A 115343-nucleotide genomic window follows, 5' to 3' on the forward strand; every position below is an offset into this window, starting at 1 on the left:
GATCTGGCCCATGGGCAGGGGTATGCGGGCTAGTGGAGCTGCTCGCTGATGCGCTTGGCGGCTTGCTTGACTGAGCTTCCAACTTGCTCGGGCGGAAGCTGGGCGCTTGGGTAAACCACCGCTATGGCGGCGGGTTGGAATCCCTGCGGCAGCTTCAGCGGGACGGCTACGGCCGTAACCCCCGGCAGGACTTCGTGGTGGCTGACGGCAAATCCCAACTCGCGCACCGAAGCCACTTCCGGACGTCGGGGCTGATCGGGAGAAATCGCCTCCCACTGTGAATCGTCCAAGATCGCCTGGATGGCGAGTCCGGGCGCCCCGATGTTTAGGGGGTGCCGGGTGCCGGGGCGCTGGACGACCGCGGCACGGCTGTGTCGCGGTTCAACGCTGGTAAGTGTGGTGCAGTCCCCACGGTCCAGAACCACCAGGAAGGCGGTTATGCCGAGTTTGTTGGCCAAGGATGTCAGCTCCGGCAGCGCTGCCGTCTGCAGGTCGCGGGCAACGCCGCGTGCCAGCGCAGCCAAGCCGGTGCCCAGGACGACGCCCCCGGCGCCGTCCCTGGCGACGAGTCCATGGTCCTCAAGGGTGCGCAGGATCCTGTAGGCGACTGAACGGTGGACCCCCATCCGCTCCGAAACTTCTGCGATGCTGATTGCCGTCGTTTCGTCGCTGAGGATTTCAAGCATTCTGATACCGCGAGAAAGCGTCTGCGAATGGGCCGGGGTCGTCTTCTCGCCGGAAAGTGCTGCGCTTGCCATGGTGGTCTTCTGCTCCATCGTTCTCTTTGCCCAGTGAGCCTGCCCTTCTGCAGGCTGGCCTCTATGGCCATCGAAGTAGTCCAACTTTAGAACCTAAAGTGCGATTATCGAACACCATACTGCCCGAGGGATGAAGTGTCAGCGCGCGTAGGGGTCGGCGATGCCGATGTATTGCGTGGTGGTGTATTCCGCGATGCCTTCGGTGCCGCCTTCGCGGCCGAGGCCGGACTGCTTGACGCCGCCGAAGGGTGCGGCGGCGTTGGAGATGACGCCGGCGTTGAACCCGACCATGCCAAACTCGATCTGCTCCGCCACGCGCAGGAGCCGGTTGAAGTCGCGGCTGTACAGGTAGGACGCCAGCCCGTATTCGCTGGCGTTGGCCAGGCGAATGGCATCTTCCTCAGTGGCGAATGTCGTCACGGGTGCCACGGGGCCGAAGATTTCCTGGCGCAGGATCGCAGCGTCGTTATGCACGCCGCCGAGGACGGTGGGCTGGTAGAAGTAGCCGGCTCCTTCCACAGGTGATCCGCCGGTGATGGCGGTGGCTCCGGCGTTGACGGCGGCGCTGACCAGGGCGTGGACGTCATCCCGGGCGGCGGCGTCGATCAGCGGGCCGACCTGGGTGGAAGTCTCAGTACCGCGGCCAGTGGTCAGGGATCCCATGGCGGCGGCGAATCTCCGGGTGAATTCCTGCGCGACGGATTCGTGGACCAGGAAGCGGTTTGCTGCGGTGCAGGCTTCGCCCATGTTCCGCATTTTGGCGGCCATGGCACCTTCGACGGCTTTATCCAGGTCTGCGTCCTCGAAGACGATGAAGGGTGCGTTGCCGCCGAGTTCCATGGAGGTCCGCAGGACGTTCTGGGCGGCGTCCGCCATGAGGCGTTTGCCGACCGGGGTGGAGCCGGTGAAGGAGACCTTCCGCAACCGGGAGTCCTTCAAGAGCGGTCCGGAGATGCCAGACGCAGACGAGGAGGCGACGACGTTGAGGACCCCGGCGGGCAGGCCGGCGTCGAGCATGGTCTGGGCGAACAGTTGGGAGGTCAGCGGGGTGAGCTTGGCGGGTTTGAGGACCATGGTGCAGCCCGCGGCGACTGCGGGGGCGACCTTGCGGGTCGCCATTGCGAGAGGGAAATTCCACGGTGTGATGAGTAGGCACGGGCCTACCGGCTTGTGCTGGACCAGGATCTTGTTTTTGCCTTCGGGGGTGGTGAGGTAGCGGCCGTAATCACGGACTGTCTCTTCGGAGAACCAACGCAGGAACTCCGCACCATAAGTTACCTCGCCGCGGGCCTCGGCCAGCGGCTTGCCCATTTCCAGGGTCATCAGCAGCGCGAAGTCCTCGGCGCGTTCAGTGACCAGGTCGAAGGCGCGACGCAGGATCTCGGCCCGCTCCCGTGGCGCCGTGCGCGCCCAAGAGGCCTGGACGGCGTCCGCTGCGTCGAGCGCGGCGACGGCGTCCTGACTGGTTGCCGAGGCGAGGGTGGCGAGAACCTTCCCGGTGGCGGGGTCGTGGACGTCGAACGTGCCGCCGTCGGACGCGTCCCGCCACTGCCCGCCGATCAGCAGGCCGGTGGGCACGGAGGCGATGAGCCCAGCCTCGCGTTCAGGAGAAATGGCAAGAGTCATTGCCGCAGATGTAGCAGTCATGAAAAGTCCTAACTAAAGCGAGTCAGTAGCTGGCGGGGGAGTCGCCGTCAGAGGGCCGAGTGTATTGGGAGGCGAGGGCTTCGGAGCCGCGGGCCAGGATGGCGACGTCGGCGCCCACCAAGACAAAGGCAGCGCCGGCCTCAAGGTAACTGCGGGCGGTGGCCGGGTTGAACGCGTTGACGCCCGCAGGTTTCCCGGCCGCTTTTGCAGCGGTAAGGCAGTGTTCGACGGCGGCACGGACCTCAGGGTGTTCCTGCTGTCCCAGCACGCCCATGGAGGCGGCGAGATCGGACGGCCCGAGGAAGATGGCGTCCACACCGTCCACGGCCAGGATTTCATCGACGGCTTCCACGGCCGCGGTGGATTCGATCTGGACCGTGAGGCTGATGGTTTCGGACGCCCGGGCGAGGTAGTCCGGGATCCGGTTCCAGCGCGCGGCCCGGGCAAGCGCCGAACCAACACCCCGCACACCCTGCGGCGGGTAGCGCGTGGCAGCCACCGCCGCAGCTGCGTCGGCTGCTGAGTTGACCATGGGGATGAGCAGGTTCTGCACGCCGAGGTCCAGGTACTGCTTGATCAGCACGGTGTCGTTGACCGGGGGCCGGACCAGTGCGTGGACCGGGTAGCCGTTGACGGCCTGGAGCTGGGCCAGGATGGATTCGAGGCCGTTGGGGCTGTGTTCGGCGTCGATGAGGAGCCAGTCCAGGCCGGATCCGGCGCAGAGCTCGGCGATCAGCGGGCTGCCGGAGCACACCCACATCCCGGCCAGCGGGCGGTCGGCCGCGGCGAGGACGTCGCGGAACGTGTTCGCATAGTCAGGATTTCCGGGTTCTACTCGAAGCGGCATGTGATGGCTCCCAAGGGTCCGTAGTCGGCATGGACGGTGTCGCCCTTGGACACCCACAGTGGGCGGGTGAAGGAACCGGCGAGGATGATGTCCCCGGACTTCATCCCGTCGCCGTGGGCGGCGATCTTGTTGGCGAGCCAGTGCACGCCGTTGGCGGGGTGGTCCAGGACGCCGGCAGCAACTCCGGTTTCCTCCACAGTCTGGTTTTTGTACAGGATTGCCGAGACCCAGCGGAGGTCCACGGCGTCCGGCTTTACGGGGTTGCCGCCGATCACCATGGCGCCCATCGCAGCGTTGTCCGCGATGGTGTCCACGATGGTCCGGCCCTCCATTTCGATCCGGGAGTCCAGGATCTCGAGGGCCGGCACCACGTAGTCGGTGGCGTCCAGGACGTCGAAGATGGTGCAGCCGGGGCCGGCCAGGTCCTTCTTCAGCACGAACGCGAGCTCCACCTCCACCCGGGGATGGGTGTACTTGTCCCACTCCACCGAGCAGCCGGTCCCGAGCACCATGTCGTCGAAGATGGCGCCGTAATCCGGTTCGGTGATGCCGGTGGCGGCCTGCATGGCCTTGGAGGTGAGGCCGATCTTTCGGCCCACCAGCGTGCGTCCGGATTCCTCGTTGCGCCGCCGCCACAACTGCTGGACGGCGTAGGAGTCCTCCACCGTCATCTCCGGATAGCGGGCCGTCAGTCGGGGAACAGGGGTCCGGGACCGCCCGGCCTCCAGCAGTTCATCAGCAATGGCCTCAATCGTCTTCGCGTCCAGCATGGCTACAGCTGCGCCCCGAGCTTAAAGCCTTCGGCTGCACTTTCGGCGTCTTTGCGGGTGTAGGAGAATCCGTCGGCGCCGACCGTGACGGCCATTTCACTCTTTTCCTCTCGTTCGATGACGGGCTGGGGGTTGCCGTCGAGGTCCAGGACGAGGGAGGCTTCGGTGTACCAGGAGGGGACGACGGGGTTGCCCCACCAGTCGCGGCGCTGGTTGTCGTGGACGTCCCAGGTGATGGTGGGGTTGTCGGGGTCGCCGGTGTAGTAGTCCTGGGTGTAGATCTCGATCCGGTGGCCGTCCGGGTCCAGGATGTAGAGGTAGAAGGCGTTGGAGACGCCGTGCCGGCCGGGTCCGCGTTCGATCCGGTCGCTGATGCGCAGGGCGCCCATCTTGTCGCAGATCTGGATAATGTTGTGCTTTTCGTGCGTGGCGAACGCGACGTGGTGCATGCGCGGTCCGTTGCCGCCGGTCAGGGCGGTGTCGTGCACGGTCTGCTTGCGGTGCATCCAGGCTGCGTAGGTGACTCCGTCGGAGTCCTGGATGTCCTCGGAGACGCGGAAGCCGAGGTCCTCGAGGTACTTGCGGCCGCGGGGCACGTCGGGGGTGACCTGGTTGAAGTGGTCCAGGCGGACCAGTTCGCCGGCGGAGTAGAGGTCATAGCGCTGGGTGAGGCGTTCCACGTGCTCCACGTCGTAGAAGAATTCGTAGGGAAAGCCCAGCGGGTCCTCCACGCGGACGGAATCGCCCACGCCCTTGGTGAAGCCTTCCTTGCGGCGTTCGGTGCGGCAGCCCAGTTCCTTGTAATAGGCCTCGGCGGCGTCCACTTCGGCGGGGGACTTCACCCGGTAGGCAAAGGCGGCGACGGCGGCGATCGGCCCCTTGCGGAGCACCAGGTTGTGGTGGATGAACTCCTCGAGGGAGCGCAGGTAGATGTTGTTCTCGTCTTCCTCGGTGACGTGCAGGCCGAGGAGGTCTACGTAGAACTCGCGGGACTTGGCGAGGTCGGTGACCACAATCTCCATGTAGGCGCAGCGGACGATGTCCGGGGCCGGGACGGTGGGGGTGGGGACGAAGTTTGTCATGGGGTTCTCTCTTCTTTGAGCAGGTATGTGGAAAGTAGGGTTAGCCCTCGTTGGCGGCGGAGTCTTCGATGCCGCCGAATTTGGGGGTGTGGACGGTGCCGAGGGTGATGTGCACGGCCTGCTGGTCGGTGTAGAAATCGATGGAGCGGTAGCCGCCTTCATGGCCCAGGCCGGAGGCCTTCACGCCGCCGAACGGGGTGCGGAGGTCGCGGACGTTATGGCTGTTCAGCCAGACCATGCCGGCCTCGACGTTCTGGGAGAAGTTGTGGGCGCGGGTCAGGTTCTGGGTCCAGATGTAGGCCGCGAGCCCGTAGCGGGTGTTGTTCGCCAGGGCCAGTGCCTCGTCGTCGTTCTCGAAGGGGGTGATGGCGACGACGGGGCCGAAGATCTCCTCCTGGAAGATCCGGGCGTCGGGGGCGACGTCGGCGAACACGGTGGGTGCGATGTAGTTGCCTTCCGGCAGGTGGCTGGGGCGGCCGCCGCCGGCGAGGAGCCGGCCTTCGGTCTTACCGATCTCCACGTACGAGGCCACCTTCGCGTAGTGCTCGGGGTGGACCAGGGCGCCCACCTCAGTCTTGGGATCGTGCGGGTCCCCAACAACGATGTTCCTGGCCCGGGCGGCGTATTTTTCGCAGAATTCATCGTAGATGGCGCGTTCGACGAGGATGCGGGACCCGGCGGTGCAGCGTTCGCCATTGAGGGAGAAGACCCCGAACAGAGCCGAGTCGATCGCGGCGTCCAGGTCGGCGTCGGCGAACACCACGCACGGTGACTTGCCGCCGAGTTCCATGGACAGGCCCTTGAGGTTGGCGGCGGCGTTGCGGAAGATCGTCTGCCCGGTGGTGGTCTCGCCGGTGAAGGAGATCAGCGGTACGTCCGGGTGCTTGACCAGGGCGTCCCCGGCTTCTTCGCCGAGGCCGTTGACCAGGTTGAATACACCGTCGGGCAGTCCGGCGTCCTTGAAGATCTGCGCCCAGAGCGAGGCGGAGAGCGGCGTGAATTCGGCCGGCTTCAGGACCACGGTGTTGCCGGTGGCCAGGGCGGGGGCGAGTTTCCAGGACTCGAGCATGAACGGGGTGTTCCACGGGGTGATGAGGCCGGCGACGCCGATCGGCTTGCGGTTCACGTAGTTGATCTGGGCGCCGGGGACCTTCATGGCGTCGTCGAACTGGGCCACGATCAGGTCCGCGAAGAACCGGAAGTTCTCGGCGGCCCGGAGTGCCTGGCCTTTGGCCTGGGTGATGGGCAGGCCGGTGTCGAAGGTTTCGAGCTCGGCGAGGCGTGCCTCCTGTGCTTCGACAGCGTCGGCGATCCTGTTAAGGATGCGGGCCCGCTCGCGGGGCTTCATCCTCGGCCACGGGCCGTTGACGAACGCGTCGCGGGCGGCGGCGACGGCGAGGTCGATGTCTTCCTTCTGGCCGGCCGCGGCGGTGGCGTAGTTGGTGTTGGAGACCGGGTCCAGGACGTCGAACGTCTTCCCGCCCACGGAGTCAACGAACTCGCCGTTGATGTAGTGCTGGATGTGGGTGGGGAGGTCCTGCGGCACGTAATGGTTCGTGGTCTGTTCTGCGGTGAACGTCATTGTTGTTTCCTTACTGATAGTTCAACGCGGGGTCACTTCTGGCCCAGTCGGGGCCGTTTATCGGGCGTTTAGTGACCCCGCGTTGTTTGTGGGAGGGGTTGAGCCTGGGCGAGGTAGGCGTCCAGGGTGGCGGAGCGGTGCCGGCGGGCGGCTTTCTCGATGGCGTCAGCGTCGGCGCCGGACTCGATCAGCCGCAGGAGTGCCTCGTGTTCGTCCACCGAGTCGTGGGCACGGCCGGGGACAAAGCGGAACGTCGAGGACCGCAGCGACGCCAGCCGATTCCAACCGCGGTGCACCAGGTCCAGGATGTGCGGGTTGGGGCAGTGCTCGAACAGGACGCTGTGGAAATCCTGGTTGAGCCGTGTGAACCGGACCGGGTCGAAATGCTGCAGGCAGTCGCGCATCTCCTCGTTCACCGCGCGGGCCCGGGCAATGTCCGCCCCGCCGATCAGTGGCGCCGACAACGCGGTGGCCGCACCCTCCACAATGCTGAGGGTCTGCATGGTGTAGAGGTATTCGGTGGGATCAATTCCGGAAACCGTTGCTCCCACGTTGCGTTCGAACTTCACCAGGCCCTCAGCCTCGAGCCGCCGGATTGCCTCACGAACCGGGACCACGCTGAAACCGAGGTCCTTGGCAATCGAAGCCAGGACCAGCCGGTACCCGGGAGTGTAGGCGCCTTCTACGATCCGCGCTTTCACCGCCTGGTACGCCTGCTCCGACTTGCTTCCGGTAACGATTGAACCTGGCAGGTTGGTAACGGCTGTTTCAGTCATTTGCGTTGCCTGCTTCCCATTCCTTGTATCGTGCCTGCCATTCGGCGTTCATGGGGTAGAGGCCGTCAACGCTGTTGCCTTGCTGGACCATCTCGAAGATGAACGTTTCTTCCTTTTCCTGCTGGATGCAGTCCTCCACCAGTTCTTCGGCGATGGCTGGCGGGATCACCAGGATGCCGTCGGAGTCGGCCACGATGATGTCGCCCGGCTGAACCGTGGCACCGCCGCAGGCGATGGTGATGTCCGTATCCCACGGGATGTGGCGGCGGCCGAGCACGGCGGGGTGCGGGTTGGCGTAGTAGGTGGGCATGTCCAGGCCTGCCACGGCGGTGAAGTCACGGACGCCGCCGTCGGTGATGATGGCCGCAGCGCCGCGGACCTGGGCGCGCAGGGCGAGGATGTCTCCCACGGTTCCGGTGCCCTTCTCGCCGCGGGCCTCCATTACCAGGATCTCCCCCTCGTTCACGGAATCGATGGCCTTCTTCTGGGCATTGAAGCCGCCGCCATGGGTCTTGAACAGGTCTTCGCGGTTGGGTACATACCGCAGGGTCCGGGCCAGGCCGACCACGCGCCGGTCCGGCCGCGTGGCTTGCAGGCCATCGATGCTGACGTTGTTCAGCCCGCGCTTGCGCATCTGCGAAGACAGGGTGGCGGTGCAGACGCTTTCCAGCTTCGCCTTCAGCTCAGGGGTCAGGATATGCCCGACGGCGGGGCCCTCCGCGGCGCCGAGCCCGGCGGCCTCGCGGGAACCGTACGCCTCCTCCCGCTGTTGGTCATCAACCTTGGGTGCGGCACCAAAGTCCGCGAACGCCGTCGTGCCTTCCTCCACCCGGGTGACCAGGCGGCCTGAGGTGTGATCCCCGGCGGAGACCTCCACTTCGAGGACGTCACCCGGCTTGGCGACGGAGGCGCCGGCCGGAGTGCCGGTGAGGATGATGTCCCCCTCTTCAAGGGTGAGCAGCTGGGACAGGTCCGCCACAAGCCGCGCGAAGGGGAAGAGCAGGTCCTCAGTGGTGTCATCCTGAACGAGCTCGCCGTTGTGCCAGGCACGGATCCGCAGCTTGGCGGGGTCCACGGCGTCAGCGGCGATCAGTCCCGGGCCGATCGGGGTGAAACCGTCGCCGCCTTTGGACCGGAGGTTGGAACCCTTGTCCGCGTAGCGAAGGTCGTACACGCCCAGGTCGTTGCTGGCCGTGATGGAAGCTACGTGGTTCCAGGCGTCCTCGATAGTCACCCGCCGCGCGGCCTTGCCGATGATCAGTGCGATCTCGCCCTCGTATCCGAGGAGTTCACACCCCGCCGGCCGTTCCACCGGACTGCCGCTCAGTGCGAGTGACGACGACGGTTTGAGGAAGTAGGACGGCTGAACAGGGGTGCGCCCCCGCTGAGCGGCACGGCTGGGGTAGTTGATGTGCACCGCAATCACCTTTCGCGCCGCCGCCAAGGTTTGCCCGTTGACCTGCTCCAAAGCTGTCTCCTCATCAAGTACGAAATCGTATACGAATAACTATGAAGTGCATCACTGAATCCGTCAAGCCTGGCGTTCCGCTACTTTTCGGACCCTTGTCGCCCCCGTCACAGGTGCCGTACAGTATCTTCCTAATCCCTGCGATTCGAATATAGAACCGCAAATTCGCATATAGAACACCACCCGATGAATCGAAGCCCACAGTGAAGTGAGGAAAGCCCGTGCAGTTCCACCACCACGGTTATGTATCCGGTGACCCGCGGGTGCAGCCCGCCGCCGGCGTCGGTATTGACCGGCCCGCCGAGCTCCCCGACGAAGTAGACGTACTCATCGTCGGCACCGGTCCAGCCGGCATGCTCGCCGCAGCACAACTCTCGCAGTTCCCGAACATCACGACCCGTATCGTGGAGCGCCGCCCCGGCAGGCTCGCCATTGGCCAGGCTGACGGCATCCAGGCCCGCAGCGTGGAAACCTTCCAAGCCTTCGGCTTCGCCGAGCGGATCATCGCCGAGGCCTACGCAATCACGGAAATGGCTTTTTGGAAGCCGGATGTCAACGACCCGTCGCGCATTGTCCGCACCGCCCGGACCCCGGACGACCCCGCAGGTATCAGTGAATTCCCGCACCTGATCGTCAACCAGGCCCGGGTGCTGGACTACTTCGCCGAGTACATGGCCAATGCGCCAACCCGCATGGCGCCTGACTACGGTTACGAGTTCCGGGGCCTTGAGGTGGGGGAGGGGGAGTACCCGGTCACGGTGACCCTTGGCCACACCTCCGGGCCAAAGGAAGGGCAGGAACGCAGCGTTAAGGCGAAATACGTGGTGGGCGCCGACGGTGCCCGAAGCAAGGTGCGCGAGTCCATCGGCTGTACTCTCGCCGGCGACCAGGCCAATCACGCCTGGGGTGTCATGGACGCACTCGCGGTCACCGACTTCCCCGATATCCGCACCAAATGCGCCATCCAGTCCGGCTCCGGCGGCAGCATCCTCCTCATTCCACGTGAAGGCGGCCACCTCTTCCGCATGTATGTGGACCTCGGCGAAGTGGATCCCAACGACAAGGGCGCAGTCCGCAACACCACCATCGAGGAGATTATCGACAAGGCCAACGAGATCCTTCACCCTTACACGTTGGACGTCCGCAACATCGCCTGGCACAGCGTCTACGAGGTGGGACACCGGCTCACGGACCGGTTCGACGACGTCCTGCCGGAGGACCGCGGCACCCGCACACCGCGCGTGTTCATCACCGGGGATGCTTGTCATACGCACAGCGCGAAGGCAGGCCAGGGCATGAACGTCTCTATGCAGGACGGCTTCAACATCGCCTGGAAGCTGGGCCATGTACTGGAAGGCCGCAGCCCTGAAAGCCTGCTGTCCACGTTCTCGGCAGAGCGGCAGGTGGTCGCGAAGAACCTCATCGACTTCGACAAGGAGTGGTCAACGCTCATGGCCAAGAAGCCCGAGGAATTTGAAGACCCGACAGAGCTGGAAAATTTCTACGTCAGCACCGCGGAGTTCCCGGCAGGGTTCATGACCCAGTACGCGCCATCCATGCTGGTGGGCAGCGCTGACCACCAGCACCTCGCTACCGGTTTCCCCGTCGGCAAGCGCTTCAAATCCGCACCCGTGGTCCGCGTCGCCGACACCAACCCCGTTCACCTCGGCCACCACGCCACAGCCGACGGCCGCTGGCGGATCTACGTTTTCGCCGATTCCGCCCTTCCCAAGGGGGGACGGTCGGCGACCGGGAACGGCGTCCCGTCCGCGACGGAATTATTCGCCGACTGGATTGCGAGCTCTCCTGAGTCACCTTTGGCCGCAACACCGTCGGATGCTGATGCTGACGCTTGGTTCGATGTGAAGGTGGTCTACCAGCAGGATCATCACAGCATCGACATCGGTGCCGTCCCGGGCATCTTCAAGCCGCAGGTTGGCCCGTTCAAACTCACTGACTACGAAAAGGTCTACGCCACCGACCCCGCTGCAAACATCTTCGAACTCCGCGGCCTGGACCGCGCCGGCGTCGTAGTGGTGGTACGTCCCGACCAGTACGTCGCAAGCGTCCTCCCGCTAACGGCAACGGCCGAGCTGGGCGCCTTCTTTGCCGCCCTGTTGCCTGATCGCAGGCCAGCAGCGGTTCCCGCCGCATCATCGTACGGCGCCCCGGCCGGTCACTCAGCCCTCATGAGCAACAGGGTGTGAGGCGCTTGTCGACCGCAATACCGCGGGAGCTCCCCCGGTCGCCAACGCATAAGCCGGCCGGACAGCAGGGAAGTTGCCGGCACCATTGGCCTGCGGGGAGGGGTACAGTTTTTGCGATCCACGAAGCCGGACTGCGATCTGGACGGTGACGCTCATCGTCTCACCGGTCCTGGCGAGCTGATATGTGCCGCGATGACCTTGCCTTCCGCGGCCATGGTGTGCTGTGACTTGTTCAAGGCGCTTCGCCTGATTGTCAACGGCCCCTTGCGAAGTTCTTGCCGCAGTTTTCCTGGTCAGCCCATGTGCAAGCTGATTCGTTGCGCGGCTTCCACCAGGGACTTCCCACCTGCTCGGCAGGCAGTTCATCGCCGAGGTAAACCACGGCGATCGCTGCAGGCTGCTGCCCGGCCGGCTGGGTCAGCGGAGCGGCAATCCCCGTCACGCCCGGAAGGACTTCGTGATGGCTGACGGCAAATCCCTGCTCGCGGACCGAGGCCACCTCGGGCCGGCGGGAGTGCTGCGGCGAGGTCACACCCCACTGGGGATCGTCCAGGATCGGCTGGAGGGCCAGTCCTGGTGCGCCGGCGTCAACGGGGTGCCGGGTGCCGGGCCGCTGTACGACAGCGGCGCGGCTGTGGCGTGGTTCCACACTGGTCAGGGTAGTGCAGTCGCCGCGGTCCAAGACAACGAGGAATGCGGTCATGCCGAGTTCATTGGCGAGGGAAGTGAGCTCCGGCAGTGCCGCAGACTGCAGGTCGTGGGCAGCGGCGCGGGCCAGTATGGCCAGCCCTGTTCCCAGAACGCCGTGGACAGCGCAAAGGTCCCCCGTATTCAAGCCGCAGGTGGGCCCCTTCAAGCTGACGCACTACGAAAAGGCGTACGGCATCGACCCCGGCGCGGACATCTTCTACCTGCGCGGACTGGACCGGGGCGGCGTGGTCGTTGTGAACCGTTCCGACATGTAAGTTGCGAACTTTCTACCGCTCACCGCGACGGCCGTTCTTGGGGGGGTCCTCTTCCCGCTACTGAAGCAGCATCAGACTGCGGCGGCCGCCGTCCGGTCGTCGGGCGGCATACATGTCGAGGTGATCCTCAGCGGCAGGCCTCCCTTGACAGATTCCACCCGACGTTTCGTCGTTCAGGTATGAGGCTCCCGTCTGGCAGTTCCCTTGGGGAGGCTCAAGAGGCTGAACCGTGCAGACAAAGACGGGAAGTTCTGTGGCTCGTGCTGAGTGGGACGAACTCGCTGGTTCGAGTCACGTCATCGTTTCTCTTAAGACTGCGCATACAAGCGGAGTAACTTATGCGCTTTCTCTCCGTTCTCGACCGGGCGTTGAACAGCAAAAGGGACCGTCCTCTTGCCATTTCGTACTCCTTGCTGTCGTGGGCCGCGGCGATACGGCGGCGGGCGTTGATGGCGGTACATGCCCAACAGGTCGTCCCGTTTCTGGGATTCCCGATTCTGGGCGCCGGCACCCGGCCTTGATCACAACACACGTCTGGTCCCCGGCAAAAGGAGACTTCAAGACATGCTGCTGCTAGATACTCGTCAGGGTGACTCGCGGATCGAGAGCGAGTCCGCCAGGGTCTACAGAGATCATTCCGCCATCGACTGGCACCACGGCGGAATTGATATAGGAGGCTTTGTCGGAGAGAAGCCAAGCTATTACATTGGCAACTTCCGACGATTCGGCGGGTCTGCGGACGGGCACGAAGGATGTCGCGACTTTGTAGGCGTCCTGGTATCCCAGCCCCAGTTCTGCGCCGCACTCCTGCATCTCCATATCGGCCATTTCAGTTCGGGTCCACCCCGGACAGATTGCATTCGCCCGCACACCGAGAGGACCGTAGTCCACGGCAATTGACTGCATCAGCATGACGAGGCCGGCCTTGGTGGCGTTATAGCCGGCGGTGCCTTCGGTTGCTCTGAGTGCAGCGGCTGAAGCGACGCCAACGATGGAACCGCGCGAAGCGAGTATGTGGGGCATCGCTTCCCGGGCGAGGCGTAGGGGACCGGTGAGGTTTGTGCTGACCATTGCCTCCCACGCATCATCTGCGAGATCTCCCACGGATCCAGCGCGCACAATTCCCGCATTCAAGACCAGGCCGTTAAGGGATCCAAAACGTTCGATAGTGGTTCCGACCAGTCGCTTGATGTCAGGCTGCGAAGCCGCATCGGCGACAATTGGGACTGCGCCGGTGGATTCGGCGACCTGTTGCAGAGGCTCCAGACGGCGGCCGGAGACTATGACCTCCCAGCCGTCGGAGCGGAGAGCTCTCGCCGTCGCCGCACCAATTCCTGTGCCGCCTCCGGTGATGATTGCTACCGGTTTATTGCTCATCTCATTCCTTCGTATTAGACGGACCAAAACACTTGCCGGCCCCGGCGCCCAGTAAAGACCACGTATAGATTGAATTAGCCGTTGATGACTTGGGGGATGCCGAGGGCTTTGAGGCCTTCGACGCCGAATTCGAGGCCGTAGCCGGACTGTTTTGCTCCGCCGAAGGGGATGCGGGGGTCTACGACGCCGTGTTTGTTGATCCAGACGGAACCAGCCTGAATCCGGGCTGCCACTTCGCGTGCCGCGGGGAGGTCTGAGGACCAGACGGAGGCGCCGAGTCCGACGTCCAGTCCGTTGGCCATCTCCACGGCCTCGTCCAGGGTGCTGTAACGAATGATCGGCAGGGCGGGTCCGAATTGTTCCTCGGCAACGAGCGGGTTGTTGTTGTCGATGTCCGCGATCAGGGTGGTGGGGTAGAAGTAGCCGGGCTGGGTGGTGTCGGGGTTTCCGCCCAGCAGTACGCGTGCGCCGGATTCCTTGGCCGCGTTCACGAGGTTGGCCACGATGTCGTACTGGGCTTTGTTCTGCAGGGGCCCCAGGACGTTGTTCTCGTCGAGCCCGTTGCCCATGGGCATTGCGGCGGCGACGGCCGTGAGTTCCTCGCAGACGGCGTCGTAGATGTCCTCGTGGACGTAGAGGCGTTTGAGGGCGGCGCAGGTCTGGCCGGTGTTAATGAAGGCGCCCCAGAAGAGGTCCTGGGCGATGGCTTTGGGGTCCGCGTCGGGCAGGACGATCCCTGCGTCGTTTCCGCCCAGTTCCAGGGTGAGCCGCTTGACGGTGTCCGCGGAGGATTTGATGATGGCCTTGCCGGCGGCCGTGGATCCGGTGAACATGATTTTGCCGATGGCGGGGTGGTTGGTCAGGCGGGCACCAACTTCACGGCCGCATGAGACCACGGACAGCAAGCCTTCGGGAAGTTCCCCGTTGATGACCTTGATCAGTGCAAGGACGCTCAGCGGGGTGTTGCCCGAGGGCTTGACCACCGCGGCGTTACCCATGCGCAGGGCGGGGGCGATCTGCCAGACGGTGATCATCATGGGCCAGTTCCAGGGACCGATAGCGCCCACAACACCGATGGGCTTGTAGTGCAGCACGGCGCGCGTCTCACCGTCATCGACAACTGTTTCCGGGTCCAGGGGAATGGTCGCGGCAGCCCGAAGCCACGCCGCGCACGCACCCACCTCGAATCGGGCATTAGGGCCGTTCAACGGCTTGCCCTGTTCCCGGGAGAGCAGCTGGGCCAGTTCCTCCGCGGAGCGTTCAACGGCATCGGCTGCTTTCAGGAGTACAGCTGACCGGCCTTCATGACCCAGTGCAGCCCACCCCGGTTGCGCCGCCACAGCCCCCGCAACAACCTTCTCCAGGTATTCAAGATCGTGCAGAGGTGCCTCTCCCACAGTCTCACCGGTAGCCGGATCCAAAATGGTGCGGGTTGGGCCAGAGTACGCGGTGACCTGATCAAGCAGGGATTGGTATGTCTTCATGGTGATTCTCCTCATCGAGCGGGGGTCGGTCGGTCCTGACATCGTTGTTTAGGACAAGGTGAGTGGTTCGTCAGCTGAATTCAAGGGCAGGTTGGGCTGACCGGGCCAGGTATCCGTGATCGGCAACGATGCTGGTTCCGTTGATCGGTTCGCTCACGGGCGAGGCGAGGAAGACAGCATGCGCCGCCACCTGCTGTGGCTGCATGACTGGCATACCTGTGCCGACGAACCCGTCCTGGCGTCCGAGGTCCGTCCGGGACATCGGGGTATCGACGACGCTTGGGCAAAGGCAGTTGACTCGGACTTCAGGGTGGTCGACGGCCAGGGCCTTGGTGAGCATAAGGACAGCTCCCTTTGATGTGGTGTAGGGGGCCATGCCCTCGAATGCCACCAGAGCAGAGTCGGAGGCAAGGAATACCATTGCCGCCACGTCGCTCTGCTTCAGCAGCGGGATGGCGTGCTTGGCGAGCAGGAAGTTTCCGCGGACGTTCACAGCCATAACCCTGTCCCAGTCCTCTACAGCCACCTCTACTGCGGGGGTTCCCACCGGCCCCGAGATTCCGGCGCAGGCGATGACGGCGTCAAGCTGACCAAAGCGGTCATGCACTGCCTGGATGCACCGGCGGACGTCCGCCTCCTCAGTGACGTCGGCCTGCACAAACTCAACCTGGTAACCGTCGCGCCTGAAGTCTCCTGCAATGGCAGCTCCCTTCGGGTCTCGGTCAACGATGAGGACCTTCGCTCCTTCAGCGGTCAGGGCCCGGACGCATGCGTGACCGATACCTGACCCGCCGCCGGTCACTAATACCACGCGGTCCTGCAGTCCCATATCCACGGGTTCTGTCCAATCTTTAGATCGATGTTTGCTGCTACACATTTGCCTAGCCGAGATAAATGCGATGTCCGGGCGATAGCCCGGACATCGCCTGACGCGTCAGTGCTTGTGGTTGTCCTCGGGGTATTCAGTGGTGTTCAGAACACTGAGCCGTGAGTTGAAGGGAATGACGACAGGTTCGGCTGCTGGATCATCCCAGCCGAACATCCGGCCGATGGAGCGCTGCTCGCGCAGGTCTACCAGCAGCACAGCTTCGACACACATGACCTTCTCAGTCCAGAAGAAGACGAACAGATCCTCTGCTACTTCCCAGGTCATGCAACGGTCAGTGTCAGCAAGTCCTGCCTCCGCGCCGCGGACGCAGTTCCAGGTGAAGGTTCCGGGGTTGAGGTAGATGTGTTCGTAGGTTTCGACGTCGCTGTAGCGGTAGTAGATCCGCTTACCGACCAGGCCGGAGGAACGCTCATGCCGCACCGAGGACCTTTCGGTGTTGAACTGGCTGAACTCGGTGGTGCTCCGGGTCCGGCCGTCCACAACGACGAACCGGGACACTCCGGTGGTGGTGGCCCCCGTGTTGTGATCGAGGATGATGGTGACGTTTTCTTCGCTGAGGCCTTCGCCACGGAGGAAATCGACGATGAAGATGCCGGGACGGGCTTCGATGGCCTTGTAGCGGGCTGCTCCACTCTTCCTGTCCTCGCCGCGGGCATCCGTCCAAGTAAGGGAAGATTCGTCGTCAAAGCGGTACTCGGAGCTGGCCCCGTCGGCCTGGAGACTTAGTGTGGTGCCAGCCAGCGCCGGGGAGGCGGGCAGCGTCTGATCACCGAAGCCTTCCAGCATGGCGGACACGGGCGGCCACTGATCCTCGGGGATGTAGTCCTGGATGTCAGCTGCTGAAGTCATGTTTTTGTTCCTTGTTCTTGTACTACTGGGTTTGGACTGGACAGGTGTATGCGGGGTCAGCCGATGACTGCTGCGAAATTGATGGAAGGCTTTTGTGTGCCGCGGGCGAGGCCGGCGATGAAGAAGAGGGGTATGCCCAGCAGGAGCCACCTGGCGACGCCGCCCGCGCCGCCGAGCAGTGCGTCGTAGTTGTCCAGGGTCAGGTATCCAATGACGATGAAGGCCAGGAATGAAAGCGACGGGGCGATCACGGTGACCCACAAGTTGTCCCGCATCCGGTTCCTGGCGAAGAAGACGACGATGGCCGCTGATGTCACCAGCAGGATAGTGATGAAGCCTGCAGTCCCCAAGGCCACAAACCATGCAAACACGGTGGTAATGGGGTCGGCTCCTGCAAGCAGGAAGATGCTGATGATGGCCAGAACGACCAGTCCGTTGACAAGGCCTGCGACGTGCGGAGCGCCGTTCTTCGAAACGGACGAGAGCTTTGCCGGCAGGGCGCCGGCACGGCCGAGGGAGAACAGGTAGCGGGAGAACATGTTGGACAGGCCCAGGAGCATGGCGAGGAAGCTCGTGACGACGAGAATCTGCATGGTTATGTTCAGCCAGTAGCCGGCGCTGGATTCTGCGAGGTCGAAGATCATTCCCGCTGGATTTTCGGCAGCCACGGTCTGGATGTTGTCCATGCCGATGGCCCCGCTGATAGCCCAGGTCGAAATCATGTAGAAAACGCCAACGAAGGCGATGACGAAGTAGGCGGCCCGCGGGATGGTGCGGCGTGGGTCCTTTGCTTCCTCCGCGAAGACAACGGTTGCTTCAAAGCTCGTGAAGCAGGCAAAGGCAAACAGCAGGGAGATTCCCAGGCCCGGACCAAAAACGCTGGATCCGGTGAAACCTTCAAAGGTGAAGATTCCAAATCCCTTCTGTGCGACGAGGGACACCACGAGGGCCGCGACCGCGAAGGCTTCCCCGAGGATAAGAATCCCCAGCACCTTAAGGCTGGCATCGACACCGCGCATGGTCAGACCGGTAACGACAGCAAGCAACACAGCGATCCACAGGTAGACCGGCAGGCTGATGCCCGTGAGGCCTTCAAGCAGCATCTGTGCAAAGACGCCGAACTGGGACCACAGCCCGATCTGGAGGCTGAGATAGGTCAGGATGGCGATCCCTGCCCCGCCGGTTGCCCATTTGTTGCCCAGGCCTTTGGCCATGTAGGCCACGAAGCCGCCGGCATTCGTGATGTGCTGGCTCATCCGCAGGTAGCCGACCGAGAAGAGGGCAACCAGCAAGGCAGCGATGACGTAAATGACCGGGGTGCCGGCCCCACTGGCCGAAAATAGTACGGGGCTGGCGCCCACCACTGCCGCCATCGGGGCAGCTGCAGCAATGGCAAAGAAGGCAATGGCGATGACGCCGAGCTTGTTCGGCCGCAACCGAACCGGAGCGGCGGAGGCATCCCGCTCGTCCAGCCGAAGATTCACCGATGTACTGACTGGTTCTTGATTCATGCGTTGGCTCTTTCAGGAGTGCAGGGCGCGTAGCCGATGCGGAAAGTGTTTGATACCCCTGCTTCTGCGCCACAATGCACTGGGAGGCTGGGGGAGAGTCGTGCGCGAGATGTTTGATCGGACTGTGATCCGAAGCACAAGGCAAACTCTACGTCTGTATAGTTGTTACTGTCAATGCTCTCCCCCTGAAGTAACGAGGGAGCTAAACTCGGTCCATGAGCGAACCTTCAACCGAGCCCTCAACCCGCCTGCCGTATGGGGACGGGCGCGACGCCCTGCTGGCGGCAGTCATCGATGTCGTGGGGGAAAAGGGTCTAAGAGGAGTCAGCTACCGCGCTGTCGCGGCCCGGGCGGGCGTTAACCACACCCTCGTTACACATCATTTCGGTTCCATAGAGGGACTACTTGCCGCCACCATGGAATGGGCCGTTCAGCGCTCAATTCAGGAGACCGGCCTGGAAAGGATTGTCGATTTCGACGAAGAGTTCGCCGATTCACTCATCGCAACAGTGTCGGCTGAACCCGAACTGCAGCTGTTCCAGTTCGAGATGCTCTTGGAATCCCGACGCAACCCCCAGGTGAGGTTCCTCGTCGAGCGGCTGTACGCCAATTACATGAGCACCGTCAATGACGCACTCCGGCAACGCGGCCTGCACGCCGATGATGGAGTTTCCTTAGCGATCTTTGCTGCCTTGGACGGCCTTATGCTGCAGTTCCTGACCATCAGCGATCCGGTAACAATCAGGGCTGCAGTCATACAGGTCGGACGCCTCGTCTCCATGCTGGAAACCTCCAGGGACCGCGATGAAGAGGTCCTGCGCCAGCTTCGTTCCGTTCCCGAGGGGTAGAATCGCCGCCGCGCGAGTGTGCGGATGCGGTGCCGCCACCAACGGGTGGCCTACTTGTCCAAGGGCTCAATCCGCTGCGCAGACTGCGATATCGTCAGAACCCTCGTGGGGTGCCTCCCTTGCCTGGGGAAACACCACTGTGACCGACGTTTGGCAGTTCCGAGGGGTCAGCTCCTGAGATGGAGTCCGTAGGCTGCGGGCAGCTTCAAGACCGCTCTCGATGGCGCCGTCTATGAAACCACCCCAGCCATTGGCAAAATCGGAGCCTGCAAAGATCAAGCGGCCCTGCGGCTCCTGGAAAGTTGCCAGGCATTCGGTCAGGTACCCGGGCCTGTGCATGGGCCACGTTTCGCCGGAAAAAGGGTCAGTAGTCCAGTCATGGCTGGCGACATCCAGAACTTCGGCATCGGGCAGGAGTAGATCAACTGCAGCCTGAACCTGCTCGAGATCTGTCGTGTCCAACCTGGAGGAATCTGGACCGAAGGCCACCAGGATGGTGTCCCCTCCCTGTTCGTATTCGGTTTGCGCGAAGTTTAGCGGCCAGTCCGCGGACCCCAAAGCCACGAGCGGACGTGGACTTCCTTTGACCTTGATCCAAGCCTTAACTCCTTTAGACACCTGCCCTTCGGTTACAGCTTTCCTGCTTGAATCAGACAACGCCGGCTCGAACGAGATCCCTTGCAGCGCGCCCAGGGGAATTGTGCAGATTACATGCTTAGCCCGGTACCGTACGCCGTCCGCTGCCGTTACGGAGATGCCGGTGTCGTCCTGCTGGAACGCCAGGACGGCTGTATTCAGCCGGACATCGGTACCGACTGCCATGGCATTGATCAGCGCCTCCGTTCCGCCCTCGATCTTGAAGGTGGCACATGCTTCGAAGCTGACCAGCCAATCACCATTTGTCAGTGCCACCCACCGCAGCGCCTGAGTAAATGCCGCATCATCGACGGGCCCGTTGAAGTTAAGCGCCCAGAAGGACTCCAGGATGTCCTTTGAGTAATCGCTGATTTGCAGTTCTGCGATCTTCTCCGAGAGGGAAAATGCGTCCACCTCCACGATCGCCGGATTGGCAAACGGCGTGAAGGGCTGGGGAAAGTACCGCCGTGAGTCCTCAACGAGCTTCTGGTTAGAAACGCCGAGGTCCATGAGGAGTTGGGCAGGATCGCCGTGATGGCGCTTACCGTCACCCCACCAGTAGGCAATTTCCGGGGTTGGGCTCTGCGCGGTACCCAGCCCATAGCGCTTCATTTCCGCCCAGACAAAGGGCTGGGTCCAGTGGACCCATGTTCCTCCTATTTCCAAAGAGCGTCCCAATTGGGTTTCCAGCCAGGCACGACCGCCCAAGCGATCGCGGGCTTCCAGAACGATTACGGAGATACCGCTTTGCCCAAGCTCACGAGCAGCAGTAAGGCCGGCGAAGCCCGCGCCTATGACCAGGACATCAGCATCCAGGGCCGGGGAGGTGGTTTCCGTCATGACAATCCTTCGTAGCGTCTGCGCAGCGTCGTCAGGAGTAAACAAAGAACTCAGTCGTTGTTGCAACGACAGACCACCTGGTCTTGGCGCCCTTGTTGAATGACGCGGCGGAGCCGGGCTTCAGATCGAAGGTCTCACCGCCGATCACCTCAATATGCAGGTGTCCTTCAATGATGTGGATGGTTTCGTCAGCCTCGATCAACAGGTCGAAAGGTTCCGGCGCCTCCTCAGGGGTTACATGCCAGAATCCGGCAGAGAGGGCAGGGCGGTCTCCGTCGCCGGGCCGGCGCACCCACTGAACGTTGCCCACCTCAAAGGGCTCGTACTTTCCCGGATCGTGTGCGTCGTGCGTAGTGAATTCCAAAGAGGGGGAGGACGTGGACATTTGATCTCCTTGCGGAAGGTATGGGACGACCTGCTCAGCAAATGCTGAGTTGTGAGTCTTATCACAGCTAAGCATTTGCTGAGTCTCGGCGTCAAGGGTTCTTCTGAAACAGATAGACTCGGCTTATGGGTCCACAGGGAAACGGCGGCTACGGCACCGGCAGGCGCGCCCTGCTTGCCGCAACTGTTCACGTAGTGGCACGCAAGGGCCTTCGAGGCTTGACCTACCGTGCCGTTGCTGAAGTGGCAGGCGTAAACAACACTCTGGTAGCCCACCACTTCGGATCCCGTGATGCGTTAATCGAAGCGGCGTTGGAGTGGTCGGTAGATCAATCCATAGGCCTGTCCGGGCTGGAGAATCTGCCCTCCGCGGAAGAAGATTTTCTCCGCAGCATCCTGGCGCTCATTCACGAAAACCCCGATCTGCAGACCTTTCAGTACGAGATGATTCTGGAGGCCAGACGGCGGCCGGAGCTTGCAGATGCGATCCGCAAACTCTATGAGAGTTACATCTCAGCGCTCTCTACGGGATTAAGCGGCTGGGGCATCCGGGACGAGGCCGGGATCGCCCAGGCTTCTTTTGCGGCACTCGACGGGCTGGTCCTCCAGCTCATCGCCGGCGTAGACGAGCAGCGCACTGAGCAGGCCATACGCTACCTCTGGACTACTCTCACCCAGCACGCACACGCCTCGATCTAAGCCCTCCAGCGCCAAGTGAAACCGCGACGTCGTCGATGCATGCTCCTCTCGTTAGCGACGGCCCAAACCAAACGCCGATGAAGACCGTCAAGCCGGTGCCGGCGTCATGTCTGGACGTCCCCTAGCGGGCCCGATGGGAAGGTCGCAACACCCGGACGCGCTGACAACTGCCAGAAGATCCATCAGAACGTCATCGCCCAGTACCGCATCGACGCCCATCTGAAGTTCGATTTGTTGCGCCAGCTCATTGACGAGCCAAATGGCGGCAGGGGCTTCGTCGTTGCCGGAACCTAAATATTCGAGAGCGCCAGCGCCCCATTCCTCCCCTTGTGAGCCTGAGCAGGGAAAACGTAAAAAACCGGAACTCACGCTTGACAGGCCAAACGCCGAGACTGTTTACTCACGGTAGTCACTGTTGAATGCGATGAATCGTAAAGGAACCCAGATGTCCACTGAAATCAACTTCCGCTACCTTAGCGAACCCGACATGATCGAAGCGGGCGTGGGTGACGTTGTTCGCTGCACCGATGTCATGGAAGAGGCCCTCATTCTCCTACGCCAGGGCGATTACCGGATGGCAGGGGACAACGGCAACTCCCATGGTGCAATGATTACGTTCCCCGAGAGCCCCGGACACGACGGCATGCCGAAGGACGGGCCGGATCGCCGTTTTATGGCAATGCCCGCTTATCTGGGCGGTCGGTTCGGGACCTCGGGAGTCAAGTGGTACGGCTCCAACACGGAAAATCGTCAGAAAGGGCTGCCTCGATCGGTCCACATCTTTGTGCTGAACGACCGAGATACCGGCGCACCGCTGGCGATCATGAGCGCGAACCTGCTCAGCGCATACCGTACCGGGGCTGTACCTGGCGTCGGGGTCAAGCATCTCGCGAAGGCAGACGCGAAGGTCGCGGCCGTGGTCGGCCCCGGTGTCATCGCTCGATCGGTCCTCGAAACGACTCTGGCACTGCGCCCCTCGATCGACACGGTGTGGGTGAAGGGCCGGAGTGCCGGTAGCACCCAGGCGTTCGTGGACTGGGCCAAGGGCAAGTTCCCGCAGCTCAGCAGCGTTGCCTCCGCCGAGACGATCGAGGAGGCAATCGCCGATGCTGACATCGTCATGGCAACTACCTCCACAGATGCGGCCGGAAGCGATGCGTTCCCATATTTTCCGAAATCGGCTATCAAACCCGGAGCTTTGCTGCTGCTTCCGGCCGCCGCGCGTTTCGATGACGACTTCCTTGAAGGTGACGCGCGCCTCGTGATTGATGCCGAGGGCCTTTATCAGGCGTGGCTCGAGGAGTATGGCCCCACCGCCTACCAGATCCTGGGCATTCCAGGGTCCCACTGGTTCGGGCTGCTTGAGAAGGGAAAAATCCCGTCATCGAAGATCGAGGAAATCGCCGACGTGGCCACCGGAAAGCTCCCTGGTCGCCGAAGCGACGAAGAAATCATCCTCTATTCCGTGGGAGGCATGCCCGTAGAGGATGTTGCGTGGGCGACAGATCTTTACCGCGTCGCCGAGGAAAGGAACATCGGCACCGTTCTGAATCTCTGGGACACGCCGGCCCTCGCCTGATCCCCAGTCGCGGGCGCCACCGCTAACGGTGGCGAAGCATGGGATCGAAGAACCGGGGATGACCCCGAGCTTCCCAATGCTTGAGGAGCGAAGCCAGATCTCCCGGGAGGTTAACTGCCGTTTCGGCGACCGCAGTACACGACATCCACTTTTTACACATCAGGCAAATGCCTGTAACACCGCTTTGACTACTATGAATCAACAACGTTTCATGGCAATCAACAGCAATTGAACAGGACAGTTTCGATGACAAGCCTCGTAACCCCTGAAGTACAGGCGACGGATCCAGTCACAGCGGACGTCGGCCGGATCACCTTGGCGGATATTGCCAAGGCCCACAACGTCCGCTTCCTGCTGGCAACCTTCGTGGACATGACCGGCAAGCCTTGCGCCAAGCTGGTCCCGGTGGAAGCGGCGGACGAGCTGGAAGGCGGTGCTATGGGTTTCGCAGGCTATGCCGCGGGCCTCATTGGGCAGAAGCCGCAGGACTCGGACCTTATCGCTGTTCCCGATCTGGCGTCTTTCACGCCGGTTCCGTTCATCAAGGAGGGTCTGGCCATCATCCACTGTGACCCGCACGTGGACGGCAAGCCCTGGCCCTATGCCCCTCGGGTGATCCTGAAGAACACCCTTGCCCAGCTCGCGGAAAAGGGGATGCAGGCCAAGGTGGGGGCGGAAGTGGAGTACTTCCTGGTGAAAAAGAACGACGACGGGACGTTGAGCACCGCCGATGACCGGGACGATTCACCCCGCCCCTGCTATGACGCCCGCGGCGTCACACGCATGTACGACCACCTCACCTCCATCTCCGACGCAATGAACGGCCTCGGCTGGGGGAACTACGCAAACGACCACGAGGACGCCGCCGGCCAGTTCGAGCAGAACTTCAACTACGCGGATGCCCTCACCACAGCCGACCGCGTGGTGTCGCTTCGCTACATCCTAAACATCCTGGCCGAGCAGCGCGGCATGACTGCCACTTTTATGCCCAAGCCCTTCACCGACCGCACCGGCACGGGCCTGCATTTCCACCTGTCCCTGTGGTCCGGCACCGAGGCGCTGTTCCCCGCCGATGACAGTGAAGGGAACGACGACGGCCGGGGCCTAGCGATCTCTGGCCTCGCCTACTCCTTCATTGCCGGGATCCTGGACCACGCCCCGGCGCTACAGGCATTCCTTGCCCCCACCGTCAACTCCTACAAGCGGACGGGCGCCACTACCAGCTCCTCGGGCGCCACCTGGTCACCCCGCAAAGCGTCCTTCGGCGGCAACGACCGGACGCACATGATCCGGGTCCCGGACAACAAGCGAATCGAGCTGCGCTCGGGAGATGGCTCCGCCAACCCTTACCTGGCCATCGCCACTGTCATTGCCGCCGGGCTGGACGGCGTGGAAAAGGCCGCGGACCCGGGTGCCCCGTCAGGTCCCGGCGAGTCCAAAGCACACGCGCACCTGCTGCCGGCCACCCTGCTCCATGCCGTGGAAGCGCTGCGGAAGGACCCCGTCATCCTGGCCAGCCTCAGCGGCGACGCCGAGATCGGCACGTACTACGCGGATGCCAAGGAAGAGGAATTCCTGAGCTGGCACAACCAAGTCAGCGACTGGGAAATCCGCACGTATTTGACGTCCACCTAACCCAGCCTCCTTTTGAACACTCCAAGCAAGTAAAGGACTTCCACCATGTGCGGAATCGCCGCGCTGCAGCTGCGCAACCCATTGCTGCACCCCCGGATGGGCAGCCTGCTGTCCTCCATGCTGTGCCAGATCGTGGACCGCGGTCCGGACTCCGCAGGCCTGGCCGTCTACAACACCCCCGGCCTGGTCTCGGAGGGAACCTCAACGCTCAGCCTCCTGGGCAAGGACCAAGGAATGACGACGGCGGCCATCACCGCAGGCGTCGCGGCCTTGCTGCCTTCGGATGCCGCCGCCGTGGTCCGGGTGGTGGGCGACACCACCCTGGTGAGCGCCGCCGTCGACACCGACCTGCTGGTGAAGGCCGTCAGCGAAACCCTCCCGGCCGCTACGATCATCGGCCGCGGCGAGCACGTGGCAGTGATGAAGAGCGTGGGCCACCCGATGGAGATCGCCGCCGAACACGGCCTGGAAGCGATGGCCGGCAGCCAGGGCCTCTCCCATACCCGGATGGCCACCGAATCCGCGGTCACCGCTGGCGGCTCACATCCGTTCTCCGTTGCCGACGATCTCTGCCTGGTACACAACGGTTCCTTCTCCAACCACGCCACCGTGCGGCGGGGCCTCTTGCGTGAGGGTGTGGTGTTCGACTCCGACAACGACACCGAAGTGGGCGCCCGCTACGTTGCCTCCCGGCTGAAGCAGGGCGAAACGCTGGAAGAAGCGCTGGTGAACGTGGGCAAGGTCCTTGACGGTTTCTACACTCTGGTGGTCACCACGGCGGACAGCATGGCAGTGGTCCGCGACCCCATCGCCTGCAAACCGGCCATCATCGCCGAAACGGACGACTACGTGGCCATGGCCTCCGAATACCGCGCCCTGGCCGGCCTGCCCGGCATCGACAACGCCCGCATCTTTGAACCGGAACCCGGAAAGGTCTACACATGGTCACTCTGACAGCCCCCGAAAACATCGCAACGGACGTCCCGGCAGCAAATGGGCCCGCCACCACCACGGTGGACCTGGGAGTCACCACTGTCCGGGAACTCAACCGGGCCATCCACAACGCCGTTGACGGGCAGTCCTGGACCGCCACCAACCCGGGCGGAAAGCACAGCCTGGCCGTCGGCATCAACGCTGACATCGAGGTGACCATCGAAGGCCATGCCGGCTACTACGCAGCCGGGATGCACCAAAAGGGTGACGTGACCGTCAACGGCAATGCCGGCGTCGGACTCGCGGAAAACATAATGTCCGGCAGCGTCCACGTGAAGGGGGACGCGTCCCAGTCCGCCGCCGCCACCGGCCGTGGCGGCCTGGTGGTCATCGATGGCAACGCCGGGGCACGCTGCGGGATCTCCATGAAGGGCGTGGACATTGTGGTGGGCGGCAACATCGGCCACATGTCAGCGTTTATGGCCCAGGCCGGCCGGCTCGTAATCTGCGGTGACGCCGGCGACGCACTCGGTGACTCCATCTATGAAGCGCGCATTTACGTCAAGGGCACGGTGGCATCGCTCGGCGCGGACTGCATCGAGAAGCCCCTGAAAGCCGAGCACCTGGCGGAACTCGCGGAGCTGCTCACCGCCGCTGGCCGCGCGGACAACCCGGCGGATTTCAAACGCTACGGATCGGCACGGAGCCTCTACCACTTCAGCGTCCACAACTCGACGTCGTACTAAGGACACGCCAATGACTATCACCTCACCGCCCCAGGACACCGTTCACTCCGCCCAAGAGCGTCCTCGGAACATCGCTGAACTCGGCCTGCGCGAATCCGCCACCTTCGACCGCGCCACCATCGCCGATATCCAGCGCGCCGCCGCCACCGGCGTCTACGACATCCGCGGCTGGGGCGCCAAACGCAAGGTCCCGCACTTTGACGACCTGCTCTTCCTCGGCGCCTCGATGTCACGCTACCCGCTGGAGGGCTACCGCGAAAAGTGCGATACCGACGTCGTCCTCGGCGACCGGCACGCCAGCAGCCCGCTGCACCTGCAGACCCCGGTGACCATCGCCGGAATGAGCTTCGGCGCACTGTCCGCCAACGCCAAGGAAGCGCTGGGCCGCGGCGCTTCCGAGGTGGGAACCTCCACAACAACGGGCGACGGCGGCATGACCCCTGAGGAGCGCGGCCAGTCCAAGCACCTCGTGTACCAGTACCTTCCGTCCCGCTACGGCATGAACCCGGATGACCTCCGCAAGGCCGACGCCATTGAGATCGTGCTCGGCCAGGGCGCCAAGCCCGGCGGCGGCGGCATGCTCCTCGGCCAGAAAATCACCGAACGCGTCGCCGGCATGCGCACGCTTCCCGTGGGGATCGACCAGCGGTCGGCCAGCCGCCACCCGGACTGGACCGGCCCGGACGACCTGGAAATCAAGATCGGCGAACTGCGCGAAATCACCGACTGGAAGACCCCCATCTACGTCAAGATCGGCGCCTCCCGCCCGTACTACGACACCGCCCTGGCCGTAAAGGCCGGAGCCGACGTCGTCGTCGTCGACGGAATGCAGGGCGGCACCGCCGCGACCCAGCAGGTCTTCATCGAAAACGTGGGCATCCCCACGCTCGCCGCCATCCCGCAGGCCGTCCAGGCCCTGCAGGAACTGGGCCTGCACCGCAAGGTCCAGCTCATCGTCTCCGGCGGCATCCGCACCGGCGCCGACGTCGCCAAGGCCATGGCACTGGGCGCGGACGCCGTGGCCATCGGCACCGCGGCGCTGATCGCCCTCGGTGACAACGATCCCCGCTACGCAGCCGAATATTCGGCCTTGGGCTCGGCCGCCGGCTTCTACGACGACTTCCAGGACGGCCGCGACCCCGCCGGCATCACCACTCAGGACCCGGAGCTCGCCTCCCGGCTGGACCCCATCGCCGGCGGACGGCGCCTGGCCAACTATCTACGCGTCCTGACGATGGAGGCCCAGACCATCGCCCGGGCATGCGGAAAGTCGCACCTGCACAACCTGGAACCTGAGGACTTGGTGGCGCTGACCATCGAGGCTTCGGCGATGGCCCGCGTGCCGCTGGCCGGCACCTCCTGGATCCCCGGCGCAGGCCAAGGTGCACTGTGACTGACTCCTCCGACTATGTCGTGGTGGGCGCCGGCCTCGCCGGCGCCGCCACCGCCTGGCAGCTCGCCTCCCGCGGCCACCAGGTCACCCTCCTGGAACGCAACGTCCCGGCAAGCCACGACGCAAGCTCGCACGGCTCCGCCCGGATCTTCCGCTACGCCTACCCGGAGCACTTCTACACCCGAGCGGTCCTGGAGTCCAAGGCGCTCTGGGACGGACTGGCCGCCGCCACCGGAACCTCGCTGATCACTCCCTTCGGCGCGGTGGACTACGGTTCAGAGCGGAACCCGCGGCTCCTGGCCTCGGTGCTGGCAGACCAGGGCATCGAGCACGAACTTCTGTCCGCTTCCGAAGCACGGACGCGCTGGCCACAGATCGCCTTCGACACCGAGGTTCTGTGGCACCCCGGCGCGGGCGTCATTGACGCCGAAACTGCAGTCAACGTGATGGTCGGCCTTGCCGTCGGACACGGCGCCCGGCTGCTGACGGACTGGAGCCTGCGCAGCATAGAGCGCAGCGGCAGCGGCTACCGCCTGACCTCCACCACCGGTGAAACGTGCGATGCCGGCAACGTGGTCATCAGCACGGGCGGCTGGCTGCCGCAGCTGCTCAGGTCGCTCCCCCTTCCCGCCGGGTTCCTGGCCGGGCTTCCGGACATCACCGTCCGGCAGGAACAGGCCTTCCACTTCAAGTACAGAAATCCTCCTGAATCTGCGAGCCAGTGGCCCACCTTCATCCACAAAACCACCGACATTCAGACATATGGGCTTCCGGGCGGACGGGACGCAGGGTTTGCCGGGCAGAAAGTGGCCGAATACAACGGCGGTCCGTTCATCCCCTCCGCAGCCGAACAGACGGGGGTTGTTGATCCGGCCAACCGGGCAAGGGTGGCGGACTACGTCCGACGCTATCTCCCCGGTCTTGACCCGCAGCCCTACGCTGAAACGACCTGCCTGTTCACCAACACCCCCAATGAAGACTTTCTCATCGGCCGCGAGGACAACCTGACAATCCTGTCTCCGTGTTCCGGACACGGAGCGAAATTCGCGCCGCTCATCGGGCAATGGGCTGCCGACCTTGCCACCGGGGCCCGCGGCGTTCCCGCGCGATTCCGTCCCACTGTCGGCGTCGGCAGCTCCTGACGGTTTATCCTGCAGAACCCTGCACGCCGCCGGTCCCTACAACAGAAACGGATCCATCCTGTGACCACCTCCGCCATCAAGCAGACCGCTGACTCCGTAAGCGGTCTGCTCCAGGACATCTCCACTATCGGCAAGGACAAGTCACGGGGTGGCTATTCGCGGCCGGTGTTTTCCACCGCTGAAACGGACCTGCGGAATTGGTTCATTGAGCAGGCGGAACGGCGTGGACTCGAAGTCAGCACTGACCACAACGGCATCATCTGGGCCTGGTGGGACACGTCCAGCGGCACTCGGAGGGACGCCGTGGTGACCGGGAGCCACCTAGACTCTGTTCCCGGAGGCGGTGAGTACGACGGTCCGCTCGGTGTCGCGTCGGCGCTGGTCGCCGTCGACATCCTCAAAGCCCGCGGACTCCGGCCCCAGCGGCCGCTGGCCATCGCCGTGTTTCCCGAAGAGGAGGGCTCCCGCTTCGGCGTCGCGTGCCTGGGCTCCCGTCTGTTGACGGGTGAACTGGACCCGGACAAGGCACGTCGGCTCAAAGACCCTGACGGAAACACGTTCGCCGACGTCGCCGCCGCGAACGGCCAGGATCCCCGGCTGATCGGAGTCGATTACACGACGCTCCAGCAGATGGGGGTCTTCGTGGAACTGCACGTGGAACAGGGCAGGGGACTGGTGGACCTGAACCAGCCGGTGGCCATTGGCTCATCCATATTGGGCCACGGCCGGTGGAAACTCAGCATCACCGGGCAGGGCAACCACGCCGGCACCACACTGATGACCGACCGCAAGGACCCCATGATCGCTGCTGCCAAGATCGTGGTCAGCATCCGCGACACCGCCAGGAAGTACCGGGACGCCCGGGCCACCGTCGGCAGGGTTCAGCCCATTCCAGGCGGGACCAACGTGATCGCCTCCCGGGTGGACCTGTGGATCGATGTCCGGCACCCGGACGACGCCGTAACCGCAGCCCTGGTTGAAGCCATCGGGCTGAATGCGCAGGTATTTGCCGCCGAGGAAGGCTGCACCGCCAGCCTCAATACGGAATCTCTCAGCCCCACTGTGCATTTCGACGGCGGCCTGCGGGACCGGCTCAAGGAACTGCTTCCCGCGGCGCCCGTCCTGGACACCGGCGCCGGACATGACGCCGGGGTGTTGAGTTCGCACCTTCCAACAGCGATGCTGTTCGTCCGCAATCCCACCGGTATCTCCCATTCACCGGACGAGCTGGTGGAGGACTGGGACGCAGAGGCCGGCGCCGTCGCATTGGCTGATTCCCTCACGGGGTTCCTGGGGCAAGCACGACCTATCAGCTAGGGCTGCCGGAGCATCACTCACAGCAACATAAGATGGCATATATGACCCAACATGCCCGGGAAGAGGTTGCCGGAAAACTCGAACAAGTGATTGCTGCCCAGCTGCGGCACTACCGCACCGCGCAGGGCCTGTCCTCCGCTGAACTTGCAGCCCGCACCGGACTTTCCAAGGCGATGATCTCGAAGATCGAAACGGCCAGCACGTCTTGTTCGCTAACCACCTTGCAGCGGCTCGCAGATGGACTCAGGATCCCGGTCACCGCGTTGTTCCGTGGTGCGGACACGGACAGGGATGCGACATTCACCAAGAGCGGCCAGGGCAGCCTGACAGTACGCAGCGGTACCCAGCACGGGCATGAGTATCGTGTGCTCGGTGCCCTCAAAGGGCGCACCGATGCGCTCGAGCCCACCCTCGTGACGCTGACTGATGCCTCCGACGTGTTTCCGCTGTTCCAGCATCCCGGAACCGAATTTATCTACGTGCTCTCCGGCAGGATGGTCTATGGCCACGGGCAATACGAATATTCAATGGAGCCGGGGGATTCGCTACTTTTGGATGGCGAAGGACCCCACGGCCCGCTGGCGCTATTGGAGCTTCCCATTCGGTTTCTGGCCGTGGCGGCGAAATAGGCCGCATGGTCCAGCAGCGGGGTGAGGCCCCCTGATGCTGGGGAAGTTGGCGCCCAGCAGCATGCACAAATCCACGTCCGCGGGCCCGGCCACCAACTTTTCGGCGAGCATCAGGCCCACCTCCTCGGCCAAGGCGTCAAGTATCCCTGCCCTGATGGCCTCCGCGTCCAGGGCCGGCGCTGAACGGACGGGTTTGGCGCGATGATCTCCGGGATGCCCATTTCGGCTGATGCCGCAGTAGGGCGCGCCTAAATCGGCGCAATGCGAGACAGTGGGAAGGGTGACCGCCATCGACGAAGCGGTTCCAGGAACTTCGCAAACGCCACCGCAGCTTTATGTTTCCCGTGGCCGTTGCATTCCTGCTCTGGTATTTCGCCTACGTCCTGCTGGCTGATTATGCCGCCGAATTCATGTCCATCAAGGTCTGGGGAAACATCAACATCGGACTCCTCATGGGCCTTCTTCAGTTTGTTTCCACCTTCGCCATTACGGGCTGGTACGTCAGCTACTCCAACCGGAAACTGGAGCCCATCGCCGCCGAAATCCGCCACGAAATCGAAGGCCATGAGTTCGACAAATCTGGCAACCGAGTGGACGGAGCGGCGAGTTGAGAGGGATCCCGTTCCTGTGAGAAGCCGGCGCCGTACGGCTAGAGAAGCGGAATCTCCGCTTTTCCCGGCTGTCCTTTCTCCTTGGAGCCCCTCCATAAGTGATGGGGGCGGTGGCTGCTTTCGGCATGCGTCACCAAGACGGGGCAGCCCGCGTGGGCAACACACGCAGAGCTCACGGAGCCGAGATGCAGGCCAAGGAAACCCCCATGTCCCCGGCGTCCAACCACCAGCAATGAAGCTTCGGCGGCCGCTTCGACGAGCTTCCCCGCGGCCGGTCCGCGGACCAGTTGCGTAGTCAGTCTGTCCGGAGTCTCCTCACCGAACGCCCTTTGCAAGGCGTCCGCAAGAGATTTCGCCGCAGCCGCTTCAAACCGGGCGAAATCGGGTGGAACATATCCGGCGTAAATCTCTGGAAAATCCCAACAGGCAATAGCGACAATGGTGGCGTTCAGGGCCGGCGCCAACTGCGCCCCGAGACGGAGCGCCTGAATGGACGATTCGGAACCGTCCACACCGACAAGTACCTTTGCTTCCGCATCCATGACCGTTCTCCCTCGAAGGTGAATCCCCTGGTTGTCCCTGGTTTGCAGCCCGCATCAGCGGTAGCTGTGTGCCGATCATATGCGCACCCGCAGGCGAACGGAACTGTCGACGGATGTTTCCCAAGGGACCGGATGCGTCAGGCCTGACATCTTCCCCTTGGGGAGCAGGAAAGTACGGCACCTAGTGATGGCGATTGCTGTTCACCACCGTGCCCGTGGTCTGATCAACTGCGTAGGCGACGGCAGCACCACCGGCGTAGGCGAACAAATCCGCGGTGCCGAACGTGGTTCCGAGTACCAGCCGAAGGGGTGGCCAGGATGCTCCGAGTTCGGCAGGAAGACCAGTGAGCTGGAACAGTTCGATCATTACGCAGACTGTAACGGCTGCGGCTGCAATCAGTGTCTTGGACTTCGACGGAATCAGGATGGCCAAGAGAATATAGATCAGCACCGCGTACAGGCCATCACCGGCAGGGCCTGTCCACGCCGCATCGCTGAGCGTGCGAATGCTCAACCCGAGCACAATGCTTAAGAGACCGGCGATGCACAGCAAGGCCCGTCTGATTCCTGAACGCCCCGGTTCAATTGAACAGCTCACTGCTCCAAGCCTCCACAGTCAATGCTCATTTCCCTCCCGGATGCGGACCAACGAGAATCTTCGCATTCAGCCTAGCTCAGCGCTCTGACGGCGGCGGGGCCCGCCCCCGCATTGCTACAGTGAGCCCATGAGCATGGCTAGCGGTGAGCAAACCCCCCCGGACGCCAAGGTCGGGGCTCTCCCGGACGGCTCAGCCGGCGTCGGTCCGACTGGTGTTGCGCCCGCAGGTAGGACGGTCCGGAATCCTGCTTCCCGGCCCTCTGTCGCGCCGCCTGTCCCGCAGCCTCAGCGGCTGCCCGCCTGGCTTGTCAGGAATCCGCTGCATGCAGGCTGGGCGTGGACGGGTTTCTGGGCGTTGCTGATCATCGCTGACGAATTTGTGGACCTGGCCGGCTGGACGTGGTACCTGCTTGTGGGGATGGCTGCCCTGCCCACACTGGCCTGCACCGTGGCCGTGCTCCATGCGACCCCGCGCCGGTACCTCAAGCCCCAGAAAGAATCGGTGCTCGCGCACTTCTTTGTCCGGTTCCTCGCGCTGACGGCTGCGTTTATGGTGTGGGGCCTCTCCGTGGTGGCCAGCGCCTCGATTTCCACAACGGTGCAGGCACTGGCCGGGAACTCGGAGCGTGCCGTGACGTCGTTGGGGTTCAACCTGCTCCTGGCGGCGGTCCCCCTGGTTGTGTCGGTGTTGTGGATGGCGCTTATCGTGCGCTGTGCGTGGTTCCTGCGCCGTCTTCGCGGCTGGCGCCAGAACCCGCAAGATTCGCGGCTGCCCAAGAAATTCCTGCGGCATTCGCCCCAACTCCGGCGAGTTGTGGTGGGTCTCGCCCACCCCGGCCTGCTCCTGGTGGCTGGGCTTGGCACGTCGGTTCTGGCACTCTTCCTCGGCGCCGTGGAACTCACGCTCAACGTGATTGCCTGAGGACCGGATGGCCGCGTGGCGGTAACTTGGCCGATGCGCGTGACTGCCGAACCGCTCATGAGGTGAGTGAAGGAGGTGTCGCCCCCATGGAGTTATTCTTTGTTGGGTCCCTTGTGCGTCATCCTTGTCGCCTTAGATAACCGGCTTCCGCCGCGTGGTGCCGGGCGTTCTGGGCTAGCCCCGGCCCCAAGCGGCGGAGTGACTACGTGATGTGGATAGTCTCTCCTGGAACGTCGGCGGTTCGCCGGTCAAAGACGAGCGCTCCAACTTCCTGTTCGGCCTGATTTCGGATAGAAAGGTCGATGCCTGAGCGGTCCCGCACTAGGGAGACGGCCAGCAGGGAGATAAGAGTCATCCCGACCAGATATAGGGAAACGGCCTCTGTTCCGCCTGTGGCCTGCACCAGTGCCGTGGCGATTGTCGGGGCAAAGGCGCCGCCGAGGATCGCACCTAGAGCGTAGGAGATGGAGACGCCGGAGAAACGCACCGAGGCTGGGAACATTTCCGAGTACAGGGCAGCCTGCGGGCCGTACGCCAGTCCCAGACCGAAGCTAAATATAGTCAGTGCCAGGTAGAGCATCGCCAGGGAACCCGTGTTGATCAGCCAAAAGAGCGGGAAGCAAGCCAACAGCTGGGCGCCGAATCCTATGAAATATGTGCGCTTGCGGCCAATCCTGTCCGAGAGGTATCCGGCGAGGTAGGTGAAGGCGAGCCAGACTGCCGAACCGTAAGCGATTGCGACGAGCACGTCAGTGCGTCCGTGACCGACAGCGGGGCTGGATGCGTAGCTGGGGATGAAGCCCCCGGTTGCCATATACCCTGCAGCGTTGTTGCCTGCGAAGATCAGGGCAGCGATGATCACGAGCAGTCCGTGGCGCCGGAATAGCTCCACGATCGGTATCCTGGGCTGCTTCTTGGCCGCTGCGATTTCCTGAAAAACGGGGGATTCGTCGACCGCGCGGCGTACGAAGTAGCCAACGACGATGAGCACGATGCTCAGCAGGAAGGGCACGCGCCATCCCCACTCGTGGAAGGCGGCTCCGGGGGAAATCACACCGGTCATGAGCGCCGTGACGCCGGAGGCCAGGAGCAGCCCCAGAGGAACGCCCAGCTGGGGGAATGCCCCGGCCCGTCCGCGGCGGTCGCTGGGGGCGTGCTCAACTGCCATCAGGACGGCGCCTCCCCATTCACCGCCCGCGGAGATGCCCTGCAGGATCCTCAGCAGCAGGAGCATGACCGGGGCGATAACGCCCGCGGTCGCGTAGGTCGGCAGGAAGCCGATCAAGGTCGTTGCCGCGCCCATGAGGATCAGGGTCAGCACGAGCATGGCGCGGCGGCCGATTCTATCGCCGTAGTGGCCGGCCAGGAAGGCGCCCAGAGGCCGGAAGAGGAAGCTGATTCCGACGGAGGCGAACGACAACAGCAGACCGATGGTGGCGCCGGCTGGCTCGAAGAACAACTGTGCGAACACCAGGCCGGCGGCCGTGGCGTAAATGAAGAAGTCGTACCATTCAACGGTGGTGCCGATGACGGTGGCGAAGGCGACGCGACGTTGGTTCGCCTTCGAACTGTGCGTGGACATACTCATGTTTCTCCAGTTGGTGTGAGCGGTGTGGCCCCGGGGGAAACCCGGGGGATCGAACCGTGGTGCAGATTTGCGGGTGGAGACGGAAAAGCCTTGTCAGACGGAGACCGGAACTACCGGAATGCCGACGGTGGTGCCGATCGTGGTTCCGGCAACCACACTGCCGTCCGCGTGGCTCATGCCCTTGCGCCGTAGCTGCAGGAGGGGTGCAAAGAACGCGGCAAGCTCGGCCGTCGCCGTGAGCGGCAGGACGTTTGCCACGTACTGGTCCGGGCGCACGATCACGACGACGCCGCCGCGGTCGAGACCGCGCAGGTCGAAGATGTCCGCAGTCGGGTCTGTAGCGTAGACCTTCTCGTAGTCCGTGAGCTGGAACGGGCCGACCTGGGGTTTGAACACTGCCGGAACGGCGGTGATGTCGACGCTTGTGTGGTCCTGCTGGTAGATCACCTTCACGTCGAACCAGGCGTCGGGGTCGGCCCCCGATGGAGTGGCGGCAAGTGGGGAATCCGGTGAGTTGGTGATCCAATCGGCGAACCGCTGGGTGGGCGACTCGGTGCCGTGCGGTACCGAGTCAGCGAAGATGTAGAAGCGCCACCGGCCGTCGGCCTTGGCGTGGTGGCCGAGGTGTACCGGGTTGGTGTCGGCGACCCGCACGACGGGTGCTGACTTGAAACGCTTGCCAATGGTGATGCCGGTTGCCAGGTCCTGGTGTTCAGGGGCGGCCACCAGCACTGAGGGGGCGTACTGGGTCATGAAGCCGGCGGGGAATTCGGCGGTGCGCACGTAGAAGTCCTCAAGCTCGGAGGGGTCTTCGAACTCCTCCGGCTTCTTGGCCATCAGCGTGGACCACTCTTTGTCGAAGTCGATGAGATTCTTCGCGACCACCTGCCGCTCCGCGGAGTAGGTGGACAGCAGGTTCTCCGGGCTGCGGCCCTCGAGGACGTGGCCGAGCTTCCATGCCAGGTTGAAGCCGTCCTGCATGGAGACGTTCATGCCCTGGCCGGCCTTGGCGCTGTGGGTGTGGCAGGCGTCGCCGGTGATGAACACACGGGGCGCTCGGGTGCCCCGCTGCTCCGGCAGGACGTCGTCGAACCGGTCCGTGAGCCGGTGGCCCACTTCGTACACGCTGTGCCACGCGATGTTGCGGACGTCGAGGGTATACGGGTGGAGGATCTCATTCGCCTTATCGATGATTTCCTCGATGGACGTGCTGCGCACGGCGCCCTTGTTGTCAGGATCCACCTCACCCAAGTCAACGTACATCCTGAAGAGGTGGCCGCCTTCGCGCGGGATCAGCAGAATGCTGCCGCCTGTACCGGACTGGATCGCGCACTTAGTGCGGACATCGGGAAAGTCCGTGACCGCTAGGACATCCATGACGCCCCAGGCGTGGTTGGCCTGATCGCCGGCGAGGGTGCAGCCGATTGACTCCCGCACCTTGCTGCGCGCGCCGTCCGCACCGATAACGTACTTCGCCCGGACCACGCGCTCCTGTCCCTCGTGAGGGCCGGAGGTGTGGAGCAGGGTCACGGTGACGGGGTACTGCCCCTCGTCCGCGATGCTCAGGGAACGGAACTCAAAGCCATAGTCGGGTGACATCCGGGTGGGCGAGTTGGCCATGAACTCGGCGAAGTAGTCCAGTACACGGGCCTGATTAACAACAAGGTGGGGGAACTCGCTGATTTCGGCGGGGTCATCCGGGGTGCGGGCACTGCGGATGATGCGCGAGGGGTCTGCCGGGTCCGGCTTCCAGAACGCCGTCTCGGTGATCCGGTACGCCTCGGCGATGATCCTCTCGGCAAAGCCGAAGGCCTGAAAGGTCTCGACTGTGCGGGTTTGGATTCCGTCGGCCTGGCCAATGGCGAGCCTCCCGGGCCGACGCTCCACGATGCGCGTGGCGACACCGGGAAACTGGGACAACTGCGCGGCCGCGAGCATGCCGGCAGGCCCGGTGCCGACAATCAGCACGTCGACCTCGTCCGGAAGCTCCGTCGGCCTGTTAATGCCGACTCCTGCTGCAGCCTGGACCCGGGGGTCCCCGGATACGTAACCGTGATGGTGAAACTGCACTGATTCCTCACTTCGTTGTAAGCGGTTAGCGTCGAAGCTCTTCAAAACTGGACGCTTGGTATCTGAAATTTTGACTATCGACACTTGCCAAGGCGGTGTGCGGGCTCTCCAGCGATCCGTCCCTGGTTGCTGCCATTTGTTGTGTGCCTTCACCGGGACGGGGCCCTGAACTGAAACATCTGGCGGTGTGCATAGAACGCGGCCGAGTCCTCGTAGCCGAGTTGAAGGTAGAACGCTCCTGCCCAGCATCTGGTTCGCGATGCATAGAAAGCGGTGAAAGTTCCATGGGCCCGGTAACCCCACGTCGCCAAGCATGGGGCCTCGCATCGTTTCCCTAGGTGAAGCGGTGTCCTGCGGGTCAGGTGCTTACATCCAGCCTGCGGAGCAACATTGGCAGCCCCTTTAGTCCGTCTGTTAGGACTGTTGCCCCATCGATGCAATGAGCCGGTGGCTGAATTCTTGGGCCACGTGGAGATGCTCGGGTTTCATGGTGCAGGATCTCAGGACAGTGGTGTAGTCACTATCAACGACGATCCATGGATGGTTCCTCGCAAGCCACTTGCTGTCGACCCGATACAGTGCCAAGTGCCAGCCGTCCCGGGCCATGGCCGCAAACGCTTCCTCTGTTGCCGCAGATATCTGGCTGCTGGTATGACGGCGAGGGAAGGCACAAACGATGTCAAGTTCGGGTTCAACCACGAGCTCGGCGCCGTCGGCAGCTCTGATGACTTCAGCTATCTGCAGTGCTGCCCTTCGGCCGTCGGCGATAATCGATCCCATTCCGTCGCGTGACAACCCGAGAGCTTCGACAGTGGCCCAAAATGCCGCCGCCGACGCGCCCGCTCTCGAGCACTCCAGACTGATCTCGCCAAGATGGAGGTCAGAAGATGTGAAGTAGGTGTAGGGGGAGTTGTGCGAATAGAGCTTGCCGACAGATGGATCAGCGAAGAGAACAGATCCGCATCCGTACGGTTGAAGTCCGTGTTTGTGTGGATCTACGACGATTGAATCCGCCCGGCGAACGGCTAGGAAGGGGGCAGGATCAACCAGCGGTTCCGGACCAGTGGCCAGGAGGGTGTGAAATCCTCCGTAAGCTGCATCGATATGTAACCTGGCTCCGAATTCGGCTGCCAGGTCCGCGGCCTCATGGACTTGGTCCAGTGCCCCAAGACCGGTCGTGCCAAGAGTCACAACAATGGTCCCGACCCCGCCTCGCGCCAGCCTAATCCTCAGATCCGCCATCGAAAGACGGCCCCGGTCGTCTTCCGGAATGGTCTCATGCGGGGTTCCGAGCAACCGGCACATACGCTCGTGGGTGTAGTGGGCGTTCGTTCCGGACAATATGACCTTACCTGGATGCAATTCCCTGGCAACCCAGAGCGCCTCAAGGTTAGCGATGGTGCCGGACGATGTCAGATGGCCCAGATGTTCCTCATAGCCGAACATTGCCGCAAGTTTGGCCACGACTTCCTTTTCGAGGACAGCGGTGGCCGGGCCTCCGTCCAGAGCGTGGTTATTCGGATTGATGAGTGCTGCGATGGCTTGCGCAACCCAAGCCACAGGGTGCGGGGGTTTAAGGAGTTGTCCGATGTACTTCGCATCCCCGTATGGATACATGTTGGCCAGTCGTTCAACCAGGGAAGAGAGGGCAGCTGAGCCTGACGAGTCAATGGTTGGTCCTCCGGCCCACAAGGTGGCGTACGCCTCCAAGTCTTTGGCGCGCTGCCTTAGTTCGGCGATAACGTCGTCGTTCAGCCGGACGTCTTGAGCCCTCATTAGTTTCTCCTATCGTTCTAGCTGGTTCGGGGAGTCGGGTGGTGCAGCAACAGCTTGCGCAGCAGTTCGGCAAGGATCGAGGCTTCGGTTTCGGTGAGTCCCGCCGCCCAGGCCTGCTCGCGCCGGTTGTTGATCTGGCAGAGATCGGCCACCATTTGCTCGCCTTTGTCCGAGAGCTGGACTATGGCCTTGCGCTTGTCTTCTGGATCAGAGGCTCGGGTAACGAGCCCGGACTTCTCTAATGTGTTGAGCAGGCTGGACATGGAGGCCGTGGACACGCTGGACAGCCGGGCAAGCTCGTTTGGGTTCACCTGTCCTACCGACCTGATGGTGAACAGCAGGCGGTAGCCGGCGAAGCTGATGCCCATGGGGCGGTGCACCGAGACTTCCATGTCTGTGGTCATCCGGTTAGCGGCGCGGATGAGATTGAAGCACAACGCCATGGCGGGCGCATCAACGTCCGGGTACAGCTCCATGGCAGCGGCACGAGCCAGTGATTCGTATTCAGAGGACCCGATGCGCTGCATCTTCCGGGCGTTAGCGGTCATTCCGCCTCCCGAGTTTTCCGCGACGGTGGCGCTCACATTTTCTCCAAAAGTAGTCAAAGGATGGTGACTGATTTAGCTAGAAGTCTAGACTGTTTTTGCGATCTGCGCTAGCTCGAACTGACGGGCGGCGCCCGCGTTGAATTTTCCCCGCGCGCCATGATCCTTGCCCAGCTTGGATCAGGCGGGGACGATGCGGTCCCTGTCGGCAGACTCTATCTGTCTCTGGTTGTCGCCATGGTTCGATAGATATCTAGCAATTATTTGAAGGCATATGTTGAGATCGGCGGTCCTATGGGCGTGCGGACGCCAAACAAGCAAATCGAGTGCTTTGGGACGATCTCCGCACATCAGGTTTGTGAGTGACTTACCTAGGTCTGGCTGACGGCTCTGCCTAGTATCGGCTTCGACGTTCTCAACGGGGGAGTGGTCGCGCCAGCCTGCGAGCCACAAGGCACTGATAAAACAACGACGGCGACAGAGCGCCTTCGGCTGAGTGCTCTCCGTCGCTATTGTTCGTGCGCTCTTGCTGAAGCCTGCTGTCAGGCCGGCGACGAGCCGACGGCCGACAATGTAGATAAAGACGAATGGCAGGGCGGAGAGGACGACCGCGGCGAGGATGGCCGGGGTGTTGATAGTGAACTCTCCCTGGAACGCCCATAGTGGCAGCACGCGATTAGTTGCACCCTGGGTCAGGATCAGCGGGACGAGGAAGCTGTTCCAGACGTTGAGCGCGTTGTAAACCGCCATCCGGACCACGCCGCCGGTTATCAGCGGCGGGCGAGTCCGTGAGGCGTTGCGCCAGTGCTGGAAGCGTGAAGAAGCTGTCAGTGCTGTCCAAAGGGCGATCTGGAATGAAACAGGTCCCATTGTCGGGACTATGGTTCCACGACGGCCACAGCCTCAGTCTCGATGAGCAGGTCCGGATCTGCCAGCCGGGATACTTCGACGTGTGCGCGCGTTGGGTGGTGGGTATTGAAGAACGCTGTGTAGACGGTGTTAACCACGTCCTGTTGATTCATGCGTGTGTTGTAGATGGTGACTTTAGCGATGTCGCCCCGGGTGCCTCCTCCTGCTCGGACGAGATTGTCTATGTTCTCCAGACAAGCCCGGGTCTGTTCCTCTAGGCCGGCGTCGGCTGTACAGGATTGTTGGATCCGATGACGGGAAATGTCTGCCCGGAAAGGTAGATAGTGATTCCCGAGGTCCGGACGAGCGCTGCGAACGGCGGTATTGGCATCCCTGTGACGTCGGCCAGCGTCGCGGACCAGTGAGCCTTGAGGCCGGCGTCGATGTATTCATGCATTGGAAGTTCCTTACTGTTCTGACGGTTCGACGGTGGCCGTTTTGCGGGTGAGTCAGAGGATGGCGCCGAAGGTCAACCCGACGAGAAAGGCCAGGTCCGCTCCGTCGAGTATTCCCTGGGAGATGAAAGTCGACTGCACATCATGGGCTCCGACCTTGGGCAGAAGAACAATCCCTTCCCCGTCGACTCCTACGCACGGTCCTCGGCCAGCGGCTGAACGCCGGCGTCAGCCGGGAAGACGTTCGTATGCTCGTTGCCGTCAACACCGGCCGTGCGCTCGACGGGTAGCGGGTTCACGCGGTTTCCACTGAGCGGGCGGCCTCCGTCGGCAGGCCGCGAGTGGCCCATCGCTCCAGGGCTGCGTCCAGGGCAGCCAGGTCGACGGGTTTGCTGAGGTACGCATCCATGCCGGCTGCGAGGCAGCGCTCACGGTCTTCGTCCTGGGCGCCGGCGGTCATGGCGATGATGGGCAGGCGTGGAGGGTTACCTTCTTCTCTGGCCCGGATGGCCCTGGTCGCTTCGAAGCCGTCCATAACCGGCATATGGCAATCCATGAGCACCGCCGCATAGGAGCGGGTAGCGGTGGTGGAGACCGCTTCGGCGCCGTCGGCGACCACGTCGGCCCGGTAGCCCAGTTTGGTGACCATTCCCCGGGCCACGAGCTGGTTCACTACGTTGTCCTCCACTACCAGGATCCGGCCCCGGGAGGGCATATCGGGGCCGGGCTGCCTGGTCGCTGCGGGCACCATGACGTCCGGAGGTGTGCCCGCCATCAGGCGCATGAGTCGGTCATGGAGCTCTGAACCGCGCACTGGTTTGGTGAGCCATTCACGGATTCCTGCCGCGGCCAGCTCGGTCTTGGTGACCTGGGATGTGGATGTCAGCATCACGAGCCGGATGCCCCGCAGGGCAGGGTCGGCGGTGAGCTCGTGCGCCAGTTCCAGTCCGTCCATTTCCGGCATGCACATGTCGAGCACGGCGATGTCGTAGGGTTGCCCGGCGGCGGCCGCGGCCCGGGACTGGTTAAGGGCCGTGCCTGCGTCCGCGACGGCATCCGGCCGCATCCCCCAAGCGGTCAGCTGTGATTCCAGCACCAACCGGTTGGTGGCGTTGTCATCCACCACCAGCACACGCAGCCCGGCCAGCTGACGGCTAACCAACGGCTCCGGATTCCCCGCAGAGGCTTCAGTCACAGGCAGCCGGATGGCGAACCAGAACGTGCTGCCCGTACCCGGTGTGCTGTTCAGCCCGATATCCCCGCCCATCGCTTCGGTCAGGCTTCGGCAAATCGCCAGGCCCAGGCCGGTTCCGCCATACCGGCGTGTGGTGGAGGCGTCGGCCTGGGAAAAGGAATCGAACAGGCGCAGATGATCCGCAGGTTCGATGCCGATTCCGGTATCACTGACTTCGAAACGCAGCACCGCCTTACCTGCGTCCTGTTCCGCGACGTTCACGCGGATGGCGACCTCACCGGACGGGGTGAACTTCACGGCGTTCGAGGCCAGGTTCAACAGGATCTGCCGGATCCGGCCGGCATCACCGGCCAGCCGCTCCGGAACGTCAGGCCGGCAGTAAGCGATGAGTTCCAGGCCCTTGCCCTGTGCGTCTTCGGACAGGAGCGCGGCAACCTCCTCTACAAGGTTTCGCGGATCAAAAGAGGTGACATCCAGATCGATTTTCCCGGCCTCCAGCTTCGAGAAATCCAGAATGTCGTTGATCAGGGTCAGCAGGGCCTCGGCCGCCGTCTGAACTCCTTCGGCGTATTTGCGCTGTGTCTGATCCAACGGCGTATCCAACAGCAGCGCGGTCAGACCGAGGACGCCGTTCATCGGCGTCCTGATCTCATGGCTCATCGTCGCCAGGAACTCGGACTTCAACCGGCTCGACTCCAACGCCGCCTCACGGGCGGCCAATAGCTCGGCCTCAGCGGCCCGTCGCGCTGTGATGTCCTGCCCGATCGTCGCGATCCCGCTGACCCCGTGTTCGCCGCGGATGGGTGACACGGTTAAGGACACGGGAACGATCGACCCGTCTTTCCTCAAGCGGTCCGTCTCAAAGCTGCAAGCCTCCCCGCCGTCCATGACCGCGGCCAGCACCGCGTCCTCAGCCTGGCGGTGATATTCCGGAATGAGGATTCGGACGTCTAGGCCCATCACTTCGGCGGCACCATACCCATACAGCCGTTCGGCCCCGGGGTTCCAGCTGGTGATAAGACCCTCGGGCGTCTTGCCAATGATCGCATCCGCTGAGGATTCAACAATGGCGCCCAGGCCTTCCAGCTGGGCGAGTGCCTCCCTCTCCCGGTCCTGTGCGCGGCGGCGGGAAGTCACGTCACGGAAACTCCAAACACGCCCAACAATTTCTTCCCCGACACGTTGGGGCCGGGAGTACCGTTCAAAAGTGCGTCCGTCACGGAAGTCCAGCACATCCAGACTCTCAGCGCCAGGATCGGCGTACAGTTCGCGCACCTTGTCCACGAAACTGTCCGGATTGGACAGCTGATCCAGGACAAACGCCATCACTCTTCCGTCGTTGTGGGAGGCCATGAGCTCCGCCGGGATGCCCCAGAGAATGGCGAACCGTTCGTTGGAACCGGCAATCCGCCCATCCGCAGTCACGACCAGAATGCCGTCAGCCGTGGATTCCAAGGTGGCACTGAGCAGTGATAGGGCATCACGGAGTTCCGCGTCAATGCGACCGCGTTCGCTCACATCCCGGATGGAGGCGACGATTTCCATGCCGGGTCCGACGCCGAGTGGAGCGAAGCTTGTCTCGATGGGGAACTCGGTGCCGTCACGGTAACGGCCGAACAACTTCATGTCCGTCCCTGCACGGCGCATCCCCGGGTCCGTTGCGAAGCGTTCCCGGATGGCCTCTCCGTGGCCCTTGAACCGCGACGGAAGCAGCACTTCATAATGTCTGCCCAGCAACTGGCTCCGCGGATAGCCGAAGAGCCGTTCTGTATGGGCATTGACGAACGTGATGTCCCCTGCTTCGTCGATCACCAACAAAGCGTCGGGAACGGCCTCCAGCAGGTCCCGGTGGGAACCGACGGTATCCAGCGGCGTCATTTCATTTGCCATTTCGGCCCCCAGCACTGCGTGGATGACAAAGCCGCCCACATCCGCGGACGCCTGGGACTTGCCGGTGTGGCTCCCCCTGCACAGGCTATCCGGGCACGGACCCGAAAGCACCACAGACAGGGCAGGCATTCGGGAAAGTCTCGTGGGCCGCCAGGCAATGCAGGCTCCAACCCTCAACGGATGTATGCCGTTTGGCTGAGAAGCGGTTTGGCCCGTGCCGACTGGCGGATGGTCGAATCGGGGAGTGGGGGCGGCTCCTCCGTGCACCTCGATGGCCCGGCGCGAAGCCGCAGGTTATTCCGAGGTATGCGCGGGTCATCGTGGCCGGAGACCCGGTCCGTCGATGAGATGCACCTTGGTCGGTGGTGACGCCAGCCGCTATTGCTGTGGATGGGCGAGACGGAGCTTCGCGGCCCGTTCTTCAAGGAGAGGCACGTAGTCCCGGATGCGACCTTCATCGAGCGAACCATGTTCCTCGGCTACGACGTCTTCGATAATTGAGCGTTGTTCATTCGGGAAGCGCTCCGCCAGACGCTCGACGACGGCCATGAGGGCTCCGGGTTCTTGGGTCATTGCGGCCCAGGCCTGAGGGCACGGTCCTCTAATGGCGCCTATCGCACCCATGAGGAATAGTGTGTCAACGGATAGACCACAGTCTTTAATCTAGGTCGAATTGCTGAGTTCTTGAGAATTCGCGAAGAAATGACTTTCTTTCCATAGATTTCCCTGGAAAGCCCCTTCGAAGTGCTGAAAAGTAGTGAACAAGGAAAGATTTACCACATCGGGACAGGCGTCCGGGACTGCAGAGAGGCAGTACCGGCAGCGTATGGACTGCATGTGGTTCGAGTGACGTTCCGTTCCATCGCGCCGTTTGCGGAGTCTCGGTGCTGAGAATTACTGCATTCACTTCAGCGCCAGACATCGCAGGGCCGCAGAAAGGACCTCCGGGACCGCGGCCCGTAACTCCAAATGCTCGATGGTCAACGCCTGCAGGCTCCCTGGGAAATAAACACAAGTCGGCACGCCCGGGCGGCGGATTCACTGTCCCGGGCATATTCATGATGAAAGAGAGCAGCAAATGACGCGTATTGGGATCGTGGCCGAGTTAGGCCGTGAGACGAGGGTGGCGGCGACGCCTGTCACCGTCAAACAGTTATTGGAGTTGGGCTACGACGTTGTGGTCGAGAAGGGTGCGGGGGAGTCCGCTTCGTTCCGTGATGAGGCGTATGCCGAGGCTGGTGCCCTGATTGTGGGTGCCGATGAGGCGTGGGGGTCTGAGGTGGTGCTGCGGATCAATCCGCCCACTGAGGATGAGATCGGCCGCCTATCTGCCGGTGCGACGCTGATCGGGTCCCTTAGCCCCGGGCTGCGGCCAGACTTGGTGGAGGCGTTGGCGGCGCGGCCGATCACGGCTTTGGCGTTGGATGCGGTGCCGCGGATTTCGCGGGCGCAGTCGATGGATGTGCTCAGTTCGATGGCGAACATTGCCGGGTACCGGGCTGTGATTGAGGCCGCTCATGAGTTCGGCCGCTTTTTCACCGGACAGGTGACGGCGGCGGGCAAGGTTCCGCCGGCGAAGGTCCTGGTGGCCGGGGCCGGCGTCGCCGGGCTGGCCGCGATCGGTGCGGCGTCCAGTCTGGGTGCGATCGTGCGGGCGACGGACCCGCGTCCTGAGGTCGCTGATCAGGTGAAGTCGATCGGCGGTGTCTACCTCAAAGTTGAGGTTGAGGAGGAGATGAAGTCCTCTGACGGGTACGCCAAGGCTACCTCGGAGGCCTATAACGCCCGCGCGGCCGAGATCTACTCGGAGCAGGCCGCTGATGTGGACATCATTATCACCACGGCCCTGATTCCGGGGCGTCCGGCACCGAAGCTGCTCACGGCCGAAGACGTTGCCGGCATGAAGTCGGGCAGCGTGATCGTGGACATGGCCGCCGGGCAGGGCGGCAACGTGGAAGGCTCCGTCGCCGGGGAACGCATCGTGACGGACAACGGTGTCGTCATCCTGGGCTACACGGACCTTCCGGCCCGGCTCCCGGCCCAGGCCTCCCAGCTGTACGGCACGAACATGCTGAACCTGCTCAAGCTCCTCACCCCGGACAAGGACGGGGTCCTGCGGATCGATTTCGACGACGTCGTGCAGCGCTCAGTCACGGTGGTGCGGGACGGGGAGAAGACGTGGCCGCCGCCCCCGGTCCAGGTCTCCGCCGCACCCCAGGTGAAGACGGACGCCTCGGCGGCCGCGGACGATACCGCACCTAAAAAGAAGCAAGGCCTCAGCCCTGCCGGTAAGGCCGGGCTCTTTGCCGCGGGTATCGCGGTGCTGTTCGGGCTCAACGCGGTCGCTCCGGCGCCGCTGCCGCAGCACTTCACGGTGCTGATGCTTTCGATCGTGGTCGGCTTCTACGTGATCGGGAAAGTCCACCACGCCCTGCACACCCCGCTGATGTCCGTCACGAACGCCATCTCCGGGATCATCGTCGTCGGGGCGCTGCTGCAGGTCACCTCCGACAACATCGTCATGCAGGTCCTTGCCGCCGTCGCGGTGCTGCTGGCCAGCATCAACATCTTCGGCGGTTTCGCCGTCACCCGTCGCATGCTCGCGATGTTCTCGGCCGGGAAGGCACGTTCATGAGCACCGTCACCGAAGCAACAGCCCGAATCATTACGAGGAGCTCAACTGTGTCTGACACCGTCTCCGGTCCGTTGACCGCCGACTCCATCGCCGGGGCGGCGTACATCGTCGCGGCCCTGCTGTTCATCCTCAGCCTCGCCGGGCTCAGCAAACACGAAAAGGCCAAAGCGGGCGTCGTCTACGGCATCACCGGAATGATCATCGCCCTCGCCGCGACCATCTGGCTGACCCTCCAGGGCGCCTGGGGCACCGGCCACGGACTGACCGGCCTGGTCCTTCTCGTGGCAGCGGTGCTGGTCGGCGGGGCCATCGGGCTCTGGCGCGCCCGCGTGGTGGAAATGACCGGCATGCCCGAACTCATCGCGCTGCTGCACAGCTTCGTGGGCCTCGCTGCGGTCCTGGTGGGCTGGAACGGCCACCTCGAAAACCCGGACCTGTCCCCGGATCTGACAGCGATCCACCACGCCGAGGTGTTCATCGGCGTGTTCATCGGCGCGGTGACCTTCACCGGCTCCATCGTGGCGTTCCTGAAACTCTCGGCCCGGATGAAGTCCACACCCCTGATGCTGCCGGGCAAAAACGCGATCAACCTTGGCGCCCTCGCCGCGTTCATCGCCCTCACGGTCTGGTACGTCAACGACTCCCAGCTCTGGCTCCTGATCGTCGTCACCGCACTGGCCCTCGGGCTGGGCTGGCACCTGGTGGCCTCCATCGGCGGTGGCGACATGCCCGTCGTGGTGTCCATGCTCAACAGCTACTCCGGCTGGGCCGCAGCCGCCGCGGGCTTCCTGCTGAACAACGATCTCCTGATCATCACCGGCGCCCTCGTCGGCTCCTCGGGCGCGTACCTGTCCTACATCATGTGCAAGGCCATGAACCGGTCCTTCATCTCCGTGATCGCCGGCGGCTTCGGCATCGCCGCCCCGGCGGCGGCGGACAAAGAGTACGGCGAGCACCGCGAAATCACGGCCCAAGCCACCGCGGACCTGCTGACCAACGCCTCGTCCGTCGTCATCACCCCCGGCTACGGCATGGCCGTCGCGCAGGCCCAGTACCCCGTCGCTGAACTCGCCCACCAGCTCCGCGAACGCGGCGTGAACGTCCGGTTCGGCATCCACCCCGTCGCCGGCCGCCTGCCCGGGCACATGAACGTGCTCCTCGCCGAAGCCAAAGTCCCCTACGACATCGTCCTGGAAATGGACGAAATCAACGACGACCTCGGCGACACCTCCGTTGTCCTCGTCATCGGGGCCAACGACACCGTCAACCCCTCCGCGGCCGAAGACCCGGGAAGCCCCATCGCCGGAATGCCCGTCCTCCGCGTCTGGGAAGCCGAAAACGTCATCGTGTTCAAACGCTCCATGGCCGCCGGCTACGCCGGCGTCCAAAACCCCCTGTTCTACCGCGACAACTCCCAAATGCTCTTCGGCGACGCCAAACAACGCGTCGAAGACATCCTCAAAGCCTTCTAAGAGAACAGCCCTCCTGACGTGTCCCGTCAGCTAGCCCGCAGCTCCGCTCGGCCCTCATTGGCCTCGACACGTACACCCGCCCCCTGACAACATCATGAGAGGAATACAACGATGCGCAGACGGCAAGCTCCCTTCAGCTCCACCGCACGGAAGGGTTTCAGATCCGGCTCCCTGGACCGGAACTCCTGCCCTGAAGAAGTGCCCTCACTCCGGCCCGTTTCCGACATCGACGAACTGGCTGCATCACCGTGGATCGGTCTTCACCATAGATATGAGTTCTTGCTTCACCATAGGCACGAATTGCTTGAAGAGTCAGGGGAGTAGAAAACCGGAGGACGCCGCGAGCAATTGATTGTCAAACCAGGATGATCCGCCCGTTCGGTGCGCTGCAGGCTGAAACTGGTCAAATCCAGCCTGCAGCGCAGGGGATACATCCTCGTGCCCCAGACACCAGTCGAGATCAATGTGCCGCACTGACTGTCTGCTGTTGGAAAGGCCGGCACGATGTGCTCGGGAACGGTGGCCTTCCTCCCGGCCGCCTCTTTCACTAGTCGCTCTTGCGGCGGTCCCCCTGCTCCAAGCATTCGAGCAAGCAGCCGCTGCACGAGAAACGCTGATCGAAGGCCGTCCCTGTGCTTGAGGTAAGGGCTTCGGCAGTCTTGCACTTCCACCATCCCGGGTACTTACTAGTGGGAGGAGGCGAAGCCTCCCGAGTCTGCCGCCAACAGCTCGTGTGGCTTGGAGGCTTAACCAACGGCTATCAGAGGACGAAACACCATGTTCGCTCGCATCAGCACGTACCGGCCCGCTCCTGAGAGCACGGGAGCGCCTTCAGGAGAAACCGTCAGCCAGGTGCTTGCCCTGCCGGGATGCAGGGGGATCTATTACCTGCTGGGAAAAGAAAAAACGTCACTCTCGATAACGCTTTGGGAAGACGAGGATGCGCTTGCAGGCAGCCGTCAGGAATCGGATCGAATCCGATCCGAGACCAGTGCGGAGCAACACATGGAGGTCCTGGGAGTGGACGAATTTGATGTGCTCATCCAGCACCTCAAGGAATAGTTCAGGTCGGAGTCCCATGCAACGGCATTCCCAAACGTCAGTTGTCACAAATTCCAGCCTGAGTTCGCCGCCCAGTCCGCACAGCCCGTTCAGCCCTGTCGCTGCCGGCGGCCGCGCCACGGCGTGAGCCGCGGCCACCACCCGGGGACGTTGCGCCGGTAGTTGAGGTACTGCTCGCCGTAGGTGCTGGTAAGGGTCGGCTCCTCGTAACCCTTCACGAACGCGAGGACGGCGGCGAGGGTGATCGCGGCGTAGAGCACGAGCCACCAGTTGCCGAACAGCAGCGCTTGGCCGAGGACGATGGTGAGCACCGAGAGATACATCGGATTGCGCACGAACCGGTAGGCCCCCGTCACGACGAGAGCCTGGGTCGGCGCGATGGGAGCGGGCGTTCCGCGGTGCAGGGCGAAGAGTGTGAAGGCGTGCAGGAGGAACGCCACCCCAATAGCGATGGCCGTCCAGGCGATTGGCTCGACCACCGAGCCCGCGCCGCCCCAGTCGTACCACTGCCAGCCGGAAATGAGCCACGGAATGAGGCCCGCGACGACGCCGGGCGCGAGGAAAAGGAAGACGATCCTCCCGATCCACGCGCGTGCGGGAGAGGCTGTCTTGGCCATGTGCGTCAGGCTAGCGCTCTTCCACCGACCGCGCGAGGGCGCAGCGATACGAACGGATTTCTGATGGCCCTATTTGACGCCGGCAAGTGATCTGGCGTCGGGCCGTTGCGGGCCAGGGGAGGCCGGTGGACGACGGGCCGTGGGCGGAGCGTGTCGACACGTTATCGTGGTCGCATACATCTAATCAGGAGGGTGCATGCCGTACGTTGTGGACTTCAAGGACGTTTCCATTGTTGGACTGGAATCGTCTCCGGTCGCCGATGCCCTCGCCGGGTTACGCGCCAACGAAGGGCGCTACTACCGCAACAAGTACGACCACGTATTCACTGTCAGTCCTGCCGCCGAGGTTCCGGAGGTGGTCGACCGCGTGAGCCACATTCTCAAGGACGAGCGCGACATCGTGATCGGCGCCCACCCGCTCGAAGCAACCACATTCGACGTCAACGGGTTGCGGATGGATTATGTGTTCTACGAGTCGGGGCTGTCGATTAACGTCATGTACAGCATCGAGGACGGCGGGAAACGAGCGGTCGGATTCAAACTGGCCGAAGGCATGGAGATTCCGGAGGAACTGGCATCACGTTTTAAGTTTGCCCGCCAGAAATCAAAGCTGGCCGGCGTTATCCGCGGTTCCTACTTCGTGATTAAGGGCGAGTACTGATCAACTGACTTCCGCGCCCGGTGGAGAACGGATGCCTGCCGGAGTTGTTTAGGGCAGACTGGTGGCGTGAGCGGAATCCGGTGGGTGCTGCATGTCGATCTCGACCAGTTCATTGCCGCGGTAGAAGTGCTCCGGCGGCCGGAGCTTGCGGGCAAGCCGATCATTGTCGGCGGTCGGGGCGACCCGACGGAACGGGCTGTAGTCTCGACCGCATCCTACGAAGCCAGGGCGTACGGTGTGGGGTCCGGAATGCCTTTACGCGTTGCCGCCCGGAAGGTGCCCGACGCTGTGATACTGCCTGTCGATCAGGAGGCTTATCTCGCGGCGTCTGAGACGGTGATGGCTACCCTGCACGCGCAGCCCGGCGCCACCGTGCAGGTGCTGGGCTGGGACGAAGCCTTTGTAGGCATTGAGACGGATGCTCCGGAGGCCTACGCCCGTGAAGTCCAGGCCGCTGTCCTGGAGCGAACGCAGCTGCATTGCAGCGTGGGCATCGGCGACACGTTGGTCCGGGCCAAGGTGGCCACCGGTTTCGGCAAGCCGGCCGGCGTCTTCCGTCTTACTGCCGGGAACTGGCTCGAGGTTATGGGCGGTCGGCCCACCAAGGAGCTGTGGGGCGTCGGAACCAGGGTGTCGGGCCGGCTGGCCAAGCTCGGCATCAACACAGTTGCCCAGCTCGCCGCGTCCGACCCCCAGGACCTGGTCCCGGAGTTCGGCCCCAGGATGGGTCCTTGGTATGCGGAGCTCGGACGCGGGGACGGGGCCAGCGTTGTGGACGACAGTCCGTGGGTTGCCCGCGGGCATAGCCGGGAGACTACCTTCCAGCGGGACCTGACCGAACCCGCCCAGGTGGACGACGCCGTGAAAGAGCTGACAGCGCGTGTCCTTGAAGATGTTGTGGCCGAAGGGCGACCCATCGTGGGGCTGACCCTGAAGGTCCGGTACGCACCGTTCATCACCAGGACCCACGCGAGGAAGATTCCCGAGACATTCGACCGGAACGAAATCCTCGCGCGGGCCTTGGACCTCGCAGCCGGAATCGAAGCGGGCCGTCCGATCCGCCTTCTGGGTCTGCGGGCCGAAATGGCAATGCCCGACGATGCCCGAAAGGGACATACGCCTACGCGCGGCGGTTGGTGACGGCGTCGCTCGCGTTATGACCGGCGCGGAAAAATCGCGTCCATGACCGTGGTGGCGCTGTTCTGCACGAGGGGCACACGCCGCGTCAGCCCAGTGCCAGGCGCATCGACACCTGGTACCTGTCCGAGCGGTACGTGGAGATGGCGTACTCAATGGGAGTGCCCGGTTCTTCGGTCCCGGTGAAGGACCGGCGCTTAAAGAGCAGGACGGGTGCTCCCGGCGCGATGTCCAGCAGGGCAGCCGTTTCCACCGACGCCGCGGCGGCCTCCACGGTCTGCTCTGCCTGCTGGACTGGGTGCCCGGCGGCTCCCAAAGCCCGGTAGAGGGAGCCGGTCAGATCTGAGGACAGAAGGTCCGGCAGCAGGTGCGGCGGCAGCCACGACTCATCGACGCTGACTGGTGCTCCGTTGGCCAGGCGGAGCCGCCGGACCTGGTAGGCAGGCTGTTCCGGAGCCAGCCCCAGGTGCTCGGCGGCTGCCGTTGGGGGCACTGTCGTGGACACGTTGATGACCCGGGTACTGGGAACAAAGCCTGCCTGCCGCATGTCCTCGTTGAAGGAAGCCAGATGCAGGGTGGAACGGACCAGCCCGTGCGAAACGAAGGTCCCTTTCCCTTTGATCCGGACCAGCGCCCCGTCCTGGACCAGATCCGAGATGGCGCGGCGGACCGTGATCCGCGAGACCCCGAACTGCTCTTCCAGCTGGCGTTCGCCCAGCAGGGCATCGCCGGGGCGAAGCGTGCTGGACACCAGGTCCTGGAGTTGCCTTCTGAGCCAGACGTGTTTCAGTTCCCCTGCCGTATCCATGACTCCTATTTTCCGGGAAGATCGAACAGGCGCGCGCCAGCTTCCACGCGCCCGCCGGATGCCGGAGCTTCGATGGTGTCCGCCGCGCTGTCCAGGATCACCACGGGACTGCACATGCTCAGGTCCTTTGACCGGACCAGGGTAACGTCCACGGTGATCATGGGATCGCCGGTGCGGACCTGGTCGCCCTTCTGCGCGATCACCGTGAAGCCCTCGCCCTTCAGGCGCACGGTGTCGATTCCGACGTGCACTAGCACGGCGGGCCCGGACGGGTGCTGGACGATGTAGGCGTGCGGCATGACCTTGACCACCTTGCCGTCAAGTGGCGCCACAGCGGTGACCACGCCGGCGTCGTCATCAGGGATAACGGCTGCGCCTCCGCCCACGAGCCCTTTGGCGAACACCGGGTCCGGTACCTCGCTCAGCGGGATGAGCCGGCCGGGCAGCGGCGAGGCCACGCTGATGGTTTGGGCGGATGCCTCCGTGCCCAATTCCGGCGCGGTCACGTCAGAACGGCTCACATCAGGTCCTGGATGTCTTCGGCGAGGCTCTCGGCTTCCGGGCCCACCACCACTTGGACCACTGTGCCGGACATCATCACGCCGTGTGCGCCGGCGGCCTTGAGGGCGGCCTCGTCCACGCGGCCGGCGTCCACCACCTCGGTGCGGAGGCGCGTGATGCAGCCTTCGATCTCTTCGACGTTCCCGGCGCCGCCAAGGGCGGCGAGGATGATTTCTGCTTTGGACATGTCTACTCCCGTGTTGGTAAGCGGTGAAGGCTGCGGTTCCAGAAGCCAATTTGAAGCTTGAGGTTGACAACTGTGGCCGGCGCCCTTCACAGTGATGGTTGTCACTGGTTATAACCAGTTAGCAAGACTCTACTGAATCAAGCATCTCCGCACAAGCACCACCCTCTTCGAGACGAGGAACATCATGACCACGGAAAATCCCACAGCCGGCGCCGCGGCGCCGGAAAAGGCCAAGGGCAGCGGCAAGGCACTTCAGAACATGCAGCGCTTCGGCCGCAGCCTGATGCTGCCCATCGCGGCCCTCCCCGCGGCCGCGCTCCTGCTTCGCCTGGGCCAGGACGACCTGCTGGGCAGGTTCGAATCCCTGACCACCGTCGCCCAGGTCATCGGCGCCGCCGGCGGTGCCCTGTTCGAGAACCTGCCGCTGCTCTTCGCCGTCGGCATCTCCTTCGGTTTCGCCAAGAAGGGTGACGGTTCCACGGCCCTCGCCGCCGTCGTCGGCTACCTGGTCCTGACCAACGTCTTCAAAGTGATGGCGCCGCTGGTGATGGGCGCCGCCCCGGAAGGCGGGAAAGATCCCGTCATCAACTACGGTGTGCTGGCCGGCATCGTGATGGGCCTGACGACGGCGCTGCTCTGGCAGCGCTTCCACCGCACCACCCTGCCGGACTGGCTCGGCTTCTTCGCCGGCCGCCGGCTGGTGCCCATCCTGACGTCCTTCGCCGCGATTGTGATCGGCGTGCTCCTGGCCCTGATCTACCCATACTTCAACACCGGACTGACGGCCGTCGGCAACGCCGTGGCGGACAACACTGTGGTGGGCAGCGGCGTCTACGGCACCCTGAACCGGCTTCTGATTCCGCTGGGACTGCACCACATCCTGAATTCCGTTGTGTGGTTCATCCTTGGTGACTACAACGGAGCTCACGGCGACCTGAACCGGTTCTTCGCAGGCGACCCCACCGCTGGCGTCTTTATGACTGGCTTCTTCCCCATCATGATGTTCGCCCTGCCCGCCGCCGCCCTGGCCATCTGGCAGGAAGCCAAGCCGTCGCAGCGGAAGATCGTGGGCGGCGTGATGCTCTCCACCGGCCTCACTGCGTTCCTCACGGGCATCACCGAACCCCTCGAGTTCTCCTTTATGTTCGTGGCCTGGCCGCTGTACGTCGTGCACGCGTTCCTGACCGGAACGTCCATGATGCTGGTCAATTTCCTGGGCATCCATCACGGGTTCGGGTTCTCCGCCGGGGCCATCGATTACGTCCTCAACTTCGGCATCGCGCAGAACCCGCTGTGGCTGATCCCCATCGGGCTGGTCTACGCCGCCATCTACTACGTGGTGTTCCGCTTTGTGATCCGCCGCTGGAACCTGCGCACCATGGGCCGCGAAGATGAAACCGACGAGAACGGCTCCATGGCCAAAGCCGATGCAAGCTGAGTTTTTGCCGACCCGCGGCGGCGGGGACGACGGCGTGGTCGGTCTGCGGGGCCGCCTCGTCACCGGCCACCCCGGTGACGCAGTGATTGACGACGGTACCGTGGTGATTGCCGGGCGAACCATCCAGTGGTGCGGCCCGACGTCGGACCTGCCGGCAGGATTCGACGCCGACATCCGGCAGGTGCCGCTGATCCTGCCCGGGCTGGTGGACGTGCACTGCCACGGTGCCGTGGGGCACACCTTCTCCGCGGATGCGGACGGTGCACGCCTGGCTGCCGGCCGCCACGCAGCGGAAGGCACGACGTCGGTACTCGCCTCGCTCGTTTCGGCGCCGTCGGATGTGCTGCTGGAGCAGATCGCGGCCCTGCGGGACCTGGTGGCAGACGGCACGCTGGCCGGCCTGCACCTGGAAGGGCCGTTTATCACCAAAAGCATGTGCGGTGCGCAGGACCCCGCCGCGATTATCGACGGCGACCCGGCACTCCTGAAGCAGTGGCTTGAGGCGGGGCGGGGGACCGTGCGGTCGCTGACCCTGGCCCCGGAAACCTCGCACTTTGCTGAGCTGGTGCAGCTCTGCCGGGAACACGGCGTCGTGCCTTCCCTTGGCCACACCGCCGCTACGGCTTCCCGCACGCGCGAAGTCCTGGGCGCTGATGGCGGCGCCGGCGGTGCCGATCGCCCATGGTCGGCCACGCACCTGTTCAACCGGATGCCCTCACTCGACCACCGGGCTGCCGGGCCCGTCGCGGTGATGCTGCAGGCCGCCGAGCAGTCACCCGGGCACATGGTGCTTGAACTGATTGCCGACGGTGTGCACCTGGACCCGGAAATCGTACGGATGGTATTCAACCTTGTGGGTGCCCGCTCCGTTGCCCTCATCACCGATGCGATGGCGGCTGCCGGAATGTCCGATGGGCACTACACCCTCGGCAGCCTGGGCGTGTTGGTCCAGAACCGGGTGGCGCGGCTGGCGCCGGCGGGCACGACCCAATCCGGGGAAGTCGAGGAGCCCGGCGCGATCGCGGGAGCCACGAGCTTCCTGCTGGAGAACGTGCGCCGCTGCGTCGACTGGGGGATCCCGCTCGCCGACGCCGTGTCCGCCGCTTCCTCCACCCCGGCCCGGCTGATGGGCCTCAACCGGGACTCCGCCCGGGTCGGCGCCATAGCCGCGGGATACCGCGCTGACGTGCTGGTGGCCACCGAACTACTTGAACTCGTGCAGGCCTACCGTGCCGGCACACCACAAAAGCAGGAAAGGAATGACCGTGCAGATAGTTCTGTGTGAGTCCGTCGATCACGTAGGAGCCCGGGCGGCGGACATCATCGAGGCCAGGGTCCGGCAGGGTCCGGCGGTCCTGGGCCTGGCCACCGGAGGCTCCCCGAGTTCCACCTACCAGGAACTCATACGGCGGCACCGCGAGGAGCAGCTCAGCTTCAGCCAGGTCGCCGGCTTTACGTTGGACGAGTATGCGGGGCTGCCGAAGGAACACGGACAGTCGTACTACTCCACCATCCGGCGCGAGTTCGTTGACCATGTGGACCTGCCCGTGGAGAGGCTCTTTACCCCGCAGGGGGACGCCGCCGACCTGGTGGCCGAAGCAGAGCGCTACGACACAGCGATCGCGGCAGCCGGGGGAGTGGACATCCAGATCCTGGGCATCGGGGCGAACGGCCACATCGGGTTCAACGAGCCGACGTCGTCACTTGCCTCGCGGACCCGGGTGAAGACCCTGGCCGGGGCCACCCGCACTGACAACGCCCGGTTCTTCCAGGACGGCGCCGTTCCGCGCCTCTGTTTGACCCAGGGGCTGGGGACCATCCGCGAGGCGAAGCTGGCCGTCCTCGTGGCGATGGGGGAGAACAAGGCCGCCACAGTCCAGGCGATGGTGGAGGGTCCGGTCAGCGCCAACTGCCCGGCGTCGGTGCTGCAGCTTCACCGCAGGGCCGTGATCCTCCTTGACCCGGCGGCGGCGTCTCGGCTGTCAACGCTCGAGTACTACCGGGAGGCGCAGGAATTCAACGATCAGCTGGGCCAGACCCCTACCAGGCCGTGGCTGCAGGAGCCAGCGCTCCAGCAAAGATGAGCGTGAATCCGAGGCTTGTCCGCGTGCACGTGCCTTCACGGCTCGGCTTTGCGGACAAGCCTCGGATGTTTTGTGGGGAAGGGCGTGTCAGCCGTTGATGGCCTGCGGTACGCCGAGGGCCTTCAGGCCTTCGACGCCGAACTCCAGGCCATAGCCGGACTGCTTGGCTCCGCCGAAGGGGACGCGGGGGTCCACGGCGCCGTGCTTGTTGATCCAGACGGTGCCGGCTTCGAGCCGGGCGGCGACCTTGCGGGCTTCGGCGAGGTCGGCGGACCAGACGGACGCGCCGAGTCCGACGTCGAGGCCGTTCGCCATGCTGATGGCTTCGTCCACGGTGCTGTAGTGGATGATCGGCAGGGCGGGGCCGAACTGTTCCGCGGTGACCAGGGGGTTGTTGTTGCCAATGTCGGCCACCAGGGTGGCGGGGTAGAAGTGGCCGGGCTGGCCAGTGTCCGGGTCGCCGCCGATGAGGATCCGGGCGCCGGAATCGCGGGCGGCTTCCACGAGGCCAGCCACAATCTCGTATTGAGCCCTGTTCTGCAGCGGGCCCAGGACGTTGTTCTCGTCCAGTCCCACGCCCATGGGCATGACGGCGGCGACCTTGGTCAGTTCTTCGCAGACGGCGTCATAGATGTCGTTGTGGACGTAGAGGCGCTTGAGCGCGGCGCAGGTCTGGCCGGTGTTAATGAAGGCGCCCCAGAAGAGGCCTTCGGCGATCGCGGCAGGGTCGGCGTCGGGCAGGACGATGCCGGCGTCGTTGCCCCCGAGCTCCAGGGTGAGCCGCTTGACGGTAGCCGCCGAGGATTTGATGATGGCTTTGCCCGTGGCGGTGGAGCCGGTGAACATGACCTTTCCGATCGCGGGGTGCTCGGCGAGGCGTGCGCCCACCTCGCGGCCGCCGGAAACGACGGTCACGAGGCCTTCGGGCAGTTCCTCGTTGATGATTTTGACCAGGGCAAGGACGGACAGCGGGGTGTATTCGGAGGGTTTGACGACGACGGCGTTGCCCATCCGGAGCGCCGGGGCGATCTGCCACACGGTAATCATCATCGGCCAGTTCCAGGGGCCAATGGCACCCACGACGCCGATGGGCCGGTAGTGCAGTTCGGCGTACGTTTCGCCGTCGTCCACCACCGTTTCAGGTTCCACCGGGGTGCCGGCCGTGGCCCGCAGCCAGGCGGCGCAGGCGCCCACCTCGAAGCGTGCATTGGGGCCGTTGAGGGGTTTGCCCTGCTCGCGGGAGAGCAGCCGGGCGAGTTCCTCGGCGGAGCGTTCGACGGCGTCGGCTGCCTTGAGGAGCGCGGCGGACCGGGCGGCGTGGCCCAGGGCGGCCCAGGCCGGCTGCGCTGCAGTGGCAGTTTCGATGGCGGTTTCGAGGTCCTCGACGGTGTGGACCGGGGCTTCGCCGACGGGGGTGCCGGTGGCCGGGTCAAGGATGGTCCGGGTTTCGCCCGCGTCCGGGGTGATCGAGGCCAGCAGGGCGTCGTAAGTTTCCATGGGTTACTCCACTTCGAGTAGGCAATGCGCACCGGCCGGCGTGGCCTGAGGCTATGCCTCGAGTCTGCCCCGCTGCCTCCGTGCCGTCTTGTGTATCCGCGAACGGCGGTTGACCTGAGGCGAACAGTTGGCCCGGCGGGGCCGCGCGTGGCACGTCACTGCACTCACGCACAACAACTGATCGCTACAGGACAAGGCGCAGGCCGGGTCCGCTGCCATGCTGGATTCACCGGTGCCTGGCCCCTCGCGCGGCACCCCTTCCCCCCAACGCTCATGACCGTTAAGAAGGATCCAATGAGTATTTCGAATTCCGAGTCCCGGACCACTGAAGCCGCTCCGCGCACGGAGCACTCAACCGCCCTCCGCGCCGGCAGCATCGGCGTGATGGGCATCCTTTTCTTTGTCCTCTCCGCCCAGGCGCCCCTCACCGGGATCGTCGGCGCTTCGCCCCTCGCGGCCGCACTCGGCAACGGCGCCGGTGCCCCGGGCGCGTACCTGATTGTTGGCATCGTGATTGTGATTTTCGCGGTGGGATTTGTGGCAATGAGCCGGAAAATCCAGGCCAACGGCGCCTTCTACGCCTACGTCACCGCCGCTTTCGGCCGCAGGATCGGGGCCGGCGCGGCCTGGCTGGCGCTGCTCGCCTACAGCACCGTGCAGGCCGCCATGTACGGGCTGTACGGCGCCGCCTTCTCCGGCCTCTTGGCCTCTATTAGCGTCAGCATTCCGTGGTGGCTCCTGGCCCTGGTCACCATGGCCGGCGTCCAGGTGCTGGGCTCGCTGAACATCGAACTTGGCGCCCGGGTACTGGCACTGCTGGTAGGGCTGGAAGTTGCCGTCCTGCTGATGTTCGGCTTCACCGTCCTGTTCCGCGGCGGCGGCCCCGAAGGCCTCAGTCTTGCCGCATCCTTCTCGCCGGAAGCCATTGCCACCGGTGCCCCCGGCGTGGCCATCATGTTCGCGGTGGCCTCCATGTTCGGCTTCGAATCCACGGCGATCTACTCCGCCGAGGCCAAGGACGCACACCGCACCGTAGCCCGGGCCACCTACCTGTCCGTCGGCGTTATCTCCGTGTTTTTCTCCTTCATTTCGTGGATGCTCGTCAGCTACTACGGCCCGTCCCATGTCATTAACGCAGCCGGCGCCGCACTGGAATCCGGCGACTCCACAGCCTTTGTGCTCACGCCCATGGTGGAACTCTTCGGTCCGTGGGCAGGAATCACCACCGGCATCCTGCTGGTCACCTCCCTACTCGCCGGCATCATCGCTTTCCACAACGGCATCAACCGCTACCTTCATTCTCTGGCACTCCGCGGTTCCCTGCCCGCAATCGTTGCCCGGACCAACCGGCACCGTGCTCCCGCCGCGGCTGCCTGGATCCAGACCGCCACCGCCGTCGCACTGGTAGTTCCCTTCGCCGTGCTGGCGCTGGACCCCGTCCTGACCCTGTTCTCGTGGTTCAGCGGGCTGGCCGTCGCGGCACTCCTGGTGCTGTACATGCTGTGCTCCATCGCCGTCGTCGGCTTCTTCCGCCGGGAACGGGTCACCGGGCAGCTCTGGCAGACCCTCCTAGCGCCGGCGATCGCGTCCGTGCTGCTGGCGTGGGTCCTGTACCTGGTGGTCAGCAACTTCACGTCGCTGATCGGTGGCAGCGCCGAGACCGCAGTTGCGCTGCTGCTGGCAGTCCCGGTGATGTTCGCAGCCGGTGTGCTGGCGGAGGGTCAGGTGGAGCGCCGCCGAGCGGCTGCCGACCTGGGGTACGCCGCCAACTAAGGCGAAGCCTCCGGCAACTGACGGGTGAACGCACTAGGCCCGGCGCGGAATCAATCCGCGCCGGGCCACTGCTGTTCCGACCTTCCGGAATGCCCGACGGCGGGTGGTCGCCAGGCGTCCGCTGGGCGTTCAGGCACCGCGGCGCCAGTCGCTGGGGGAGACACCGAAGGCGTCGCGGAAGGTGCGGCTGAAGTGCGCTGCGTCGAGGAACCCCCAGCGGGCGGCGACGGCGCCTACCGGCTTGCCGGCATGCAGTGGATCCCGCAGCTCGCGGCGTGCGCCGTCCAGCCGCTGGGACCGGATCCAGGTGGCCACAGTGGTGCCCGACTCGTGGAAGACATTGTGCAGGTGCCGCGTCGAGATGAAGTGGGCCGCGGCAATGCTGGCCGGTGACAGCTTGGGATCGGCGAGGTTGGCTTCGATGTATTCGCGCACCGACACGGCCAGGAGGGCCTGCGGCTTCATCCGGTCCGGGGCGATGTCCATTTCCGCGTGCAGCAGGGTGGACACCAGGTCCAGGGCGTTCGTTGCCAGCCGTGAGCCGCTGGGGCCGCTCAGGACCTCTAGGTTTTCGGACAGATGCCGGATGAACTGCCCCACGATCCCGCTCAGGCCGGTGCTGCCGGCCATCCGCACTGCCGCGAGCTGGCCCACGTAGTCCGTTGGCAGCGAGAGGGCGTCGCAGGGGAACATCACCACCATTATCCGCGCCTCTTCCTCGAACGCGAGGGTGTAGGGGCGGTTGGTGTCATAGATGGCTAGGTCGCCGGGCCGCAGCAGGGCCTCGCGGTTGTCCTGGATCAGCAGCCCCGTGCCCTCCAGCTGGAGGTTGAGCTTGAAGTAGCGTTCACCGGCCTGCGCAATCAGGGCAGGCGTGCGATGGACCTCATGGGAGGTGGCGGTGACTTCGACGACGGACATCCGGTCCAGCACACGCGAGCGCAGCTGCCCGCGGAACCCGTCGACGTCTGCTGTCCGTGCGGCGAGCGGCACGAAGGACTCCGCCACGAGGTGTCTCCAGTGGTCGAACGTCAGCGCAACGCTGGATTTGACGTTCTGGCTGGCGGGCTGGACTGCAGCTGGCATGGATGGTCCTGACGACGGATGGCCGCATAACGTGGGTTCCCCGGGGGCTGTGTCCTGGGACACATGCTCTCAGGTTAGCGCCGGATGCCATCTTTTTTCAACAGCTGGCGAAAAAAGACTTCGGCGCACCGGGGTGAAGACCCCCGCAACCTTCAGCTACCTGGCCAGCAGGGCCAGGAAGCCTTCGAGTTGGTCGGTCAGGCCGGAATCGGCGCCACGGCCAGTGGCCAGGGCAGCTCCGATCTGGGCGCCCAGCAGCATGTTCAGGAGTTGGCTGGCCAGGGTGGCGTCGTCGACGGCGGCGCTGACGTCACCGACCCCACGGGCCTCGGCGAGGTACTGCCGGATGGCAGCAAGCCACTCTTCCATGGACTGCTGGTGGATCTCGGCCTTCTGCGGGTCGTTGACGGCTTTCTGCCAGAACGGGATGACGATCCGCGCTTCGTTGAGGCGCTCTTCGTCCAGGGGCAGCACCTCCAGGCAGAAGGCGCGCAGTGCCGGAAGCCCGGATTTGCCTTCGGTGACGTTGGCGACGCGCTGGTTAGTCCGGTTGAAGACGTGCCTGAAGGCGAACTCCAGCAGGGTGTCCTTGGTGGGGAAGTAGGGCTTGAGGGCCCCGTTGGCAAAGCCTGCCTCCAGTGCGATCTCGCGCATCGTGGCGCCCTCGATGCCCAGCCGGGCGATGATCCGCCAGGTGGCATCCACCAGTTCCAGGCGCCGCTCGTCATGGTCAACTATCTTTGGCACCGCGGCCACTCCCCGGAAATATTTTCGCTCAAACCCTTGTGAGCCATCTTACGGGGGCTTATTCTCTACATCTATAGAAAATAAAATTCCGACCAGCCATGGTCCCGGACAAAGGTCACCCATGACGCTTGCACCAGCTGACACAGTTACCCCGTACCGCCTGGCATCAGGCGGCGAAATCACCGAAGTCCAGGCCATCCTGGGCGCCGCCGGCCTTCTTGGGGCTGAAAAGCGCATCGCCTACCTGGGCCTGCTGGATCCTGCCCGCGGGGCTGCAACCGCCGTCGGGACCGCCGCGGAGGACCGGCGGTTCCGGATCTTCATCCACGACGTCACCGGCGGTGCGCCTACGGATGCTGTTGTCTCAGTGACCTTGCAGGAGGTGGTGTCCGCCGTGGAACTGGACACTGCAGTCACCGGTGAGCTTCCCGTCCTGGAAGAAGAGTTCGAAGTAGTGGAGTCGCTGCTGGCCTCAGATGAGCGCTGGCGGAGGGCGCTGGCGGAACGCGGGCTTGAGGTCGATAGGGTCCGTGTTGCTCCGCTCTCGGCCGGTGTCTTCGAGTATCCGGAGGAAAAGGGACGCCGCATCCTTCGCGGCCTGGCGTTCGTCCAGGACTTCCCCGAGGACAGCGCCTGGGCCCACCCTGTGGACGGGCTCGTTGCCTACGTTGATGTGGTCAACAAGGAAGTCACCCAGGTGCTGGACCTCGGAGCCATTCCCGTGCCCGTCGAGCACGGCAACTACACGGACCCTGAACTGACCGGTCCGCTCCGCACTACCCAGAAGCCCATCAGCATCACCCAGCCCGAAGGCCCGAGCTTCACCGTCACCGGCGGTAACCACATCGAGTGGGAAAGGTGGAGCCTCGATGTCGGCTTTGATGTCCGTGAAGGCGTGGTCCTGCACAAGCTGGCCTTTCAGGACGGCGATCGGCTGCGGCCGATCATCAACCGCGCGTCGATTGCCGAGATGGTGGTCCCATATGGTGACCCGTCGCCCATCCGGTCCTGGCAGAACTACTTCGACACCGGCGAATACCTCGTGGGCCAGTACGCCAACTCCCTGGAGCTCGGCTGCGACTGCCTCGGCGACATTACCTACCTCAGCCCTGTCATTTCCGACGCCTTCGGCAACCCGCGCGAGATCCGCAACGGCATCTGCATGCACGAGGAAGACTGGGGCATCCTCTCCAAACACAGCGACCTCTGGACCGGCATCAACTACACCCGCCGCAACCGCCGCCTGGTGATCTCCTTCTTCACCACCATCGGCAACTACGACTACGGGTTCTACTGGTACCTCTACCTGGATGGCACCATCGAATTCGAAGCCAAAGCCACCGGCGTCGTATTCACCAGCGCCTTCCCCGAGGGCGGCTCGGACAACATCTCCCAACTGGCGCCCGGCCTCGGCGCGCCCTTCCACCAGCACCTCTTCAGCGCCCGCCTCGACATGGCCATCGACGGCTTCACCAACAGGGTCGAGGAAGAGGATGTGGTCCGCCAAACCATGGGCGCGGGCAACGAACGGGGTAACGCCTTCTCACGGAAACGCACCGTGCTGGCCCGCGAATCCGACGGCGTCCGCGAGGCCGACGCCCGCAGCGGCCGGACCTGGATCATCTCCAACCCCGAATCCCGCAACCGGCTGGGCGAGCCCGTCGGCTACAAGCTCCACTCCCAAAACCAGCCCACGCTGCTGGCAGATCCGGAGTCATCCATCGCCCGGCGCGCTGCCTTCGCCACCAGGGACCTCTGGGTCACCCGCTATGCCGACGACGAGCGCTACGCCACCGGCGACTTCGTGAACCAGCACTCCGGCGGTGCGGGACTCCCGGCCTACGTTGCACAGGACCGTGATATTGAGGGCCAGGACATCGTCGTCTGGCACACCTTCGGCCTCACCCACTTCCCCCGGGTGGAGGACTGGCCCATCATGCCCGTGGACACCGTCGGCTTCAAACTGCGCCCCGAAGGCTTCTTCGACCGCAGCCCGGTACTGGACGTGCCGGCCAGCGCCGGACCTGCCAGCACAGCCGAAAGTTGCCACGGTAATGGCGACGCCGGCGGACACTGCCACGGCTAGGAGATTCGAATGACCCTGACGCGTCGGGCCCGCACGAACGGGCCTGTCCTGCATCCGCGCTTGTGTGCGGCGGTCGTGGCGGGTTCCAGTGCCGTGCATGTGTGGCTCGCCGTCCAAAATCAGCACGGCGCTTGGTTGAGTGCCCTCATGCTGGCGCTCGCAGCTGTCTGCCTACCATGCGCGCTGCATATCTGGCGGCACAGCCGGGTGGACGCCCTGCGCAGGGTCATGGCGTGCGCTGTATCCATGGCTGCCCTCCATGGGCTGCTGCTGGTTGGTAGCGGATCCGGCGGCCACACACATGGGGCAAGCTCGGCCGTTGCCGGCGCCGGGACGAGCCAGGCTGGGAGTCTGCTAGCCGTCGTCGGACTGGAACTGACGACGGCTCTGATCGCCGCCACCCTCGTGGCCCGCCTGCGGTTCAACCAACAAGCAACATGTGATCCTAATCGCTCGTCAGCGCTTCAAGCTGAGGACGGTCGATCAGCCTGGCGCCGCGAATCCTTCCGGCACTGATCGGCCTGCGCCATCAGTTCACTCATCCACGGACGGTGCCCCCACTGCCGAACGGCGACATTCACGCCGATAATCCGGCACGGCTTTTCTCCCAACGACGCTACGCTTGCCTGCTCCTCCGGGCTAGGGCCCAATGTGATGTACGGGGCATCGTGAAGACGAGGTTCCGGAACGGCCGGACCCAGACCCCGTGCCGGATGGCCGCGGCGGTGACCGCCGTGACATCGACGTCATTGTGCAGCTCAACGACCCCGACGGCCCCGATGGTGCGCACATCCCGGACCGCCTCAAGTTCCCAGGCGGGGGCGAGCCCTGATTCGAGGCCGGCGTCGATCCGGGCGACGTCGGCCCGCCAGCCGCCGTCGCCGATGAGGCCGAGGCTGGCGTTGGCCACAACACGCCAGCGGGTTGCCCATAAACGTGGGGCCGTGCAGCAGGGCACCGGCCTGGCCGGCGGAAACCGTTGACGCAATTTCCGCCGTGCATAGCATGGCGGCGAGGGTCAGGTACCCGCCGGTCAGGGCCTTGCCCACGCACATGATGTCCGGCACGACGCCGGCATGATCGGCCGCGAACAGCTCGCCGGTCCGCCCGAAGCCGGTCGCGATCTCATCGAAAAGGAGCAGCAGACCATGCCGGTCCGCCACCTGCCGCAGCACTGTCAGGCATTCGGCGGGGTAGGCGTGCATGCCGCCGGCACCCTGCAGAACTGGTTCCACGATGATCGCGGCCAGCTCCCCGGAGCGAGCAGCCGCGATTTCTTCGACCTCGGAGGCCCAAGCCTGCACGGATTCGGGGGTGGCTGACGCCGCGGCCGGTGGCCTTGGCGCGAAAACGTTGCCGGCCAGCAGGCCCGGGAACGCGGAGTGCATCCCGTCCACGGGATCACAGACACCCATCGCCGCGAAAGTATCGCCGTGGTACCCGCCGCGGATGCTCAGGAACCGCTGCCTCAGCGGGTGCCCGGACGCAGTGTGGAACTGCACCGCCAGTTTCAGCGCAACCTCCACGGCCACCGAACCCGAGTCCGCAAGGAATACCCGCTCCAAACCCGGCTGGCCGGGCGTGGCAGCGTCCAGCACCGGGTTGCGGTAGCCGTGGATCACCGACCACCACGAGGACATCGCATCCACCACCTCATGGCGTGTGCCGTCCTCGCCACGAAGCCGCAGCCGCACGCCGTCGGCCGCCTTGACCTCCCACAGCGGAAGGTCCGCGGACGCCGGCGCGTACGGGTGCCACAGCCGGGCGCGGTCCCGCTGGATCAGGCCCGGCTGAGTCTCGCCACTCACTGTGCGAGCACTCCGTGGCGGGAGCATTCGGCGCTCCAGCCCAGCGGCGTCACCTGGACTTTCATCCGGCGCCGGCAGGCGGCGCAGTACCGCGGCGGTTCCATCGCGAGCTGCTCGCCGCAGCGGCGGTGAACGTCCGACGCCGGGCTGTCGCCGCCGTCGGACGGTACGCCGCAGTGCCCACAGAACGTAGCGGTGGAGTCCGTGGTTGCGCTTGTTGCCTCGCCGGTAAGGGAGCGGTTGGGGATCATAGTGTCTTCTGGAGTTCCTTGATGGGCATGTTCAGCTCCACGAGCAGGTTCAGGTCGGCGTCTGCCGGGCGGCCCAGGGTGGTCAGGTAGTTGCCGACGATGACGGCGTTGATGCCGCCCATGAGGCCTTGGCGGGTGCCGAGGTCGCCGAGGGTCAGCTCCCGTCCGCCGGCGTAGCGGAGCACGGTGCGGGGCATCGCCAGCCGGAACGCGGCGATGGCGCGGAGGGCGTCCTTGCCGTCCATGATGCCCTGGTTTTCCAGCGGGGTTCCTGGACGGGGGTTGAGGAAATTCAAGGGGACCTCGTGGGGTTCCAGGGCCGCGAGCTGGGCTGCGAGTTCCGCGCGTTGTTCCAGGCTCTCGCCCATGCCGATCAGGGCGCCGCAGCACAGTTCCATGCCGGCGTCCTTAACCATGTTGCAGGTGTCCAGACGCTCCTCGTAACTGTGCGTGGTGACGACCTCGGGGAAGTAGCTGCGGGCTGTTTCGAGGTTGTGGTTGTACCGGTGCACACCCCATTCCGCGAGCTGGTCCACCTGGCGCTGGGTCAGCATGCCCAGGGAGCACGCTATGTTGATGTCCACGGCTTCGTTGATCCGGTCGATGGCGAACTTGATCTGGTTCATGAGCTTGATGTCCGGGCCGCGGACGGCGGCGACGATGCAGAACTCGGTGGCTCCTGTTGCAGCGGTCTCCTTCGCGGCCTTGACCAGCTCGGGGATGTCGAGCCAGACGCCTCGGACGGGGGAGTCGAACAGCCCGGACTGGCTGCAGAAATGGCAGTCCTCAGGGCAGCCGCCAGTCTTGATGGAAATGATGCCCTCCACCTCGACGTCCTCACCGCAGTGCCGCAACCGGACCTCATGCGCCAACTGCAGAGTTGCCGGGAGGGCTTCATCCGGCAGTCGGAGCACCTCCACGAGCTGCTCCTGGGTCAGCCCGATGCCCTGCTCCAGAACCTGCGTCCTGGCGGCCTGGAGGATAGTGCCGGGGTTGGCCTGGAGGTCTGGCTGCATCGTCATCGATAGTCCTTTGTAGCTGCGGATATTGCCTCGGAACAAACGCTAATTCCCAGGTGGGGGCGAGATTTTGTGGGGTTCCAACAAAGTGGTGGAGCTGATATTGGACGGACCGGTAGCTGCCCAAATGGCGCTGGTGGAGCCCCTCCCATGACGGCCCGCAATGCCGCCAAAAGACTCGATGTGTCAGAGTGCTCCGCCAAGCAGGCCAGGATGGCCGCGGGAGGAAGCCTGATAGGCACGGCGATCTCCAGCCCGGATTTTGGCGTGCAGCCCTTATATAGTCGGGGGATGGAACAGCGCGTATTAGGCAAGACCGGACGGAACGTCTCGATCGTGGGGCTCGGCACCTGGCAGCTCGGCGCCGACTGGGGACACGTCGACCCGTCTCAGGCCCAAAGCATTCTGGCGGCCTCCGTGGAGGCGGGCGTCACGCTCTTTGATACGGCAGATGTATACGGCGACGGCAAAAGTGAACAGGCCATCGGCGCGTTCCTTAAGGACAACCCTGGGCTGGACATCACCGTGGCCACGAAAATGGGCCGCCGCATGGACCAGCAGCCCGAGAACTACACCCTGGCCAACTTCCGCCAATGGGTGGACCGGTCACGCAAGAACCTGGACACGGACAGGCTGGACCTCGTCCAGCTGCACTGCCCGCCCACGTCCGTGTATAGCAACGCCGAGGTCTACGACGCGCTGGACACCCTGGTCTCCGACGGCGCCATCCGCAATTACGGCGTCAGTGTGGAACGCACTGACGAAGCGCTCGAAGCCATCCGGCACGAAGGCACCGCGACCGTCCAGATCATCCTCAATGCGTTCCGGCTAAAGCCTCTGGACGAGGTCCTGCCTGCAGCGAAGGCGGCAGGTGTGGGCATCATTGCCCGCGTTCCGCTGGCTTCCGGCCTGCTCACTGGCAAGTACACCAAGGACACGACCTTCGCGGACAACGACCACCGCAACTACAACCGCGACGGCGGGTCGTTCGACGTCGGCGAGACCTTCTCCGGTGTGGACTACGGCGTGGGGCTGAAAGCCGTGGCGGAGTTCGAGCAGCTGGTCCCGGACGGGGTTGGCACCGCGCAGGCGGCCATCGCCTGGATCGCCGCCCAGGATGGCGTCACTTCCGTGATCCCCGGCGCACGCAGCGTGGACCAGTCCGTCGCGAATGCTGCCGCAGCCGGCGTTTCCCTCGACGGTAGTTTCGACGAGGGTGTGCGCTGGATCTACGACCACTACTTCCGCGAGGCCATCCACCCGCGCTGGTAGCGTCGCAGGTCTTCCGGTTTCTTCCCTGCCTGCCTACTGGGCGCGGGTGAGGACGGACGCGTCGTCGGGATCGGTGACGTCGTTGGCGTTGTGCGGCTTGAGGTTCTTCCGGTATCGCCACACGCCAATTCCGACGACGACGGCCGCGAGTGCCATGGAGAGCAGCAGCGATTCGCGGGTTGCATCCAGGATCAGCATGCCGATGAGCAGGGCGACGATGCTGGCGATTGCGACCCAGGTCAGGTAGGGGAAGAGCCACATCTTCATGGCGAGGTCCTTGGCGGCTGCGCCCATGCGGCGGCGCAGGATCAGCTGGGAGGCGGCGATGACCAGCCACACGAAGAGTGCGATGGCACCGGAGGTGTTGACCAGGAAGAGGAATACCGTGTCCGGGGCAACATAGTTCAGTCCGACCGTGACGAAGCCGACCACTGTGGATGACAGCACGGCAGCAGCCGGAACGCCGCGCTTGGAGATCTTGGTCCAGGACTTCGGGGCGTCTCCTCGCTGGGAGAGGGAGAACAGCATGCGGCTTGCGGTATATAGGCCGGAATTCAGGCAGGACAGGACCGACGTCAGGACAACGATGTCCATGATGGTTCCTGCGCCCGGGATTCCGAACAGCTCAATGACGGCCACATACGGGCTCTTGGCTACGTTGGCGGAGTTCCAGGGCAGCAGGGTTACCACGATGGCGATGGAGCCGATGTAGAAAATCAGGATGCGCCACACGGTGGACTTGACGGCCTTCTTGACCGCGTCAACGGGATTCTCTGACTCGCCGGCGGCGATCGTGGCGATCTCGGCACCGAAGAAGGAGAACACCACCACCAGGATTCCGGCCAGCACGGCGCCCGGGCCGTTCGGGAAGAACCCGCCGTTCTCGAGCAGGTTGCTGACTCCCGGGGCGGGAACACCCGGGACAAGGCCGAGGATGGCGGCGATACCGAACAGCAGGAAAAGCACGATGGCCGCCACCTTGACGGACGCAAACCAGAACTCGAACTCACCGTAGGACTTCACGGAGCCCAGGTTGGTCAGGGTCAGAAGCACCATCAGGAGCAGCGCCCACACCCATTGGTCGATGCCGGGCACCCAGCGGTGCATGATGGCAGCGCCGGCGGTTGCTTCGATTCCGAGGACGATGATCCAGAACCAGGCATAGAGCCAGCCGATGCTGAAACCCGCCCAGCGCCCCAGAGCTTTGTCGGCGTAAGTGGAGAATGATCCGGTTTCCGGATTGGCCGCGGCCATTTCGCCGAGCATCCGCATGACGAGGATGACCACGAGTCCGGCGGCCGCGTAAGCCAGGAGGATGCCGGGGCCCGCCTGCTGGATCGCTACTCCGGATCCAACGAACAGCCCGGCGCCGATGACCCCGGCGATGGCGATCATGGAGAGGTGTCGCGGCTTAAGTGTTTTTGACAGCTGTGTGTCCGTGTGCATACTGAAAGGCTTTCGATAGGCGGAACTGATAGGTTCAACGCTGAACGGAATATGAGTTGAACCACATCACCTATCGAAGGTAGTCGTCACGCGCAGGAACGGCATTGGTCGTTTGCCCAACCACGGGACGCGGGGAATGTGCGGTTGGGGGATTAGTTGCATAATACCGTCCTGCAGTGTCCCATAGGTAAACAATCAAGCGTCGACGGTGTCGGGGCAGGCGAATGCCGGTCCCGGACAAACGAGTGACGCCAGCCAGCGGCTCGATTGGCCACCGGGATTTGCTTGTTCATTTCCTCAACACTGAGGGACATCGGGTCCTTCTTCCTGTACGTCGCCCTGACGGGAGTCCTGGAAAAGCATCGCCGATCCGTCGACGGAAGTATGCGCACATTTCATTGGTTTAGAATTGTCAACGTCCACGGCGTCGCCCACCCTGCGACGGCGCCGTTTCCTCGACACCGCCAGCCGTGTCACCGTCAGGATCGCCGCCGGCCAGCAGGCTCCCAGCAACTACCATTGAATGGAACATGCGTCGTCGTCCTAAAGGAGCCGCACCGTGGCAAATTCAGCATCCGGTGATTCCGTGGTGGACCGCGTGGTCCGGGTAATCGCCGCATTCCCGGAGGGCGTCACCAGCCTGCAGCTATCCGAACTTGCGGAACGGTCGGAACTGCCCCTGAGCAGCGCCCACCGGCTGGTCCGGCAGCTCGCGGACCGCGGATTCCTGGACGTCGGTGCCGGCGGAACCGTCCGGTTGGGGATGCGGCTGTGGGAACTTGTCAACCGCAATGCACCTACGCTGGCGCTCCGCCAGGCGGCCCTGCCGTTTATGGAGGACATCCAGCAGGTCCTGAACCAGAACGTGAACCTGGCCGTGCTGGATGGCTGGGAAGCTTTGTTTGTGGAACGCTTGTCGCGGCGAGGATCGGTGGCCAACCGCGCCCGCATCGCCGGCCGTATGCCGGTCCACATCACCTCCGCTGGACTCGCGCTGATGGCGAACCAGCCGCGGGAACTGCAGGCCGCCTATCTGGGGCAGTTCAGCGATCCCGGCGGCAAGGTGAGCGCCGCCGTCGTGCGCCAACTGCTTGCCGAAACCGCCCAGCAGGGGTTTGCGCAGCTCGCTGGCGTGGTGGACCCCGATACCTGGGGCATCGCAGTGCCGGTCATGGACGGCAAGCGCCGCACCGTGGCGGCACTTGGCGTCGTGGTCCCCTTGGCGGAGATGCGGCTTCAGGCCCTGGTGCCCGCCCTGCAGACGGCGGCGCGAGGGATCGGACGCCAACTCGGCGCCAGGCAGAACAATTGACACGTATTCCATTCAACGGTATTTCGGTGACGCCGGTGGGTCGGCACGGGTGACACTGGTGACAGAAGCCCCTGATCCCGCAGCGCCAACGCCGCCGGGGCCCGCAATGAAGCGAGGAATACCATGGCACGCAGCACCATCACCACCCAGGTGGCCATCATGGGCGCCGGCCCTGCCGGCCTTATGCTCTCCCACCTGCTGGCCACGCAGGGCATCGAATCGATTGTGGTGGAGATCCGCAGCCGCAAGGAAATACAGGAAACTGTCCGGGCAGGCATCCTGGAACATGGCACCGTCAACCTGCTGGTGGACTCCGGCGTCTCGGACCGTGTGCTGCGCGAAGGCGACCGCCATGACGGCATCGAGCTGCGCTTCAACGGCGAGAGCCACCGGATCGACTTTAAGGACCTTGTGGGCGAGTCCGTCTGGCTCTATCCGCAGACCGATGTATTCGCAGACCTCGCCGCGCGTCGGGAGGCCGACGGCGGCGACGTCCGGTACAGCGTCACGGAGACCACCGTTCAGGACCTCGAGGGTAAGCCGAAGGTCTGGTTCGCCGATGCCAATGGCCAGGAATTCGAGATCCAGGCGGACTTCCTGGTGGGCGCCGACGGTTCACGCAGCTACTGCCGCCGGCGGGTTCCGGAGGCCTCGCGGACCCAGTATTTCCACGAGTACCCGTTCGCCTGGTTCGGCATCCTGGCCGAGGCCCCGCGGAGCGCCGATGAGCTTATCTACGCCAACTCCGAGCACGGCTTCGCCCTCATCAGCCAGCGCACCGAGAACGTCCAGCGGATGTACTTCCAGTGCGACCTCAAGGAAAACGTTGCCAATTGGAATGACGAGCGCGTCTGGTCCGAATTCCGCAAGCGCGTCAACGGTAACGGCTTCGAACTCAAGGAAGGCCCGGTGCTGGAAAAGATGGTCCTGCCGTTCCGCAGCTTCGTCCACACGCCCCTGCGCCACGGCAACCTCTTCCTGGCCGGCGACGCTGCCCACACTGTTCCGCCCACTGGTGCCAAGGGCCTCAACCTCGCCATCCACGACGTCAAGATTCTGTTCGAAGGCCTCGACTCCTTCTACTCCTCCGGTTCCCCCGCGCTGCTCGATTCCTACAGCGACCGTGCCCTGGACCGCGTCTGGAAGGCCCAGCATTTCTCCTACTGGATGACCTCCATGCTGCATACCGTGCCCGGCGCCGACGACTTCGACCGCGCCCGCCAACTCGGCGAACTGCACTCCGTGGTCTCATCCCGGCACGGCCGCGCCTATCTTGCAGAGGCCTACACCGGCTGGCCTGGCGCACGCTGAGCCGCGCGGGCTGCGTCGTCGGGTCTCCTAGGGGATTTCCTTCTGCCGGGCCTGCGTCCCTGATGGTCTGCGTTGATGCTGGCGCAGTGCAAGCATCGGAAACAGGAGTACCGAGAGCATTCCTGCTCCGACGAGTGCGGAGGCGATTCCGCCTGTGATGAGCCCCTCGTCCCGGCCAATGCCTGTCACCGCCACGATAATCGGCAATCCTGTTGCACCAAAGAGGATGATGGCCCGTTTGTCGCCGGCGCTGGAGCTGGGGGGAGCCGCGAGGAGCGACGGCAGGCCGCGGATGATGAGCAGGAGCAGCAGGAACAGGGGGACCAGCGCGAGGGTGGCCAGGCTGGACGTTAACGCGCGCAGGTCGAAGTCTATGCCGGTGTCGATGAAGAAGACCGGCACCAGGAATCCGAACGCGATGGCGTCGATTTTCGTCTCGATGACCTTCCGGTCCTGTTCGGGAGCGCGCGCGATGGCGACCTTCCAGAGGACTCCGGCCGCGAATGCACCCAGTAGCATGTCGAGTCCCAGTACCATGCTGAGCACCACGAGCACGGTGAGGATGAAGATAATGGACCGGACGGCGAACTGGCCGCTGGTGTGGAGGGTGCTGGTGACCTGGGAGTGGAGCAGTGAGTGCCGTGCCCGCGAGGCGAGATAAATTGCCAGGCCGGTCAGGAGGACAAACCCGAGAAGTACCGCTGTTGCCGGTCCCAACTGCCTGCCGCTAAAGAACAGCGAGATCGCAACGAGGGGACCAAACTCCCCAACCGCACCGAGCGCGGTGACGGCGATGCCGAGCCTGGATTTCGATTCGCCGGCGTCGCGAAGAATCGGCAGCAGCGTGCCCAGAGCTGTGGAGCATAAGGCGACGCCGATGATCACTGCAGCTTCCGGTGTGGGGGCAAGGACCAGGCCAGCGCCAATGCCTGCCGCCAATGAGATGACCCAGCCAGCAGACGCACGGTTGGCGGGCCGGCCTCGGATCAGGGCGAAATCAATCTCGTTACCGGCAACGAAGAAGAGCATTGCCAGCCCGAAATCGGCGAGCGTATCCGTGAACTCTGCGGGTTGGATCCACCCCAGGAGGCTGGGGCCGAGCATGATACCGAGGACAATTTCGAAGACCACGATCGGCACCCTGACCACCCGATCAAGGAAGCGTGCAGCTAGGGGCGCAGCGATCGCCAGCAAGGCGATCAGAACCAATGACGTGGACAAGCCCTGCATCGGCGGTACCTCCGGTACCTTGGCTGCTTCGAAGGAAAAGTAATCCAAAGCTACCGCCACTACTGGTGGTGGCGCCAGAACAGTCAGCCTCGCAAAGGCTATGGAGCGCCGACCAGCCGAGGATGTGGTTGGACGTCAGGTTTCCGTGTTCCGGTGGGCGAACTTTCGGTGGAGTTTGTTCCTGGCACCGTGTTCCACAAGGGTCGGGATGTAGGTCCGGATCCGGCCGGCATCCAGTGTTTCGTATTCCTCCGTGACGACCTGGACGACCAGGGGCCGGGGCGCGTCGGGATACCGTGCGGCGAGCAGCTCGGTGACTTTGGCGATGGTGTCGCGCTTTTCCGTATCTTCCATCCAACTAGTTTCCTGCGGAAGGCTTGTGGCGTCTATCACGTATGTTGGGACGCGAAAGGCTATCACCCCGGTCTGCGCACACCGCTCGGCCAGCTGCTCGCCGGGATCTCCTTCACCGCATAACGGCGGCGACCGCGCTGATCTCGACCAGTGCGCCGGGCACGCCCAGGGCCGCGACACGCGCTCCGGTTACCAGGGCGGGATCATCGGACGCCAGTTCCGGCGCGATCGCTCCGTACGCCGCCGCGAGGTCCACTCCATCGACGAAGAGGACAGTCCACTGCACGACGTCGGCGACGGTCGCTCCGGCCGCGGCGAGCGCGGTCCGCGCGTTCTCGAGGGCGCGGGCAGACTGTACGGCCACGTCGCCCTCTCCCACGAGTGCCCCGTCGGCGTCGACGGCGTTTTGGCCGCCGACGTAGATGGTGGTGGCGCCGGGTGGCACGATGGCGACGTGGCTGAAGGCCGGGCTCGAAACGAGGCCCTGGGGGCGGATGCGCTGTATGGATGCCATGCCTGTATGGTCTCACCGACCGCCGGCAAGGGGGAGGCCTCTCCGCTTCATGAAGTCCCTGGTGTCAGGCGTTACTGCGAGCACTACAGGGGGTACAGCGGGCGAGAGCCGAAACATGGCGAAGCAGGGGTCCGTTGGGTTACCTCGTGCTTCGGGCCGTGAAGCCATGTTGCCTTGCGCGTCGGCGCGTTTCGCCTCCGCTTGAATGGGGTCCGAACGGCTGGTTGGTTGGACCTATCGGCTTTGAAAGGAAAGAACATGACGGAACATTTTGATCTCACTCCCCAGCGGTTGCGGCACGTCCTGGGCCACTTCGCGTCAGGGCTGACCGTGATCACCGCGGCGACCGATCAAGGACCGGCCGGCTTCACCTGCCAGTCCTTTGCTTCCCTTTCCCTGGACCCGGCTCTGGTCACCTTCAGCCCTGCCCGTACCTCCAGCACGTGGCCGCTGCTGCGGGAGGCCGGTCGCTTCACCGTGAACATCCTGCCTGCCGGGCACCAGCACCTTGCCGCCCAGTTTGCCCGTTCCGCTGCCGACAAGTTTGCCGGCGTCGACTACACCGCCTCGCCGCTGGGGAATCCGGCGCTGGACCAGGCCCTCGCCTGGGTGGACTGCGAGCTGCATGAGGAATACGACGGCGGCGACCACACCATCGTGGTGGGGGCGGTGCGCGCCCTCGGTGCCCGGGACGGCGCCGAGCCCCTTCTGTTCTTTAAGGGCAGGTACTTCGAAGGAGTGCCGCCCCGGTCCGGAGCATTGGAGAGCGTCGCATGACAGCGGTCCTGCGCAGGATCCACATGATCTGCGAAGACGAGCCATCCCAGCTTCGTCGGCAGATGTACGGACTCACCAGGCAGGACATCCACGACGGGCGACCTGGAGTGTGCGGCCACTGCCATGGCCCGCAAACCCTCCTGCGTGGACCACGGCGTTAGCGTCGACGTTGTGTGCTAAGCCCTGCGCCCCACGCCAGAGGACGTCACCTTCATGATTTCCGTGGCGATGCACCTGCACCCCACGGACCATCGCTGGCAACTGCCACCTGATCAGCACTTGGTGTGGAAGCCGCCGGGGGCCACCTCGCACAGGATGCCTGCCGCGCGCCGCCGCTCACTGCACGAGTACCGCCGTTAACAGCACATATGCGAGAGTACGGCTGCGGAGATCCTCCGCCCCCGTACTCTGCTGTCAGGCGCCGATGCAGCCCGGCCGCAACCTCCGGATCAGTAGCATCGGGCCAGGACGAAGACGTCCACATAGGCAGCAAGGAGTATTGAATGACGAGAATGCTGATTATGGGACCGCCCGGCTCGGGCAAGGGGACGCAGGCGGAACGGATTTCGGAACGCCTCGGCGTTGTGGCCATTTCAACCGGCGATATCTTCCGCGCCAACGTCAAAGGCGGAACGCCGCTGGGTGTAGAGGCCCGGAAGTATATGGATAACGGAGACTTCGTGCCGGACAGCGTCACGAATGAGATGGTGCGGAACCGGCTCAGCCAGGACGATGCCAAGGAGGGATTTCTGCTGGACGGCTACCCTCGCACGGTGGCGCAGGTGGACTACCTCGACGGAATCCTCGCCGCCGGCGAACAAAAACTCGACGTGGTCCTGCAGTTGACCGCAGACGACGAGGAACTTGTCTCCCGCCTCCTGGGCCGGGCCAGGGAAACGGGGCGGAGCGACGACAACGAGAGCGTCATCCGCCACCGGCTGGACCTGTACCACCAGCAGACGGAGACCGTGGTGGCCAAGTATGCCGGCCGCGGGATCCTCACCGAGGTGGACGGGATGGGCGGTATCGAAGACGTCACGGACAGCGTCATGGGAAGTATCGACGACGTGCTGAGCGCGCCCGTACGCGGACGGTAGAAGGCGCAACTGCGGGAGAACGACGGCGGCTCCTTCCGCCGTCGTTCTCCCCGCCAGCGGCGCATTCCCAGAGTCAACGCGTCCTTGAGAGTCTTGACGCTCCAGGGCTAGCATTGCCGGCACGGGCACCGATGGGGCCCCTATCCAACATGGTGTCGAGTCGGGACTCTGGGCTGGACATGGCATCAAATCGAGGAGACGGCCATGGGCGAGGCAACTTCGGACGCAACATCAGCGCACCTGATGGTCGACCTGATCATTTCCCTGGACGGGTACGCCTCGGCCGAGGGATGGCCTGGTTGGTGGGGGCTGGAGGGGCCGGAATACCTGGCGTGGCTGGGGCAGGAAGGGGAGAAGGACTGCACCTTCATTATGGGGGCGAACACCTACCGGCTGATGTCCGGGATGTCAGAGGAGGCCGCGGCCGAGGAGTCGGGATTCACCGAGCATGAGGGGGCCAGCCTGACCGGCCTTGCCGCCGTTCCCAAGGTCATCTTCTCCTCCACCCTGCAGGCGCCCCTGACCTGGCCGAACTCGGAGCTGGTCACCGGCGACGCGGTCCAGGCCGTGGCGGAGCTGAAACGGACCAGGACCGGGACCCTCAGCACCCTAGGCAGCCTCAGCCTCGCCCGGTCGCTGCTGACCGCCGGTCTCGTGGACAGGTTCCGGTTGGTTGTCTTTCCAGTGATCACGGGCAGCACCGGGCGGGAGCGGATCTACGACGGCTATCCGGACGTCTCGCTCGAGATGGTGAACAGCAGGACCTTCGACGGCCGGCTCCAGCTGCTTGAGTACATCCCCACCGTAATCGGCGGTCCGCCGGGCAGCCGCCCGGCCTGAGGACGACGGCGGCGTCCCAGCGATCGGGCTGTCGGGATCCGCGCCATGTTCAGTAGCTCGCCGGGGTTAGGCCAGGCTCGGTTTCGACAGGCTCAACCACCAGAGATGGGACATACTTGGCGGCGAGTGCCTCGGTGCCGCGGGCCAGGATGGCGACGTCGGCGCCCGCCAGGACAAAGGCGGCGCCGGCCGCAGAACCACAGCGACCCCGACTCCCGGTGAGGCGGGCGGCATAAAGAGCAGGAGCCCACGGGATCGCTGGACGACGTGATCCCGGGGGCTCCGGATGAAGGTGTTTGCCCTGAGCGCTAGCTGAACGTCGGAGACGCGACCGCCCGGCTGTCCTCATCAATGTGCCCGCGAGCCCTCAAATACTGCTCGCCGATGACGGGATGGAAGTCCGGCTCAGGCGCCGCGGCAAGCGACACCGGCCACTCGGGACGGGCCCCGGTGAGTGCCCATGCGGCCTGTACAGCGGCGCCGCGGGCCACGTACTCGCCGGGACTAGGCACCACCACCGGCAGGTCAAACATCTGTGATGCAATCTTCTGCACCGCCGGGTTCTGCACGGCCCCGCCGATCAGCAGCAGCCGACGCGCCGGATAGCCCAAGTCCTGCAATGCCGCCAGGCCGCCGGACAATCCGCACAGCATCCCTTCGATGGCCGCGCGGGCAATGTTGCTCCGCGTGGTGGACTCAATGCTGAGACCGTGCAGGCTGGCCTTGGCGTGCGGCAGGTTGGGCGTGCGTTCGCCCTCAAAGTACGGCACCAATACCACGCCGCCTGCCCCGGGCGCCGCTTCCAGCGCCAGCCTGGAGAGCTCATCAAATCCGACATCCAGCAGCGCGGCAATGGAGCTCAGCACCCTGGCGGCGTTCAGCGTGACGGCGATGGGCAGATAGTCGCCGCCCGCGTCCGCAAAGCCGGCCACGGTTCCGCTGGGATCATGGCCCGCTTCGGATGCAACGGCGAAGACCGTTCCGCTGGTGCCGACGGAGACCACCACATCCCCCGGCCTGGCTCCGAGACCCAATGCAGCGGCTGCGTTATCCCCGGCGCCAACGCCGAGCAGGATTTCCGCCCGCCCGCCACCAGAACCTGCGCCACCGGCATCTGCGACAGCATCGGTACCGGAATCGGCACCAGTGCCTGCGCCGCCGTTCGTCCAGGCAAAGCAGCGCGGATGAATACAGCCGGCGGATTCGCCGGCAGCCAGCACGCGCGGGAGGATTACCGAGCCACCTGCAGTGGCGGCAGCCGAAACGGGTGCGGCTCCAGCCGATTCCTGTAGGCGGGCTTCGCGTGCGCCCCTGCCGAAGGCCAGCCGGAACAAGTCCAGGTCATAGCTGCCGGACGCGGGGTTCCAGTAGCCGGTCCCGCTGGCATCCGATCGGTCCGTGGTGAGCGCGTCCAGATCCGGGCCCAAAGGGCTGGCCCCGGCCGGACCGTACCCGCGCAGACGCCAGGTCAGCCAGTCATGGGGGAGGGCGACGGCGGCCACCCTGGCCACACTTTCGGGCTCGTTGTCCCTGACCCAGCGGACCTTGGTGACCGTGAAGGATGCCACCGGCACCAGCCCGGTCCGCCGTGCGAACTCGCCGGCCCCCACCTCGCCGGTCAGTGCGGCGGCAGCTTCCGCAGAACGGGTGTCGTTCCACAGGAGCGCGGGCCGCACCACGTTGCCGTCGTGGTCCAGTAGCACCATGCCGTGCTGCTGGCCCGCGACGGACAGTGCGTCCACGTCAGCCAGCCCGCCCGCGTCGTCGATGGCCACGGATAGCGCCCGCCACCAGTGGTCCGGATGGACTTCCGTCCCGTCCGGGTGGCCCGCCCGGCCTTCGCGGACCAGGGCACCGCTTTGGGCGTCCAGGACGGCAATCTTGCAACTTTGGGTAGAGGAGTCAACCCCGGCAACAAGGTTCAAGGAAGCAGCCGCCACAGTATCAGCGTGCGCCGAGGAGGTGCTCGATGAAGAGCTGCTGCAGCTTCACGAATCCGAAGCCCTTGCCACCAAAGTAGGCGTCGGCGTCGAAATCCTCGTAAGCGGACTTGTCCGCACGCAGCTGCTCGTAGCCTTCACCCGGGTTAAGGGTGGGCTCGTTGATTTGGGCAACGCGGGAAGCAACCAGTGCTTCCTGCACCTCGGGATCGGCACGGAAGGCCTTGGCGCGTTCCTTCAGCAGCAGGTAGGTCTGCATGTTGGCTGCGGCAGAGTCCCACACGCCGTCGATGTCCTCGGTACGGCTGGGCTTGTAGTCGAAGTGGCGCGGTCCGTCATAGGCGCGGCCGCCGTCGGGGCCGCCGTTTTCGAGCAGGTCCACCAGGGAGAACGCGTTCTGCAGGTCGCCGTGGCCGAACACCAGATCCTGGTCGAACTTGATGCTGCGCTGGCCGTTGAGGTCGATGTGGAACAGCTTGCCCTGGTACAGGGCCTGGGCGATGCCGTGGGTGAAGTTCAGCCCGGCCATCTGCTCGTGGCCGGTCTCAGGGTTGACGCCCACAAGCTCCGGACGTTCCAGGGTTTCGATGAACGCGAGGGCGTGGCCCAGGGTGGGCAGCAGGATGTCGCCGCGGGGTTCGTTCGGCTTCGGTTCGATGGCGAAGCGGATGTTGTAGCCCTTGTCCGTGACGTAGTCGCCCAGCAGGTTCACGGCCTCGCGGTAACGCTCCAGGGCGCCCCGGATGTCCTTGGCGGCGTCATACTCGCTGCCCTCACGGCCGCCCCACATCACGAACGTTTCGGCGCCAAGTTCAGCGGCGAGGTCGATGTTGTCCAGCACCTTGCGCAAGGCGAACCGGCGGACGCCGCGGTCGTTGCTGGTGAAGCCGCCGTCCTTGAAAACCGGGTGGCTGAACAGGTTGGTGGTGACCATGGGAACGATCAGCCCCGTTGACTTGAGCGCACCTGTCAGACGGTCGATCTCACGCTGGCGATCGGCCGCCGAGCACCCGAAGGGGAAGAGGTCGTTGTCGTGGAAAGTGATGCCGTAGGCGCCGAGGTCGCTCAGCTTGTTGACGGCTTCCACCGTGTCCAGGGGAGGGCGGGTGGCCGAACCGAACTGGTCCTGGGCCTCCCATCCCACCGTCCAGAGGCCGAACGAAAATTTGTCTTCTCGGGTGGGCTGAATCGTCATTGAATGCTCCGTTTGTAGGTATGAAAAGGAGTGCATGCGCGTTGTTTAGCGGCTGCAGGCGTTTTGTTCTGCACACAAACATATTACGAATCTCCGTGATGTCAACCACTTGGGCCCCTGTAACGAGAGTGAGTTTCCAAATCTCCGTTCCAAGAAATGTCTGGTTTTGTACACTTACAGCTGTTATGTTGTGCAGAACATCAAACGTAGGGACAAAGCTCCATGGAGGACGCAGACCGTGGCTGAACACCGGGTGCAGGAACGGAATTGGGCCGGAAACCTCGGCTACCAGGCGGAACGGATTGCGCACCCGCTCAGCGTGGAGGAGCTGCAGGAGTTGGTGGCCGGGTCCCGGAACATCCGGGCCCTGGGATCCCGCCATTCGTTCAATGACATTGCCGACACCTCCGGCACGCTGACGGCCCTGGACCGGCTGGATCCGGCCATCACCGTCGATGCCCGGAACATGACCGTCACAGTTAGCGGAGGCACGCGGTACGGCACACTCGCCGCGGAGCTGCAGCGGCGAGGTTTCGCCCTGCACAATCTGGCCTCGCTGCCCCACATTTCGGTAGCCGGCGCGGTTGCCACCGCCACGCACGGCTCCGGAGACGGTAACGGAAATCTGGCCACCGCCGTCGCCGGTTTGGAGCTGGTGACAGCCGACGGCGGCATCCTCACCGCCCGGCGCGGCGAGACCGCGGACTTTGACGGCATGGTGGTGGGCCTTGGCGCCTTGGGAATCGTCAGCAGCGTGACCCTGGACATCGAGCCGGCTTTCCAGGTTGCCCAGCACGTTTTTGAGGACCTGGACTGGGGGCAGGTTCTGGAGAACCTCGACGACGTCACGTCTTCCGCGTACAGCGTCAGCCTTTTCACCGACTGGCGCGGAAGCACCCTGGGGCAGGCGTGGCTGAAGAGCCGGGTAGCGGGTCCGGGAGTAGATGCCGGCCGGCAGGACTTCTTCGGCGGCACCCTCGCCTTGTCGGCCCGGCATCCGCTCCCAGGCGTCTCCGGGAACAACTGCACGGAACAACTCGGCGTGCCGGGGCCGTGGTCGGACCGGCTTGCCCACTTCAGGATGGAATTCACTCCCAGCAAAGGCGACGAACTCCAGTCCGAATACCTGGTGCCCAGGGAACACGCTGCGGATGCCATCCGCACACTGCGCAAACTCTCCGGGGTCCTGACCCCCCTGCTCCTGGTGTCCGAGATCCGCACGATCGCGTCCGACCGGCTGTGGCTGAGCCCCAACTACGGCCGCGACGGCATCGGCCTGCACTTCACCTGGCGCCAGGACCAGCCCGCGGTCGAGGCCGTGCTGCCACTGCTTGAGGCGGAGCTGTTTGCCTTTGCTGCCAGGCCCCACTGGGGCAAATTGTTCGACGGCGGTGCTGCCGCCGTCGGGCCCCTGTACCCGCGCTTTGATGATTTCCGGGCCCTCGCCGGCCGGCTGGATCCTGCGGGAAAGTTCCGCAACCGGTTCCTGGACTACACCGTCTTCGGCTCCTGATATTGTCACGGATGATGTCCACAGCAACCCGCCTCCCCGCAACGGCCAGCGATCCTGATCCGTCCCGGCGGAACAACCTTGCCCTGATCGCAACTTTGGTGCACCACCATGGTGTGCTCAGCCGCGCTGAGCTGACCAGGCGGACGGGGCTGAACAGGTCTACCGTCGGGACTTTGGTGGGCCAGTTGGTGGCACTCGGACTTGTCTTTGAAGCGGCGCCGTCGGGCGAGGCCCAGGTGGGCCGTCCCAGCCCGGACGTCCGGCCTGATCCGTCCACGGCGGCACTGGCTGTGAACCCGGAGGTTGACGCTGTCACCATCGGGCTGGTGAGCCTGGGCGGGAAGGTCCAGAAGAAAATCCGCTTTGCGACGGAGCGGATCCCCACGGCAAGGGAAGCAGTTAACATCGCTGCCGCTGTCATTGCGGGGATGCGTTCGGAGCTGGATGCTTCCTACCGGATCGTCGGGATCGGTATGGCAGTACCCGGCCTGGTCAACCGAGACGGCGGCGTGGTCCGCCACGCCCCTCATTTGGGCTGGCGCGACGAACCCGTGGCCCGGATGATGGGCGAAGCCACCGGCTACCCGTGCCTGGCGGACAACGATGCCTCCCTGGGCGCGGAGGCCGAGCTCATTTTCGGGGCCGGCGCCGGCCGCGGCAACCTGATTTACCTCAACGGCGGCGCCAGCGGCATCGGCGGCGGCGTCATCGCCGATGGGGCGTTGCTGCGCGGGTCCGCCGGATATGCGGGGGAACTGGGGCACACCTTTGTGCGTACCGCGGGCCAGATCTGCCATTGCGGTGCCTCCGGCTGCCTCGAAACCGAGGTGTCCCAGTCCAGGCTCTTTGACCTGGCAGGGCTCCGCGGCGGCGACGCCAGCCAGCTCGAATCGGCTCTGCGCTCGACGGACAGTGCGGAGCTGGCGGGGGAGGTTGCCCGCCAACTGAGCTATCTGGGCATCACCCTGCGAAACGCCGTCAACACGTTCAACCCGGACGCTATTGTCCTCGATGGGTTCCTTGGCATTCTGCACGCACTGTCCCCTGACACGCTGGACGGCCTGATCCGGACCCAGGCCCTGGACCAGGCAGCGGGCATGGCAAAGATCTACCGTGCCGCGCTGGGCTCCGACCTCATGATGATCGGGGCTGCGGAACTGGCCTTTACCCGATTACTTGCGGATCCGGCAGGGATCAGTGCCCTGCCCGCACACTCCGCGAAGGAGCTCTGAGCGTGCCTGATGGCAATACGTCCCCGCGGTCCAGCGTGCCCCGGGCTGTGCTGACAGAGCTGCTTTTGGTATCGACCGCGGCCATAGAATATTGGACACCACCTTGTCTTCCACCGAAGGGTCCCTCGCATGGGCAACACCATTGACCGACGCCTCCCACGCCTGGAAGACGTGGCAGCGCGGGCCAAGGTGTCCCACCAGACGGTCTCGCGTGTCATCAACAACCACCCCAATGTCAGCAGCGCCACCAGGGAAAAGGTGGAGGCGGCCATTGCAGAACTCGGCTACCGGCGCAATACCGCAGCCAGGAGCCTGGTCACCCGGCGGTCGCAAACCATAGGCGTGCTCGCGGCCGAAATGGGGCAGTACGGTCCTGCCAACACCCTCCTCGGAGTCCAGCAGGCCGCCCGGGAGGCTGGATACTTTGTGAGCATCGAGGCCATTAAGGAGGCTGGAGCGGGGGCCATCTCGGACGCCGTCCGCCACCTCACGGACCAGGGCGCGGACGGGATAATCGTCATTGTGCCCCACGACGGTACCGTTCAGGCGCTGGAGGGCCTGACCCTGGATGTTCCCGTGATCCTTGTGGGTGCGCCGGGTGGGGGGCTCTTCAGCGGGGCGCTGGTGGACCAGAAGCTTGGCGCGCGCCTGGCCGTCTCGCACCTGATCGACCTGGGCCACCGCCGGATCGGCCATGTTTCCGGACCCCAGGACTGGGTGGACGGCAGGTCACGTGCCGAGGGATGGGGCGAACGGCTCCGCGAGGCCGGCCTGCCTGATGACCTTGTGATCGAAGGCGACTGGAGCGCCGGCAGCGGGTACCGGATCGGCCGGCAGCTTGCCGCTGAGCGCACGGTGACGGCCCTGTTCGTGGGCAACGACCAGATGGCCCTGGGCCTGCTGCGCGCGTTCAACGAAGCGGGGGTCCGCGTTCCCGACGACGTCTCCGTGGTGGGCTTCGACGACCAGCCAGAGTCGGGCTACTTCACGCCGCCGCTGACCACCGTGCGCCAGGACTTCGAGGAACTCGGCCGGCGCTGTATGAACGTCATGCTGGGCGCGCTGGAGGGCGGCACGGGGGCGGGCACCATCGTGGTGGAGCCGGTGCTCGTGGTCCGCAGCAGCACGTGCGCACCTTCCTGATTCTTTCCTGACCTTCCCAGCCACGACCTGTACTTGACGTCACAATTGTTAGCGCTCACAATTGAATCAATCCGCGCTCACCGGACCAGCTATTTGGAGGACTTCATGGACGTCACAGTGGACGGCACAGACAACTACGTCATCGGCGTGGACTACGGAACGCTTTCAGGACGGGCCGTTGTGGTCCGGGTCCGTGACGGCAAGGAACTGGGCAGCGGCGTCTTCGACTATCCGCACGCGGTGGTCACGGATGCGTTGCCGGCGGACGTAGCAGGAATTGCGGGCGACGGCGCCGCCCGGCTTCCCGGGGAATGGGCGCTTCAGGTGCCCAACGACTACCGCGACGTCCTCCGCCATGCTGTTCCCGCCGCCATCGCCGACGCCGGGATCGACCCGGCCGCCGTCGTCGGGATCGCCACCGACTTCACCGCCTGCACCATGGTGCCGGTCACTTCCGACGGCACGCCGCTCAACGAGCTGCCCGGCTTTGCCAACCGCCCGCACGCCTACGTGAAACTGTGGCGGCACCACGCGGCGCAGCCGCAGGCGGACCGGATCAATGAGCTGGCGGCAGAGCGCGGCGAATCCTGGTTGCCGCGCTACGGGGGGCTGATCTCGTCCGAGTGGGAGTTCGCCAAGGGCCTGCAGCTGCTGGAGGAGGACCCGGAAGCCTACGCCGCCATGGACCACTGGGTGGAAGCCGCCGACTGGATCGTCTGGCAGCTTTGTGGCCAGTACGTCCGCAACGCCTGCACCGCCGGCTACAAAGGCATTTACCAGGACGGCCGGTACCCCTCCGAGGACTTCCTCGCAGCGTTGAACCCGGAATTCAAGGACTTCGTCAGCACCAAACTGGAGCACACGATCGGCCGGCTCGGCGATGCTGCGGGCTACCTCACGGCAGAGGCAGCCGGATGGACGGGTTTGCCTGCAGGCATCGCCGTGGCCGTCGGCAACGTGGACGCCCACGTCACGGCGCCGGCCGCAAAGGCGGTGGAGCCGGGGCAGCTGGTGGCCATCATGGGTACCTCCACGTGCCACGTCATGAACGGTTCGGAACTTCGCGAAGTGCCGGGCATGTGCGGTGTGGTGGACGGCGGGATCGTGGACGGCCTCTGGGGCTACGAGGCCGGACAGTCCGGCGTGGGCGACATCTTCGGCTGGTTCACGAAGCACGGTGTCCCGCCGGAATACCACAAGGCGGCGGCCACGGCAGGGCTCGGCATCCACGAGTACCTGACTGAACTCGCCTCCCGCCAGGCCATCGGCGAGCACGGACTCATCGCCCTGGACTGGCATTCGGGCAACCGTTCGGTACTGGTGGATCACGAACTCTCCGGTGTGATGGTGGGCCAGACGCTCGCCACCAAGCCCGAGGACACCTACCGCGCCCTCCTTGAATCCACGGCCTTTGGCACCCGCACCATCGTGGACGCCTTCCGCGATTCGGGCGTGCCCGTCAAGGAGTTCATCGTGGCCGGCGGGCTCCTGAAGAACAAACTGCTCATGCAGATCTACGCCGACATCACCGGATTGCCGCTCTCCACCATCGGCTCAACCCAGGGACCGGCGCTGGGTTCCGCCATCCATGCCGCCGTCGCGGCCGGGAAGTACGCCGACATCCGCGAGGCCGCGGCGGCCATGGGCTCAGAACCCGGGGACGTCTACACGCCCAACGCAGAGAACGTTGCTGCCTACGAGGAGCTGTTCCAGGAATACCGGACCCTCCACGACTACTTCGGCCGGGGCGCCAATGACGTCATGCACCGGCTCAAGGCCATCCAGCGCCGCTCCGTCCGTCCCCTCCTCACCGCCGGGATTTCCGCATGAGTGCGCTGCTGGAATTGATCGCCCAACTGAGGGCCGAGGTGTGCGCCTTGCATGCCGAACTGACCCGCTATGAGCTGGTGGTGTGGACGGCAGGCAATGTTTCCGCACGCATTCCCGGCCACGACCTGATGGTCATCAAACCGTCCGGGATTTCCTATGACGACCTGAGTCCCGAGCTGCTGGTGGTCACGGACCTCTACGGCACTCCGGTCAGTGGCGCCAACATCGGCAGTGGCGGCACCGTCCATTGGGGCAACCCGCCGCTGTCGCCGTCGTCGGACACCGCCGCACACGCCTACGTCTACCGGCACATGCCCGACGTCGGCGGCGTGGTGCACACACACTCCACCTACGCCACGGCATGGGCCGCCCGGGGCGAAGCGATCCCGTGCGTGCTGACCATGATGGGCGATGAGTTCGGCGGTTCCATCCCGGTAGGCCCGTTCGCATTGATCGGCGACGACTCGATCGGGCAGGGCATTGTGGAGACGCTGAAGAACTCCACCTCGCCCGCGGTCCTGATGCAGAACCACGGCCCGTTCACCATCGGCAAGGACGCCCGTTCCGCCGTGAAGGCTGCCGTGATGTGCGAGGAAGTGGCGCGCACCGTCCACATCGCCCGCCAGCTCGGCGAACCCATCGCTATCGACCAGTCCCGGATCGACTCCCTCTATGCCCGCTACCAGAACGTCTACGGCCAATAACATCCGGCCGGCAGTTCCCGCCGCCGGCCCAGCCCCAAACTTTCCCAGGAGAAAACCCATGAACAACGCCAACAGCACATCCCTCGGCCACTACGAGGTTTGGTTCCTCACCGGCAGCCAGCACCTCTACGGCGAGGATGTCCTCAAGCAGGTCGCCGCCCAGTCACAGGAGATTGTCGCCGCCCTGAACGCGTCCTCCGATGTCCCGGTCAAAGTGGTCTGGAAGGCGGTCCTCACCGATTCGGACGCCATCCGCCGCACCGCGCTGGAAGCGAACTCGGACGACTCCGTGATCGGCGTGACGGCGTGGATGCATACCTTCAGCCCGGCCAAGATGTGGATCCAGGGCCTGGACCTGCTGCGCAAGCCGCTGCTGCACCTGCACACGCAGGCCAACGTGGAGTTGCCGTGGGCGGACATCGACTTCGACTTTATGAACCTCAACCAGGCCGCGCACGGCGACCGCGAGTTCGGCTACATCCAGTCCCGGCTGGGCATTCCCCGCAAGACCGTGGTGGGCCACGTGTCCAACCCGGAGGTCTCAAGGCAGGTGGGCGTGTGGCAGCGCGCCTCGGCCGGCTGGGCCGCGGTCCGGACCCTGAAACTGACCCGCTTCGGTGACAACATGCGCAACGTGGCGGTCACTGAGGGTGACAAGACCGAAGCGGAGCTGCGCTTCGGCGTCTCCGTCAACACGTGGTCCGTCAACGAGCTCGCCGACGCCGTGCACGGCACCGCAGAGTCCGACGTCGACGCCCTGGTTGCGGAGTACGAGCGCCTGTACGAGGTGGTACCGGAGCTGAAGGCCGGGGGAGCCCGGCACGAGTCGCTGCGCTACAGCGCCCGGATCGAACTGGGGCTGCGCAGCTTCCTTGAGGCCAACGGCTCGGCCGCGTTCACCACCTCCTTCGAAGACCTCGGCGAACTGCGCCAGCTGCCCGGCATGGCCGTCCAGCGGCTTATGGCCGACGGCTACGGTTTCGGAGCCGAGGGCGACTGGAAGACGGCCATCCTGGTCCGCGCCGCCAAGGTGATGGGCGACGGCCTGCCCGGCGGCGCCTCCCTGATGGAGGACTACACCTACCACCTCGCCCCCGGCGCCGAGAAGATCCTGGGCGCGCACATGCTTGAGGTCTGCCCGTCCCTGACAGCCACGAAACCGCGCGTCGAGATCCACCCGCTGGGTATCGGCGGCAAGGAAGACCCCGTCCGAATGGTGTTCGACACCGACGCCGGCCCCGGCGTTGTGGTGGCGCTCTCCGACATGCGGGACCGCTTCCGGCTCGTGGCGAACGCCGTCGACGTTGTTGACCTGGACGAACCGCTGCCGAACCTGCCGGTGGCCCGGGCCCTCTGGTCGCCGAAACCCGACTTCGCGACGTCCGCCGCCGCGTGGCTCACCGCCGGCGCGGCGCACCACACGGTGTTGTCCACGCAGGTGGGGATGGAAGTGTTCGAAGACTTCGCCGAGATTGCCAAGACCGAGCTCCTCACCATCGATGAAGGCACCACCATCAAGCAGTTCAAGAAGGAACTCAACTGGAACGCCGCCTACTACAAGCTGGCCGGCGGCCTGTGAACGGCCTCGAACTTCAGCTCGCCTCGGGGGACTATACCGCTGCCATTGTGCAGCGCGGTGGTGCCCTGCGGCGGCTGGCCTTTCAGGGCCGGGACCTGGTGGTGCCGTTCGACGCAGATGCTCCCATCCCGGCCTACCGGGGAATCATCGCCGCGCCGTGGCCCAACCGGATCGCCGATGGCGCGTACCGTTTTGCCGGCGTCGAGCACCAATTGCCCGTCAACGAACCGGAGCGCAAAACGTCGTTGCACGGGCTCGCCTTCGACCGTTTGTGGACCGTTGAAAGCAGCGCTGCCGACGCGGCGAGCCTGTCCTGCGAGATCGCCGGGGCCCCAGGGTATCCGTTCCACCTTCGGCTCCACGTCGAATACAGGCTGGACGACGCCGGGCTGCACACCACGGTCACGGCAAGCAATATCGGCGGCGAAGCGGCCCCTTACGGTGTGTGCCCGCACCCTTATCTGCTGGCCGGGCCTGCGCCGCTGGATGAGTGGACCGTTGGGATCCCCGCGGGGTCGTTCCTCGAGGTCACGCCGGACCGGCTGCTACCGGTCACCACGCGGACGGTGGCGGGCCATCAGTTCGACTTCCGTGCGCCACGGGTAATCGGCCGCACGCAGATCGACCACGCCTTCACGGACCTTGAGTTCGACGACGGAGGCCGCGCGCAGCTGATCGCCAGGGACCCCGGCGGAACCGGAGTGGGCATGGCCTGGGGCCGGGCCTGCCCCTGGCTGCAAATACATACCGCAGACAAGCCTGCCCCCGCGGCCAACAGGCTGGGCCTGGCGGTTGAGCCGATGACGTGTCCGCCGGACGCCTTCAACAGCGGCCAAGACCTCGTGCAGCTGAAACCGGGCAGCAGCCACCAGGCCGGCTGGAGCATCTTCGCCGCCTGACGCCCCGGGTTGTGGCATTAACACGCACTGAAGTGGCCGACCCCGGCAGAATGCCGGGGTCGGCCGTTTCAGTCCATGCGCACGTCAGTGCGCCAGCAGCATCTCGAGCGGTTCTCCTGCGGCGGTCGCCGTCCATGTCCACCACCAGTACAGCTCCAGCAGCGCCCGGTTGTTGTGCATTTTCACATTCTAGGACCAAGTTCCCGTGGTGTATGGCTAGTTATTTTGGGTGAACCTACTGGAAGAATGGAGTGAAGCAAGCGGGTGAGCCACATCACGCGACAAGCGGCTAAATGCGCCGCATGGTCGCAACACCCGGTCCCGCGGATGTGGATGAGAGTGTCACCCCGCCCTCAATCTTAGAAAAGAAGGTATGAAGCATTGAGTACAACAACTACCGCCGGGCACCTGATTGTTGCGCAGCTTGAGAGGGCCGGTATCAAGCGGGTTTATGGGGTTCCGGGGGAGAGTTTCCTGGATGTGTTGGACGGTTTGCATGGCTCGTCCATTGAGACGGTAGTGACCCGGCATGAAGGCGGGGCCGGCTTTATGGCCCTCGCGGAGGGCCGGCTGACGGAGCTGCCCGGGGTGGCCATGGTAACCCGTGGCCCCGGTGCGGCGAACGCGTTCATTGCGATCCATACCGCGCACCAGGACGCCACCCCCATGATCCTGTTTGTGGGCCTGATTCCGGTGGCGGACCGTGGCCGGGAATCCTTCCAGGAATTCGACATCAACGCCTGGTTCGGCAGCACCGCCAAGAAAGTGGTCACGCTCGATGACGCCGCGTCCGCGGCTCGCGTGGTGGACGACGCGATCTTCACCGCCCTCAGCGGCCGCCCCGGCCCCGTGGTCATCGGACTCCCCGAGGATGTCCTGGTCCACGCGATCAACGAAGGCACGGTGGAGCCGCGAGTGGTGGCACGGTCCGAACCGACCACGGCGGACCTGGCCGCGCTGGAACAGCGCCTGGCAGCATCGCACAAACCCCTGATCGTGGTCGGTGGCGAAGGCTGGGACCAGGCTTCTTCCGAAGCGTTGGCCGGCTGGGCAGAACGCCACGGCGTCCCTGTCCTGGCTGATTTCCGCGCCTACGATGCCGTGCCGCACCAGAGCGGTGCCTACGCCGGATACCTCGGCTACGCCCGCAGCGACGCCAACGCCGCACGGCTGGACGAGGCCGATCTCCTGATCTTCGTCGGCTGCGTCCGCGCCGATGTCCTCTCCGACGGCTACAAGCGCGGCCTCACCGCCGAGACCGTGGTGGTCAACGCCGACGCGGACCTGCTGGGCCACTTCGGCCGGCTGGATCAGCACATCCCCGCCCACGTCGCATCCTTCGCCACAGTCCTCGCCGCTACCACCTCCGAGGTGAAGCCGGCCGCGGGTTGGCTGGCCGGCGCCCGCGCCGATTATGAAAAGTTCTCCTCCGCCCAACCGGACGGCGGGACGGGCGTGGATCTCGGCGTTGTGATGGAAATCCTGAAGCAGGAAATGGACGACGACGCCGTCATCACCTACGGGGCGGGGAACCACTCGCTCTGGCCGGCCCGCTACCTCAAGCACAACACCGCCAACTCGCTGGCCGCGCCGCGGAACGGTGCGATGGGCATGGGGATCCCGGCAGCGGTGGCCGCGTCCTTGGCCTACCCGGGCCGGCAGGTCATCTCCGTGGCCGGGGATGGCTGCTTCATGATGAACGGCCAGGAAATCGCCACCGCCATGGGCCACGGCGCGAAATTCATCGTCCTGGTGGTGGATAACGGCATCTTCGCCACCATCCGCGAACATCAGGAAGCCCACTACCCGGGCCGCCCCTCCGGCACGCACATAACCAACCCGGACTTCGCCGCCCTGGCCCGCTCCTACGGCGGCTACGGCGAACGGATCGAAACGGCCGAGGACTTCGCGCCCGCGTTCCGCCGCGCCATCGAGTCCGGGCTCCCCGCCGTGCTGCACCTGCCCCAGGACCCCACCACCCGCTCGCCCCAGACCGCCAGCAACTGACCGGAGCCCCCCGTGATCACCCTGAACAACATCATCAACGGCCAGTCCGTTCCGGCTGCGGCTTCCTTGCCGTTCTTCGACCCCGCTACCGGGGTCCAGATCGGCACCGCCCCGGACAGCGACACCGCCACCACCGACCGAGCCTTCCAGGCCGCGCAGCAGGCGTTCACAAGCTACAAGCGGACAACCCCGGGCGAACGCCAGGGGATGCTGCTCCAGCTCGCGGACCTCATCGAAGCCAACGCCGACCGGCTCCTCGACGCCGAAGTGGCCTGCACGGGCAAGCCGCGGGCCGCGACCCGCGAGTTGGAGATCCTGCGCGGCGCGGACCAGCTGCGTTTCTTCGCCGGTGCCTGCCGGGTCGTTTCCGGCACAGCACAGACCGAATACGTGACGGGCTTCTCCTCCACCATCCGCCGCGAACCCCTCGGTGTGGTCGCGCAGATCACGCCCTGGAACTACCCGTTCATGATGGCGATCTGGAAGATCGGGCCGGCCCTGGCTGCGGGCAATACCCTGGTGCTTAAACCCGCCGACACCACCCCCTGGTCCACCGTGGTCCTCGGCGAACTCGCCCAGGAAGCCTTCCCGCCTGGCGTCGTGAACATCCTCTGCGGCGGCCGCGGCACCGGCGCGGCCATGGTCGAGCACGACATCCCCGAAATGGTGTCCATCACCGGCTCCACCCGCGCCGGCGCCCACGTCATGTCCGCAGCGGCCAAAACCCTGAAAGACGTCCACCTCGAACTCGGCGGGAAAGCACCCGCAATCGTCTTCGCCGACGTCGACATCACCCAGACCGCTAAGGAAATCGCGCTCAGTGCGTTCTTCAACGCCGGCCAGGACTGCACCGCCATCACCCGCGTCCTCGTGCACGAATCCATCCACGCCGAGTTCGCCGCCGCCCTCGCCGAGGCCGCAACCGCCCTGAAAGTCGGCGGCGACGACGCGGACCTCGGCCCGCTGAACAGCGCCGCCCAACTCGACCAGGTCGAAGGCTTCATGACCCGGCTGCCGGCCAACGCCACCATCCTCACCGGCGGCAAACGCACCGGCACCGGCTACCACTTCGAACCCACCGTCATCGACGGCGTCTTCCAAACCGACGAAGTGGTCTGCGACGAAATCTTCGGCCCCGTCCTCACCGTCCAGCCCTTCACCACCGAGCAAGAAGCCATCGAACTGGCCAACGGCACCAAATACGCCCTCGCCTCCAGCGTCTGGTCCAACAACCACGGCACCGTCACCAGGGTGTCCATGGAGCTCGACTTCGGCGCCGTCTGGATCAACTGCCACCAAATCATCCCCGCCGAAGCCCCCCACGGCGGCTTCAAACACTCCGGCACCGGCAAAGACCTCTCCATCTACGGCCTGGAAGACTACACACGCATCAAATCCGTCACCACCTCCCACCGCTAAACCCATCACCGTTCATAGGGGAACACCATGACCTCAACACCTACCTTCACCGCCCCAGACGCCGCCTTCGTTGAAGACTTCCGCGTTATGAGCCAGTTCGGCGCCACGGAAAACGGCGGCGTGGACCGACAGGCAGCCACCGCTGCCGACGGCGAGCAGCGCCGTTGGCTGACGGGCCTGCTGGAGGCCCGCGGGTTCACGGTGAAGTTTGATCGCGCCGGCAACCAGTGGGGCCTTTTTGAGGCCGTCCCGGGGGCACCGTTCGTGGTGGTCGGTTCGCACATGGATTCCCAGCCGACGGCGGGCCGTTATGACGGTGCCTTCGGGGTCCTGGCCGCGGCGCATGCAGCGTTCCGGCTTGTGGAAAAGTGGGCCGGCGCTCCTTCCGGGAAGCCGAAGTTCAACATTGCCGTGGTGAACTGGTTCAACGAGGAAGGTTCCCGCTTCAAGCCGTCCATGATGGGGTCCTCGGTCTACACAGGCAAGCTCGCCCTTGAAACGGCACTCGACACCACAGACACGCAGGGAATCAGTGTCCGCGAGGCGCTGGACGGGATCGGCTGCCGGGGGGACTACGCCGGGCCCGCGGCTGCGTATTGTGCCGAAATCCACATTGAGCAAGGCCGCAGCATGGAGCGCGACGGCATCACCATCGGCCTGGTGCAGTCCAGCTGGGCGGCCAACAAGTATGAATTTGTGGTCCACGGCGAGCAGGCCCACACCGGTTCCACCGTGATCGCGGACCGCAAGGACGCCCTCCTGGGCGCCGCCATGCTCGTGGTGGCCGCTCGCGAACTGGCTGACCGGTTCCCGGACGTGCTGCACACGTCCGTGGGTGAGTTGACCGTCTACCCTAACTCGCCAGTGGTGGTCCCGTCCCGGGTAAACATGCTGCTGGACCTGCGCAGCGCGGACGAGTCCGTCCTGGCTAAGGCCGATGCGCTGCTCCACGAACGGATCCCGGCGATTGAACGTGCGGCCAACGTCAGCGTGGAGCGGAACCACTCGCACTCCTGGCCGGTGACCCCGTACCAGACTGAAGGCGTTGAGCTCGCAGCCAAGGTGGCCGCGGACCTGGGCCTGTCCAGCAAGCAGGTCATGACCCTCGCCGGGCACGATTCGATCAACATGAAGGACCTGGTCCCCACCGTGATGCTGTTCGTCCCGAGCGTGGACGGAATCTCCCACAACGAACACGAATACACCACCGACGAGGACATCGTGGCCGGCCTGGCCATGCTCACCGAAGTGGTCAACCGTCTCTGCAACGGAGTTCTCGAGGACTAGGGCGGGGAACCATTCAAAAGACTAAACCTGCGCGCCCGGGGCCGGCACTGGTCCTGTCGACTCCCGCATTACGAGCTCCATGGGGTCCAGCGTCAGCGTTTCGGCCGACGTGTTAAAGCCACGAATCCGTGCGATGAGTTCGTTCATGCTCCGGGCGCCCAGCGTCTCGAGGTCCATATGCACGGTTGAGAGGGATGGAATCAAGAACGATGATTCGGCCATGTCATCCCAGCCGAACACGCTAACTGCCCCCGGCACCGGTATGCCGTTCTCGTGCAAGGCGCGGATGACGCCGATGGCCATCTGGTCGTTGCCCGCCACAACGGCGGTTACATCCTTCAGGCCGGCAATCTTCTTGCCGGCAGCGTAGCCGGACGCAGGGGACCAGTCGCCGGCTGCGATGCCCACGGACGTCAATCCCAGTTCCGCGATGGCTTCCTCGTAGGCAGCCTTGCGGTTGCGGGCGGACGGCCAGGCGGCAGGTCCGGCAACGTGGAAGAAATTCCGGTGTCCCAACGAGGCCAGGTATTGGACGATTTTCCCCGCTGCCGTGCCGTCCGCCAGGCTCCCGCGGGCGCGCATTTTGTTGTCGTACTCGCCGGCCACCACCAACGGGACCGCTGAATCGCCATCGACGGCTACCGCAGGCTTGGGCCGGGGCACGAAGGACAAGATCCCGGCGATGTCCTCTCCGGACAACAGGTTGCGGAGCTGTTGCGCGCGGGCCTCGGCGGTTCCCTCCATAGCGATGACATCCACTCGGTAGCCCGCAGCATGGGCTGCCCCGGCTGCTCCGTTGAGCATCCGCGCCGGAAAGTACAGGGAGGCTTCGGGAACCACCACCACAACGCGGTAGAGCTCACGCGATCGCAGCGACCGCGCCGCGAGATTCGGAGTGTAGTTCAGCTCCGACAACGCCATTTCAACCCGCTCCACGGTGGCCGGCTTCAGTTTCGACTTGTCACGCAGATAGCGGGACACAGTCTGGTGCGACACCCCGGCCAGGTCTGCCACGTCATAGATCGTGGGTGCCTTGGACCGGCCCGGTCCTACAGTTGATTGCACCATGGGGCGTCCCTTCAGATTTTTGTCCTGCGGTTGTCGCGGGAGGGATCCGGCTCCAGCCTAATCCCTCCCGCTTTGGCGGAGACGCACGCGCATCCGTGGCTCAGGCAGGTCCGCCGGTATCCCATTTCTGCAGCATCCCGCACATGCCAAAACTCCGTTCCGTGCCAGCCGGCGCCGTCCGGGACACGGCGGCGTCCATGAAGTGGTTGAACCGGCCCTCTGCCAGCTCCGCCAGCCACTGCTCCGTCTGTGCCGCCTCGGGTGCAATTCTCGCCTTCCAGAGTTCCCGCCACCCGGGGACCCTGGACTGGACCAGCCGGACGGCGTCGCGGTGGAACTGCTCGACGACGTCGAAGTTGCCCTCCAGCGCGGCGTCCTTCAGCCGCTGGTAACCGGAGAACGCCGCGTCCCGCCTGGTGCGGGCAGCGTGAGCCAACGCTTCCGACAACGGCGCGGACCCGGCGTCGAGCGTTGCGGCCCGGGAATACCTCTCCGGGTCTGCAACGATGTCCGCCTCGAACGTGAGGACTGCGTCACCTGCTTCCGGCAGACCTCCGTTCTGCATGATGGCGAGGATGTCCAGGTTGCCGGTGTTCACGATCCGGTGGATCGTCCCCGGGCTGAACCACAGGAGGTCGTTGGGGGCCAGACCGTGGGACTCGTAGCCGGAGGACGTAACCGTTTCCACGCGTCCGCTGCCCCCCAGCACCAGGTAGGCCTCGGTGGAAGCCGTGTGCATGTGGGGCGATCCGCCGCACACGCCGTCGGCCGCCTGCCAGTCGTAGACGCCAAGCCGGGTGAGGGCCACTGCGCCGGGGAACGGCGCAGTTTGCTGGGTTGCCGTCATGCGTGCGATGCCACCTTTTGTTGCCCCAGCGAACCGGCCGCGGCCGCTGCGAGGGCGTCGAGCCGCGCCTCGTCGGAGTCGCCGTCAGCGATCACCACGGCGTACCGGTTCACCATGGTGGCTCCGTCGGCAAACGTGACCTCCGCGCTGAAGAACGGGGCGGGCCCGAAACAGGCGAACGGCTCGGACCGGGCAAACCACTCCGGCGGGTGCTGGGCGTTGGCCGTGTCATCGGCGATCAGCACGGTGGAGAAGCGGCAGCTGTCATCGTGCTGGCCCACAAACGCAAGCCACGGTCCGCGGGTGCCGCGCAGCTCTTCACCGGTGGCCCCGCCCGGGCCCGCGATCCGGCCGCCGGCGAACTCGCGGGGTCCGCGCCAGAACAGTCCGCCATAGCCGGCGTTCTCCCGGCCTTCGGTGGTGGGCGAGCCGATCTGGATGTCGCGGCCGGAGACGTTGGTCATGGCCGTTTCGAAGACCAGGTTCCAGGAGCTTTCGTCAGCGGCCGGGCTGACCCGGATGGTGCGGGCTTCATCGACCACGTGTCTGCCGTCCTGGGTCCACCAGGTCAGCGCGTGCGAGAAGTGGAACGTGCCGTCCTCGAGTCCGGCGTCGATGACACGTTCGTGACGCATGCTTCCGTTGTTGGGCAGCCACTTGTAGTCTTCGCCGCGGCGGTAGCTGGGTCCGCCCCAGAAGTTGTCGTCGCCGAAGTGGGGGAGTGACCAGGCGATGCCTTTGTGCCACACATGGTCCCAGGGGCGGTAGACGCTCACGGTTTCCCCAGCTGTGGTGCGCAGGGGATGGAAGAACGGCCGCGGTGATTCGCGCTGTTCGTCGGTGGCGTCGTACGTGTAGGTGGCGATTTCCAGGTCCCCGAGCGAGACGGTCAGGGACTGCTTGTCATCGCGCCAGGTGAGTGCTGTTGAGGTGTTCATGCGTTGAGTGCTTCCTCTTGCTTCCAGGGTTCAAGGTGGCCGTCCATCCGGGTGAAGAACGGGCTGGACTCGTCGATCTGGCCGCGGGCGATGGTGGTTCCGCTGACGCTGGACGCGTAGATCGCGGCCGCCAGCTCCATCGTGGCGTAGGCATCGGTGATGGAAACCGGAGCATCTTCGCCACTGTGCAGGCTGCTGATAATGGCCGCGTACTGCGCCGCGTGACCGCTTGCGTGGTCCTCACCCTGGGTCCAGAGGCCGACGGCGGCGTCCTGGCCGGGTGCCGGTGTTACCGTCCAGTTGTGGTCGCTGTAGCCGTAGAGGTGGTCGAGTTCGACGGTCGCGTTTTCGTAGTCCAGCCGTAGGTAGGAGGTTTCGCGCGGCGAGATCACGGAGTTGATGATGGTGGCGATCGCGCCGGATTCGAAGCGGACCACGGCGGCGGAAGCATCCTCGGTATCGGTTTTCCGGGCGAGCTTGCCGGCGAAGGCGGTGACTTCGGACCAAGGACCCCACAGGTGCAGGAGCAGGTCGAACTGGTGGATGCCGTGGCCCATGGTGGGCCCGCCGCCTTCCACGTCCCAGAGCCCGCGCCACGGCACGTCGAAGTAGGGCTGATCGCGGAACCAGAGGGTGTTGCAGGTTCCCACAAGCTGCCGGCCGAGGGCGCCGTTGCGCTGCAGGGCGAGCAGCCGCTGGGCGCCGGACCCGAACCGGTGCTGGAAGATGCAGCTGAGGGATCCCGCGGATCCGGCTTCGGCCGCTTCGAGCTGCCGCATCTGGCTCAAGGAGAGTGCAGGGGGTTTTTCGATAACGGCGTGCAGCCCGAGCGAGAGCGCCTCCAGTGCCAGCGGAAAGTGGCTGGATGGCGGGGTGCAGATGGCTACAAGATCCAGCCCGCCGCGGTCGACCGCGTTTTGGAGGTTCGCCGCTGTGCGGGTGACGCCCCATTTGGCGGCGAAGGCTTCGGCACGGGACGCGTCGACGTCGATGGCGGCGGCGAGCTCCACATCCGGCTGCTGCTGCACCGCTTCGGCGTGGGCGTTGGCGATGCCGCCGGTGCCGAGGAAGGCGACGCGCAGGGGAGTTCCGCCGGTGTTGGTGGTGTCTGGAGTGTCGGTCATGGCTACTTCCGGAGTGAGGAGGAGAGTTCGTCGATGAAGGGCTGGGCGGCCTTCTCGGGCGTTGTCCGCTCGAAGAGGATGTCCGAGGTGTAGCGGCTGAGGATGTCCAGGATGGTGCTTCCGCCGGCGGGTGTGATGGGCGGGGCGGGCCGGACCTCGTCTGCGATGGCGTCGGTGAAGTCGATGGCGGCCTTGTCGGTGGCGTTCAGCTTGGGCGCGATGGCCGCACGGATCTTGGTGTTGGCAGGGATGCCGCGTTCGGTCAGCATGATGTCGCCGGCGGTCTGGCTGTTAGTCAGGTAGTTCAGGAACTTTTCGGCGGCCGCCTGGTGCTTCGTGCGTGACGAAACGGACCAGAACATGGACGGCTTGTAGTAGGCGCCGGCTTCCTTGGATGTGGACTCGCCGGGGAGGCGCAGCAGCTTCAGTTCCTGGCCGGCGGCCCCCGAGAATGCCGTCAGCTGCGTGCTGAACACGCCGGCAAGGCCCATCTCGTTCTTGGCGAGGGCAGTCTGGTTCAGCGAGGCCGAGGCGTTTTCAATGATGGCCGAGGGCTTGGGCCCGGCACCGGACGTGGACAGTTCCAGCGTGTGCTTCCAGAAGGAGACGAGGGTTTCGGGTTTGATGACCACCTTGCCGGCGTCGTCGTAGAGCCGGTCGCCGTTCTGCCTGGCCCAGATATAGAGGTCCTGGTCGCCGTACTGTACGCCGACGCCGGTGGTGCCCGTGCCGCTGCGGCTGATCCGTTCGCCAAGCTTCCGGTAGTCCTCCCACGTCCAGGAGGTGTCATCGGGCATGGCCACCCCGGCCTTGGCGAGGACGCTGGGGTTGGCAGCGATGCAGAATGTGGCCACGCCGGTGACCAGCCCCACGAGCTTGCCGTCCACCTCGCCGCTCTTGAGGGTGTCCGGTTCGATGCCGGACGTGTCCAGTCCGTTGAGTTTCTTGATGTCAAGCAGCGCTCCGCGGTCACCATATTCGCGGACGTACTTCTCGTCCATCTGGATGATGTCCGGGGCATCGTTCGCGGCCACTTGAGTGGCGAGCTTGTCCCAGTAGCCGTTCCAGTCGCCGTACTCGCCCACCACGGTGATGTTGGGGTTTTCGGCGTGGAAGGCATCGATGACCTTCTGGGTTGCCTTCTGGCGGGCATCCCCGCCCCACCAGGTGAACCTGAGGGTGACCGGGCCCGTCTCCTCCGCCGCAGGAGTGCCGGCGGCACATCCTGACAGGGCCAGGATGGATGTCGCGACGGCGGCCGAGAGCTTTAGGTAGCTGCGGCGGGTTGGGCTGTGGTTCATGTGAGTCCTTTCGTGGGCGGCGTCGTCGTCGGCGCCTGATGCTGTCCGGGGCTACGTGATGCCGGTGGTGGCGGTGCCCTTGACCAGGAACTTTTGGCCGAGAAGGAAAGCGGTATCCGGTCGGAGTGACGGGTTCATTGCTTCCTAAAGTGATCGATAACACAATTGTTAGTTATCGATCACTTTCTGTCAACGGGTTACCGCGGTTCCCGCGGGTTCGGAACTAGACTCCCTCGGGTACGCAATTGCACTCAATGGAGAGGTAGTCCACTGTGGCTGACACAGTCCTGACGAACACCGGAACCGAAGAACGCGGGCTCGCCAGAGTAGCCCAACGGATGGCGGCCTGGACCGAGAAGTGGTTTCCGGATGCCTACATCTTTGCCCTGGCGGGCGTGGTCATCATCGCAGTCGCCGCGTTGGCCATCGGTGCTTCACCGCAGTCGATCGCGGACTCCTTCGGTAACGGTTTCTGGGATCTGACGGCGTTCACGCTGCAGATGGCCATGGTGGTCCTGACCGGTTACGTGGTGGCCACGTCGCCGCCGGTGGCGAAGCTCATCAACAGGCTGGCACTGATCCCTGCGACGGCACGCACGGCGGTCAGCTTCGTGGCGTTGATGTCCATGTCCGTGTCCTTCCTGAACTGGGGCCTGAGCCTGATCTTCGGCGGCCTGCTGGCCCGGGCCATTGCCCGCCGCAAGGACCTCACGGTGGACTATCGGGCGCTTGGCGCGGCGGCGTTTATGGGACTCGGAGCCGTCTGGGCGCTGGGGCTGTCCTCTTCCGCCGCCCAGCTGCAGGCCACGGCCGCGTCGCTGCCGCCGGCCCTGCTGAAGATTACCGGCATCCTGGACTTCGGGGCCACGATTTTCACGTGGCAGTCACTGCTTACCCTCGCCATCCTGATGGCCCTCACAACCGTGATCGCGCACTTCTCCGCACCCCAGGGCGGTGCAATCCGCACTGCGGAGGATCTCGGCGTCGATCTCGACGACGAACCCAGCGAATCGGCGCCACGTTCACGTCCGGGCGAATGGCTCGAATACAGCATGATCCTGCCGATCCTTGCGGGCGTTCTGACCCTGGGCTGGCTGGTCTCCCAGTTCTTGACGAAGCCGTTCCTGACCGTGGTCAGCAGCCTTAACGGCTATCTGCTGGTCTTCCTGATCCTGGGCCTGGTATTGCACCGGACACCGCGGAAATTCCTGCAGGCCGTCACGAAAGCCGTTCCGGCGACTGCCGGGATCCTGGTCCAGTTCCCGCTGTACGCGGCCATGGCAGCCATCCTGACCAAAGCAACCGGCCACGGCGGGATGACCATCTCCGCGCACCTGGCCGAGTTCTTCTCTGATATCGGCGGCGGCGGCGCGTTCGCGGTGGTCATTGCGCTCTACACCGCCGTGCTGGGCCTGCTGGTCCCGTCCGGCGGCGGCAAATGGCTTGTGGAGGCGCCCTACGTGATGCAGTCCGCGACCGATGTGCAGATGAACCTCGGCTGGACCGTGCAGATCTACAACATCGCCGAGGCCCTGCCCAACCTGATCAACCCGTTCTTTATGCTGCCGCTGCTCGCGGTGCTCAGGCTCCGGGCCCGGGACCTCGTGGGCTTCACGTTCCTGCAGTTCCTGTTCCACCTGCCGGTGGTGCTGCTGCTGGTCTGGTTGCTCGGGATGACATTCCAGTTCGTGCCGCCGGTGATGCCGGCAGGGCAGTAGCGGGTCCAAAAACCCCCAACCACGCCGCAGAACCTAGATGGCGGCTCCCTGCAGGCGTAGTCTGTTTTCACCGGCAGCAGCCCGGTCCACCGGCCCGCGTGGATGCCCTTCCATCGGAAGGCGGTTTTCAGAGAACGAGCCCACCCAGCCAGCCGGGGCGGGTGCCAGGCAACGTATCGCCGGCTCACAAATCGAAGTACTCGGCGCCTGTGTTCCAGTAGACGCTGTCGTTCCAGTGGACACTGTTTTGCCTGGGCGCGACTCAAGCGGGGCGGGCCGGCGCCGAAATATCCGAAAACGACGACGAGGGAGGAATCCCATGCGTGCTCGCTCCATCACCATGCTCGTTCTCGGCATTTTGCTATCGATGCTGGGCGGTGGGTTGCTCTTTGGGGGCATTGGCGCCTCGTGGGTCAACTCGCTCCAGAACGACGGCGGATACCTCACCTCTCCGAGGGAACGCTTTGCCGTCGATTCCACGGCCATCGTGTCCGCCCGCGCGGACAACATGCGAGGAGACTCCTACCCGGGACCCCTGCCTTTCGACGTGGGCAGCATCCGGATAGGGGCGGAATCTGCCAATTCAGACAAAGACATCTTTATCGGCATAGCGCCCAGGGCGGATGTTGACCGCTACCTCGCCGGATCCAACTACTCCGAACTGCGGGATGTGGAGTTCCGGCCGTTCCGCGCCGAGTACCGGGAGGTGCAGGGCACGACCCAACCGTCAGCCCCCGCCGGCCAGGACTTCTGGGTGGCTTCCACAGCGGGCAGCGGCGAACGGAGCCTGGATTGGAAAATTGAGGCCGGGGACTGGTCCGTGGTGGTCATGAACGCCGATGCCAGCGCCGGAGTTTCTGCGGATCTGCAGGCCGGGTTCCGGTCCGAGCTGTTCGGCCCGATAGCCGCAGGCCTGCTGACAGCGGGGGCCATCCTGCTGGTTCTCGGCGTGCCACTCCTGATTTTTGGCGCCCAAGGGTTGGGCCGTCACACAACGCCGCCCACCGCTGCGGTGCCAGGTGCGGTGCCAGGTGCGGTCCCGGCTGCATATCCCGGCGCCGCAAAACCGTCCGCCTATCAGGGCCCCGCTGGCCAGGCTGCGAACGTCCAGACCCCGAACGTTCAGGCTGCCGCCGGCCTGTCGCCCTACCCGGCGCGGCTTCGCGGTGAACTCGACCCGATGCTCTCCAGATGGATGTGGCTGGTGAAGTGGTTCCTGGCTATCCCGCACTTTATTGTGCTGTTCTTCCTGTGGTTCGCGTTTATGGTGGTCACTTTATTTGCCGGGTTTGCCATCCTGTTTACGGGCCGCTATCCGCATTCCCTGTTCAACTTCAACGTGGGAGTACTGCGTTGGGGCTGGCGGGTGGCCTTCTACACCTACGGGGCGCTGGGCACGGACAGGTATCCGCCCTTCACCCTTGCCAGGACGGACTACCCTGCTGATTTCGAAGTGGATTACCCGGAACGGCTGTCCCGTGGACTGGTGCTGGTGAAATGGTGGCTCCTTGCATTACCGCACTTCATCATAATTGCGGCGCTGACCGGCACCAGCACCGTCCGTTGGAGCGATCCCGAGACCGCAGGCGTGACATACCAGACCGGGACGGGATTTTCGCTGTTCGGCTTCCTGGTCCTTGTTGCAGCGGTAATACTGATGTTCAGCGGCCGCTACCCGCGCCCGCTGTTCGACCTGCTGATGGGTTTCAACCGCTGGATCTACCGCGTTATCACCTACGCAGCCCTAATGCGCGATGACTATCCGCCATTCCGCTTGGACCAGGGCGCATCGGAACGCCAGGCGTGGCAGCCAAGTGCCGGCGACGGCAGGACGCTCCCCGCCCCGCCCCCGCCGGATAGCTCCCTTCCACCGGCCATCCGTCCGCCGGATGCTCCCCCGCCGCCCCCGCCTGCGGATCCGACAGGGCCCGAACAGGGTCAACGACCCTGATCGTCAAGCGGTGGCCATCATCGCGACGGGGGAGCAAGCGTGAGTGCGAACGTCCGGCTCAGCGCCGCTTCCGTTTGGACCGTTGCTCCTCCCGCCGCTCGGAGCTGTCACGTTCAGCGGACCGCTGGGATTTGGCTGCCACCACCACCTTCTGGTGCCACTCGCGCTGGTAGGCCCGGCGGGCGGCGGCATCGGTCCGGCGGGCCAGGGCGGCGAGTTCGCGCTGGAGTTTTCCATAGCTGAGCCAGCGACGCTCATCGAGTGTCCCGTCCGCCAAAGCCGCCTGCACGGCACAGCCGGGCTCCTGCTGGTGGGCGCAGTCAGCGAACCGGCAGCGGCTGGCCAGTTCCTCCACGTCCCCGAACATCTCGCCCAGGCCTTCACCGGCGTCGAACAGGCCGTATCCCCGCACGCCTGGCGTGTCCATGAGAACGGCTCCGTTCGCCAGCGGCACGAGTTCGCGCGACGTGGTGGTGTGCTTGCCTTTGAAGTCGCCGGAGCGGACCTCGCCGGTGTGCTGGATCTCGCGACCCGCCAGCGCATTGATGAGCGTGGACTTGCCCGCGCCGGACGGACCGAGGAGGACCAGCGTGCCGTGCGGCGGCAGGTGCGCCAGGAGAGCATCGATTCCGTCTCCGTTCTCGGCTGACGTGGTGACCACGTCCACACCCGCCGCCTGCAGGATGACCTTCCCGACGACGTCGTCCGCTATGTCTGCAAGATCGGCTTTGGTGATGATCACCAGAGGAATCGCGCCGGAGTCCCAGGCGGCCACGAGGGTACGCTCGAGGCGGTTGTGTGTGAGCGGCCGGTCCACCGGGACCACCACACCCACCACATCCATGTTCGCGGCCAGAACCTGCGCCTCCGAGGATTCTTCAAAGGCACGTTTCCGGCTGAGCTCTGACCGGCGCGGGAGGATCCCGGTGATCTGGCGGCCGCCCGCGCGGTTGGGCCCGATCCACACCCAGTCGCCGGTGACCGGAACGCCGGCATCCAGCGGGTACGGCAGGTGGAGGAGTTCGCGGCCGACGGCTGTGAGGACGAGGTTGCGGTCCAGGCGCACCACCCGTCCGCGCTCGTAGCGCTGGTCCGCAAGGTGGCGGTGTTGGCGTTGGTTTTCGGGTTGGTGCGCGTCAAAATGCGCCGCGATAGCGGGGGAGTAACCGTACTTTGTGGGTCCTTCAGGCCCGGGGGTCGTGTCGGAGGTTGATAGGGAGTAGCTGTCCAGGCTGATGCCTGAGGAATTGTTCAAGGTGAGTCCTCGGGGGAGGTCTCCAGACTCCGGAATCAGCGTAGCCCTGCGGCCGTTAGGCCTGTCCGTTGGTGCGGTGCGCGCTTACGCCGTGCGGGTGCTGGAGACGGTGGTGATTGGGTTGATGTGTGCGGGGCGCTCTGGGCGCGCGGCTGTAGCAGTCATCAAAACCACCTCCGTTTCTCTCCAAATGTCCGGATGCTGTCACGGACGCTCGGCTCTGAGTCTAGCTGCCAGGGACTGAGTTGAGTAGGGGACGAGATGGATGCTTGCGGGCTGCAGCCACGACGCGCTCACCGTTGAAGTATTCGAGGTGCCAGCCCTCGGTAGCATGGTGGTGGGCTAGGTTCAGCACGGCGTTGTCGATCCTGTGCAGGGTGCGGCCGATGGCGCGGTTGAGGCTGACCCGGAGGAGCGTGCCGTGGGCGACCACCAGGACGCGGCGGCCGGGGAATTCATTGGCCAGTGATTCCAGTGCCCCCAACCCGCGAGCGGCCGCGTCTTCCTCGGTTTCGGCGCCGCGGAAACCGCCGGGGATGCGCAGGGCCTCCAGCTCGGGGCCGGCCTGCAGGCCTTCGGCCGGTCCGAAGCTGCGTTCGGCGAGTGCCGGAATGTGCCGGGTCACGCTCAGTCCCAGCCCGTCGGCAATGACGGTGGCCGTTTCCGCCGCGCGGCTAAGCGGCGAGGACACAATCGCATCCCACTCGTAGTCGGACAGGACGTCAACGGCGTCGCGCGCCTGGCCCCGGCCCACATCGTTCAGCGGAATGTCAGTGGCTCCCTGGAGCCGACGCTGCGCATTCCAGTCTGTCTGGCCATGGCGGATCAGGGCGAAGGTCGTAAGGGTCATGCTGTCCATTCTGCCCAGACGGCGTCGCCAGTCCGGAATTTGCGCGCTCGCCGCATGACATTACCCGGGCTCAGGGTCCCGGCCAGTGCTCCCGGTCGAAGCCGGAGGGATTGGGAACAGCATTCCGATCTGTCGCTGCCGTTGCGCCGTTAGGGTCGTCGTCCTGATGACGCGGCGGGGCGTGCCGGTCCGAAGCCTGTTTCAGGGGCGCTCGGGGCACGGTCTTTCCGGGTGCATTTTCGGCCAAGGGGGAACCTCTCAAACACAGAAGTTTTGGTCCGCTGCTTGAACCGTTAGTGGCATCCTAACCTCATGGGAGGGTTCTGTCGCCGGCAAGTACGGATGGCCCGGCAGCCGCTTCCGTGTCAGGATCAGGTATGCCGGACCGCCTGATGCTGCTCGATACTGCGTCCCTGTACTTTCGTGCCTTCTATGGTTTGCCGGACACGATCCGCCGCACTGACGGAATACCGGTGAACGCCGTTCGTGGCCTCCTGGACATGATCGCCCGCCTCACCACGGAGTACGCGGCAACGCATTTGATTGCGTGCTGGGACGATGACTGGCGTCCGCAGTGGCGCGTGGACCTGATCCCGACCTACAAGTCGCACAGGGTGGCCGAACTTGTGCCGGACGCCCCCGACGTGGAAGTGGTCCCGGACGCGCTTGAGGCGCAGCTTCCGATGATCCGCCGTGTCCTCGGGCTCGCCGGCATCGCCATCGTGGGGGCTGCTGAACACGAAGCGGACGACGTCGTTGGCACCTACGCCAGCCACGCGGACCTCCCTGTCGATGTAGTCACCGGAGACCGCGATCTCTTCCAGACCGTCAACGACGACCGCCAGGTGCGGGTGATCTACACCGCGCGGGGCATGAGAAATCTCGAGGTCGTGACGGACGCCGTCGTGGTCCGGAAGTACCGGGTACTGCCCGAACAGTATGCCGATTACGCGACGCTCCGCGGGGATGCCTCCGACGGGCTGCCAGGTGTTGCCGGTATCGGTGAGAAAACCGCTGCGTCGCTCCTGGGCGAGTACGGCACCCTGGAGAATTTGCTCGCTGCAGCCGCCGACGCGGGAGGCGGGGTGTCCGCCTCCGTGCAGTCCAAGCTCGCCGCCGCCGCCGACTACCTGGCGGTCGCGCCCACCGTGGTAAGAATCGTGCGCAACCTCAAGCTTCCCACCCTCGAGGAATCGGGAGCACAGCTGCACCCCGTGGACGGCGGATCGCGCGCCGAACTGGAGCGCCTCGCCGTCGAGTGGAACCTTGGCGGATCGGTCAAACGGCTACTGGAAGCGCTTGACCGGCAGTAACGGGGCAGGCTCTGATGCATTGGCTCCTCAGTCAGCCGCCGGCAGGAACCGGCCGTTCCTGATCCGCGACGGGCCAAAGGCGACGGTGAGCGGGGCAATGGTTCGCGGTCCGCGTTCCCTCGACAGTGGACGGCCGACGGCGACATGGGGCACCCAGTGCGGGTACCGGTACCCCAGGGCGGGTGAGCCGAGGATGAAGTCGTCCACATTGTCGACGAGGAGCCGGTCCAGCAGATCATGGAGGCCCTGCACCAGGGACACCTGATAGTCGTGTACCCGCCGGGGAACGTCCACTTCGAGTCCGGAGATGCCTCCGTCGCCGAGCACAATCAGTTGTTCCGAGGTGCCCGTAAACCCGTCCAGCACGGGCAGCCCCTGCAACCAGCCCGTGGTCTGCCGGACAGCGTCACGGGCCGGGGTGATCCCCTTCGTCCAGTCCGCGACGTCCTGCGCAAAATCCGCCAGGATGCCGATGTGCAGCAGCGTCAGGTGCAGCCCCTGCTGCCTCCGCAGGGCGTTGACATAACTGCCCAGGCCCTCATAGTCAGACGGTGCTGATCCCACCGCCAGGACCGGAACCTCCACGGTGATGCGCGGCAGCGGCTGCACAGGGACCTCCTCGCAATGGCACTTTGGGCTCTGGCTGCCATTATCCACCGCAGCGGCCGCCCCGTCCCGGTGGTTGCTCTTGCCCTTGCGCCCGCCAGGGTGTCGAATCAAAGAACACGATTCGGCCCGGTGCATGGCAAAGATGCCAGGAGGTTCCCATGTCAGTGAGAGGCGCAAAGGACACAGCGCGGACACCGGGGCGTGGAGGACCGGAAGTGCGCCGGGCCGATGCTTCCAACGGCATCGTGGCAGCGGGTTCGAAGCAGGTGCGCAACGTGGCGCTCGTGGGGCATTCGGGTGCCGGGAAAACCCTGCTGGTCGAAGCATTGTTGGCCGCACACGGGATGATCACACGCAAAGGCTCCATCGCGGATGGCACCACCGTCAGTGACTCCGACCCATCAGCAGTGCGGCAGCAGCGGTCGGTCACACTGTCCCTGGTCCCGTTGCTCATCAACGGCATTAAGGTGAACCTGCTGGATACGCCGGGGTATCCGGACTTTATCGGCGAACTTCGGGCGGGGCTGCGGGCTGCGGACTCCGCCCTCTTTGTTGTCTCCGCCGTGGACGGCATCGACGCCATCACTACGGCGCTCTGGGGCGAATGCGAACGCCTCGGCACTCCCCGGGCCGTGGTCATCTCCCGTCTGGACCACCCCCGGGCAGATTACGACGGCGTCCTGGCCGCCTGCCAGCAGGCGTTCGGCGACTCGGTGCTGCCGCTGTACGTCCCCGTCCGCTCCGGCGGCGAAACCACCGGGCTGCTGGGATTGCTGACGGGCACAGTTTCGGACTACTCCGCCGGGCAGGCAGCCGCCGGCTCCCGGGACGCCGATCCCGGCGAGCGCGCGGGTTCCGAGGGCGCCCGAGGCCGGCTCATCGAGGGGATCATCGCCGAGAGCGAGGATGAGACCTTGATGGACCGCTATCTGGGTGGTGAGGACATCGACACCGATGTCCTCATCGGGGACCTGGAAACCGCCGTCGCCCGTGGTTCCTTCTTCCCGGTCCTGCCCACCTCGGCTGTTACCGGACTCGGCACGGCGGAACTGCTGGAAGTACTGACCAAGGGCTTCCCGTCGCCGGTGGAGGCCGGCCTCCCTGCGGCGACTGACCTGGCGGGCGCTCCCGCGGCGGCCTTAGCCTGCGACCCGGAGGGGCCGCTGGCGGCTGAGGTGGTCCGCACCACCATTGATCCGTTCCTGGGCAGGGTCTGTCTGACACGGGTTTTTTCCGGTACGTTGCGTGCTGACACGCCCGTGCATGTCGGCGGGCACGGGCTCGCGGACCGCGGCCATCAGGACCATGACGCCGACGAGCGCCTCACCCACCTGTATTCGCCTTTGGGCCCCAACCTGCGTCCTGTGGCGCAGTGTGTGGCCGGCGATATCTGCGCGGTGGCGAAACTGGGGAGCGCCGAAACCGGGGACACGATCTCGGCCAAGGAGCGGCCTCTGCTGCTGGCCACCTGGGAGATGCCGGAGCCGCTGATGCCGGTGGCGGTCGAGGCGGACTCGCGCAGTGACGAGGATGCGCTGGCCCGGAGCCTGGCGAAGGTGGCCGCTGGCGATCCCACCCTGAGTGTGGAGCGGAACCCGGAAACACACCAGCTGATTCTCTGGTGCATGGGGGAGGCCCATGCCGAGGTGGTCCTGGACAGGCTGCGCGACCAGGGCGTCAAGCTGCACACCGTTGGCGTGGTGACGCCGCTGCGGGAAACGTTCGCAGCCCCGGCAACGGGCCACGGCCGGCAGGTCAAACAGTCCGGCGGACACGGGCAGTATGCCGTTTGCGACATCGATGTGGAGCCGCTGGACCGTGGCGGCGGGTTCGAATTCGTCGATAAAACGGTGGGCGGGGTGATCCCCGGAACGTTCATCTCGTCCGTGGAGAAGGGGGTGCGGGCGCAGATGCAGAAAGGGCTGGCCGCCGGGTTCCCCGTGGTGGACCTGCGCGTCACCCTGGTGGGCGGCAAAGCCCACAGCGTTGACTCGTCCGACGCCGCCTTCCAGGCTGCCGGCGCACTGGCGCTCCGGGAGGCCGCCGCGGCCGGTCGCATCCAGCTGCTCGAGCCGGTTTCCTCGGTCAGCATCACCGTGTCCGAGGCGCACGTGGGTGCCGTGATGAGTGACCTCTCAGCACGCCGCGGCAGGCTCACCGGCACGGCCACCTCGGGTGGTGAGCTGACTGAAATCAGCGCCGAAGTACCGGACCAGGAACTCCTGAAGTACGCCGTGGAGCTCCGTGCGCTGACTGCCGGGACCGGCCGGTTCCGGCGCCGGTACCTCCGGCATGACCCGGTGCCCAGCGGCTCATGAAAGCCAGCCTATGAATGCCGCCGCGCGGAGGATCCAACGCATCTACCTCACCCTGACGCTGGGCAATACCTTTGCGGCCTCCTTCATCTGGGGAATCAATACGCTCTTTCTGTTGGATGCCGGCCTGAGCAACCTGGAAGCATTCGCGGCCAACGCCTTTTTCACGGCTGGCATGGTCCTGTTCGAAGTACCCACCGGCGTCATCGCGGACAGTTGGGGGCGCCGCGTTTCATTCTTGCTCGGCACCGTCACCCTGGCAGTCTCCACCTACCTGTACTACCTGCTCTGGCAGTTATCCGCGCCGTTCTGGTCCTGGGCGGTGGTGTCGGTCCTGTTGGGCCTGGGCTTCACGTTCTTCTCCGGGGCAGTGGAGGCGTGGCTCGTCGATGCGCTGCATTTTTCCGGTTATTACGGGGACCTGGAGACCGTCTTCGGACGGGGACAGGTGGTGTCGGGCTTCGCGATGCTGGTGGGCTCGGCGGCCGGCGGCGTGATCGCCCAGGTTACTGACCTGGGCGTGCCGTTCCTGGTGCGAGTCGGAGTGCTCGTGGCGATGTTTAGTGTGGCCTTCTTGCTGATGCGCGATGTTGGATTCACTCCGGAACGCTCCCCGCATCCGCTTACAGCGACCCGTGCAGTGCTGAAGGCCTCCATTGAGAGCGGCCTCAAGAACCCGCCCGTACGGTATGTAATGCTTTCCGCCCCGTTCAGTGCCGGCATCGGGTTCTATGTGTTCTACGCGCTGCAACCGTACCTGCTGGAGCTGTTCGGGGACCCGCGGGCCTACTCCGTCGCCGGACTCGCGGCGGCCGTTATGGCGGGAGCGCAGATCCTGGGCGGCTGGTTGGCACCAACTGTCCGGCGCCGGGTCCGCAGACGCACCACTGTGCTGGTGGTGAGCAGCACCATGGGCGCGCTGTTCCTGGTGGCGCTCGGCATTACGCGCGTGTTCTGGGTGGCTTTGCTGCTGCTGGTGCTGTGGGCCCTCGTCTCCGCGGCGGGCACCCCGGTACGGCAGGCCTACCTCAATGACATGATTTCCTCGCAGCAGCGGGCAACGGTGCTCAGCTTCGACTCGCTGATGGGGTCCAGCGGTGGAATTGTGGTGCAGCCGCTGATGGGCCGGGCAGCGGACGTGTACGGCTATCCCCTCTCGCTTGCCTTCAGCGGTGTGATTGAACTCTTCGCCGTGCCGTTCCTGCTGGCGAGCCGCCGCCGGCGCTCGCCGGCCGACACAGCAACCACCGAAGCCGGCGCATCGGCCTGAAGCCATGGCCCTTGCCCATGGCACTGGCAAAAAGTTGAGCCTTGAGAGTCCCAACCCGGCGGAGTATCGTGGCGCAAACCCACCCTGCGCAACACCCTGACTTGGGAGAGATCATGCCTAGTGTGCGACGTCGATTGGCGGCTGTGACGGCTGTCCTGGCCTTGAGCGTAACGACAGGGGCGGTGACCAGTCCCGCGTTCGCAGACCCCTGGGCGACCGATAAAACCCCGTTGGCTACGGGGTACGGCGGGGCGGTGAGCACCGTTGACCCGGAGGCGTCCGCTGCGGCGATCGAGGTCCTGCGCGACGGCGGCAATGCGGCGGATGCAGCCGTCGCCGCGGCTGCGACCCTGGGTGTGACCGAGCCCTACAGCGCCGGCATCGGCGGCGGTGGATATTTCGTGTTCTACAACGCTAAGACCGGCAAAGTCGGAACCATCGACGGCCGCGAAACGGCGCCGGCAACGATGCCTACGGACGCGTTTATCAATCCGGCCACCATCACTCCGGCGAACCCGGCCGGCATCCCATACCGGTTTACCCCCGAACTGGTCACCAGCGGCGTCTCCGTAGGCGTCCCCGGGACACCGGCCACGTGGGAACGGGCCTTGGAACGGTGGGGCACACTGGACCTTGGCGAGGCCCTCAAGCCCGCCATCAAGGTGGCCAACCGTGGATTCGTGGTGGATGAAACCTTCCGCCAACAGACGGATGACAACCGGGCGCGCTTCGAAGCATTCCCTGCCACAAGCAGCCTGTTCCTCCCGGGTGGCGAACTGCCCGTCGTCGGCAGCATCTTCCACAATCAGGACCTCGCCAAGACCTACCGGCTCCTCGCGAAGGAGGGAACGGATTCCTTCTACGGCGGCCCGCTCGCAGCCGAGATCGCGGCCACGGTCCAGTCACCGCCCAAGAGCGACACCACCAAGCTGCCTGTTCCGGCCGGCCACCTGACGACGGCGGATCTCGCCGCATACCGGACCCTGGACCAGAAGCCCACGCACGTTGAGTACCGCGGCTACGACGTCTACGGCATGGCTCCGTCCAGCAGCGGTGGCACCACAGTCGGTGAGGCGCTGAATATCCTGGCGCCCTTCAACCTCCGTGAGATGACCACGCCGGACGCACTGCATCACTACCTCGAGGCCAGCGCACTCGCCTTCGCAGACCGAGCCAAGTACGTAGGGGACCCGGCATTCGTTGACGTCCCCACTAAGGCACTCACCGATCTGCAGTTTGGCAAGGAACGGGCGTGCGCTATTGACCCCGGGACGGCGGCAAACAAGCCGGTACCGGCCGGTGACGTGTCAGAGTACGACGGCGTGTGCCCGGTTACGCCTGCGGCAGCGGCAGACGAGAAGGACACCGAAAACATCTCCACCACCAACCTGACTGTCGCTGACAAGTGGGGCAACGTGGTGGAGTACACCCTCACGATCGAGCAGACCGGCGGGTCCGGCATGGTGGTGCCGGGCCGCGGGTTCCTGCTGAACAACGAGCTCACCGACTTCTCCACCGTCTATGTCCCCACGGACCCGAACCGGATCGAGCCGGGCAAGCGCCCGCGGTCCTCGATGTCTCCCACGATCATCCTCAAGGACGAAAAGCCGTTCCTGGCGCTTGGTTCCCCCGGCGGATCGACCATTATCACGACGGTGCTGCAGACCATCCTCAACAGGGTGGACCTGGATATGAACATTCTGGACTCGCTGGCGGCGCCGCGTGCATCCCAGCGCAACACTGCCAATGTCACGGCCGAACCGGACTTCATCACGGCATATGGAGACGCGTTGGCACCATACGGTCACAAGTTGGTCCCTGCAGGGGACGCCTTCACCTCGGCTGCGGAGATCGGTGCGGCGACAGCCATCGAGTTCGGGCCCGGCAAGAGCATGACCGCCGTGGCCGAGCCCGTGCGGCGCGGTGGCGGTTCGGCGATGGTGGTCAAACCGTCGCGGTGAGCTTACCTGCCATCGTCAGATGCGAGGGGGCCGTGCCCGGGTTACTGCCCTATGCCTGGCTGGACGGGGACAAACTCGATGGTGGTTTGGACCTTTTTCTGCGGACCACGGGAAAAGCCCTTGGCATCAAGCTGGTTCTGCGCACGGTAGACGGCGAGGGCGTCGTCGTAGAGCTCGTTGAGCCGGCGGCCGGAGACCTCCTCCTGGGAGCCGTCGCTGAACGTGACAGTCACAGTGGCACTGGCGGGAAAGTGCCGCTTCATGCGGATGAAGCCTTCGGAGTCCTGCTGGAGGTTGATCAAGGGAATTCCTGCTTTCGTGGTCGACGACCTCCAGTCTGACCTATCCCGCCGCACCTGCGCTGACGCCCGTGCGGGATAGCGGCGACAATGGACGGGTGATACCGCCAACCAACTCCGCCGCTATCCCCGCGGAAACCTCTGACGCCGGCACCTTCGATCTGTCGGCCATCAGCACCGGACTGGCCTTCGCTGAAACACTCGGGGAGTTGGCTGCCGTGCTGCGCGCCGGCGGTGCGGCGGGTACTGCAGTGGTGCAGGCACCACCCGGTACCGGCAAAACAACGCTGGTCCCACCCCTGCTGGCCAACCTCGCCGCGCCTGCAGGAAAGTCCCGGCGCGTGGTGGTCACCCAGCCCCGGCGCGTCGCGGCGCGTGCCGCCGCCCGCCGCCTGGCCGCCCTGGATGGCAGCAGGCTCGGAGACCGCGTGGGGTACACCGTCCGCGGTGAACGCCAGTCCGGGTCCGCCACCCTGGTGGAGTTTGTCACCCCGGGGATCCTGCTGCGGCGCCTGCTCGACGATCCCGGCCTGGAGAGCATCGGCGCGGTCATTCTGGACGAGGTCCATGAACGCGGCCTCGAAACCGACCTGCTGCTGGGGATGCTCACCGAAGTGCGGCAACTGCGCGGCGACCTCACCCTGGTAGCCATGTCCGCCACCCTTGACGCGCCCCGCTTCGCCGCACTGATCGGGGGCGGCGCGGCCGGGAACGTGGGGACAAGCGACGAAGGGACCGCAGACGACGACGGCGGTCCGGCTCCCGTCGTCGACTGCCCCTCAGCGCTGTACCCCCTGGAGGTGGAGTGGGTGCCAGCCGCCACGTCGCGGCTGGACGACCGCGGAGTGACACGCGGGTTCCTGGACCACGTGGTGGATACGGCCGCGCAGGCCCACACCGCCGCTGTGGGGCAGGACGCGGGCACCGATGCACTGGTTTTTGTCCCGGGCGCCTGGGAAGTCTCCTACGTCGCGGCCCGCCTCCGCGGCCGGGCGGCCGCGGGGACCGACGTGCTGGAACTCCACGGCCAGGCCAGCCCGGCCGAGCAGGACCAGGCAGTGTCGGGGCGTCGTCCGGGCGGCCCTGCACGGATCATCGTGTCCACCGACCTGGCCGAATCGTCCCTGACCGTCCCCGGCGTGCGGCTGGTGATCGACTCCGGGCTGACCCGTGAACCCAGGCGCGATGCCAGCCGGGGCATGTCCGGACTGGTGACTGTTTCCTGCTCACGGGCTTCCGCGGAACAGCGCGCCGGACGCGCCGCGCGGCAGGGGCCGGGCCGGGTGGTGCGCTGCTACGACCAGCGGACCTATGGTGCCGCGCCGGCGCATGTGACCCCCGAGATCGCGGTCGCTGACCTGACCGGTGCTGCCCTGGTCCTGGCCTGCTGGGGATCACCTGGCGGCGCCGGGTTAGCGCTTCCGGATGCACCTCCCGCGGCAGCCATGGGCGAAGCCATCGAGGTGCTTCGCGAACTCGGTGCTGTGGACCGGGACGGGCATGCCACCTCGCTGGGGCGGACGCTGGCCAGGGTTCCGTCCGATCCCAGGCTGGCGCGGGCACTTCTCGACGGCGCAGCTGCCGTGGGTCACCGCGCCGCAGCGGAAGCAGTGGCACTCGTGGCGGGGGACCAGCGCGCCCCGGGGGCAGATCTCACCCGGCTACTGACCGTACTTCGCACCGGGAAGGACCCCGCCGCCCGGCGCTGGGCGGAGGACGTCCGCCGGCTGGAGACCATTGCGCGGAAGGAGGCCGCCGCCGTCGGCCCGTCCGCCATCGCCTCCCTGGTCAGGACCGCGCCGGTGACTGCGGCGGAGGCGGTGGGAGTCGTCGTCGCCCTAGCGTTCCCGGACCGCGTGGCCCGGCGCGTCCTGGGCGATGGCCCGGCACGGTACCTGCTGTCGTCCGGTACGCGCGCGGGGTTACCGGCCGGCAGTGCGCTGAGCGGGCAGGATTGGCTCGCCGTGGCGGAAGTTTCGCGCGCCGCCGGCCGGGACGCCGCCGGCACGGGCGCAGTGATCCGCTCAGCGGCGCCGCTGGGCGCCGATACCGCAGAGGCGGCCGCCGGCCAGCTCCTGACCGACACGGTGGAAGCGCAGTTCAGCCAGGGCAGGGTGAAGGCCAGGCGGGAACGCCGGCTGGGTGCCATCAGCCTGTCCTCCACCCCCGTCCGCCCCTCCGCCGAGGACGGCCGTGCCGCTGTGGCCCGCGCCCTCGCCAAGGAAGGCCTGGCAACCATCGGATGGTCGACGGCGGCTGACGCCTTGCGCCGCCGCCTCGCCTTACTGCGCCGCGAACTTGGCGAGCCGTGGCCCGATGTTTCCGAACCGGCCCTGCTGGCACGGCTGGACTCCTGGCTAGGACCGGAGCTTGAGGCATTGGCCGGCGGCGCCGCCACCAGCAGCATCGACCTCACCGACCCCTTGCGGCGGTTGCTGCCCTGGCCGGAGGCCGCCCGGCTGGCTGAACTGGCACCTGAGTCGCTGAAAGTGCCGAGTGGATCGATGGTGCGGATCGACTACCCCGAGGTTTCAGACAGAGCGGCCTCAGGCGGTGTCGGGTCGGGCCCGGCGGCGCCTGACGAGGCAGAAGCTGGGCAGAAAGGCGCGGACGACGGCGGCCGGCCGGTTGTCGCGGTAAAGCTGCAGGAGTGCTTTGGC

Annotated in this window: 97 protein-coding genes and 2 pseudogenes (1 of these 99 cut by a window edge); 47 read left to right on the top strand and 52 right to left on the bottom strand. The window is 64.9% G+C overall.

Annotated features, from left to right (window positions below):
* Positions 1-29: 29 nt before the first annotated feature.
* The 8 genes from ACZY0Q_RS01585 to ACZY0Q_RS01620 all read right to left on the bottom strand — a co-directional run bounded on the left by ACZY0Q_RS01585 (position 30) and on the right by ACZY0Q_RS01620 (position 8930).
* Positions 30-758 carry an IclR family transcriptional regulator gene (locus ACZY0Q_RS01585; RefSeq protein ID WP_463913893.1) on the bottom strand — a complete coding sequence of 243 codons (729 nt, stop codon included), beginning with the start codon at positions 756-758 and terminating at the stop codon, positions 30-32.
* Between the two features lie 138 nt (positions 759-896).
* Positions 897-2405 carry an NAD-dependent succinate-semialdehyde dehydrogenase gene (locus tag ACZY0Q_RS01590; RefSeq protein WP_463913896.1) on the bottom strand — a complete coding sequence of 503 codons (1509 nt, stop codon included), beginning with the start codon at positions 2403-2405 and terminating at the stop codon, positions 897-899.
* A 22-nt stretch (positions 2406-2427) separates the two neighbouring features.
* Positions 2428-3252, bottom strand: coding sequence for an HpcH/HpaI aldolase family protein (locus tag ACZY0Q_RS01595; RefSeq protein ID WP_463913899.1), 825 nt, complete (start codon positions 3250-3252; stop codon positions 2428-2430).
* Positions 3237-4022 carry a 2-oxo-hept-4-ene-1,7-dioate hydratase gene (gene hpaH, locus ACZY0Q_RS01600; protein ID WP_463913902.1) on the bottom strand — a complete coding sequence of 262 codons (786 nt, stop codon included), beginning with the start codon at positions 4020-4022 and terminating at the stop codon, positions 3237-3239. Before hpaH ends, ACZY0Q_RS01595 begins: the two co-directional genes overlap by 16 nt.
* A 2-nt stretch (positions 4023-4024) precedes the next feature.
* On the bottom strand, positions 4025-5104 hold the full coding sequence (gene hpaD / locus ACZY0Q_RS01605) for a 3,4-dihydroxyphenylacetate 2,3-dioxygenase (protein ID WP_463913905.1): 1080 nt from the start codon (positions 5102-5104) through the stop codon (positions 4025-4027).
* A gap of 40 nt (positions 5105-5144) precedes the next feature.
* On the bottom strand, positions 5145-6686 hold the full coding sequence (hpaE, locus tag ACZY0Q_RS01610; RefSeq protein ID WP_463913908.1) for a 5-carboxymethyl-2-hydroxymuconate semialdehyde dehydrogenase: 1542 nt from the start codon (positions 6684-6686) through the stop codon (positions 5145-5147).
* A 68-nt stretch (positions 6687-6754) separates the two neighbouring features.
* Complete coding sequence (locus tag ACZY0Q_RS01615; RefSeq protein ID WP_463913910.1) at positions 6755-7462, bottom strand: GntR family transcriptional regulator; 708 nt, start codon at positions 7460-7462, stop codon at positions 6755-6757.
* Positions 7455-8930 carry a fumarylacetoacetate hydrolase family protein gene (locus tag ACZY0Q_RS01620; RefSeq protein ID WP_463913913.1) on the bottom strand — a complete coding sequence of 492 codons (1476 nt, stop codon included), beginning with the start codon at positions 8928-8930 and terminating at the stop codon, positions 7455-7457. Before ACZY0Q_RS01620 ends, ACZY0Q_RS01615 begins: the two co-directional genes overlap by 8 nt.
* 221 nt (positions 8931-9151) lie before the next feature.
* Here ACZY0Q_RS01620 and ACZY0Q_RS01625 point away from each other — a divergent pair, with 221 nt between their 5' ends.
* Positions 9152-11137: an FAD-binding monooxygenase gene (locus tag ACZY0Q_RS01625; RefSeq protein ID WP_463913915.1), complete on the top strand. Its 1986-nt coding sequence runs from the start codon at positions 9152-9154 to the stop codon at positions 11135-11137.
* 253 nt (positions 11138-11390) lie between these two features.
* Here ACZY0Q_RS01625 and ACZY0Q_RS01630 read toward each other — a convergent pair whose 3' ends face one another.
* The gene (locus ACZY0Q_RS01630; RefSeq protein WP_463913918.1) at positions 11391-11972 is read right to left on the bottom strand and encodes an IclR family transcriptional regulator; all 582 of its coding nucleotides are present in this window, start codon (positions 11970-11972) and stop codon (positions 11391-11393) included.
* 7 nt (positions 11973-11979) lie between these two features.
* On the opposite strand from ACZY0Q_RS01630, the gene ACZY0Q_RS01635 reads away from it, so the two are divergent.
* A complete protein-coding gene (locus ACZY0Q_RS01635) occupies positions 11980-12102 on the top strand; it encodes a hypothetical protein (protein WP_463913921.1) in 123 nt (40 codons plus the stop codon).
* 573 nt (positions 12103-12675) lie between these two features.
* Here the strand turns inward: ACZY0Q_RS01635 and ACZY0Q_RS01640 are convergent.
* The 5 genes from ACZY0Q_RS01640 to ACZY0Q_RS01660 form a co-directional block, all read right to left on the bottom strand.
* Complete coding sequence (locus ACZY0Q_RS01640; RefSeq protein ID WP_463913923.1) at positions 12676-13479, bottom strand: SDR family NAD(P)-dependent oxidoreductase; 804 nt, start codon at positions 13477-13479, stop codon at positions 12676-12678.
* 74 nt (positions 13480-13553) lie between these two features.
* On the bottom strand, positions 13554-14963 hold the full coding sequence (locus tag ACZY0Q_RS01645; RefSeq protein WP_463913926.1) for an aldehyde dehydrogenase family protein: 1410 nt from the start codon (positions 14961-14963) through the stop codon (positions 13554-13556).
* Between the two features lie 70 nt (positions 14964-15033).
* The gene (locus ACZY0Q_RS01650) at positions 15034-15792 is read right to left on the bottom strand and encodes an SDR family NAD(P)-dependent oxidoreductase (RefSeq protein WP_463916209.1); all 759 of its coding nucleotides are present in this window, start codon (positions 15790-15792) and stop codon (positions 15034-15036) included.
* A 105-nt stretch (positions 15793-15897) separates the two neighbouring features.
* Complete coding sequence (locus ACZY0Q_RS01655; RefSeq protein ID WP_463913928.1) at positions 15898-16701, bottom strand: MoaF C-terminal domain-containing protein; 804 nt, start codon at positions 16699-16701, stop codon at positions 15898-15900.
* A 56-nt stretch (positions 16702-16757) separates the two neighbouring features.
* Positions 16758-18212, bottom strand: a complete 1455-nt coding sequence (locus ACZY0Q_RS01660; RefSeq protein ID WP_463913930.1) for an APC family permease — start codon at positions 18210-18212, stop codon at positions 16758-16760.
* 215 nt (positions 18213-18427) lie between these two features.
* Between ACZY0Q_RS01660 and ACZY0Q_RS01665 the strand changes: the two genes are divergently transcribed.
* Positions 18428-19060 (top strand): TetR/AcrR family transcriptional regulator, encoded by a 633-nt coding sequence (locus ACZY0Q_RS01665; RefSeq protein ID WP_463913933.1) that lies wholly within the window; start codon positions 18428-18430, stop codon positions 19058-19060.
* A gap of 66 nt (positions 19061-19126) precedes the next feature.
* Here ACZY0Q_RS01665 and ACZY0Q_RS01670 read toward each other — a convergent pair whose 3' ends face one another.
* Together ACZY0Q_RS01670 and ACZY0Q_RS01675 are read right to left on the bottom strand one after the other, a co-directional pair.
* Positions 19127-20536: a flavin monoamine oxidase family protein gene (locus ACZY0Q_RS01670; RefSeq protein ID WP_463913935.1), complete on the bottom strand. Its 1410-nt coding sequence runs from the start codon at positions 20534-20536 to the stop codon at positions 19127-19129.
* Between the two features lie 31 nt (positions 20537-20567).
* Positions 20568-20921 carry a cupin domain-containing protein gene (locus ACZY0Q_RS01675; protein ID WP_463913937.1) on the bottom strand — a complete coding sequence of 118 codons (354 nt, stop codon included), beginning with the start codon at positions 20919-20921 and terminating at the stop codon, positions 20568-20570.
* A gap of 125 nt (positions 20922-21046) precedes the next feature.
* Between ACZY0Q_RS01675 and ACZY0Q_RS01680 the strand changes: the two genes are divergently transcribed.
* The 10 genes and pseudogenes from ACZY0Q_RS01680 to ACZY0Q_RS01725 form a co-directional block, all read left to right on the top strand.
* The gene (locus ACZY0Q_RS01680; protein ID WP_463913939.1) at positions 21047-21619 is read left to right on the top strand and encodes a TetR/AcrR family transcriptional regulator; all 573 of its coding nucleotides are present in this window, start codon (positions 21047-21049) and stop codon (positions 21617-21619) included.
* Positions 21620-22064: 445 nt separating this feature from the next.
* Positions 22065-23198 (top strand): tyramine oxidase subunit B, encoded by a 1134-nt coding sequence (locus tag ACZY0Q_RS01685; RefSeq protein WP_463913941.1) that lies wholly within the window; start codon positions 22065-22067, stop codon positions 23196-23198.
* A 246-nt stretch (positions 23199-23444) separates the two neighbouring features.
* The gene (gene glnT, locus ACZY0Q_RS01690) at positions 23445-24833 is read left to right on the top strand and encodes a type III glutamate--ammonia ligase (RefSeq protein ID WP_463913943.1); all 1389 of its coding nucleotides are present in this window, start codon (positions 23445-23447) and stop codon (positions 24831-24833) included.
* Between the two features lie 45 nt (positions 24834-24878).
* Positions 24879-25787, top strand: coding sequence for a class II glutamine amidotransferase domain-containing protein (locus ACZY0Q_RS01695; RefSeq protein ID WP_463913945.1), 909 nt, complete (start codon positions 24879-24881; stop codon positions 25785-25787).
* Positions 25775-26512, top strand: a complete 738-nt coding sequence (locus tag ACZY0Q_RS01700) for a protein glxC (protein WP_463913946.1) — start codon at positions 25775-25777, stop codon at positions 26510-26512. Before ACZY0Q_RS01695 ends, ACZY0Q_RS01700 begins: the two co-directional genes overlap by 13 nt.
* A gap of 10 nt (positions 26513-26522) precedes the next feature.
* Complete coding sequence (locus tag ACZY0Q_RS01705) at positions 26523-27905, top strand: FMN-binding glutamate synthase family protein (protein ID WP_463913947.1); 1383 nt, start codon at positions 26523-26525, stop codon at positions 27903-27905.
* The gene (locus ACZY0Q_RS01710) at positions 27902-29047 is read left to right on the top strand and encodes an FAD-dependent oxidoreductase (RefSeq protein WP_463913949.1); all 1146 of its coding nucleotides are present in this window, start codon (positions 27902-27904) and stop codon (positions 29045-29047) included. The genes ACZY0Q_RS01705 and ACZY0Q_RS01710 overlap by 4 nt, the downstream gene beginning before the upstream one ends.
* A gap of 60 nt (positions 29048-29107) precedes the next feature.
* Entirely contained in the window at positions 29108-30364 is a 1257-nt protein-coding gene (locus tag ACZY0Q_RS01715; protein ID WP_463913951.1) for an allantoate amidohydrolase, read from the top strand.
* Between the two features lie 41 nt (positions 30365-30405).
* Entirely contained in the window at positions 30406-30993 is a 588-nt protein-coding gene (locus tag ACZY0Q_RS01720; RefSeq protein WP_463913953.1) for a helix-turn-helix domain-containing protein, read from the top strand.
* A gap of 290 nt (positions 30994-31283) precedes the next feature.
* Positions 31284-31604: pseudogene (locus ACZY0Q_RS01725) on the top strand (DUF485 domain-containing protein); the annotation flags it as partial.
* A gap of 38 nt (positions 31605-31642) precedes the next feature.
* On the opposite strand, the gene ACZY0Q_RS01730 reads toward ACZY0Q_RS01725, so the two are convergent.
* Together ACZY0Q_RS01730 and ACZY0Q_RS01735 are read right to left on the bottom strand one after the other, a co-directional pair.
* Positions 31643-32146 carry a universal stress protein gene (locus tag ACZY0Q_RS01730; RefSeq protein WP_463913955.1) on the bottom strand — a complete coding sequence of 168 codons (504 nt, stop codon included), beginning with the start codon at positions 32144-32146 and terminating at the stop codon, positions 31643-31645.
* 181 nt (positions 32147-32327) lie between these two features.
* Positions 32328-32660 carry a ribosomal maturation YjgA family protein gene (locus ACZY0Q_RS01735; RefSeq protein ID WP_463913958.1) on the bottom strand — a complete coding sequence of 111 codons (333 nt, stop codon included), beginning with the start codon at positions 32658-32660 and terminating at the stop codon, positions 32328-32330.
* A gap of 211 nt (positions 32661-32871) precedes the next feature.
* On the opposite strand from ACZY0Q_RS01735, the gene ACZY0Q_RS01740 reads away from it, so the two are divergent.
* The gene (locus ACZY0Q_RS01740) at positions 32872-33666 is read left to right on the top strand and encodes a hypothetical protein (protein ID WP_463913959.1); all 795 of its coding nucleotides are present in this window, start codon (positions 32872-32874) and stop codon (positions 33664-33666) included.
* A gap of 202 nt (positions 33667-33868) precedes the next feature.
* Here the strand turns inward: ACZY0Q_RS01740 and ACZY0Q_RS01745 are convergent, their stop codons facing one another.
* The 9 genes from ACZY0Q_RS01745 to ACZY0Q_RS01785 all read right to left on the bottom strand — a co-directional run bounded on the left by ACZY0Q_RS01745 (position 33869) and on the right by ACZY0Q_RS01785 (position 44583).
* Complete coding sequence (locus tag ACZY0Q_RS01745) at positions 33869-35248, bottom strand: MFS transporter (RefSeq protein WP_463913961.1); 1380 nt, start codon at positions 35246-35248, stop codon at positions 33869-33871.
* Positions 35249-35347: 99 nt separating this feature from the next.
* Positions 35348-37324, bottom strand: a complete 1977-nt coding sequence (locus ACZY0Q_RS01750) for an FAD-binding monooxygenase (protein ID WP_463913963.1) — start codon at positions 37322-37324, stop codon at positions 35348-35350.
* Between the two features lie 414 nt (positions 37325-37738).
* Positions 37739-39100 (bottom strand): pyridoxal phosphate-dependent decarboxylase family protein, encoded by a 1362-nt coding sequence (locus ACZY0Q_RS01755; protein WP_463913965.1) that lies wholly within the window; start codon positions 39098-39100, stop codon positions 37739-37741.
* Positions 39101-39117: 17 nt separating this feature from the next.
* Positions 39118-39648 (bottom strand): MarR family winged helix-turn-helix transcriptional regulator, encoded by a 531-nt coding sequence (locus ACZY0Q_RS01760; protein ID WP_463913968.1) that lies wholly within the window; start codon positions 39646-39648, stop codon positions 39118-39120.
* A gap of 177 nt (positions 39649-39825) precedes the next feature.
* Positions 39826-40515 (bottom strand): hypothetical protein, encoded by a 690-nt coding sequence (locus ACZY0Q_RS01765; RefSeq protein ID WP_463913970.1) that lies wholly within the window; start codon positions 40513-40515, stop codon positions 39826-39828.
* Positions 40516-40523: 8 nt separating this feature from the next.
* The gene (locus tag ACZY0Q_RS01770) at positions 40524-40817 is read right to left on the bottom strand and encodes a RidA family protein (protein WP_463916211.1); all 294 of its coding nucleotides are present in this window, start codon (positions 40815-40817) and stop codon (positions 40524-40526) included.
* On the bottom strand, positions 40769-40951 hold the full coding sequence (locus ACZY0Q_RS01775; RefSeq protein ID WP_463913972.1) for a hypothetical protein: 183 nt from the start codon (positions 40949-40951) through the stop codon (positions 40769-40771). The genes ACZY0Q_RS01770 and ACZY0Q_RS01775 overlap by 49 nt, the downstream gene beginning before the upstream one ends.
* Before the next feature lie 293 nt (positions 40952-41244).
* Complete coding sequence (locus ACZY0Q_RS01780; protein ID WP_463913974.1) at positions 41245-44163, bottom strand: PAS domain S-box protein; 2919 nt, start codon at positions 44161-44163, stop codon at positions 41245-41247.
* A gap of 249 nt (positions 44164-44412) precedes the next feature.
* On the bottom strand, positions 44413-44583 hold the full coding sequence (locus ACZY0Q_RS01785) for a three-helix bundle dimerization domain-containing protein (RefSeq protein ID WP_463913977.1): 171 nt from the start codon (positions 44581-44583) through the stop codon (positions 44413-44415).
* A gap of 529 nt (positions 44584-45112) precedes the next feature.
* Between ACZY0Q_RS01785 and ACZY0Q_RS01790 the strand changes: the two genes are divergently transcribed.
* The 3 genes from ACZY0Q_RS01790 to ACZY0Q_RS01800 all read left to right on the top strand — a co-directional run bounded on the left by ACZY0Q_RS01790 (position 45113) and on the right by ACZY0Q_RS01800 (position 49203).
* Positions 45113-46669: a Re/Si-specific NAD(P)(+) transhydrogenase subunit alpha gene (locus ACZY0Q_RS01790; protein ID WP_463913979.1), complete on the top strand. Its 1557-nt coding sequence runs from the start codon at positions 45113-45115 to the stop codon at positions 46667-46669.
* The gene (pntB, locus tag ACZY0Q_RS01795; RefSeq protein WP_463913981.1) at positions 46666-48141 is read left to right on the top strand and encodes a Re/Si-specific NAD(P)(+) transhydrogenase subunit beta; all 1476 of its coding nucleotides are present in this window, start codon (positions 46666-46668) and stop codon (positions 48139-48141) included. Before ACZY0Q_RS01790 ends, pntB begins: the two co-directional genes overlap by 4 nt.
* 777 nt (positions 48142-48918) lie before the next feature.
* Positions 48919-49203: a hypothetical protein gene (locus ACZY0Q_RS01800; RefSeq protein ID WP_463913983.1), complete on the top strand. Its 285-nt coding sequence runs from the start codon at positions 48919-48921 to the stop codon at positions 49201-49203.
* 89 nt (positions 49204-49292) lie between these two features.
* Here the strand turns inward: ACZY0Q_RS01800 and ACZY0Q_RS01805 are convergent, their stop codons facing one another.
* Entirely contained in the window at positions 49293-49820 is a 528-nt protein-coding gene (locus ACZY0Q_RS01805; protein WP_463913985.1) for a methyltransferase family protein, read from the bottom strand.
* Positions 49821-50016: 196 nt separating this feature from the next.
* Here ACZY0Q_RS01805 and ACZY0Q_RS01810 point away from each other — a divergent pair, with 196 nt between their 5' ends.
* Both ACZY0Q_RS01810 and ACZY0Q_RS01815 read left to right on the top strand, forming a co-directional pair.
* Positions 50017-50481 carry a phage tail protein gene (locus ACZY0Q_RS01810; RefSeq protein ID WP_463913987.1) on the top strand — a complete coding sequence of 155 codons (465 nt, stop codon included), beginning with the start codon at positions 50017-50019 and terminating at the stop codon, positions 50479-50481.
* Between the two features lie 66 nt (positions 50482-50547).
* The gene (locus ACZY0Q_RS01815; protein ID WP_463913989.1) at positions 50548-51621 is read left to right on the top strand and encodes a DNA polymerase IV; all 1074 of its coding nucleotides are present in this window, start codon (positions 50548-50550) and stop codon (positions 51619-51621) included.
* An 85-nt stretch (positions 51622-51706) separates the two neighbouring features.
* Here ACZY0Q_RS01815 and ACZY0Q_RS01820 read toward each other — a convergent pair whose 3' ends face one another.
* The 3 genes from ACZY0Q_RS01820 to ACZY0Q_RS01830 are packed head-to-tail and all read right to left on the bottom strand — an operon-like array spanning position 51707 to position 53174.
* Positions 51707-52426, bottom strand: a complete 720-nt coding sequence (locus tag ACZY0Q_RS01820; RefSeq protein ID WP_463913991.1) for a GntR family transcriptional regulator — start codon at positions 52424-52426, stop codon at positions 51707-51709.
* A gap of 5 nt (positions 52427-52431) precedes the next feature.
* Positions 52432-52947 carry a PTS sugar transporter subunit IIA gene (locus ACZY0Q_RS01825; RefSeq protein ID WP_463913993.1) on the bottom strand — a complete coding sequence of 172 codons (516 nt, stop codon included), beginning with the start codon at positions 52945-52947 and terminating at the stop codon, positions 52432-52434.
* Positions 52944-53174, bottom strand: coding sequence for a glucose PTS transporter subunit EIIB (locus tag ACZY0Q_RS01830; RefSeq protein WP_193342966.1), 231 nt, complete (start codon positions 53172-53174; stop codon positions 52944-52946). The genes ACZY0Q_RS01825 and ACZY0Q_RS01830 overlap by 4 nt, the downstream gene beginning before the upstream one ends.
* 184 nt (positions 53175-53358) lie before the next feature.
* Between ACZY0Q_RS01830 and ACZY0Q_RS01835 the strand changes: the two genes are divergently transcribed.
* Genes ACZY0Q_RS01835 through nagB form a run of 3 tightly spaced genes read left to right on the top strand, consistent with a single transcriptional unit; the run spans position 53359 to position 56696 of the window.
* Positions 53359-54612 carry a PTS transporter subunit EIIC gene (locus tag ACZY0Q_RS01835; RefSeq protein ID WP_463913995.1) on the top strand — a complete coding sequence of 418 codons (1254 nt, stop codon included), beginning with the start codon at positions 53359-53361 and terminating at the stop codon, positions 54610-54612.
* On the top strand, positions 54602-55897 hold the full coding sequence (locus ACZY0Q_RS01840) for an N-acetylglucosamine-6-phosphate deacetylase (protein ID WP_463913997.1): 1296 nt from the start codon (positions 54602-54604) through the stop codon (positions 55895-55897). Before ACZY0Q_RS01835 ends, ACZY0Q_RS01840 begins: the two co-directional genes overlap by 11 nt.
* Complete coding sequence (gene nagB / locus ACZY0Q_RS01845; RefSeq protein ID WP_463913999.1) at positions 55878-56696, top strand: glucosamine-6-phosphate deaminase; 819 nt, start codon at positions 55878-55880, stop codon at positions 56694-56696. Before ACZY0Q_RS01840 ends, nagB begins: the two co-directional genes overlap by 20 nt.
* Before the next feature lie 87 nt (positions 56697-56783).
* On the opposite strand, the gene ACZY0Q_RS01850 is transcribed toward nagB, so the two are convergent.
* On the bottom strand, positions 56784-58193 hold the full coding sequence (locus ACZY0Q_RS01850; RefSeq protein WP_463914000.1) for an aldehyde dehydrogenase family protein: 1410 nt from the start codon (positions 58191-58193) through the stop codon (positions 56784-56786).
* A 294-nt stretch (positions 58194-58487) separates the two neighbouring features.
* On the opposite strand from ACZY0Q_RS01850, the gene ACZY0Q_RS01855 reads away from it, so the two are divergent.
* Positions 58488-59966 carry an APC family permease gene (locus ACZY0Q_RS01855; RefSeq protein WP_463914001.1) on the top strand — a complete coding sequence of 493 codons (1479 nt, stop codon included), beginning with the start codon at positions 58488-58490 and terminating at the stop codon, positions 59964-59966.
* Between the two features lie 129 nt (positions 59967-60095).
* On the opposite strand, the gene ACZY0Q_RS01860 is transcribed toward ACZY0Q_RS01855, so the two are convergent.
* Complete coding sequence (locus ACZY0Q_RS01860; protein ID WP_463914003.1) at positions 60096-61052, bottom strand: AraC-like ligand-binding domain-containing protein; 957 nt, start codon at positions 61050-61052, stop codon at positions 60096-60098.
* A gap of 156 nt (positions 61053-61208) precedes the next feature.
* Entirely contained in the window at positions 61209-61799 is a 591-nt protein-coding gene (locus ACZY0Q_RS01865; protein WP_463914005.1) for a TetR/AcrR family transcriptional regulator, read from the bottom strand.
* A 121-nt stretch (positions 61800-61920) separates the two neighbouring features.
* Between ACZY0Q_RS01865 and ACZY0Q_RS01870 the strand changes: the two genes are divergently transcribed.
* A complete protein-coding gene (locus ACZY0Q_RS01870; RefSeq protein WP_463914007.1) occupies positions 61921-63885 on the top strand; it encodes a primary-amine oxidase in 1965 nt (654 codons plus the stop codon).
* 661 nt (positions 63886-64546) lie between these two features.
* On the opposite strand, the pseudogene ACZY0Q_RS01875 reads toward ACZY0Q_RS01870, so the two are convergent.
* The 3 genes and pseudogenes from ACZY0Q_RS01875 to bioB all read right to left on the bottom strand — a co-directional run.
* A pseudogene (locus ACZY0Q_RS01875) lies at positions 64547-65720 on the bottom strand (aminotransferase class III-fold pyridoxal phosphate-dependent enzyme); the annotation flags it as partial.
* Positions 65690-65944, bottom strand: a complete 255-nt coding sequence (gene bsaP / locus ACZY0Q_RS01880) for a biotin synthase auxiliary protein BsaP (protein WP_463914008.1) — start codon at positions 65942-65944, stop codon at positions 65690-65692. The gene bsaP and the pseudogene ACZY0Q_RS01875, both read right to left, overlap by 31 nt.
* Positions 65941-66966, bottom strand: a complete 1026-nt coding sequence (gene bioB / locus ACZY0Q_RS01885) for a biotin synthase BioB (RefSeq protein ID WP_463914011.1) — start codon at positions 66964-66966, stop codon at positions 65941-65943. The genes bsaP and bioB overlap by 4 nt, the downstream gene beginning before the upstream one ends.
* Positions 66967-67254: 288 nt before the next feature.
* Between bioB and ACZY0Q_RS01890 the strand changes: the two genes are divergently transcribed.
* Positions 67255-68235 (top strand): aldo/keto reductase, encoded by a 981-nt coding sequence (locus ACZY0Q_RS01890; RefSeq protein ID WP_463914014.1) that lies wholly within the window; start codon positions 67255-67257, stop codon positions 68233-68235.
* A gap of 33 nt (positions 68236-68268) precedes the next feature.
* Here ACZY0Q_RS01890 and ACZY0Q_RS01895 read toward each other — a convergent pair whose 3' ends face one another.
* A complete protein-coding gene (locus ACZY0Q_RS01895; protein WP_463914016.1) occupies positions 68269-69681 on the bottom strand; it encodes an amino acid permease in 1413 nt (470 codons plus the stop codon).
* 559 nt (positions 69682-70240) lie between these two features.
* Between ACZY0Q_RS01895 and ACZY0Q_RS01900 the strand changes: the two genes are divergently transcribed.
* Both ACZY0Q_RS01900 and ACZY0Q_RS01905 read left to right on the top strand, forming a co-directional pair.
* Entirely contained in the window at positions 70241-70993 is a 753-nt protein-coding gene (locus tag ACZY0Q_RS01900; protein ID WP_463914019.1) for an IclR family transcriptional regulator, read from the top strand.
* Positions 70994-71116: 123 nt separating this feature from the next.
* Positions 71117-72304 carry a 4-hydroxybenzoate 3-monooxygenase gene (locus tag ACZY0Q_RS01905; RefSeq protein ID WP_463914021.1) on the top strand — a complete coding sequence of 396 codons (1188 nt, stop codon included), beginning with the start codon at positions 71117-71119 and terminating at the stop codon, positions 72302-72304.
* A gap of 27 nt (positions 72305-72331) precedes the next feature.
* Here ACZY0Q_RS01905 and ACZY0Q_RS01910 read toward each other — a convergent pair whose 3' ends face one another.
* The 3 genes from ACZY0Q_RS01910 to ACZY0Q_RS01920 form a co-directional block, all read right to left on the bottom strand.
* Positions 72332-73582 (bottom strand): cation:proton antiporter, encoded by a 1251-nt coding sequence (locus ACZY0Q_RS01910; RefSeq protein WP_463914023.1) that lies wholly within the window; start codon positions 73580-73582, stop codon positions 72332-72334.
* A gap of 87 nt (positions 73583-73669) precedes the next feature.
* Positions 73670-73888, bottom strand: a complete 219-nt coding sequence (locus tag ACZY0Q_RS01915) for a three-helix bundle dimerization domain-containing protein (protein ID WP_463914025.1) — start codon at positions 73886-73888, stop codon at positions 73670-73672.
* Positions 73889-74000: 112 nt separating this feature from the next.
* Positions 74001-74402 carry a RidA family protein gene (locus ACZY0Q_RS01920; RefSeq protein WP_463914028.1) on the bottom strand — a complete coding sequence of 134 codons (402 nt, stop codon included), beginning with the start codon at positions 74400-74402 and terminating at the stop codon, positions 74001-74003.
* Between the two features lie 258 nt (positions 74403-74660).
* Between ACZY0Q_RS01920 and ACZY0Q_RS01925 the strand changes: the two genes are divergently transcribed.
* From ACZY0Q_RS01925 to ACZY0Q_RS01935, 3 genes are all read left to right on the top strand, one after another.
* Positions 74661-75179 (top strand): flavin reductase family protein, encoded by a 519-nt coding sequence (locus tag ACZY0Q_RS01925; protein ID WP_463914031.1) that lies wholly within the window; start codon positions 74661-74663, stop codon positions 75177-75179.
* Between the two features lie 512 nt (positions 75180-75691).
* On the top strand, positions 75692-76276 hold the full coding sequence (locus ACZY0Q_RS01930; RefSeq protein ID WP_463916213.1) for an adenylate kinase: 585 nt from the start codon (positions 75692-75694) through the stop codon (positions 76274-76276).
* A 204-nt stretch (positions 76277-76480) separates the two neighbouring features.
* On the top strand, positions 76481-77116 hold the full coding sequence (locus ACZY0Q_RS01935; RefSeq protein WP_463914034.1) for a dihydrofolate reductase family protein: 636 nt from the start codon (positions 76481-76483) through the stop codon (positions 77114-77116).
* 308 nt (positions 77117-77424) lie between these two features.
* On the opposite strand, the gene ACZY0Q_RS01940 is transcribed toward ACZY0Q_RS01935, so the two are convergent.
* Positions 77425-79041 (bottom strand): xylulokinase, encoded by a 1617-nt coding sequence (locus ACZY0Q_RS01940; RefSeq protein ID WP_463916215.1) that lies wholly within the window; start codon positions 79039-79041, stop codon positions 77425-77427.
* A gap of 19 nt (positions 79042-79060) precedes the next feature.
* Entirely contained in the window at positions 79061-80251 is a 1191-nt protein-coding gene (xylA, locus tag ACZY0Q_RS01945; RefSeq protein ID WP_463914037.1) for a xylose isomerase, read from the bottom strand.
* A 238-nt stretch (positions 80252-80489) separates the two neighbouring features.
* Between xylA and ACZY0Q_RS01950 the strand changes: the two genes are divergently transcribed.
* From ACZY0Q_RS01950 to ACZY0Q_RS01995, 10 genes are all read left to right on the top strand, one after another.
* Positions 80490-81764: an FAD-binding protein gene (locus ACZY0Q_RS01950; protein WP_463914040.1), complete on the top strand. Its 1275-nt coding sequence runs from the start codon at positions 80490-80492 to the stop codon at positions 81762-81764.
* Positions 81765-81775: 11 nt separating this feature from the next.
* Positions 81776-82996 (top strand): ROK family transcriptional regulator, encoded by a 1221-nt coding sequence (locus tag ACZY0Q_RS01955; protein WP_463914043.1) that lies wholly within the window; start codon positions 81776-81778, stop codon positions 82994-82996.
* Positions 82997-83125: 129 nt separating this feature from the next.
* Positions 83126-84139 carry a LacI family DNA-binding transcriptional regulator gene (locus ACZY0Q_RS01960; protein ID WP_463914047.1) on the top strand — a complete coding sequence of 338 codons (1014 nt, stop codon included), beginning with the start codon at positions 83126-83128 and terminating at the stop codon, positions 84137-84139.
* 105 nt (positions 84140-84244) lie between these two features.
* Positions 84245-85969, top strand: a complete 1725-nt coding sequence (gene araB / locus ACZY0Q_RS01965) for a ribulokinase (RefSeq protein WP_463914050.1) — start codon at positions 84245-84247, stop codon at positions 85967-85969.
* Positions 85966-86673, top strand: a complete 708-nt coding sequence (locus tag ACZY0Q_RS01970) for an L-ribulose-5-phosphate 4-epimerase (RefSeq protein ID WP_463914052.1) — start codon at positions 85966-85968, stop codon at positions 86671-86673. The genes araB and ACZY0Q_RS01970 overlap by 4 nt, the downstream gene beginning before the upstream one ends.
* A gap of 58 nt (positions 86674-86731) precedes the next feature.
* A complete protein-coding gene (gene araA, locus ACZY0Q_RS01975) occupies positions 86732-88252 on the top strand; it encodes an L-arabinose isomerase (protein ID WP_463914055.1) in 1521 nt (506 codons plus the stop codon).
* A complete protein-coding gene (locus tag ACZY0Q_RS01980) occupies positions 88249-89151 on the top strand; it encodes an aldose 1-epimerase family protein (protein WP_463914056.1) in 903 nt (300 codons plus the stop codon). Before araA ends, ACZY0Q_RS01980 begins: the two co-directional genes overlap by 4 nt.
* A 381-nt stretch (positions 89152-89532) precedes the next feature.
* Positions 89533-91158 carry a thiamine pyrophosphate-dependent enzyme gene (locus ACZY0Q_RS01985; RefSeq protein ID WP_463914059.1) on the top strand — a complete coding sequence of 542 codons (1626 nt, stop codon included), beginning with the start codon at positions 89533-89535 and terminating at the stop codon, positions 91156-91158.
* Between the two features lie 12 nt (positions 91159-91170).
* Complete coding sequence (locus ACZY0Q_RS01990) at positions 91171-92577, top strand: gamma-aminobutyraldehyde dehydrogenase (RefSeq protein WP_463914061.1); 1407 nt, start codon at positions 91171-91173, stop codon at positions 92575-92577.
* A gap of 27 nt (positions 92578-92604) precedes the next feature.
* A complete protein-coding gene (locus ACZY0Q_RS01995; protein ID WP_463914063.1) occupies positions 92605-93864 on the top strand; it encodes a M20 family metallo-hydrolase in 1260 nt (419 codons plus the stop codon).
* A gap of 21 nt (positions 93865-93885) precedes the next feature.
* Here the strand turns inward: ACZY0Q_RS01995 and ACZY0Q_RS02000 are convergent, their stop codons facing one another.
* The 5 genes from ACZY0Q_RS02000 to ACZY0Q_RS02020 form a co-directional block, all read right to left on the bottom strand.
* On the bottom strand, positions 93886-94932 hold the full coding sequence (locus ACZY0Q_RS02000) for a LacI family DNA-binding transcriptional regulator (RefSeq protein ID WP_463914065.1): 1047 nt from the start codon (positions 94930-94932) through the stop codon (positions 93886-93888).
* Between the two features lie 100 nt (positions 94933-95032).
* Complete coding sequence (locus ACZY0Q_RS02005) at positions 95033-95779, bottom strand: cupin domain-containing protein (protein WP_463914066.1); 747 nt, start codon at positions 95777-95779, stop codon at positions 95033-95035.
* The gene (locus tag ACZY0Q_RS02010; protein WP_463914069.1) at positions 95776-96717 is read right to left on the bottom strand and encodes a DUF6807 domain-containing protein; all 942 of its coding nucleotides are present in this window, start codon (positions 96715-96717) and stop codon (positions 95776-95778) included. The genes ACZY0Q_RS02005 and ACZY0Q_RS02010 overlap by 4 nt, the downstream gene beginning before the upstream one ends.
* The gene (locus tag ACZY0Q_RS02015) at positions 96714-97841 is read right to left on the bottom strand and encodes a Gfo/Idh/MocA family protein (protein ID WP_463914071.1); all 1128 of its coding nucleotides are present in this window, start codon (positions 97839-97841) and stop codon (positions 96714-96716) included. The genes ACZY0Q_RS02010 and ACZY0Q_RS02015 overlap by 4 nt, the downstream gene beginning before the upstream one ends.
* Positions 97842-97843: 2 nt before the next feature.
* Complete coding sequence (locus ACZY0Q_RS02020; RefSeq protein ID WP_463914074.1) at positions 97844-99142, bottom strand: ABC transporter substrate-binding protein; 1299 nt, start codon at positions 99140-99142, stop codon at positions 97844-97846.
* Positions 99143-99414: 272 nt separating this feature from the next.
* Here ACZY0Q_RS02020 and ACZY0Q_RS02025 point away from each other — a divergent pair, with 272 nt between their 5' ends.
* On the top strand, positions 99415-100860 hold the full coding sequence (locus ACZY0Q_RS02025) for a short-chain fatty acid transporter (protein WP_463914077.1): 1446 nt from the start codon (positions 99415-99417) through the stop codon (positions 100858-100860).
* Between the two features lie 319 nt (positions 100861-101179).
* Positions 101180-102811, top strand: coding sequence for a DUF4389 domain-containing protein (locus ACZY0Q_RS02030; protein ID WP_463914079.1), 1632 nt, complete (start codon positions 101180-101182; stop codon positions 102809-102811).
* A 58-nt stretch (positions 102812-102869) separates the two neighbouring features.
* Here ACZY0Q_RS02030 and rsgA read toward each other — a convergent pair whose 3' ends face one another.
* Both rsgA and ACZY0Q_RS02040 read right to left on the bottom strand, forming a co-directional pair.
* A complete protein-coding gene (gene rsgA, locus ACZY0Q_RS02035; protein WP_463914082.1) occupies positions 102870-104066 on the bottom strand; it encodes a ribosome small subunit-dependent GTPase A in 1197 nt (398 codons plus the stop codon).
* Between the two features lie 226 nt (positions 104067-104292).
* Positions 104293-104925, bottom strand: coding sequence for a histidine phosphatase family protein (locus ACZY0Q_RS02040; protein WP_463914086.1), 633 nt, complete (start codon positions 104923-104925; stop codon positions 104293-104295).
* Positions 104926-105293: 368 nt separating this feature from the next.
* On the opposite strand from ACZY0Q_RS02040, the gene ACZY0Q_RS02045 reads away from it, so the two are divergent.
* The gene (locus ACZY0Q_RS02045) at positions 105294-106229 is read left to right on the top strand and encodes a 5'-3' exonuclease (protein WP_463914089.1); all 936 of its coding nucleotides are present in this window, start codon (positions 105294-105296) and stop codon (positions 106227-106229) included.
* Between the two features lie 27 nt (positions 106230-106256).
* On the opposite strand, the gene ACZY0Q_RS02050 is transcribed toward ACZY0Q_RS02045, so the two are convergent.
* Entirely contained in the window at positions 106257-106838 is a 582-nt protein-coding gene (locus tag ACZY0Q_RS02050) for a hypothetical protein (protein ID WP_463914091.1), read from the bottom strand.
* Positions 106839-106996: 158 nt separating this feature from the next.
* Between ACZY0Q_RS02050 and ACZY0Q_RS02055 the strand changes: the two genes are divergently transcribed.
* From ACZY0Q_RS02055 to ggt, 3 genes are all read left to right on the top strand, one after another.
* Positions 106997-109156 carry an elongation factor G-like protein EF-G2 gene (locus ACZY0Q_RS02055; protein ID WP_463914093.1) on the top strand — a complete coding sequence of 720 codons (2160 nt, stop codon included), beginning with the start codon at positions 106997-106999 and terminating at the stop codon, positions 109154-109156.
* 10 nt (positions 109157-109166) lie between these two features.
* The gene (locus tag ACZY0Q_RS02060; RefSeq protein WP_463914095.1) at positions 109167-110423 is read left to right on the top strand and encodes an MFS transporter; all 1257 of its coding nucleotides are present in this window, start codon (positions 109167-109169) and stop codon (positions 110421-110423) included.
* A gap of 113 nt (positions 110424-110536) precedes the next feature.
* Complete coding sequence (ggt, locus tag ACZY0Q_RS02065; protein WP_463914098.1) at positions 110537-112384, top strand: gamma-glutamyltransferase; 1848 nt, start codon at positions 110537-110539, stop codon at positions 112382-112384.
* 41 nt (positions 112385-112425) lie between these two features.
* Here the strand turns inward: ggt and ACZY0Q_RS02070 are convergent, their stop codons facing one another.
* Entirely contained in the window at positions 112426-112686 is a 261-nt protein-coding gene (locus tag ACZY0Q_RS02070) for a hypothetical protein (RefSeq protein ID WP_463914100.1), read from the bottom strand.
* A gap of 95 nt (positions 112687-112781) precedes the next feature.
* On the opposite strand from ACZY0Q_RS02070, the gene hrpB reads away from it, so the two are divergent.
* On the top strand, positions 112782-115343 hold the 5' portion of the coding sequence (hrpB, locus tag ACZY0Q_RS02075; protein ID WP_463914103.1) for an ATP-dependent helicase HrpB. It continues 222 nt past the right edge of the window; only the first 2562 of its 2784 coding nucleotides appear in the window; the start codon lies at positions 112782-112784; the stop codon falls past the right edge of the window.

The organism is Pseudarthrobacter lactosi (assembly GCF_055412785.1).

Coding starts and splice junctions, on each gene's coding strand:
- ACZY0Q_RS01745 (WP_463913961.1), bottom strand. CDS start 35,248: ATGTCCACGCACAGTTCGAAGGCGAACCAACGTCGCGTCGCCTTCGCC.
- ACZY0Q_RS01680 (WP_463913939.1), top strand. CDS start 21,047: ATGGGTCCACAGGGAAACGGCGGCTACGGCACCGGCAGGCGCGCCCTG.
- ACZY0Q_RS01645 (WP_463913926.1), bottom strand. CDS start 14,963: ATGAAGACATACCAATCCCTGCTTGATCAGGTCACCGCGTACTCTGGC.
- bsaP (WP_463914008.1), bottom strand. CDS start 65,944: ATGATCCCCAACCGCTCCCTTACCGGCGAGGCAACAAGCGCAACCACG.
- ACZY0Q_RS01790 (WP_463913979.1), top strand. CDS start 45,113: ATGACGCGTATTGGGATCGTGGCCGAGTTAGGCCGTGAGACGAGGGTG.
- ACZY0Q_RS02060 (WP_463914095.1), top strand. CDS start 109,167: ATGAATGCCGCCGCGCGGAGGATCCAACGCATCTACCTCACCCTGACG.
- ACZY0Q_RS02040 (WP_463914086.1), bottom strand. CDS start 104,925: ATGGACAGCATGACCCTTACGACCTTCGCCCTGATCCGCCATGGCCAG.
- ACZY0Q_RS01935 (WP_463914034.1), top strand. CDS start 76,481: ATGGGCGAGGCAACTTCGGACGCAACATCAGCGCACCTGATGGTCGAC.
- ACZY0Q_RS01870 (WP_463914007.1), top strand. CDS start 61,921: ATGACGCTTGCACCAGCTGACACAGTTACCCCGTACCGCCTGGCATCA.
- ACZY0Q_RS01840 (WP_463913997.1), top strand. CDS start 54,602: ATGCAAGCTGAGTTTTTGCCGACCCGCGGCGGCGGGGACGACGGCGTG.
- ACZY0Q_RS01730 (WP_463913955.1), bottom strand. CDS start 32,146: ATGGATGCGGAAGCAAAGGTACTTGTCGGTGTGGACGGTTCCGAATCG.
- ACZY0Q_RS01835 (WP_463913995.1), top strand. CDS start 53,359: ATGACCACGGAAAATCCCACAGCCGGCGCCGCGGCGCCGGAAAAGGCC.
- ACZY0Q_RS01655 (WP_463913928.1), bottom strand. CDS start 16,701: ATGACTTCAGCAGCTGACATCCAGGACTACATCCCCGAGGATCAGTGG.
- ACZY0Q_RS01695 (WP_463913945.1), top strand. CDS start 24,879: ATGTGCGGAATCGCCGCGCTGCAGCTGCGCAACCCATTGCTGCACCCC.
- ACZY0Q_RS01860 (WP_463914003.1), bottom strand. CDS start 61,052: ATGCCAGCTGCAGTCCAGCCCGCCAGCCAGAACGTCAAATCCAGCGTT.
- ACZY0Q_RS01930 (WP_463916213.1), top strand. CDS start 75,692: ATGCTGATTATGGGACCGCCCGGCTCGGGCAAGGGGACGCAGGCGGAA.
- araB (WP_463914050.1), top strand. CDS start 84,245: ATGGACGTCACAGTGGACGGCACAGACAACTACGTCATCGGCGTGGAC.
- hpaE (WP_463913908.1), bottom strand. CDS start 6,686: ATGACGTTCACCGCAGAACAGACCACGAACCATTACGTGCCGCAGGAC.
- bioB (WP_463914011.1), bottom strand. CDS start 66,966: ATGACGATGCAGCCAGACCTCCAGGCCAACCCCGGCACTATCCTCCAG.
- ACZY0Q_RS01915 (WP_463914025.1), bottom strand. CDS start 73,888: ATGGAAGATACGGAAAAGCGCGACACCATCGCCAAAGTCACCGAGCTG.
- ACZY0Q_RS01810 (WP_463913987.1), top strand. CDS start 50,017: ATGCCGTACGTTGTGGACTTCAAGGACGTTTCCATTGTTGGACTGGAA.
- ACZY0Q_RS02000 (WP_463914065.1), bottom strand. CDS start 94,932: ATGGTGCAATCAACTGTAGGACCGGGCCGGTCCAAGGCACCCACGATC.
- ACZY0Q_RS01890 (WP_463914014.1), top strand. CDS start 67,255: ATGGAACAGCGCGTATTAGGCAAGACCGGACGGAACGTCTCGATCGTG.
- ACZY0Q_RS01760 (WP_463913968.1), bottom strand. CDS start 39,648: ATGACCGCTAACGCCCGGAAGATGCAGCGCATCGGGTCCTCTGAATAC.
- ACZY0Q_RS01665 (WP_463913933.1), top strand. CDS start 18,428: ATGAGCGAACCTTCAACCGAGCCCTCAACCCGCCTGCCGTATGGGGAC.
- ACZY0Q_RS01920 (WP_463914028.1), bottom strand. CDS start 74,402: ATGGCATCCATACAGCGCATCCGCCCCCAGGGCCTCGTTTCGAGCCCG.
- ACZY0Q_RS01855 (WP_463914001.1), top strand. CDS start 58,488: ATGAGTATTTCGAATTCCGAGTCCCGGACCACTGAAGCCGCTCCGCGC.
- ACZY0Q_RS01800 (WP_463913983.1), top strand. CDS start 48,919: ATGTTCGCTCGCATCAGCACGTACCGGCCCGCTCCTGAGAGCACGGGA.
- ACZY0Q_RS02045 (WP_463914089.1), top strand. CDS start 105,294: ATGCCGGACCGCCTGATGCTGCTCGATACTGCGTCCCTGTACTTTCGT.
- ACZY0Q_RS01670 (WP_463913935.1), bottom strand. CDS start 20,536: ATGACGGAAACCACCTCCCCGGCCCTGGATGCTGATGTCCTGGTCATA.
- ACZY0Q_RS01650 (WP_463916209.1), bottom strand. CDS start 15,792: ATGGGACTGCAGGACCGCGTGGTATTAGTGACCGGCGGCGGGTCAGGT.
- ACZY0Q_RS01995 (WP_463914063.1), top strand. CDS start 92,605: ATGACCTCAACACCTACCTTCACCGCCCCAGACGCCGCCTTCGTTGAA.
- ACZY0Q_RS01640 (WP_463913923.1), bottom strand. CDS start 13,479: ATGAGCAATAAACCGGTAGCAATCATCACCGGAGGCGGCACAGGAATT.
- ACZY0Q_RS01780 (WP_463913974.1), bottom strand. CDS start 44,163: ATGCCTGCCCTGTCTGTGGTGCTTTCGGGTCCGTGCCCGGATAGCCTG.
- ACZY0Q_RS02015 (WP_463914071.1), bottom strand. CDS start 97,841: ATGACCGACACTCCAGACACCACCAACACCGGCGGAACTCCCCTGCGC.
- glnT (WP_463913943.1), top strand. CDS start 23,445: ATGACAAGCCTCGTAACCCCTGAAGTACAGGCGACGGATCCAGTCACA.
- ACZY0Q_RS01765 (WP_463913970.1), bottom strand. CDS start 40,515: ATGGGACCTGTTTCATTCCAGATCGCCCTTTGGACAGCACTGACAGCT.
- ACZY0Q_RS01775 (WP_463913972.1), bottom strand. CDS start 40,951: ATGCATGAATACATCGACGCCGGCCTCAAGGCTCACTGGTCCGCGACG.
- ACZY0Q_RS01850 (WP_463914000.1), bottom strand. CDS start 58,193: ATGGAAACTTACGACGCCCTGCTGGCCTCGATCACCCCGGACGCGGGC.
- ACZY0Q_RS01740 (WP_463913959.1), top strand. CDS start 32,872: ATGAGCATGGCTAGCGGTGAGCAAACCCCCCCGGACGCCAAGGTCGGG.
- ACZY0Q_RS01720 (WP_463913953.1), top strand. CDS start 30,406: ATGACCCAACATGCCCGGGAAGAGGTTGCCGGAAAACTCGAACAAGTG.
- ACZY0Q_RS02030 (WP_463914079.1), top strand. CDS start 101,180: ATGCGTGCTCGCTCCATCACCATGCTCGTTCTCGGCATTTTGCTATCG.
- ACZY0Q_RS01895 (WP_463914016.1), bottom strand. CDS start 69,681: ATGCACACGGACACACAGCTGTCAAAAACACTTAAGCCGCGACACCTC.
- ACZY0Q_RS02005 (WP_463914066.1), bottom strand. CDS start 95,779: ATGACGGCAACCCAGCAAACTGCGCCGTTCCCCGGCGCAGTGGCCCTC.
- ACZY0Q_RS01675 (WP_463913937.1), bottom strand. CDS start 20,921: ATGTCCACGTCCTCCCCCTCTTTGGAATTCACTACGCACGACGCACAC.
- ACZY0Q_RS02020 (WP_463914074.1), bottom strand. CDS start 99,142: ATGAACCACAGCCCAACCCGCCGCAGCTACCTAAAGCTCTCGGCCGCC.
- xylA (WP_463914037.1), bottom strand. CDS start 80,251: ATGACGATTCAGCCCACCCGAGAAGACAAATTTTCGTTCGGCCTCTGG.
- araA (WP_463914055.1), top strand. CDS start 86,732: ATGAACAACGCCAACAGCACATCCCTCGGCCACTACGAGGTTTGGTTC.
- ACZY0Q_RS01805 (WP_463913985.1), bottom strand. CDS start 49,820: ATGGCCAAGACAGCCTCTCCCGCACGCGCGTGGATCGGGAGGATCGTC.
- ACZY0Q_RS01925 (WP_463914031.1), top strand. CDS start 74,661: ATGACGGAACATTTTGATCTCACTCCCCAGCGGTTGCGGCACGTCCTG.
- pntB (WP_463913981.1), top strand. CDS start 46,666: ATGAGCACCGTCACCGAAGCAACAGCCCGAATCATTACGAGGAGCTCA.
- ACZY0Q_RS01660 (WP_463913930.1), bottom strand. CDS start 18,212: ATGAATCAAGAACCAGTCAGTACATCGGTGAATCTTCGGCTGGACGAG.
- ACZY0Q_RS01705 (WP_463913947.1), top strand. CDS start 26,523: ATGACTATCACCTCACCGCCCCAGGACACCGTTCACTCCGCCCAAGAG.
- ACZY0Q_RS01960 (WP_463914047.1), top strand. CDS start 83,126: ATGGGCAACACCATTGACCGACGCCTCCCACGCCTGGAAGACGTGGCA.
- ACZY0Q_RS01615 (WP_463913910.1), bottom strand. CDS start 7,462: ATGACTGAAACAGCCGTTACCAACCTGCCAGGTTCAATCGTTACCGGA.
- ACZY0Q_RS01755 (WP_463913965.1), bottom strand. CDS start 39,100: ATGAGGGCTCAAGACGTCCGGCTGAACGACGACGTTATCGCCGAACTA.
- hpaD (WP_463913905.1), bottom strand. CDS start 5,104: ATGACAAACTTCGTCCCCACCCCCACCGTCCCGGCCCCGGACATCGTC.
- ACZY0Q_RS01590 (WP_463913896.1), bottom strand. CDS start 2,405: ATGACTGCTACATCTGCGGCAATGACTCTTGCCATTTCTCCTGAACGC.
- ACZY0Q_RS01830 (WP_193342966.1), bottom strand. CDS start 53,174: ATGTCCAAAGCAGAAATCATCCTCGCCGCCCTTGGCGGCGCCGGGAAC.
- ggt (WP_463914098.1), top strand. CDS start 110,537: ATGCCTAGTGTGCGACGTCGATTGGCGGCTGTGACGGCTGTCCTGGCC.
- ACZY0Q_RS01955 (WP_463914043.1), top strand. CDS start 81,776: ATGATGTCCACAGCAACCCGCCTCCCCGCAACGGCCAGCGATCCTGAT.
- ACZY0Q_RS01820 (WP_463913991.1), bottom strand. CDS start 52,426: ATGGATACGGCAGGGGAACTGAAACACGTCTGGCTCAGAAGGCAACTC.
- ACZY0Q_RS02055 (WP_463914093.1), top strand. CDS start 106,997: ATGTCAGTGAGAGGCGCAAAGGACACAGCGCGGACACCGGGGCGTGGA.
- ACZY0Q_RS01905 (WP_463914021.1), top strand. CDS start 71,117: ATGGCACGCAGCACCATCACCACCCAGGTGGCCATCATGGGCGCCGGC.
- ACZY0Q_RS01595 (WP_463913899.1), bottom strand. CDS start 3,252: ATGCCGCTTCGAGTAGAACCCGGAAATCCTGACTATGCGAACACGTTC.
- ACZY0Q_RS01970 (WP_463914052.1), top strand. CDS start 85,966: ATGAGTGCGCTGCTGGAATTGATCGCCCAACTGAGGGCCGAGGTGTGC.
- ACZY0Q_RS01700 (WP_463913946.1), top strand. CDS start 25,775: ATGGTCACTCTGACAGCCCCCGAAAACATCGCAACGGACGTCCCGGCA.
- ACZY0Q_RS02010 (WP_463914069.1), bottom strand. CDS start 96,717: ATGAACACCTCAACAGCACTCACCTGGCGCGATGACAAGCAGTCCCTG.
- ACZY0Q_RS01785 (WP_463913977.1), bottom strand. CDS start 44,583: ATGGCCGTCGTCGAGCGTCTGGCGGAGCGCTTCCCGAATGAACAACGC.
- hpaH (WP_463913902.1), bottom strand. CDS start 4,022: ATGCTGGACGCGAAGACGATTGAGGCCATTGCTGATGAACTGCTGGAG.
- ACZY0Q_RS01585 (WP_463913893.1), bottom strand. CDS start 758: ATGGCAAGCGCAGCACTTTCCGGCGAGAAGACGACCCCGGCCCATTCG.
- ACZY0Q_RS01685 (WP_463913941.1), top strand. CDS start 22,065: ATGTCCACTGAAATCAACTTCCGCTACCTTAGCGAACCCGACATGATC.